This is a genomic window from Hydrogenispora ethanolica, assembly GCF_004340685.1.
Lineage (GTDB): Bacteria > Bacillota > UBA4882 > UBA8346 > UBA8346 > Hydrogenispora > Hydrogenispora ethanolica.
The window spans coordinates 1-115,343 of sequence record NZ_SLUN01000017.1 but is presented as its reverse complement, the minus strand read 5'-3'; the positions used below and the strand labels follow the sequence as shown (position 1 = coordinate 115,343).

The 115,343-nt window shown below is 57.6% G+C and carries 97 protein-coding genes (1 of these 97 running past the window's edge); 73 read left to right on the top strand and 24 right to left on the bottom strand.

All coding sequences use genetic code 11. The annotated features are described in order from the left end of the window. The 3 genes from EDC14_RS14485 to ptsP form a co-directional block, all read right to left on the bottom strand. On the bottom strand, nucleotides 1–711 hold the 5' portion of the coding sequence (locus EDC14_RS14485) for a L,D-transpeptidase (protein ID WP_132015016.1). The gene continues 246 nt to the left of window position 1, outside the view; the window shows 711 of its 957 coding nt (coding positions 1–711); the start codon lies at nucleotides 709–711; the stop codon falls past the left edge of the window. Nucleotides 712–1,779: 1,068 nt separating this feature from the next. Then, complete coding sequence (locus tag EDC14_RS14480) at nucleotides 1,780–2,043, bottom strand: HPr family phosphocarrier protein (protein WP_132015015.1); 264 nt, start codon at nucleotides 2,041–2,043, stop codon at nucleotides 1,780–1,782. 55 nt (nucleotides 2,044–2,098) lie between these two features. Next, nucleotides 2,099–3,805, bottom strand: coding sequence for a phosphoenolpyruvate--protein phosphotransferase (ptsP, locus tag EDC14_RS14475; RefSeq protein WP_132015014.1), 1,707 nt, complete (start codon nucleotides 3,803–3,805; stop codon nucleotides 2,099–2,101). Between the two features lie 454 nt (nucleotides 3,806–4,259). Between ptsP and EDC14_RS14470 the strand changes: the two genes are divergently transcribed. From EDC14_RS14470 to EDC14_RS14450, 5 genes are all read left to right on the top strand, one after another. After that, a complete protein-coding gene (locus EDC14_RS14470; protein WP_132015031.1) occupies nucleotides 4,260–5,159 on the top strand; it encodes a BglG family transcription antiterminator in 900 nt (299 codons plus the stop codon). A gap of 359 nt (nucleotides 5,160–5,518) precedes the next feature. Further along, entirely contained in the window at nucleotides 5,519–6,931 is a 1,413-nt protein-coding gene (nagE, locus tag EDC14_RS14465) for an N-acetylglucosamine-specific PTS transporter subunit IIBC (protein WP_132015013.1), read from the top strand. A gap of 234 nt (nucleotides 6,932–7,165) precedes the next feature. Next, nucleotides 7,166–8,080 (top strand): DUF7916 family protein, encoded by a 915-nt coding sequence (locus tag EDC14_RS14460; protein ID WP_132015012.1) that lies wholly within the window; start codon nucleotides 7,166–7,168, stop codon nucleotides 8,078–8,080. A gap of 188 nt (nucleotides 8,081–8,268) precedes the next feature. Next, complete coding sequence (gene nagA, locus EDC14_RS14455) at nucleotides 8,269–9,399, top strand: N-acetylglucosamine-6-phosphate deacetylase (RefSeq protein WP_132015011.1); 1,131 nt, start codon at nucleotides 8,269–8,271, stop codon at nucleotides 9,397–9,399. A gap of 91 nt (nucleotides 9,400–9,490) precedes the next feature. Beyond that, the gene (locus EDC14_RS14450) at nucleotides 9,491–9,970 is read left to right on the top strand and encodes a PTS sugar transporter subunit IIA (protein ID WP_132015010.1); all 480 of its coding nucleotides are present in this window, start codon (nucleotides 9,491–9,493) and stop codon (nucleotides 9,968–9,970) included. Here the strand turns inward: EDC14_RS14450 and EDC14_RS14445 are convergent. Both EDC14_RS14445 and EDC14_RS14440 read right to left on the bottom strand, forming a co-directional pair. Then, nucleotides 9,957–10,682: a B3/B4 domain-containing protein gene (locus EDC14_RS14445; protein ID WP_132015009.1), complete on the bottom strand. Its 726-nt coding sequence runs from the start codon at nucleotides 10,680–10,682 to the stop codon at nucleotides 9,957–9,959. The two genes, EDC14_RS14450 and EDC14_RS14445, sit on opposite strands and share 14 nt — an antisense overlap. A 14-nt stretch (nucleotides 10,683–10,696) precedes the next feature. Then, nucleotides 10,697–11,422 (bottom strand): GNAT family N-acetyltransferase, encoded by a 726-nt coding sequence (locus EDC14_RS14440; protein WP_165908029.1) that lies wholly within the window; start codon nucleotides 11,420–11,422, stop codon nucleotides 10,697–10,699. Between the two features lie 436 nt (nucleotides 11,423–11,858). On the opposite strand from EDC14_RS14440, the gene EDC14_RS14435 reads away from it, so the two are divergent. Next, nucleotides 11,859–12,674, top strand: coding sequence for a glycosyl hydrolase family 18 protein (locus EDC14_RS14435; protein ID WP_132015007.1), 816 nt, complete (start codon nucleotides 11,859–11,861; stop codon nucleotides 12,672–12,674). Nucleotides 12,675–12,777: 103 nt separating this feature from the next. Here the strand turns inward: EDC14_RS14435 and EDC14_RS14430 are convergent, their stop codons facing one another. Further along, nucleotides 12,778–14,274 (bottom strand): glycoside hydrolase family 28 protein, encoded by a 1,497-nt coding sequence (locus tag EDC14_RS14430; protein ID WP_132015006.1) that lies wholly within the window; start codon nucleotides 14,272–14,274, stop codon nucleotides 12,778–12,780. Nucleotides 14,275–14,859: 585 nt separating this feature from the next. Between EDC14_RS14430 and EDC14_RS14425 the strand changes: the two genes are divergently transcribed. From EDC14_RS14425 to EDC14_RS14375, 11 genes are all read left to right on the top strand, one after another. Beyond that, the gene (locus tag EDC14_RS14425; protein WP_165908028.1) at nucleotides 14,860–15,708 is read left to right on the top strand and encodes an AraC family transcriptional regulator; all 849 of its coding nucleotides are present in this window, start codon (nucleotides 14,860–14,862) and stop codon (nucleotides 15,706–15,708) included. Between the two features lie 63 nt (nucleotides 15,709–15,771). Next, nucleotides 15,772–18,147 (top strand): helix-turn-helix domain-containing protein, encoded by a 2,376-nt coding sequence (locus EDC14_RS14420; RefSeq protein WP_132015004.1) that lies wholly within the window; start codon nucleotides 15,772–15,774, stop codon nucleotides 18,145–18,147. Nucleotides 18,148–18,216: 69 nt separating this feature from the next. Beyond that, a complete protein-coding gene (locus tag EDC14_RS14415; RefSeq protein ID WP_132015003.1) occupies nucleotides 18,217–19,794 on the top strand; it encodes an extracellular solute-binding protein in 1,578 nt (525 codons plus the stop codon). Nucleotides 19,795–19,899: 105 nt separating this feature from the next. After that, nucleotides 19,900–20,556, top strand: coding sequence for a hypothetical protein (locus EDC14_RS14410; protein ID WP_132015002.1), 657 nt, complete (start codon nucleotides 19,900–19,902; stop codon nucleotides 20,554–20,556). Between the two features lie 50 nt (nucleotides 20,557–20,606). Next, entirely contained in the window at nucleotides 20,607–21,800 is a 1,194-nt protein-coding gene (locus EDC14_RS14405) for a glycoside hydrolase family 88/105 protein (RefSeq protein ID WP_279388762.1), read from the top strand. 634 nt (nucleotides 21,801–22,434) lie between these two features. After that, entirely contained in the window at nucleotides 22,435–25,056 is a 2,622-nt protein-coding gene (locus EDC14_RS14400) for a GH36-type glycosyl hydrolase domain-containing protein (RefSeq protein ID WP_243662938.1), read from the top strand. Nucleotides 25,057–25,181: 125 nt separating this feature from the next. After that, nucleotides 25,182–26,405, top strand: coding sequence for a sensor histidine kinase (locus tag EDC14_RS27585; RefSeq protein ID WP_132015000.1), 1,224 nt, complete (start codon nucleotides 25,182–25,184; stop codon nucleotides 26,403–26,405). Between the two features lie 96 nt (nucleotides 26,406–26,501). Further along, on the top strand, nucleotides 26,502–27,185 hold the full coding sequence (locus tag EDC14_RS14390; RefSeq protein WP_132014999.1) for a response regulator: 684 nt from the start codon (nucleotides 26,502–26,504) through the stop codon (nucleotides 27,183–27,185). A 261-nt stretch (nucleotides 27,186–27,446) separates the two neighbouring features. Then, complete coding sequence (locus EDC14_RS14385; RefSeq protein WP_165908027.1) at nucleotides 27,447–28,403, top strand: carbohydrate ABC transporter permease; 957 nt, start codon at nucleotides 27,447–27,449, stop codon at nucleotides 28,401–28,403. Nucleotides 28,404–28,432: 29 nt separating this feature from the next. Next, nucleotides 28,433–29,326 (top strand): carbohydrate ABC transporter permease, encoded by an 894-nt coding sequence (locus EDC14_RS14380; RefSeq protein WP_132014997.1) that lies wholly within the window; start codon nucleotides 28,433–28,435, stop codon nucleotides 29,324–29,326. 114 nt (nucleotides 29,327–29,440) lie between these two features. Beyond that, on the top strand, nucleotides 29,441–30,727 hold the full coding sequence (locus EDC14_RS14375; protein ID WP_132014996.1) for an ABC transporter substrate-binding protein: 1,287 nt from the start codon (nucleotides 29,441–29,443) through the stop codon (nucleotides 30,725–30,727). Nucleotides 30,728–31,819: 1,092 nt separating this feature from the next. Here the strand turns inward: EDC14_RS14375 and EDC14_RS14370 are convergent. Then, nucleotides 31,820–33,577 carry an ABC transporter ATP-binding protein gene (locus EDC14_RS14370; protein WP_165908026.1) on the bottom strand — a complete coding sequence of 586 codons (1,758 nt, stop codon included), beginning with the start codon at nucleotides 33,575–33,577 and terminating at the stop codon, nucleotides 31,820–31,822. Nucleotides 33,578–34,344: 767 nt separating this feature from the next. Between EDC14_RS14370 and mgrA the strand changes: the two genes are divergently transcribed. From mgrA to EDC14_RS14315, 11 genes are all read left to right on the top strand, one after another. Continuing rightward, nucleotides 34,345–35,337 (top strand): L-glyceraldehyde 3-phosphate reductase, encoded by a 993-nt coding sequence (gene mgrA, locus EDC14_RS14365; RefSeq protein WP_132014994.1) that lies wholly within the window; start codon nucleotides 34,345–34,347, stop codon nucleotides 35,335–35,337. Between the two features lie 307 nt (nucleotides 35,338–35,644). Continuing rightward, complete coding sequence (locus EDC14_RS14360; RefSeq protein WP_243662937.1) at nucleotides 35,645–36,646, top strand: ABC transporter substrate-binding protein; 1,002 nt, start codon at nucleotides 35,645–35,647, stop codon at nucleotides 36,644–36,646. A 483-nt stretch (nucleotides 36,647–37,129) separates the two neighbouring features. Beyond that, nucleotides 37,130–38,215, top strand: coding sequence for an ABC transporter ATP-binding protein (locus EDC14_RS14355; protein WP_132015028.1), 1,086 nt, complete (start codon nucleotides 37,130–37,132; stop codon nucleotides 38,213–38,215). Further along, complete coding sequence (locus EDC14_RS14350) at nucleotides 38,212–39,900, top strand: ABC transporter permease (protein WP_132014993.1); 1,689 nt, start codon at nucleotides 38,212–38,214, stop codon at nucleotides 39,898–39,900. Before EDC14_RS14355 ends, EDC14_RS14350 begins: the two co-directional genes overlap by 4 nt. 188 nt (nucleotides 39,901–40,088) lie before the next feature. Next, nucleotides 40,089–41,834, top strand: a complete 1,746-nt coding sequence (locus tag EDC14_RS14345; RefSeq protein ID WP_165908025.1) for a cache domain-containing sensor histidine kinase — start codon at nucleotides 40,089–40,091, stop codon at nucleotides 41,832–41,834. Beyond that, a complete protein-coding gene (locus EDC14_RS14340) occupies nucleotides 41,827–42,624 on the top strand; it encodes a response regulator transcription factor (RefSeq protein WP_132014991.1) in 798 nt (265 codons plus the stop codon). The genes EDC14_RS14345 and EDC14_RS14340 overlap by 8 nt, the downstream gene beginning before the upstream one ends. A gap of 373 nt (nucleotides 42,625–42,997) precedes the next feature. After that, the gene (locus tag EDC14_RS14335; RefSeq protein ID WP_132014990.1) at nucleotides 42,998–44,761 is read left to right on the top strand and encodes a methyl-accepting chemotaxis protein; all 1,764 of its coding nucleotides are present in this window, start codon (nucleotides 42,998–43,000) and stop codon (nucleotides 44,759–44,761) included. A gap of 39 nt (nucleotides 44,762–44,800) precedes the next feature. Further along, the gene (locus EDC14_RS14330) at nucleotides 44,801–45,394 is read left to right on the top strand and encodes a TetR/AcrR family transcriptional regulator (RefSeq protein ID WP_132014989.1); all 594 of its coding nucleotides are present in this window, start codon (nucleotides 44,801–44,803) and stop codon (nucleotides 45,392–45,394) included. Nucleotides 45,395–45,481: 87 nt separating this feature from the next. Beyond that, the gene (locus EDC14_RS14325) at nucleotides 45,482–45,877 is read left to right on the top strand and encodes a response regulator transcription factor (RefSeq protein WP_132014988.1); all 396 of its coding nucleotides are present in this window, start codon (nucleotides 45,482–45,484) and stop codon (nucleotides 45,875–45,877) included. A gap of 165 nt (nucleotides 45,878–46,042) precedes the next feature. Next, nucleotides 46,043–47,074, top strand: a complete 1,032-nt coding sequence (locus EDC14_RS14320) for an ABC transporter substrate-binding protein (RefSeq protein ID WP_243662936.1) — start codon at nucleotides 46,043–46,045, stop codon at nucleotides 47,072–47,074. A 330-nt stretch (nucleotides 47,075–47,404) separates the two neighbouring features. Further along, nucleotides 47,405–47,851, top strand: a complete 447-nt coding sequence (locus EDC14_RS14315; protein WP_132014986.1) for a LysE family translocator — start codon at nucleotides 47,405–47,407, stop codon at nucleotides 47,849–47,851. Nucleotides 47,852–48,132: 281 nt separating this feature from the next. On the opposite strand, the gene gpmI is transcribed toward EDC14_RS14315, so the two are convergent. The 3 genes from gpmI to EDC14_RS14300 form a co-directional block, all read right to left on the bottom strand. After that, nucleotides 48,133–49,770, bottom strand: coding sequence for a 2,3-bisphosphoglycerate-independent phosphoglycerate mutase (gene gpmI / locus EDC14_RS14310; RefSeq protein ID WP_132014985.1), 1,638 nt, complete (start codon nucleotides 49,768–49,770; stop codon nucleotides 48,133–48,135). A 261-nt stretch (nucleotides 49,771–50,031) separates the two neighbouring features. After that, nucleotides 50,032–51,285, bottom strand: coding sequence for a M48 family metallopeptidase (locus EDC14_RS14305; protein WP_132014984.1), 1,254 nt, complete (start codon nucleotides 51,283–51,285; stop codon nucleotides 50,032–50,034). A gap of 252 nt (nucleotides 51,286–51,537) precedes the next feature. Next, nucleotides 51,538–52,197 (bottom strand): hypothetical protein, encoded by a 660-nt coding sequence (locus EDC14_RS14300; RefSeq protein WP_132014983.1) that lies wholly within the window; start codon nucleotides 52,195–52,197, stop codon nucleotides 51,538–51,540. Between the two features lie 326 nt (nucleotides 52,198–52,523). Here EDC14_RS14300 and EDC14_RS14295 point away from each other — a divergent pair, with 326 nt between their 5' ends. After that, nucleotides 52,524–52,706 carry a hypothetical protein gene (locus EDC14_RS14295; protein WP_132014982.1) on the top strand — a complete coding sequence of 61 codons (183 nt, stop codon included), beginning with the start codon at nucleotides 52,524–52,526 and terminating at the stop codon, nucleotides 52,704–52,706. A 252-nt stretch (nucleotides 52,707–52,958) separates the two neighbouring features. On the opposite strand, the gene EDC14_RS14290 is transcribed toward EDC14_RS14295, so the two are convergent. Genes EDC14_RS14290 through EDC14_RS14280 form a run of 3 tightly spaced genes read right to left on the bottom strand, consistent with a single transcriptional unit; the run spans nucleotide 52,959 to nucleotide 56,978 of the window. After that, nucleotides 52,959–54,230, bottom strand: coding sequence for a Ger(x)C family spore germination protein (locus EDC14_RS14290; protein WP_132014981.1), 1,272 nt, complete (start codon nucleotides 54,228–54,230; stop codon nucleotides 52,959–52,961). Then, nucleotides 54,227–55,336 carry a GerAB/ArcD/ProY family transporter gene (locus EDC14_RS14285; protein WP_165908024.1) on the bottom strand — a complete coding sequence of 370 codons (1,110 nt, stop codon included), beginning with the start codon at nucleotides 55,334–55,336 and terminating at the stop codon, nucleotides 54,227–54,229. Before EDC14_RS14285 ends, EDC14_RS14290 begins: the two co-directional genes overlap by 4 nt. Continuing rightward, nucleotides 55,326–56,978, bottom strand: a complete 1,653-nt coding sequence (locus EDC14_RS14280) for a spore germination protein (RefSeq protein ID WP_132014979.1) — start codon at nucleotides 56,976–56,978, stop codon at nucleotides 55,326–55,328. Before EDC14_RS14280 ends, EDC14_RS14285 begins: the two co-directional genes overlap by 11 nt. Nucleotides 56,979–57,084: 106 nt before the next feature. On the opposite strand from EDC14_RS14280, the gene EDC14_RS14275 reads away from it, so the two are divergent. The 6 genes from EDC14_RS14275 (at nucleotide 57,085) to EDC14_RS14250 (ending at nucleotide 62,631) form a co-directional block, all read left to right on the top strand. Further along, the gene (locus tag EDC14_RS14275) at nucleotides 57,085–58,023 is read left to right on the top strand and encodes a S66 peptidase family protein (protein WP_132014978.1); all 939 of its coding nucleotides are present in this window, start codon (nucleotides 57,085–57,087) and stop codon (nucleotides 58,021–58,023) included. A 363-nt stretch (nucleotides 58,024–58,386) separates the two neighbouring features. Further along, complete coding sequence (locus EDC14_RS27075) at nucleotides 58,387–58,566, top strand: hypothetical protein (RefSeq protein ID WP_132014977.1); 180 nt, start codon at nucleotides 58,387–58,389, stop codon at nucleotides 58,564–58,566. Nucleotides 58,567–58,820: 254 nt separating this feature from the next. Further along, on the top strand, nucleotides 58,821–59,510 hold the full coding sequence (locus tag EDC14_RS14265) for a hypothetical protein (protein WP_132014976.1): 690 nt from the start codon (nucleotides 58,821–58,823) through the stop codon (nucleotides 59,508–59,510). 120 nt (nucleotides 59,511–59,630) lie between these two features. Beyond that, nucleotides 59,631–60,188 carry a GerMN domain-containing protein gene (locus tag EDC14_RS14260; protein WP_132014975.1) on the top strand — a complete coding sequence of 186 codons (558 nt, stop codon included), beginning with the start codon at nucleotides 59,631–59,633 and terminating at the stop codon, nucleotides 60,186–60,188. A 279-nt stretch (nucleotides 60,189–60,467) separates the two neighbouring features. Further along, complete coding sequence (gene dnaB, locus EDC14_RS14255; RefSeq protein ID WP_132014974.1) at nucleotides 60,468–61,811, top strand: replicative DNA helicase; 1,344 nt, start codon at nucleotides 60,468–60,470, stop codon at nucleotides 61,809–61,811. Nucleotides 61,812–62,295: 484 nt separating this feature from the next. Continuing rightward, entirely contained in the window at nucleotides 62,296–62,631 is a 336-nt protein-coding gene (locus EDC14_RS14250) for a hypothetical protein (protein ID WP_132014973.1), read from the top strand. 316 nt (nucleotides 62,632–62,947) lie between these two features. Here the strand turns inward: EDC14_RS14250 and EDC14_RS14245 are convergent, their stop codons facing one another. Beyond that, nucleotides 62,948–63,862 (bottom strand): porin, encoded by a 915-nt coding sequence (locus EDC14_RS14245; protein ID WP_132014972.1) that lies wholly within the window; start codon nucleotides 63,860–63,862, stop codon nucleotides 62,948–62,950. 314 nt (nucleotides 63,863–64,176) lie between these two features. Here EDC14_RS14245 and EDC14_RS14240 point away from each other — a divergent pair, with 314 nt between their 5' ends. The 19 genes from EDC14_RS14240 (at nucleotide 64,177) to EDC14_RS26825 (ending at nucleotide 80,586) form a co-directional block, all read left to right on the top strand. After that, a complete protein-coding gene (locus tag EDC14_RS14240; RefSeq protein WP_132014971.1) occupies nucleotides 64,177–64,461 on the top strand; it encodes a YabP/YqfC family sporulation protein in 285 nt (94 codons plus the stop codon). 5 nt (nucleotides 64,462–64,466) lie between these two features. Beyond that, nucleotides 64,467–65,678: a sporulation protein YqfD gene (locus tag EDC14_RS14235; RefSeq protein ID WP_132014970.1), complete on the top strand. Its 1,212-nt coding sequence runs from the start codon at nucleotides 64,467–64,469 to the stop codon at nucleotides 65,676–65,678. 30 nt (nucleotides 65,679–65,708) lie between these two features. Next, nucleotides 65,709–66,671, top strand: a complete 963-nt coding sequence (locus EDC14_RS14230; protein WP_132014969.1) for a PhoH family protein — start codon at nucleotides 65,709–65,711, stop codon at nucleotides 66,669–66,671. A 14-nt stretch (nucleotides 66,672–66,685) separates the two neighbouring features. Further along, on the top strand, nucleotides 66,686–68,896 hold the full coding sequence (locus EDC14_RS14225) for an HD family phosphohydrolase (RefSeq protein WP_132014968.1): 2,211 nt from the start codon (nucleotides 66,686–66,688) through the stop codon (nucleotides 68,894–68,896). After that, nucleotides 68,877–69,356, top strand: coding sequence for an rRNA maturation RNase YbeY (gene ybeY / locus EDC14_RS14220; RefSeq protein WP_132014967.1), 480 nt, complete (start codon nucleotides 68,877–68,879; stop codon nucleotides 69,354–69,356). Before EDC14_RS14225 ends, ybeY begins: the two co-directional genes overlap by 20 nt. Further along, a complete protein-coding gene (locus EDC14_RS14215) occupies nucleotides 69,353–70,054 on the top strand; it encodes a diacylglycerol kinase (RefSeq protein ID WP_132014966.1) in 702 nt (233 codons plus the stop codon). Before ybeY ends, EDC14_RS14215 begins: the two co-directional genes overlap by 4 nt. A 55-nt stretch (nucleotides 70,055–70,109) precedes the next feature. After that, nucleotides 70,110–70,529, top strand: a complete 420-nt coding sequence (cdd, locus tag EDC14_RS14210) for a cytidine deaminase (protein ID WP_132014965.1) — start codon at nucleotides 70,110–70,112, stop codon at nucleotides 70,527–70,529. Further along, entirely contained in the window at nucleotides 70,526–71,002 is a 477-nt protein-coding gene (locus EDC14_RS14205) for a GNAT family N-acetyltransferase (protein WP_132014964.1), read from the top strand. Before cdd ends, EDC14_RS14205 begins: the two co-directional genes overlap by 4 nt. Further along, nucleotides 70,999–71,889, top strand: coding sequence for a GTPase Era (era, locus tag EDC14_RS14200; protein WP_132015027.1), 891 nt, complete (start codon nucleotides 70,999–71,001; stop codon nucleotides 71,887–71,889). The genes EDC14_RS14205 and era overlap by 4 nt, the downstream gene beginning before the upstream one ends. A gap of 37 nt (nucleotides 71,890–71,926) precedes the next feature. Continuing rightward, on the top strand, nucleotides 71,927–73,207 hold the full coding sequence (locus EDC14_RS14195; protein ID WP_132014963.1) for a SpoIID/LytB domain-containing protein: 1,281 nt from the start codon (nucleotides 71,927–71,929) through the stop codon (nucleotides 73,205–73,207). A 25-nt stretch (nucleotides 73,208–73,232) separates the two neighbouring features. Beyond that, nucleotides 73,233–74,255: a tRNA preQ1(34) S-adenosylmethionine ribosyltransferase-isomerase QueA gene (gene queA / locus EDC14_RS14190; RefSeq protein WP_132014962.1), complete on the top strand. Its 1,023-nt coding sequence runs from the start codon at nucleotides 73,233–73,235 to the stop codon at nucleotides 74,253–74,255. A 69-nt stretch (nucleotides 74,256–74,324) separates the two neighbouring features. Beyond that, nucleotides 74,325–75,434 (top strand): tRNA guanosine(34) transglycosylase Tgt, encoded by a 1,110-nt coding sequence (gene tgt, locus EDC14_RS14185; RefSeq protein ID WP_132014961.1) that lies wholly within the window; start codon nucleotides 74,325–74,327, stop codon nucleotides 75,432–75,434. A gap of 186 nt (nucleotides 75,435–75,620) precedes the next feature. Continuing rightward, nucleotides 75,621–75,926 (top strand): preprotein translocase subunit YajC, encoded by a 306-nt coding sequence (yajC, locus tag EDC14_RS14180; RefSeq protein ID WP_243662935.1) that lies wholly within the window; start codon nucleotides 75,621–75,623, stop codon nucleotides 75,924–75,926. Between the two features lie 268 nt (nucleotides 75,927–76,194). Further along, a complete protein-coding gene (locus tag EDC14_RS14175; RefSeq protein ID WP_132014960.1) occupies nucleotides 76,195–76,857 on the top strand; it encodes an HD domain-containing protein in 663 nt (220 codons plus the stop codon). Nucleotides 76,858–77,159: 302 nt separating this feature from the next. Beyond that, nucleotides 77,160–77,318 (top strand): hypothetical protein, encoded by a 159-nt coding sequence (locus EDC14_RS26830; RefSeq protein ID WP_165908023.1) that lies wholly within the window; start codon nucleotides 77,160–77,162, stop codon nucleotides 77,316–77,318. Between the two features lie 13 nt (nucleotides 77,319–77,331). Next, nucleotides 77,332–77,736 carry a hypothetical protein gene (locus tag EDC14_RS14170; protein WP_132014959.1) on the top strand — a complete coding sequence of 135 codons (405 nt, stop codon included), beginning with the start codon at nucleotides 77,332–77,334 and terminating at the stop codon, nucleotides 77,734–77,736. 53 nt (nucleotides 77,737–77,789) lie between these two features. Further along, a complete protein-coding gene (gene secD / locus EDC14_RS14165; RefSeq protein WP_132014958.1) occupies nucleotides 77,790–79,319 on the top strand; it encodes a protein translocase subunit SecD in 1,530 nt (509 codons plus the stop codon). After that, complete coding sequence (gene secF, locus EDC14_RS14160) at nucleotides 79,316–80,275, top strand: protein translocase subunit SecF (protein WP_132014957.1); 960 nt, start codon at nucleotides 79,316–79,318, stop codon at nucleotides 80,273–80,275. The genes secD and secF overlap by 4 nt, the downstream gene beginning before the upstream one ends. 158 nt (nucleotides 80,276–80,433) lie before the next feature. Then, nucleotides 80,434–80,586 carry a hypothetical protein gene (locus EDC14_RS26825; protein WP_165908022.1) on the top strand — a complete coding sequence of 51 codons (153 nt, stop codon included), beginning with the start codon at nucleotides 80,434–80,436 and terminating at the stop codon, nucleotides 80,584–80,586. A 96-nt stretch (nucleotides 80,587–80,682) separates the two neighbouring features. Here EDC14_RS26825 and EDC14_RS14155 read toward each other — a convergent pair whose 3' ends face one another. From EDC14_RS14155 to EDC14_RS14140, 4 genes are read right to left on the bottom strand one after another with little or no spacing between them, the layout of a single operon-like run. Then, nucleotides 80,683–81,432, bottom strand: coding sequence for an ABC transporter permease (locus tag EDC14_RS14155; RefSeq protein WP_132014956.1), 750 nt, complete (start codon nucleotides 81,430–81,432; stop codon nucleotides 80,683–80,685). Between the two features lies 1 nt (nucleotide 81,433). Further along, nucleotides 81,434–82,387 carry an ABC transporter ATP-binding protein gene (locus EDC14_RS14150; RefSeq protein ID WP_132014955.1) on the bottom strand — a complete coding sequence of 318 codons (954 nt, stop codon included), beginning with the start codon at nucleotides 82,385–82,387 and terminating at the stop codon, nucleotides 81,434–81,436. A 3-nt stretch (nucleotides 82,388–82,390) separates the two neighbouring features. After that, complete coding sequence (locus EDC14_RS14145) at nucleotides 82,391–82,846, bottom strand: GyrI-like domain-containing protein (RefSeq protein ID WP_132014954.1); 456 nt, start codon at nucleotides 82,844–82,846, stop codon at nucleotides 82,391–82,393. Between the two features lie 9 nt (nucleotides 82,847–82,855). Next, nucleotides 82,856–83,713: an AraC family transcriptional regulator gene (locus tag EDC14_RS14140; RefSeq protein WP_132014953.1), complete on the bottom strand. Its 858-nt coding sequence runs from the start codon at nucleotides 83,711–83,713 to the stop codon at nucleotides 82,856–82,858. A gap of 262 nt (nucleotides 83,714–83,975) precedes the next feature. Here EDC14_RS14140 and EDC14_RS14135 point away from each other — a divergent pair, with 262 nt between their 5' ends. Then, on the top strand, nucleotides 83,976–86,165 hold the full coding sequence (locus EDC14_RS14135) for a DUF2339 domain-containing protein (RefSeq protein WP_132014952.1): 2,190 nt from the start codon (nucleotides 83,976–83,978) through the stop codon (nucleotides 86,163–86,165). After that, nucleotides 86,162–88,354 carry a hypothetical protein gene (locus tag EDC14_RS14130; RefSeq protein ID WP_132014951.1) on the top strand — a complete coding sequence of 731 codons (2,193 nt, stop codon included), beginning with the start codon at nucleotides 86,162–86,164 and terminating at the stop codon, nucleotides 88,352–88,354. Before EDC14_RS14135 ends, EDC14_RS14130 begins: the two co-directional genes overlap by 4 nt. 86 nt (nucleotides 88,355–88,440) lie before the next feature. On the opposite strand, the gene EDC14_RS14125 is transcribed toward EDC14_RS14130, so the two are convergent. Beyond that, nucleotides 88,441–89,550, bottom strand: a complete 1,110-nt coding sequence (locus EDC14_RS14125; protein ID WP_132014950.1) for a GGDEF domain-containing protein — start codon at nucleotides 89,548–89,550, stop codon at nucleotides 88,441–88,443. Between the two features lie 722 nt (nucleotides 89,551–90,272). Between EDC14_RS14125 and EDC14_RS14120 the strand changes: the two genes are divergently transcribed. Beyond that, nucleotides 90,273–90,557: a hypothetical protein gene (locus EDC14_RS14120; RefSeq protein ID WP_132014949.1), complete on the top strand. Its 285-nt coding sequence runs from the start codon at nucleotides 90,273–90,275 to the stop codon at nucleotides 90,555–90,557. 367 nt (nucleotides 90,558–90,924) lie between these two features. Here the strand turns inward: EDC14_RS14120 and EDC14_RS14115 are convergent, their stop codons facing one another. After that, nucleotides 90,925–91,797 (bottom strand): tetratricopeptide repeat protein, encoded by an 873-nt coding sequence (locus EDC14_RS14115; RefSeq protein ID WP_165908021.1) that lies wholly within the window; start codon nucleotides 91,795–91,797, stop codon nucleotides 90,925–90,927. Between the two features lie 392 nt (nucleotides 91,798–92,189). On the opposite strand from EDC14_RS14115, the gene cysC reads away from it, so the two are divergent. From cysC to EDC14_RS14090, 5 genes are all read left to right on the top strand, one after another. After that, nucleotides 92,190–92,855, top strand: coding sequence for an adenylyl-sulfate kinase (cysC, locus tag EDC14_RS14110; RefSeq protein ID WP_243662934.1), 666 nt, complete (start codon nucleotides 92,190–92,192; stop codon nucleotides 92,853–92,855). 269 nt (nucleotides 92,856–93,124) lie between these two features. Next, nucleotides 93,125–94,006 carry a sulfate adenylyltransferase subunit CysD gene (gene cysD / locus EDC14_RS14105; RefSeq protein ID WP_132014946.1) on the top strand — a complete coding sequence of 294 codons (882 nt, stop codon included), beginning with the start codon at nucleotides 93,125–93,127 and terminating at the stop codon, nucleotides 94,004–94,006. A 24-nt stretch (nucleotides 94,007–94,030) separates the two neighbouring features. Further along, on the top strand, nucleotides 94,031–95,815 hold the full coding sequence (locus EDC14_RS14100) for a GTP-binding protein (protein WP_132014945.1): 1,785 nt from the start codon (nucleotides 94,031–94,033) through the stop codon (nucleotides 95,813–95,815). Between the two features lie 96 nt (nucleotides 95,816–95,911). Then, a complete protein-coding gene (locus tag EDC14_RS14095; protein WP_132014944.1) occupies nucleotides 95,912–96,799 on the top strand; it encodes a sulfotransferase family protein in 888 nt (295 codons plus the stop codon). 508 nt (nucleotides 96,800–97,307) lie between these two features. After that, nucleotides 97,308–99,065, top strand: coding sequence for a hypothetical protein (locus EDC14_RS14090; protein WP_132014943.1), 1,758 nt, complete (start codon nucleotides 97,308–97,310; stop codon nucleotides 99,063–99,065). Nucleotides 99,066–99,301: 236 nt separating this feature from the next. Here the strand turns inward: EDC14_RS14090 and EDC14_RS27580 are convergent, their stop codons facing one another. Then, complete coding sequence (locus EDC14_RS27580; RefSeq protein WP_132014942.1) at nucleotides 99,302–99,910, bottom strand: lytic transglycosylase domain-containing protein; 609 nt, start codon at nucleotides 99,908–99,910, stop codon at nucleotides 99,302–99,304. Between the two features lie 513 nt (nucleotides 99,911–100,423). Here EDC14_RS27580 and EDC14_RS14080 point away from each other — a divergent pair. From EDC14_RS14080 to dtd, 5 genes are all read left to right on the top strand, one after another. Beyond that, entirely contained in the window at nucleotides 100,424–100,978 is a 555-nt protein-coding gene (locus EDC14_RS14080; protein WP_132015025.1) for a helix-turn-helix domain-containing protein, read from the top strand. A 17-nt stretch (nucleotides 100,979–100,995) separates the two neighbouring features. Then, the gene (locus EDC14_RS14075; protein ID WP_132015024.1) at nucleotides 100,996–102,654 is read left to right on the top strand and encodes an AMP-binding protein; all 1,659 of its coding nucleotides are present in this window, start codon (nucleotides 100,996–100,998) and stop codon (nucleotides 102,652–102,654) included. Nucleotides 102,655–103,051: 397 nt separating this feature from the next. Further along, nucleotides 103,052–104,767: a single-stranded-DNA-specific exonuclease RecJ gene (gene recJ, locus EDC14_RS14070; protein WP_132014941.1), complete on the top strand. Its 1,716-nt coding sequence runs from the start codon at nucleotides 103,052–103,054 to the stop codon at nucleotides 104,765–104,767. Next, nucleotides 104,768–106,927, top strand: coding sequence for a RelA/SpoT family protein (locus EDC14_RS14065; protein ID WP_243662933.1), 2,160 nt, complete (start codon nucleotides 104,768–104,770; stop codon nucleotides 106,925–106,927). 9 nt (nucleotides 106,928–106,936) lie between these two features. Then, a complete protein-coding gene (gene dtd / locus EDC14_RS14060; RefSeq protein WP_132014940.1) occupies nucleotides 106,937–107,386 on the top strand; it encodes a D-aminoacyl-tRNA deacylase in 450 nt (149 codons plus the stop codon). On the opposite strand, the gene EDC14_RS27575 is transcribed toward dtd, so the two are convergent. Next, nucleotides 107,383–107,505, bottom strand: coding sequence for a hypothetical protein (locus tag EDC14_RS27575; protein WP_279388759.1), 123 nt, complete (start codon nucleotides 107,503–107,505; stop codon nucleotides 107,383–107,385). The two genes, dtd and EDC14_RS27575, sit on opposite strands and share 4 nt — an antisense overlap. 119 nt (nucleotides 107,506–107,624) lie before the next feature. Here EDC14_RS27575 and EDC14_RS14055 point away from each other — a divergent pair, with 119 nt between their 5' ends. From EDC14_RS14055 to EDC14_RS14035, 5 genes are all read left to right on the top strand, one after another. Further along, nucleotides 107,625–108,566, top strand: coding sequence for a helix-turn-helix transcriptional regulator (locus tag EDC14_RS14055; RefSeq protein ID WP_132014939.1), 942 nt, complete (start codon nucleotides 107,625–107,627; stop codon nucleotides 108,564–108,566). Nucleotides 108,567–108,620: 54 nt separating this feature from the next. Further along, nucleotides 108,621–109,082, top strand: a complete 462-nt coding sequence (locus EDC14_RS14050) for a GyrI-like domain-containing protein (protein ID WP_243662932.1) — start codon at nucleotides 108,621–108,623, stop codon at nucleotides 109,080–109,082. A gap of 194 nt (nucleotides 109,083–109,276) precedes the next feature. Continuing rightward, complete coding sequence (locus tag EDC14_RS27790; protein ID WP_132015021.1) at nucleotides 109,277–109,522, top strand: DUF3788 family protein; 246 nt, start codon at nucleotides 109,277–109,279, stop codon at nucleotides 109,520–109,522. A gap of 51 nt (nucleotides 109,523–109,573) precedes the next feature. Next, nucleotides 109,574–110,020 carry a DUF3788 family protein gene (locus EDC14_RS14040; protein ID WP_243662931.1) on the top strand — a complete coding sequence of 149 codons (447 nt, stop codon included), beginning with the start codon at nucleotides 109,574–109,576 and terminating at the stop codon, nucleotides 110,018–110,020. Nucleotides 110,021–110,044: 24 nt separating this feature from the next. Beyond that, nucleotides 110,045–110,755: a maleylpyruvate isomerase N-terminal domain-containing protein gene (locus EDC14_RS14035; protein WP_132014938.1), complete on the top strand. Its 711-nt coding sequence runs from the start codon at nucleotides 110,045–110,047 to the stop codon at nucleotides 110,753–110,755. 19 nt (nucleotides 110,756–110,774) lie between these two features. Here EDC14_RS14035 and EDC14_RS14030 read toward each other — a convergent pair whose 3' ends face one another. After that, the gene (locus EDC14_RS14030; protein WP_132014937.1) at nucleotides 110,775–111,278 is read right to left on the bottom strand and encodes a GNAT family N-acetyltransferase; all 504 of its coding nucleotides are present in this window, start codon (nucleotides 111,276–111,278) and stop codon (nucleotides 110,775–110,777) included. Next, nucleotides 111,275–111,703: a MarR family winged helix-turn-helix transcriptional regulator gene (locus EDC14_RS14025; RefSeq protein ID WP_132015019.1), complete on the bottom strand. Its 429-nt coding sequence runs from the start codon at nucleotides 111,701–111,703 to the stop codon at nucleotides 111,275–111,277. The genes EDC14_RS14030 and EDC14_RS14025 overlap by 4 nt, the downstream gene beginning before the upstream one ends. A gap of 518 nt (nucleotides 111,704–112,221) precedes the next feature. Here EDC14_RS14025 and EDC14_RS14020 point away from each other — a divergent pair. Then, nucleotides 112,222–115,343 (top strand): RHS repeat domain-containing protein (locus EDC14_RS14020; RefSeq protein WP_132014936.1); only part of this gene is annotated, 3,122 nt, incomplete at its 3' end.

The following is a 115,343-nucleotide window of genomic DNA, read 5'->3' as shown; positions in this document are numbered from 1 at the left end:
ATCGCCGATATTCGGATAGCCCAGCCGCAGCCAGCGGGAGCCGAGGAACTCGTCCGCCGGCTGGAGCACCGCTTTCTGGACGATATAGAAAAAGCCCTGGGGCGTCCGGTGGTCGCCCTGGGTCTGCTTGGGGCCGGACCCGCCGCCGCCCAATTGGACCGGGTAGGACTTGAGCCAGCCGTCTCCGGCGAAGACCGACAAGCGGTGGGCGGATTTGTCGACCACGATCTGCAGGGGCGCCGGGGCCGGCAGCCCTTTGGCGGCCAGGATCTGCGCCAGCGTCCGGCCGGTGGCGGCGGGCGCTGCGCTATCGGGCAGGGTTAGGACCTGGCCGGGGTTGATCAGGGTGGCGGTCAGCCCATTGGCCGCCATCAGTTCCAGGGTGGCGAGGCCGAACTTCCGGGCGATGGCGTAAAGGCTCTCGCCCTTCTGGACCGTGTGGTTCGCGGGCCGGGCACCGGGGCCGGGAATGATCAGGACCTGGCCCGGGGCCAGCCAATCCGCTCCCAGCGGGTTGACCTGCTTTAACGCATTGACGCTGACGCCGAACTTGCCGGCGATGCCGTAGAGGGAATCGCCCGTTCCCACCGTATGGGTCACGACCGGTTGCGGAACTGCCGCCCGGGCGGGAATCCCGCCGGCCAGCAGCATTCCGGCCAGGCCCAGGACAGCCAGAGCCGATAAACCGCTTTGTTTCAGTTTTCCTTTCATGCTGTGACGCTCGCTCCTTATAAAATAATTGAATGATCTGGATGATCGATCGGGCAGCGGCGGGCTTCCGTCCCGCCGGACTGCCTCTTGAAAAATTTCGGGACTGGCGGCGGCTTCCCTCTCGGTAAGTGGTGTCAGCGAAGGAAGGCCCAGGCGCGGCGGGCAGGTTTGACCAGATCTGGAAGGCCGGGAAGGGGATGCATTGTTCCCACGGGGGCAATGTCATCAAGCCGAATCCGTGACCACTTTAGACTACCAAGGAAAACCGAAGAACTTGCGGCAGCGTTTCGCCTTGTATAAACAGATTCATCACGGATTCAGGATCAAGCTATTGTGGAACAAAAAGGGAAATGAATTTCATGACAAGCTGCGAACTCCAAAAGCGACCTCTCTCCCGGCCTCTTCCGACGGATCCCATCCTGGACGTCGGAACTTGAACCTTCCCTGGTTTTGGTCCCCGGCGATGCCGATTCGAAGAAGAGTATTCGACGGGGAGAGGTGAATCGCCCGAAACTCGGGCCTATCTTTTAGGCCATTCGCTGAAGTTTTCAAGAGGCCCAAGTTTCAAGCTCCGTCATCCCTCTCCGCTGAATCCGCTTCTTTGAAATAACATCGTCGGAGAGGGCCGGGGTGAGGTTGTTCTTAGGCACCTCAAGCTTTTCCCGCATTTGTCGCTGTATACTGGACAGATAGCGTTCGTCTCAAAATATGTAATTATCGCTTGATGACATTGCGTCCCGAGGGAGGAGCGTCGCAAGGGGAAGGAGGAACTTCCGGAACGCCGGGAGGATCGTCCGGAGCACAAGGAAGAACTTCCGGGACGGAAAGCGGATCTTCCGGGATGAAAAGCGGAATTTCCGGAACTTAGGGAAGAATTTCCGGAGCGGATGGCGGAACTTCTAGAGCGCCAGGAAAGGCTGCGGAGGCTGCCGGCGGAACGGGAACGCCGCCGGGGAGAGCTTCGGGATGCCGGGGCCGGGGATGCCCGGCCGCCGCTTCGCGAAGGAGCGGGAGCCGGGCGAGTTTCGGACCGGGTAACCGGGGCTTACGGAAGAGGGCCGGCGCCGGTTACCACAGGCCGTATTCCTGGCCGCTCCGGATGATCTGGTCCATAACCTGGGCTTCGTCTCCGCCGCTGACCCGGATGACGATGGTGTCGTTCTGGCAGACGCCCAGGCTTAACAGGCCCAGCAGGCTTTTGAGGTTGGCTTCTTGTTCGCCCTTGCGGATGACGACATCCGATTTGACCTTGCCGACCTGGCTGACCAGCAGGGAAGCCGGACGGGCGTGCATGCCGTTCTCGCTTTTCACGGTTAAGGTGACCTCTTTCATGGGAAAAAACCTCCTTCGCTCTCACTTGCGGTTGGTTCGGGGAATTCCCGATATTTTAGCGGATCGATTCCGCCAGATACGCTTCGATCTCCGCCGCGGTGGCCAGTCCCAGCGCGTGCCGGGCATGCTCGGCGCAGGCTTTGAAATCCAGTTCGCGCAGGCGTTTTTTGGCAGCCGGCAGCGCGCCGGCATTCATGCTCAGTTCGTCCAGGCCCAGGCCGACCAGGACCGGGATCAGCCGGGGATCGCCGCCCGTCTCGCCGCAGAGCCCCACCCATTTGCCGGCGCGGTGGGCGTTGTCGACGGTCAGCTTCAAGAGCCGCAATACGCCGGGATGGAACGGGTTGTAAAGCGCGGCCACTTTTTGATTGGTGCGGTCGACCGCCAGGGAGTACTGGATCAGGTCGTTGGTGCCGATGCTGAAGAAATCGGCCTCCTGCGCCAGCAGGTCGGAGATGAGCGCCGCCGCCGGGATCTCAATCATGATCCCCAAGGGGACGTCGGGCCGGAAGGGGATTCCCGCCGCGGCCAGCTCTTCCCGGACCTCGGCCGCCACCGCTTTGGCGGCCCGCAACTCCTCGACCCCGGAGACCATCGGAAACATGATCCGCAGGTTGCCGTGGACCGAAGCCCGGTAAATGGCGCGCAGTTGGGTCTTGAAAAGGTCGCGCCGGTCCAGGCAGAGCCGGAGCGCCCGGTAGCCCAGGAAGGGATTGAGCTCCGCGCCGATGGGCAGATAGGGTAGTTGTTTGTCGCCGCCGATGTCCAGGGTGCGGACGATCACCGGCCGTTCCCCCATTTGGGCGAGCACGCTCTGGTAAGCTTTGAATTGCTGCTCCTCTGAGGGAGCGCTGGCCTGATCCATATACAGAAATTCGGTGCGGAACAATCCGATGGCCGTGGCTCCATGCTCCAGCGCCAGGGGCACTTCCTTGGGGCCGCCGATGTTGGCGGCCAGCTCGACCGGGTGTCCGTCCCGGGTCACCGCCGGGGCGTTTTTCAAGGCGGCCAGCTGGGCCCGTTCCTCCAGAAAACGGGCTCTGGCCGCGGCGTAGGCTTCGCGCTCCTCGGGAGCGGGCTGGACGATGACCCGTCCGGCCGCGCCGTCCACGATCAGGGGATCGCCGCTGCGGATCAGGGCCGGGGCCTCGGCCGCGCCGACCACCGCCGGGAGGCCGAAGGTGCGGGCCATGATCGCGGTATGCGAGGTGGGGCCGCCGAGGGCGGTGACGATGCCCAGGACCTTGCTCCGGTCCAGCTGGGCGGTTTCCGACGGCAGCAGGTCGTCGGCGACCAGAATGACCGGGTCGTTGATCCCGGAGAGCGTCTGGTAGGGAACGCCTTGCAAGGCGGCGGTGACCCGGCCGGCCACATCGCGCAGATCGGCGGCGCGCTCCTTGAGATAGTCGCTCTCCGCCTGCCCGATCAGGTCGATATATTGATCCATCACGGTCTTGAGGGCGTATTCGGCATTGACTTTTTCCGAGGCGATCAGGGCGGCCACGGCCGATTGCAGCTCGGGATCGGCCAGCATCATCCCGTGCGCCTCGAAGATCGCCGCCTGTTCCGGGCCGGCCGTTTCTTTCGCCCGCTCCACCAGGGCTGCGATCTGGGAGGCGGCGCGATCGACCGCGGCCTGAAACCGCGCCTGTTCGGCCCCAGGGTCGGCGATCTCCCGCCGGACCACCGCCAGGCTATGCTGCTCCAGGCGATAGGCGTTTCCGATGGCGATTCCGGCTGAGGCGGGAATTCCTTGTATCATGATGTCCTCCTTTTCCAATGAAAAAAGCATTAACTCATACCCAAAAAGAGGGGTTCGAGGTTAATGCCTGAAGATCAGTAACACACCGCGCGAAACCTTGGTTCATCTTCTTTTCCCCTTCATTTTACCCAATCGGCGGGCTTTTGGCAACCCCTTTTTGGGAGCGGCGGCGCGGATCTCCGCCCGGTACTTTTTGACGCAACGGGGCAGCGGCCCGCCTTGGGAAATACGCAGGGGTACGCCAAAGTCCCATCCATTCATTCTCCCGCAGAGACGCTGAGAAAAAACGAAACGATGTTGATTTTATGCGACTAAACTCTGCGCCTTTGCGCCTCTGCGGGAGTAATCAATCTTAAGACTCGTTTTCGGTTTATTTTTGACTTTGACGCAGCCCTGGGAAATACGCTGCTTGGCTTGCATCTTGATGGGGGTATGTTATAATATGGTTAATATTATGGGAGTATTATTCCATCCACTGGGGGGTGATGTTTTGCCGGAGGCCGGTCACGGATATGAAGTCGTCAAGGTCTTTAATAACAATGTCTTGCTGGCGAAACATCATGGCGCCGAGAAGATCCTGATCAAGAAGGGGCTGGGTTTCGGCCGCCGCACCGGCGACCGGATCGACGAGGCCACGGTCTTCGACAAGATCTTCGGGATGGAGAGCCACGAAACCAGCGCCAAATTCGATCAACTGATGGAGGCGGTCGACCCCGACCTGATCGGCCTCTGCGAAGAGGTTCTCTGCATGATCAGCACGGAGATCGACGATCCGGTCAATGCCGAGACCCACATCCGCCTGATCGACCATATCGCTTTCACCATCTACCGGCTGCGCCGCAACGATCAGATCGAGAATCCCTTTATCGTGGAGATCGAAACCCTCTACAGCCGGGAATACGCCATCGCCCGGAAGGCCGTGGCCATGCTTTCCGAAGCCTTGAAGCTGGAGATTCCGGAGAGCGAGATCGGCTTTATCGCCCTGCATATCCACTCGCTCCGCAATAACGGCAAGCTGTCCAACACCATCAAATGCGCTTCCATCTGCAACAGCGCGTTGGAGCTGATCGAGTCCGAGCTGCGGCTGTCGATCGACCGGAAGTCCATCGATTACGTCCGTTTCATCTCCCATATCCGCTTCGCGGTGGAACGGATCACCAAAAACATTCCGATCCGCAACGATCTGCTCTCCTCCATCAAGCGGACCTACAAGGCCTCATACAAGCTGGCCCAGGGAATCTCCGGCCTGATGGCCGAGGAGTTGCGCCTGAAAGTGCCCGACGCCGAGACCGGTTATATCGCGTTGCATATCGAGCGCTTAAAAAACGTCGCCACCGGCTTGACAAATATTTAACAATCGCTTAAAATCAAATTAATAGCATATTTGTTAATTTGAACTAGCGTGCTACCCATGGGCAAAAGCTGGAAAGTGTATACTTTTCGGCTTTTTTTATTTTTTCCGGAATTTTTAGCGCAATGAGCGGATGAACGGATGGTCCGCCTGCTCGGGAGCCGCAGCGGGTTCGCCCGCCAATCGAGAGAATTTCAAATCGCTTCGAAAAAGCTTCGCACCACAATATATTGATTGATATATCCGGGCTACTCACTATATATTGTGTGGCGAAGGGAATGTTATGGTAATTTGAAATTCTCTGAATCACGTACTGACTCCGGCACAAGCCGGGTTGGAAATAAAAAAATGGAGGGAATGGAATGTCACAGCAAAATTGGATGGCTAGTATTCAAAAGCTGGGGAAAGCATTGATGACTCCGGTGGCCGTGCTCCCTGCGGCTGCGCTCCTGCTGCGCTTGGGAGCGGGCGACGTCCTCAATCTGAAATGGATGTTCGCCGCCGGCGACGCGATCTTCGGCAACCTGGCGTTGTTATTCGCCATCGGCATTGCGATCGGATTCGCCGAAGAGAACAACGGCGTGGCCGGTCTGGCCGCGGCGGTGGGCTACTTTGTCCTGACCAAAGTGGCGGGTACCTTCAACGAACACATCAACATGGGAGTCCTGGCCGGTATCGTTTCCGGTATCATGGCCGGCGTTCTTTACAACAAGTATAAAGCGATTAAAGTCCCCGATTTTCTGGGATTTTTCGGCGGCAAACGCTTTGTGCCGATCATTACTTCATTTTATGCGTTGATCCTGGGCGTCTTGGCCGGCTATATCTGGCCCTTGATCCAGGACGGCATCAATGCCTTCGGCACCGCGATCGCCAATTCCGGCTCAATCGGCGGTTTCTTCTTCGGCACCTTGAACCGGTTGCTCATCCCCTTCGGCCTGCACCATGTGATTAATACCTTCACCTGGTTCCAGTTCGGCCAGTTCACCGACGCCGCCGGCAAAGTGATCACCGGCGACCTCTCCCGTTTCTTCGCCGGCGATCCCACGGCCGGAACCTTTATGACCGGGTTCTTCCCGATTATGATGTTCGCCCTGCCCGCGGCCTGTCTGGCGATGATCTCCGCCGCCAAGCCCGAGAACCGCAAAGCCGTCACCGGCATGCTGCTGGGCGTGGCGTTTACTTCGCTGCTGACCGGCATCACCGAGCCGATCGAGTTCCTCTTCATGTTCCTGGCGCCGGTGCTTTACGTCATGCACGCCCTGTTGACCGGCATCTCCCTGGCGGTATCCGCCGCCATGGGCATCAAAATCGGTTTCGGTTTCTCGGCCGGACTGATCGACTATGTGCTGAGCTTCAATATTTCGCAGAAGCCGCTGGAAGCGCTGATTCTCGGCGTCATCTTTGCGGTGGTCTATTACTTTGTCTTCCTGTACTGCATCAAAAAATTCAATATCCCCACCCCGGGCCGGATCGAGGATGAGGAATCCGCCGAACTGCTCGGCTTGGGCCAGAGCGATCTGAAAGACCGCGCCGTGGAGATCCTCAAGGCCATCGGCGGCAAAGAGAATATCACCGTGGTCGATGCCTGCATCACCCGGGTCCGGGTCACCGTCAAGGACGGCTCCAAGGTCGACGAGGCCAGACTGAAGGCGCTCGGCGCCACCGCCGTGCTGAAGATGCCGGGCAACAACTTCCAGATCGTCGTCGGAACCGTGGCCGATCCGCTGGTCACCCACATGAAGGCGGTCATGAGCAATAAAGGTCTGAGCGTATAATTTATAGCCAAGGCACAGGAGCTTCGCGGCTCCTGTGCCGCTTTTCCACCTCTTTTTGGGAATTTTTGCTCTTTTCCGGCCATGCTTTACGGCAAGAAAGTTGTTTCGGAATAATGAATTCATCTGACATCGAAGGAATATCGGAAACTTGCGGCGTTTTCATACGTTATCCCAAATGAATTGGAGCCCAACCGCAGGAGGAACCGGTTTTCAGGGAAGAAGGGGGCCGTCGGAATGAAACGTTTACTGGACTGCGACCGCAGCGATCTGGAGGCCATGACCAAGGCCGAGCTGTTGACCGCCATCCGGGCCAGCGAGGGCCGGGTCATCGTCAGCGAGGTCATCGGCGCTTTTCAACCGCTCTTGCATAGCGTCACCAATGCCGAAGTGGCTTGCGCCTTCGGCGCCGATATCCTGTTGCTGAATATGTTCGACGTCTTTGAGCCGGTGGTGAACGGTCTGACCGCGGTCGCGCCGGAGGAACGGATTCGGGAGTTAAAACGGTTGACCGGCCGGATCGTGGGGGTCAATCTGGAACCGGTGGCGGACGAAAGCTCGCCCGTGGAAACCGTCTCCTTGAGCAGGGGCAGGCGCGCCAATGCCGAGACCGCCCGGCGCGCTTGCGAGCTGGGCGCCGATTTTGTGATGCTGACCGGCAATCCGGCCACCGCCGTCAGCAACCGGGGAATTTTAAAAGCCATCGCCGCCATCCGGGAAGCCGTGGGCGACCGGCTGATCATCGGCGCCGGAAAGATGCATGCGGCAGGAATTATGACGGAACTGGGCGAAGATATCATCACCCAGGAAGAGCTGGGGCAGTTTCGGGCGGCTGGCGCGGACATCATTTTATTGCCGGCTCCGGGGACCGTGCCCGGAATTACGCCGGAAGCGGTCCGGGAGCTGGTGCGGACGGTCCACCGTTCGGGCGGCCTGACCATGACCGCGATCGGAACTTCCCAGGAGGGCGCCGACGAGCAGACGATCCGCCAGATTGCCTTGATGTGCAAGATGACCGGGACCGACCTGCATCATTTGGGGGACGCCGGGTTTCCGGGTATGGCGGTTCCCGAGAATATCATGAGCTATAGCATTGCGATCCGGGGCAAACGGCACACCTATGCGCGCATGGCGCGGTCGGTAAACCGCTGACCGTTGCCCCGCCGCAACCGTTTTCTTGTTTCATGCGATGAAACGGGCGAGGCTGCCGCTTTTTCACTGTGCCACCGCAGGGAAGGCGGAGGGTCCGGTCCGTTTCATTTCATCAATCAAGAAAATACGCCGCTACGGTTGGAATGTTACGACCGCAACGGCCAATTGGGATTCGGAGGAGTGGTTTCATGCAAGCCTTCAAAAACATTCGTTTGGTTACCGAGTCGGGAGTCCTCGAAGACCGCGCGGTGGTCTTTGACGACCGGATTGTTGAGATTGGAGCCGGGGCGGACTTGGCTCCGGGAATTGAGCGGCTGGACGGAGACGGGATGTATTTGGCGCCCGGCCTGATCGATCTTCATATTCACGGCTGCGCCGGGTATGATACCATGGACGAAGACCCGCGCGCGCTGGGGGAAATCGCCAAAGCCCTGGTGCGGACGGGAGTGACGGCTTTTCTGGCCACCACCATGACCATGGAGTTCCAGCGGATCATGGGCGCGCTGGAACGGATCCGCAACTACCGCCCGGAGCCCGGCGGGGCCCGGATCCTCGGTTGCCATCTGGAAGGACCCTTTATCAGCCGGGCCTATAAAGGCGCCCAGGATGAAACCTATATTTTGAATCCCGATTTCAGCCTCATTGAGCCCTATTCCGACATCATCCGGATGATTGCCGTGGCCCCGGAGCAGCAGGGGAGCATCGATTTTATCGGCAGCTGTTGCCGGAAGGGGATCCGGGTGGCCATCGGCCACAGTGATGCGACGCTGGCGGAAGCGGCGGCGGCCATCGTCGCCGGGGCGGCGCAGATCACCCATACGTTTAACGCCATGTCGCCGCTGCACCACCGGGAGCCGGGAGTCGTCGGCGCGGCATTACTGTACGACGTGACCTGCGAGTTGATCGCCGATAATATCCATGTCCATCCCGAGATGCAACGGCTGTTGCTGAAGAACAAGGGGCTGGACCGGGTGGTCCTGATCACCGACGCCATGCGGGCCTGTCTCTTGCAGGACGGCCAATATGATCTGGGGGGCCAGGCAGTCCAGGTCCACGACGGGCAGGCCCGGCTCGGCGATGGCACCTTGGCCGGCAGCGTGCTCACCCTGGACCGCGCGGTCCGCAACTTCGCCCAAAATACCGGCCTCCCGCCGGAGAAAGCGTTGCGCCTGGCCACCGTCAATCCCGCCAATTGTCTGGGATTCGGCCAAAAGGGCCGGATCGCCGTTGGCAAGGACGCCGATTTTGTCCTGCTGGACGAGGAGTTGAACGTCATCCGGACCTATGTCGCCGGGCAACTTGTTTATCAAGCAATGTGAAAAAACAGCTTATTGCTTGAAAACATTGCCAAAGAACAACATCTTGTCAGAGATCAAAGATATCCTGACGTAACGATCGAGGAGGAACCTCATGTTCAGTTTTTTCAACAAGAAGAAGACTATCGTATTGCAAGCTCCGGTCGCGGGAAAGGCTGTCGATATCGCGACGGTGCCCGATGAAGTGTTCGCCGGAAAGATCGTCGGGGACGGCCTGGCCTTTGACCCGGCGGAAGGAGTTCTTTATTCCCCGGTCAACGGCGAGATCGTGCAGGTCTTTCCGACTAAGCACGCCATTGGCCTCCGGACGGCGGAAGGCCTGGAGATCTTGCTGCATATCGGGATCGACACGGTGGGCATGAAAGGGGAGGGTTTCGAGAGCTTTGTGACAGCCGGTCAAAAAGTAAAGGCCGGCGATAAGCTCATGACCTTCGATCTGGCATTGATCGGCCAAAAAGCGAAGTCGACCGCGCTGCCGATGATCATTACCAACATGGACCGGGTGAAATCGGTATCCTGCCGCTATGGTCCGGTCAATCCCCATTCCAAAGTGGCCGAGGTTATCTTGAAATAGCCAATTCCGCCGGGTGCTGCGGATCCGGCCACGGACAGTGCAGCATCTCAATTCCCCCGCCGCAGAACTCCTGGATCCGGCGGATTAAACGGCCGGTTGCCGCCTGAAGCATGGCGGAGCCGGTCGTTTCGTTTCCTTGGATAATGAAGAAACAGTGCCGTGTCTCTTCCGTGACTTTGGTCTTCTCCACCTGCCGCACTTCCAGCCGGCAGAGCACTTCATCGGCCTCGTCGATATAGGCATATTCCCCGGCCCGGGCCGCTCGCGGCCCATCACCCAGCGGATGGAAGAGCTCGCTGCCGTCGGTGAGCCGGAAGCGGACGTTGCCGGCGATCCGCTCCAGATCATGAGCGCCCATGGCCAGGCGGGTCTCGGCTGAGATTAAATTATAGATGTCCACCAGCAGGTTCACCCGGGGCAATTCGCCCTTTTTGGCGAGAAATTTCAGCAGGTTCTCCGGCGCCGGGATGGTGGTCCGGTTCCGGGGGCAAGCGATCCGTTCGTGCAAGCGATGATAACCGGCCAGCACCGGATCGGCGGCAAGCTCCTCCGGACTCAGCCGCGCCAGCAGGGCGGAGGTGGCGGCCCGTTTCAACCGGTCAAATTCCGGGTCCGCGAGCCGATTGGAAAGGTTGCGCATGACGAAGAAGACCACCGGGATTCCCAAAGCGTCGATCTCCGGCGCGACCGTGGCGTTGAAAGGTTGTGCCATCACCAATTCTCCAGTTAACTTGATTTTAGTTTTAACCAATGGATGCGGCGGTCGGGAACGAAGCCCATTCCTAGCGCCAGCTTCATGGAAGGCAGATTGTCCTCCTCAATGTGCAAGAAGGGCAGTTGTCCCTCCTGCCGCAGACGCTGACAGATGGCGGAAAGCAGCTGGCGTCCGTAGCCTTGGCAGCGGTACTCCTGGAGTACGTTCAGAAAGCCGATCGCCCCGTCGTCCTGCGTCAACACCCAGCCGGCCAATGCCCCGTCGCCGGCGGGGATTCCGTAGCCGACGCCGTTGCGGATCCGTTCGTCGATGTAGGCAATCGAAGTAAAGGACTGATAATGGGAGTGCTGATAGAGATAGGCGGCATCCGCGGGCGCCAGCCGGCGCAGGCCCCGGAACGGGCCGTCCGGGAGAGCCGTCCGCTCCGGCAGATACAGCTTGAGACAGGAGAGCTGCCAATCGACCTTCTCTTTTCCGGGCAATTGCGCCACCATCCAGTCTTCCAAAATCGCAAAATATTGATCGGACGGCTCGAGCTCGCGGGTGAGCGCGGCAAATTCAGCCGGCGCTACACTGCTGATATATATCCAGTCCTGGTCGCTCCGGCCGCGGATGAGTACGGAGCTTCCTTCGACCCGGATGGAACTGACCGGATAGGAACGGCAAAAATTGATCAGGTTGCAGTTTCGCAGCGGGTCCTGGGCGAGCAATGGCAGAATATCGGATAAGGAATTCATTATCGCACCTCGTAGTGGAGATTGTTGCGAAGCCATACCCCCATTATAGGAAAGAATGCCGGGAGTGGCAATTCTTTGGGAAAAATGTAACCCGATGTTAAATCTTGGGATGCAATGCATCGCCGCACGCCAGGAAGCTATATAAGTTGAATTAAATATCTGTTATGCATCATGTCCCTAAAACCGGCCATGATGGATAAATTAAGGAATTTAATTCAACTTATTACCGCTGAAATAGGATGAAATAAATTCCGTTTTTTATTCCTTTGCATTCGGCCTTAGGAATGCAAATCTTTAGTACAGAAATTTATTTCATCCTATATATCTGGAGCGCCGGGTTGCAAATGTGCCTGCGGCGCGGTTCCCTTGCCAAGGGATCGTAATAAAGATAGTGTGGGACACCATGCAGTGGAAAGCCGGTGAGAGGAGATGAAAAATGAAAGGCAGACACCGGAATGTCATTTACTATCAGGACCAGACCCATCCATTGGCGGGAACGCTCGCCAAACCGTTTACCCATGTGATCGTCGCTGCTTTTCATTTCCAAGCGGACGGAGCGATCCGATTCCATAATGACTCGCCGGACGCGCCCCGTTTCGCCGGGCTCTGGCGGGATGTCGCCGCGGTGCGGGAGAGTGGCCGGAAAATATTGATGATGCTTGGCGGAGCCGGTAACGGCACCTGGCGCTACATTCACCAAAACGCCTGCACGGCGGTAGAGACGCTGCTTCATGTAATCGACGCCTATCAGCTGGATGGCATCGATCTGGACTGGGAGGAATGGTGGGAAGTCCCCTATGATCCGGAGCAGCTTTTTTCGCAATTAATCAGCGATCTGTCGGAACGCGCCGGTCGTAAGCTGATCATCACCATGGCGCCGGTCGCTCGGCAAATTTGGGGAAAAGGGCCGGGGCCCCCGGGTCTGTACCAGAAGATCCTGGAGAATACCCGGGGACGCGTCAATTGGTTCAATGTCCAGTTTTACAGCGGATTTGGCAGCCTGCAGACTCCGGCGGATTACCGGAGAGCGATCCGGGCCGGTTTCGAGCCGCACCGTCTGGTGGCGGGGAGTCTTACCGGGCCCCAGGCCGGTGAAGGTTATATCGATCCCGGCTCGTTAGCCCTGACCGTCCGGGAATTGGCCGAGGAGTACCCCGATTTCGGCGGGGTGGACGGCTGGGAGTATGTTTATACTGTGGGAACGCCGTGGGCCAATTGTTTACAACGGGCCATGAATGTAACCGGCCGCTGACAGCCACCGTTTTCCCTTCATAGCAACAAGCCTCCCGTGAACCACTGCGGTTTCAGGAGGCTTTTTTTACGATCAAGCTTGGAAAAGATAGAGGGACGGCGCGTCAGAGCAAGGCGGATTCGGAGGCGCCGTCGCTGAACCGGATCTGTTCGGATCCAATGGTCCGGCTGTTGCCGAAGAGCTCGATCCGCTGATTGGCGGAGCCCTTCAACTCCAGAAAAATCCCGCTGTCGTCCGCCAGCCAGTTGCCGTGGAGCAAGGCGCGGTTAACATCCTCCAGCTGGACGACGGGTTGCTCCGGATCGGAGTTCGCGGTCATGCACCGCGCCAACTCCACATCGGCGGAGCGGGTGATCCGGAAAGCCGGGCCGTCCTGGTTGGAGACGAAGACGTGATGCAAGGCGAGCCCCTGCAGATTGGCGCAGAGCAGTCCTTTTTTGGCCATGGGCTCAAGATGGGTCATCATGTCCGGGTACTCGGGAGCGGCCGCCTCCGCCATTTGGATCACGACGTTATCGAGGGTTATCTCGGAAATCGGCAGTTCGGGCAGGCCGAATAGAAAGGCGGCGGCGGTTCGGACCTCCCGGGCCGTAATATTGCTGAGGTGAATCCGGCGGAAAGCCGGCGTCCGCTCGGTGACCGGATGAGAATTCTGATCCGCTACCTGGGGCTCTTTCCCGCCCGGACCGCAGTGATAATACAGGTGCATGACGATGGGGCAGAGCACGTCTTTCATAATGATGTTGTCGACCCGCACATCCTCGACCACGCCGCCGCGGCCGCGCCTTGATTTGAGGCGGATGCCGCGATCGGTCCCTTCAAAGACGCAATTGGAAATGGCGACATTCCGGACGCCGCCGCTCATTTCGCTGCCGATCACCACGCCGCCGTGGCCATGAATCATGGTGCAATTGGTGATGGTGATGTTTTCGCAGGGAATCCGGCGACCGCACTCCTCGGTGCCGGATTTTAGCGTAATGCAGTCGTCTCCCACATCGATCTGGCAATTGGTGATGCGTACATTCTGGCAGGAGTCGGGGTTGATCCCGTCGGTATTCGGAGAGAGCGCCGGGTTTCGAATGGAGATGTGATGGACTGTCACATTTTCACAAGCGACCGGATGGATGGTCCAGGCCGGTGAATTGACGAGCGTTACCCCCTCAATTAATACGTTCGTACAATCGTCAAATCCGATGAAGCAGGGCCTGGGGTATGGCAGGTTCTTTTGCCGAAAGCTCACCCACCAAGGCTCGCCTTGGCCGTCCAGCACTCCATGGCCGGTGAGCGTGACATTTTGAAGATCTTTGCCGTAGATCAGCGGCGAGAAGACTTCCCGCTCCACCCCTTCCCAGCGTGAAAAGACCACTGGAAAGTCGGCGGGATCCGCGCTGAAGACCACTCTGGCTCCGGCCGCAATATGGAGGGTAATATTGCTGGCCAGACGGATCGGGCCGGTACGAAAGGTTCCCGCCGGAACATGAATCACCCCGCCGCCTGCCGCGGAACAAGCCTGCACCGCGGCATGAAAGGCCTCGGTGCATAAGGTTTCTCCGTCGGGCAAAGCCCCGAACTCAGTAATGCTTACAGACTCAGCTGTCATACCTATCGAGCCCTCCAAACATCTATAAGATGAAAAAATCTTGACCCGGACATCCAGTAGGAATGAACGTTGCGGTTTGGTTATATTCCGTTATCCTAAACCGTTACATCCTTACCCGGTTGCCCAATGATACAGCACACCGCTCGACTCTGCCCCTGGATGGAGCGGGCAAGTAAAACCGCATGATAACTGATTAATATCATACTAATTTTTCAGTGGATAATCTGCTTCTTTTTTGTGGATTTTTTATTTTTTGAACATATTTTGCGGAAACGAGACCGAAACCGCTCAAAATTTTTAATGATTTTCTAAAAAGCTTTGATCGACGCCGAAAAATGGGGGACAGACTCCGTACCGACGGCATAGGGTTTGGAAAGCCCGAGATACGGATAGTTTGGTGGGCGGCGCGGCGGAGGACGGGAGGGGTTAACCGCTGATGAAGGATGGGGCCGGCAACGAGCGGGGATACGGCCAGAGGATGACGGAACTAAATTTCTTGCATTTTTTGTGATTATTCAAAATACCTCACATATTTTGCTTTGCGTCCAATTTACAAAATGTTAAAATTGCATCAGGGTGATGAAGATGACGCAGTTACATTGCGAGTTTAAAAATGCTGTCAACACGTTCAAGGTCTCCAATAAAAAAGTATCCGGTCATTACAATATGGCCGGAAATCATTTTCATAACTATTACGAAATCTACTACCTGCTTTCCGGAGAGCGCTACTACTTCATCAAGGATCGCACCTTTTACGTGACCAAAGGGGACCTCATCTTCATCGATCAGTATGAACTGCATAAAACCACTGATACCGGAGTGCCCGACCATGAACGGGTGCTGATCTATTTCACCGAGGATTTCATCATGACCCGCGGCGGCATGTTACCGGAAATCCTGACGCTGCTTTTTAAGAACGGTAATCCTTTGGTCCGGCTCTCGTTGTCGGGGCGCAATTTCGTCGAGGATCTGTTCCGCAAGATGCTCCAAGAGGCCCAGGTGAAAGGAACCGGTTATGAAATGGCGTTTCAAGCGCTGCTGATGCAGTTTCTGGTCTACATGGCCCGTTATTTGGAGCAAAATCAGACGAATATTTTTGATCATCCCAGCCCGATGCATCAGAAAGTGTCGGAAGTCGCGCAATATATTAACGGACATTATTCGGAGACCCTCACGCTCACGTTTCTCTCCAAGCGCTTTTTTATCAGTCCGTATTATCTGAGCCGAATCTTCAAGGAGGTGACCGGTTTTTCCTTTATCGAGTACCTGAATAACATCCGGATCAAAGAGGCGCAAAAACTGTTGCGGGAGAGTCGCACCAAAGTGATTACTATCGCTGAAAAAGTGGGCTTTGGCAATGTGGCCCATTTTGGCAGGGTCTTTAAAGGCATCACCGGACAGACACCCCTTCAATATCGCAAACAAAACGGTTAAACCGTGACGCTGCGGTAGCGGTCGAGACCGCAGTGTGATTTCAATTCGGGAGGTTCACTCACGATGATTTCACCTGCTTTGCCCAAACGGCATAGTGTCATGTTTACCTGGCTGTTATATTACATCCTTTTATTGCTGGTGCCGGTTTCGATCTCCGGATTCGTCTACCTGATGACCACCAATGTTTTGGAGAAAGAGATCACCAACTCCAACTCCTTTCTTTTAAAAAAAGTCCAACAACAGATGGACAGCCTGCTTGAGCAAGCGGCGCGGTTGAGCAATGAGATCGCGGTCAATCCGCGGGTGAACGAGCTGCTGAAAATGGAGCGGCCCGCCCAGCTAAATCCGTATAACCTTTACCAACTGGTCCGCAATCTCCAAACCTATAAGATGCTCAACAATTCCATCGATGATTTCTATATTTACCTCAAAAACATCGACCGGATCATCTCGGCCGAAGGAAGCTTTGACAGCCAATCCTATTACACCATGTATTTCGCGGGTACCGGAATGACCTATTCCCAGTGGCTGCGGCTCGTCAGCGCCCGTTACCGCGATGCCGCGCTGCCTATCCGGTATGAAAACAGTCTCGGCGAGGTGGCCCATACCATCGCCTTTTTCCGGACGATCCCCCTCTTTTCCCGGGGACCGGCTTCGGCCAACATCGTGATTACGCTGGATGAGTCCAGGCTAATCAACGACGTGACCGATATCGGCCTGCTTAACCAGGGGAGCGTGTTGATCCTGGACCGGAATAACCGGGTGTTGGCTTCTTCCAATCATTTGCAGGATTATTCGGAGCTTCCCTACAGCAAATTGGGGGATGGGAACGGCTTTATTCACCAGCGCTTTGGCGGCAAGGATTCGGTGGTCTCCTATATTACCTCCCAGAAATCGGAATGGCGTTATCTGGTGATCACGCCCATCAGCGTGTTTTGGCAGAAGGCCGATTACGTGCGGAATCTGACCCTTTTCAGTCTGGCCCTCTGTTTGGTGGCCGGCGGAATCATTACCTATTTCGCTTTGCGCAAGAATTACAATCCGCTCGAGAAACTGATCCGCCTGCTGGAACAGTATCAAGGTTCCAGTTTCGACGCTGACAACAATGAATACTCCTTTATTCAGCAGGCCATCGCCCGGGCCTACGCCAAGCTGGAAAAGGTGAACCTGAATCTTAAGCAACAGAATAAGCTGCTGCGTTCGCATTTCTTGAGCCGGCTGTTGCAGGGCAAAGAGACGGATCCGCTGCATATTCAGGAGCGCTTGACGTTTCACGACATTCAATTCAAATCCGACCGTTTTGCGGTGATGGCTTTCGATATCGCCGATTTCTGCGGCGCGGCGGGCGGAAGCGGTCTGTCCGGCGCCACCGTCGACGCCGCGATCGTGGAGAACTTCAAGAAACTCCAAACGCTCGTGACGAGTTCGGTGACGGGTCTGGTGGGCGAGACGAATCAGGCTTTTTTCACCGATATCGACGACTTCCTGGTCTGCTTGGTCAATTTTGCCGAAGGCCAAAATGAACGGGCGGAATTGGTCCGGGTGGCCCGCGCCGCCCAAACCATGTTGAAAGAGAAATTGAAAGTCCGGATGCTGGTGGCGGCGAGCAATATCCATCCGACCCTCGCCGGCATCCCGGAGGCGTTTCATGAGGCGCTGCAGGCCATGGAGTATCAAAAACTGCTGGAGATCGGGGAGATCATTCTGTACGAGGATCTCAACGGCCTGCCCAAAGGGGAGTATTATTACCCCCTGGACAAGGAGCAGCAACTGATCAATTGCATCAAGACCGGGGATCTGGAACGCTCGGAGCTTATTTTGAACGAGATCTTCCACAATAACTTCGAAAAATCGATCTTGCCGGTCAAGATCGCCCGCTGCCTGATGTTCAACTTGGTCAGCACGATGATCAAGACCGTCGATTCCATCAATGACGCCGGGCGCCAGAGCTTTTTGGAGGAACTCAACCCCATCGAACGGCTATTGGCCTGCGAATCGATTAACGACATGAAAACCGAGTTGCGCTCGATTTTGAAGAACTTCTGCGCTTATATCCAGCGCCAGACCAAGGAGCGCAATAAAAACCGGGTGAAAGAGTCGGATATGATTTTGAAAGACCGGGTCGTGGAGTATGTGGTGAAACGGTATGCCGATCCCAATCTGGGGATCACCACCATCGCCCAGGAGTTCGGCGTCCATCCGGTCCATCTGTCGCGCACCTTTTTGGAAGAAGCGGGCGAAGGGCTGCTGGATTTCATCAACGGAGTGCGCCTGAGAAAATCGAAGGAGCTCTTCACCCAGATGAATAACCTCGACGAAGTGGCCAAGGCCGTCGGCTATTCCAATACCCGCACTTTCACCCGGGCCTTCAAGAAATACGAAGGAACCACGCCGGGCAAATACAAAGAGTCGGAGTACATCGCCCGCGGGGTGGGCTGACGAAAAGCACATTCCATCACCGCGCTCAAAGGATTCACCGCCAAACAGAGAAATGGGGGGGTGTTGGAGGTGAAACGGAAATTTCGCAGTATCGTTTTGATTGGCCTGCTCGTTTTGGTGACCGGCACCGGTTTGTCCGCCCATCCGCGCTATCCGCTGCGGACCAATGTGACGCTGACTTGGTGGATGGAGCTCCATGCCAATGTGGCGCTGGTCGCCAAGAATTTCGGCGACACCGAGTTCGCCAAGGAGCTGCAGAAGCGCACCGGCGTCCGGATCAAGTTTCTTCATCCCCCGTTGGGCCAGGCGAAAGAGGCCTTCGATCTGATGCTGGCCTCGGGGGATCTGCCGGATATCATCGAATACAACTGGTTTGATATTCCGGGCGGGCCCAACAGCGCTCTGGAGAATGGCTACATTTTGCGGCTGAACCCGATCATGAACCGTTTCGCGCCCCATCTGAAACGGTATCTGAAAAAGCACCCCGTCTACGATAAGATGGTCAAGACCGACGAGGGGAACTATTATGTCTTCCCCTTCATCCGCGGCAGCCGGTCGCTGGTGGCGACCTCGGGGCCGTTAATCCGCGAGGACTGGCTGGACGAGTTGGGGTTGGGGATCCCGGAGACGCTGGATGACTGGTATGGGGTTCTCAAAGCGTTCAAAGAGAAAAAAGGCGCTGATCCGGCATTTACCTGCGAAGCCACCGGACCCGGATTGACCGGCTCCACCGTCAACCAAACCTTTGAAGGCGGAATGGACAGCTATCGCGACTTTTATGTGGATCATGGCAAGGTCAGGTACGGCTCGATCGAGCCGCAACGCAAGCAGTATTTCGCGCTCATGAACAAATGGTACCATGAAGGGCTGATTGATAAGAACTTCGGCACCAACACCCGCAAGGCGGTGGACGCCAATATCCTGTCGGGCAAAAGCGGGGCCTGCTATGGTTCGGGCGGCAGCGGCCTCGGCCGTTACATGGCGGCCATGGCCGGGAAGAAGGGGTCCTTCCGGCTCATCGGAGCGCCGTTCCCCACTCCCCAAAGAGGTAAGTTGCCGCGGTTTTCGTTCCTGACTCCGCCGTACGGCCCGAAAAATAACGGCAGCGCCGCCATTACGGCGCGGTGCCGGAATATCGAGGCGGCCGCGCGGCTGCTCGACTACGCCTACAGCCCGGAGGGCAGCTTATTCTATAATTTTGGCATCCGGGGCTTGACCTTCAGGATGGTCAGGGGATATCCGGCCTATACGCGGCTGATCCTGAAGAATCCCGACGGCCTCGCCGACACCATGGTGATGTCCAATTACCTGCGCGGCCATACCAACGGCCCCTTTGTCCAGGACCGGCGCTATCTGGAGCAATACTATCAACGGCCGGAGCAAAAAGCGGCCATCCGGAACTGGAGCAAAACCGATTTCGCCCGGTTCATGATGCCGCCGGTGACGCCGACCCCCGGGGAGAGCGAGGAACTGTCCCAGATCATGAACGACATCAACGCCTTTAATGACGAGATGACCATGAAATTCATCATGGGAGTGGAACCGGTCAGCGGCTTCGACCGCTTTGTCGCCCAGATGAAACGGCTCGGCATCGACAGGGCCATTCAAATTTACCAGCGGGCTTACAGCCGTTATCTGAACCGGTAATTCAGCGTCATATAGCATTTTGCGAAAGCGGGAATTGATTCGGCGGACGGTTGGGCCGCTGCCAAACGCCGTTTGCCGGATTCACAAATAAAAGGAGGGAAATGAATGAGCCGTTTTCAATGGGGTTTTCGGGTTTTAGGGTCCGCTGTTTTGCTGGGATGCCTCTTGGTGGGAATGCTCGCGGTTCAAAGCTTTGCCGCGGGATTCCTGGTGGATGACAACTTCAACGGGGACCCGGTCGGCGCCAAACCGGCCGGCTACGAGATTGAGGAGACCGGCGGCAAGGTCGGAGTCGCCGCTTTTCCCAGCGAGGCGGAGAAGAGCCTCTTTTTGGACGATCCCGGCGACAAAGTGATCAAGGTGACCAAAGTATTCGCGCCGCAAAGCGGCACGGTGGTGGCGGAAATCGCTTTTCTGCAGCCGGTCGTCAGCAGCACCGCCAAGGTCATTCGCCTGCTGGATAAGGAGAAAGCCAACGCCGCGGTTCACCTGGAGACCCGTTCCGGCGCCAAGCTGGCCTATAAAAACGGCGACGGCAGCTTTACCGAGATCGGCGATTATCAGGCCGGCGTCTGGTACAACTTTAAGATCGTGGCCGATGTGGCCGCCCAAAAGGCCGACATTTACCTCGGCAACGAATTGAAGCTGAAACAGGTCCCGTTTCTGGCGCCGGTCAAAGAGATCGGCGCGCTGGATTCCTACACCCCCGGCAGCAGCGCCAGAGGGCATTACCTGGACAACATCCGGGTGGCGGCGGAGTAAACCATGGTCATTTGAAATGTTCTGAATCCACAACTAGAGGAGTGAATCACTTGATTTCTTTGCGGACTTTCTCATTCACCGGTTTCATGCCCGGCCGGGCGCTCGAACCCCACAGCGATGCGGCCGGGGCGGCCGCGGCGCCAGGCGGCTCCTGGGCCCGGCGCACCGCCGATTCGGTCATGAAGAGCCATCCCTTGCTCATGGAGCGCTGGCACTATGAGTTCGGCCTGATGCTCAAGGCCATCGCCGCAGTCTGGCGGGCCAGCGGCGACCCCCGCTATTTCGACTTCATCCGGCGGAACATGGAGCACTTCGTCGACGAGCAGGGCCGGATCCAGACCTACCGGGTCGGCGAGTACAACCTGGACCAGGTCAATTCGGGAAAAATCCTGCTGCTGCTGGATCAGGCCACCGGCGATCCGCGCTATCGGAAGGCAGCCGCGCAGCTGCGGGAACAATTGGCCGGGCATCCCCGGACCGCGGCCGGCGGTTTTTGGCACAAAAAGATCTATCCCCATCAGATGTGGCTGGACGGCATCTACATGGAAGCGCCTTTCTACGCCGAATATGCCAAAGTCTTCGCGGAGCCGGCCGGCTTCGACGACGTGGCCAACCAGATCATCCTCGTCGCCGAGCATACCCGCGATCCCCGGACGGGCCTCTTCTACCACGGCTGGGATGAGAGCAAGACGCAAGCCTGGGCCGACCCGGAGACCGGCTGCTCGCCGCATTTCTGGGGCCGGGCGGTGGGCTGGTACGCCATGGCCCTGGTCGATGCGCTCGATTATTTCCCGGCGGACCACCCGGCCCGGCCGCGGCTCCTGCAGATTTTGCAGGGATTGGCCGAGGCCGTGGCCAAGGTGCAGGATCCCGAGAGCGGACTCTGGTATCAGGTGCTGGATCAAGGCCCACGGGCAGGAAACTACCTGGAGGCCTCGGGCTCGGCGATGTTCGTCTATGCGCTGGCCAAAGGGGTCCGCCAGGGTTATCTGGATGAAGGCTACCGCTCCGTGGCCGGGCGCGGCTTCCAGGGCATGATTGACCGGCTGGTGGCGGTCGATCCCGCCGGAGGGGTTCATCTGAACCAGATCTGCCAAGTGGCGGGCCTGGGCCGTTACGAACCGACCCAGCCCTACCGGGACGGCTCCTATGCGTATTACGTGGGCGAACCGAAGGTGGCCGACGATTTCAAAGGAGTCGGACCCTTCATCCTGGCCTGCGTGGAGATGGAACGGGGCCGGTAAGAACGGGGGAAAGCCGATCATTGGCTGCTTTTTGTCCAGGGGCGGAGCCGCGGTTCAAACCGCGGCCCGCCCCTTGATTTAAACCGAGGTTTCGTCATTTTTGCAAAAACTTTCATATTATATATAAGTTTCGAAAAAATAAAATTAATCGGTTAAAAGAAATTTATGTATCGAAAAATTGATTATCAAGCCTGAAATTTGATTTATCGGGATCGATAATTGAATTGTCATCCCTGGAAATTGGATTCCCGGCGGCGGATTTTCAATTCTCCGGACTGGAATTTCGATTCTCCCGATGGGAAATGCGATTCTCGGGAGCGAATGATCAATTCTCAGGGCTGGAAATCCGATTCTCCGGACGGAAAATTGAATTTCCGGGATCGCCAAGCGATGGGGTCGGCCAATTTAGCGTTTTTCTTCGGGTGGAAAGTGGAGCGGGAACGGTGGATAGGGTTCCATTTTGGGATGCTCCTTGCGGATAGCTGTGACTCCGGTCATGTGATCGGAGTCACTTTTTTTATGCCGCGAATCACCGCCGGAAGTGATCTCTGACTCAATCCCCGCGGCTGCGGTTTGGGTTATAATCAATGGAAAGCCGGAAGAGGCGCATTGAGTATGAGGTGGGGGGATGTCGGTGAAGCAGTTGTCGGAGCAGATCGAGCGGTATGCCGGGCAGTACCGGAGACTCAAGGAAGACCCGGAGTTCGCGGCGGAGAGGGCGCTGCCCGGGCGGGCCTATTTCCTGGATGATGGCGAAATCCTGTCGCTCCCCCGCGACGACGGGGACTGCCGTTACCCCTACGGGGAGAGCGGCTGCAATTTTTGGGCCTATACCTCCGGTGCCATGCATTGCAACGACGGCTTGTTCGCGCCCTTCCTGCGGGCCGCCGAGGGTCAGGAGCCCAGGATCGCCTTTTTCGCGGGGGTTCCCCGGGCAGGCGGCGGGTATGCGCGGGTGCCGCTGTTGGGAGTGCCGCTGCTCGACGAGGAAGCGGCGCTCGGCGTCGAGCGCTATACGGTCTTTGCCCGAAACGCCGCCTATTACCTGACGGAATGGGCGGACTTCCGCTGCGCGGTCCGGGTCCTGGTCCGGCCCGGGCGGGAGATCATCTTCACCCTCTGCGCCCGGAACGGCGCGGAGCGAGCCCGGAGCCTCTATCTCTCCTCTTTCCTCAACCCCTTTCTGGCGCATGACATCTATGAGAATGCCGAATACCGCTGGTTCCGGGAGGTGCGGGTGGCGGAACCCCCGGCCGGCCGGGACGGGCTGGCCAGTTTTTTGATCACTGTCAATGAGGATCTCAGCCGGACCCAATCGCGCTCCAACTACGGCGTGATCCGCCGCCGCCTCACCCTGGAGCCGGGCAGCAGCCTGATCCGGCACGAGGAGACGGCTTCCCGCTATCAATATGTCGGCGGGATCCGGGGCAACCTCAATGTCTCGCCAGCGCTGAAGCGGGGCAGCTTCGGGGAGGCCAGACCGGTCTGCGCTTTTACCGAGGTCGGCGCGGCCGGGGACATCCTCCTGCTGGAGCTCGGCGCGGGGGAAACGGCCAGGCTGGACAGTGCCTTTTGGTACGGTTCTTCCGCGGCGGAGCGGGACGGAGTTCTGGCGCGGGCCATCGATTGCGGCGCGGTGGAAAGGGATTGGCGCCGGGCCGGGGAAGCGGAGGCCGAAAAACAGCGGGGCTTGAGCGCGGTCGTCGCGGGCTCCCGGGACGGCGCGCTGAAGGAGAAGGTGTGGAACGGCTTTTTTGAGCAGCTCAAGAAACAGGTGGAATTCTGCGCCTTGATCAAGGGCTATGTCCAGCCGATGCCCTCCTCGCTCATTGGGATCCGCGATATCTTTCAGGCCCTGGAGGGGTTGGTCTTTTGGCAGCCGGAAGCGGCCCGCGCCAAGATGCTGGAGGCGCTCCAATTCGTCCTCCCCGACGGCCGCTGCCCCCGGCAGTATTCCCTGCCGGTCGCGGAGGGCGTTCCGCCGGTCATGGATCTCCGGCCCTTCATCGATCAGGGGGCCTGGATCATCGCCGCAGTCATGACCTATCTCCGTTGCACCGCCGATTTCAGTTTCCTGGAGGAAAGCTGCGGCTATTACGAGATCGTCGACGAACGGGCCAAGACGGTGAGGCCGAGCGGCCTCCGGGACAGCGTCCTGGACCACCTGCTGAGGATCGTCGATTATCTGGTCGCGCAGATCGATGAAACGACCCACTGCGTCCACGCGCTCTATGGCGACTGGAATGACGCCCTCGACGGGCTGGGCGTGAGCCGGGACCCCGCCCGCGAATACGGGACCGGGGTGTCGGTGATGGTCACCCTCCAGCTCTACCAGAATCTCAACGACCTGATCGAGCTGCTGGAGCGGGTCGACGCCCTCGGTTTCGCCGGCGCGGTGGCGCGGTACCGCCGGATCCGGGACCGTTTGCGGACCGGGCTCTTCGAATACGCCGTGGTGAAGCGGGATGACGGCGCGCGGCGCATCTTGCACGGCTGGGGCGACGAACGCTCGTACTTGGTCGGAAGCTTCCGCGATCCGGACGGGCAATCCCGCGACAGCCTGACGGCCAATGCCTTCTGGGTGTTGTCGCAGCTGTACGACGAGGACACCGGCCTCCGCCGGACGATCCTGGAGGCTTTCCAACGGCTGGATTCCAAGTATGGGCTCAGGACCTTCGCGCCCCATTTTGAGCGGGACGCGCCGGGGGTGGGCCGGATCCCCAAGTTGCCGCCGGGCACGGCCGAAAACGGCGCGGCCTACGTCCACGCCTCGGCCTTCGGGATCATGGCCTTATTCCGGATGGGAAGTCCGAAGCAGGCTTGGGAGCAGCTGATGAAGTCATTGCCCTTCACCCACCCGGCCGTCTCCTGTTCGCCCTTTGTCATGCCCAATTCCTACGGTGATAACCGGGAGAAGCTGATCGACGGGGAATCGATGGCGGACTGGCAGACCGGCAGTTCCAACGTGATCTTCAAGACACTGCTCCGCTACGTGTTCGGGATCGAGCCTCATTTCGACGGCGTCTGGATCCAGCCCGCCGCCGGGTTGCCGTGGGAGTCCTTCGAGTTCCGGATCGCCCTCCGTTCCTGCACCCTCTCCATCCATTACCGGAACGGCGGCGCGGGCCGGCGGACCTTCTTCCTCAATGGCCGGCGGCTGGCGGGAGTCCCTGATCCGCTCCTGGGGCTGGAAAAGGCATGGCTCGCCAATGAAGAGTTTCGCTCACCCCAGCTCCATGTGCAGGTGAACGATTGACTCGGCCGCGGCACGCCACGGACACCGGGTAATTTTTTACAAAGTCCCGGCGGAGTTGGGAAGGGATAACCGGCTCTCGCGCGGAAGATCTCATTATCCGGTAATCGTAATCACTGAGGAGAACGATGGATCGTTTTTGGACCCTGGTTCGCTGGGGCGGCGTGGCGCTGACCACGGCGGTTTTCGGCGTTTTGTTCCTTTGGATCGCGACCCGCCCGGGGGCGGGCCCGGCGGCATTGGAGCTGTCCCATCTGGGGCTGATCGCCTGTTGCCTGGGCCTGGCCGGCCATATCGCGCTCATCTGGCGGGCCACCGAGCGGCAGAATAAGGAGCGGCCCGCTCCCCGAACCTGGTGGATCCTGCTCGCCTGGTTCGGCACGGCGACATTGCTCCTGCTGCCCGGCGCGCACCAGCCGGCTTCGGCCTGGCTCTTGGCGACGGCCTTGGGTTGCTCCTTGCTGGCGTTGCGTCTCCGGCAAGTCCTTTGTTTTGCCGGCTTGCTCAGCCTGGCGGCCCTGGTGAGCGATGTCTGGCTCCGGCCGCGGCCGGCCCTGGGGACCTATGCCCTGGCCGGGGTGATGCTGGCCGTCGCCGCCGGGGCGATCCGTTTCTTATATCGTGAGCTCCATCTGGCCCGGGAGGAGCTGAGCCAGCTGCGCCGGGAGGTCGGCTACCTGACTCAGACCAACGTCCGGCTGCAAAATCACGTCATCCAGGAAAAAGAGCTGCTGCTGGTGCGGGAGCGGGACCGGATCGCCCGCGAGTTTCACGACACGCTCGGCCATACGTTGACGGGACTGGTCGTCAAATTGCAAGCCATTCAGGCGTTGGTAAAAGTCGATCCGGCCCGGGCCGTCGAAGAGATCGACTCCTCCTGCGCGCTGGTCCGGGAGGCGCTGCGCGAGGCCAGGCTGGCGGTCTCGGCCCTCAGGGATCCGGTGAGCAAAGTCTCGCGCGGCCGGGCGCTCTGGACCGCCCTGTGCGAGACCTTCGCCAAGTGCACCGGCATTACCATTCAAACCGATATCGAGGAAGAGTTCGACGGGGCGGACGATGCCTTGAACGCCGTGGTCTACCGCTTCATTCAGGAAGCCCTGACCAATGCGTACCGCCACGGCGAAGCGACCCTGATCAATGTGGCGGTCTGGTGCCGGGACCGGGAGCTGCGCGTCCGGGTCTCGGACAACGGCCACGGGGTCAACCAATTGCATGAAGGGTTCGGGATTACCGGCATCCGCGAGCGGGTCACCGAATTGCAGGGGCAGGTGGGCTGGAGGAGCGAATACGGAAAAGGGTTTGATATCGCGATTGTCATTCCCTACGGCTCGGGCGAGGAACGGATCTCCTGACGGGGAAGATGGGCGGCACGGGAGCCGCGTCCGGCCGTCTCTTTTGGGCGCCGGCCGGACGGGGGCGGGAGCTGAAGAATGGATGGGTGAGCGGAATTGCCGAAAATACGAGTGCTGATCGTGGATGATCACAATGTGGTCCGGGACGGGTTGCAAACCCTGATCGAGACCCGGGCGACCGACATCGAGGTGGCCGGGACGGCGGTGAACGGACAGGAGGCCCTGGAGCTGGTGGCCCGGACCGGGCCCGATCTGGTGCTGATGGATCTGCGCTTGCCCGAATTGAACGGGGTCGAGGCCACCCGGCTCATCCGCCAGCAGCACCCCCGGGTCAAGGTGCTGATCCTCACCAGCTATGACGAGGAGAAGTTTGTGGTCGAGGGGATGAGGGCCGGCGCCAGCGGCTATCTGTTAAAGGATGTGAGCTGGGTGGAGCTGGAGGACGCCATTCGCACGGTGTACCGCGGCGGCGTGCTGATGACGCAGGAGATCGCCCGGATCCTGGTGAACCAGTCCGGGGCCAATCCGCCGAAACAAGCCGCAGACATCTCCGAAGAGGATCGCTTGAGCGACGCTATCCTCTCGGCCAAGGAGAAGGCGGTGCTGAAACTGGTGGCCCAGGGCCTGGACAACAAAGCCATCGCCAAGCAGATGTTCCTCTCCGAAGGAACGGTCCGGAACTACGTCTCCCATATCTACGAGCTGATCGGGGTCCATGACCGGGCCCAGGCGGTGGTCTGGGCCATCCGGCATCGCCTGGTGGACGACGAGTTGGCCTGAGGGGCGACGGCCGACGAGCGGCCAAGCCATGGGGAATGAATCCGGAGAAATGATTCCGGTCATATGACACGGGTCATTTTTTTTATGCAATCGATCACGGCTGAAAATGATCCCTGCCTCAAGAAGGCCCGCGCCGTTTCCGCTATAATAAGAATGGCGGCGGCCGGGGGGCCGGGCGGAAGCCTGCAACGGGCCTGCCCATCCCGGCGCGGGCTGGGCCGCCCGGCCGCGGACAATACTGGCAGTGAAGGAGACCGCTTGATGCAGAACATTGACGAGGTATTCCGGGAAAAACCCGGAGTCTGGGCGCAGACCAAACGGAAAAGCCCCTGGAAGGAGTATCTGACCGGTTATCTTTTTGCGGCGCCGTACATCATCGGAGCGATCGTCTTTTTTCTGATTCCGGCCTGCATATCGCTGTATTACTGCTTCATGGACTATAACCTGATCAATCCGGCGATGCACTGGAATAACTTCGACAACTTTTTGCGGGCGTTCCGGGAGCGGGAATTCGGACACGCGCTGTTCAACAACGTTTATTATGCTGCGCTCTACGTGCCGCTGCTGACGGCGGTCTCGCTGTTCCTGGCGATTCTCCTCAACAAATCGGTCCGCTTCTTCCGCGGCAAATTCTTAACCGGTTTGCGGGGGATCTACTTTTTTCCGTCGATCGCGCCGTGGTTCGTGGTCGCCAGCGTCTGGCTGTGGCTCTTGAACGCGGATATCGGCCCGGTCAATCTCCTCCTCGCCGGGCTGGGGCTTGAAAAAATTCCCTGGCTGGACCGGAATTCGGGCTTTCAAATCCCCGCCCTGGTCCTGGTCAATGTCTGGAAAGCCACCGGCTACATGATGTTCATCTTCCTGATCGGCCTCCAAAACATCCCCCAGGAGCTTTACGAATCGGCCGACATCGACGGGGTCAACTGGTGGCAGAAGCACCGCCACATCACCTTGCCGATGCTCTCGCCGACCACTTTCTTCGTGATCATCTACGCCACCCTGTGGGGCTTCCAGAACTTCGACCAGACCTATGTGATGGTGTTTGACCGGTTCTCCCCGGGGCAGCAGGATATCTCGCTGCCGGTGTATCTGTACACCCAGGGTTTCAAGTTTTACAAGATGGGCTACGCCTCGGTGGTCGCCTGGACGCTGTTCCTGGTCGCCGGGGGCGTGACGCTGATTCAGAACAAGTTACAGAAGCGCTGGGTTCATTATTGAGCGCCACTCTAACCGAAACAGGCGGAGGTATGCCGGAACATGAAGGAAAATCCGATTCCCATTCGGCCGGGAGACGCTTCCCGGCAAAATTCGGGCCGCGGCCCCGGCTCACGCTGTTTGAAGGGCTCGCCGTCCTTGTGGTGCTGGGCGGGGCCGCGCTGATGATCATCCCCTTCATCTGGATGGTCTCGGCTGCCTTAAAGGATTCGACCACCTTTTATAACCCGGACTGGTTCTCCCGGCCGCTCCATTGGGAGAATTTCGGCCAGATCCTGACGCGCTTGAATTTTGGCCTCTATGTTTTGAATACCCTGAAGATTACCGCCCTGGCCACCCTGGGCACTCTGGCCTCCTGCAGCCTGACAGCGTTCGCCCTGGCCCGTTTCAAGTTTCCCGGCCGGGATGCGCTCTTCGGCTTCATCCTGGTGTCGATCTTTCTGCCGAGCCAGGTGACGCTGGTGCCGACGTTCATCATCTTTAAAAACTTAGGGATCTACAATTCGCACCTGCCCCTGATCATCCCGGCGTTCTTCGGCAATGCCTTCGGCATCTTTCTGCTGCGGCAGTATTTCCTGACCATCCCCGAGGAACTGAGCGACGCCGCCAAAGTGGACGGTTGCGGGCCGTTCCGGCTCTTTTACCAGATCTACCTGCCGCTGGTCAAACCGGTGCTGATCACCCTGGCGATCCTGACCTTCCAGGGCACCTGGGGGGATATCATGAACCCCCTGATTTACCTGACCGATCAATCCTTATTCACCATGGTGCTGGGGCTGCGGCTGATCGCCAAGAGCCAGTTCCTGCCCCAGCCGCAGCTGGAGATCGCCGGCAACCTGCTGTTAATCCTGCCGGTCATGCTGATCTATCTGTTCGCCCAGCGCTATTTCACCCAGAGCATCCAGACGACCGGCATGAAGGGTTAGCCGATCGTTCCGGCAATTGTCGCATCCGATGGACGCCAATGGCTAGGAGGAGGTGGCCGCCGCCCGTTCAACCGGCTGATTTCCCGTGGTAAAAAAGAAAAGGAGCGATGGTGAGTGAAAAAGTTATTCATCGTATTGCTGAGCGCCGTCTTTTTTGGCTCGATGCTCACAGCCGGCTATGCCAAAGAGCCGGTGAAGATCCGGATCGCCTACTACGCCGATCAAAAGCCGGCCGAGAATATGGCGGGAATCATCAATGAATTCCAAAAGGCCCATCCCAATGTCAAGGTCCAGATCAGCTGGACCGACTGGGATAGCCATTACGAGAAGCTCAAGACCGAGCTGGCGGCGGGCGGCGGTCCCACCGTCTACCTGCTGGACAGCGTGTATATCCAGGGCTACGCCGGCAGGGGGCTGCTGGAGGATCTCTCCCGGCGGGTCAAGATCTTCAGCAAGGAGAAATACTCCGGCCTGGACGCGGTCAAAGATCCCCGGGGGAAGAGCTGGGCCGTTCCCCAAGGGATTCAGCTGCAGGTGTTATACTATAATAAGGATATGTTCGATAAGGCGGGCGTGAAGTATCCCACCGCCAACTGGACCACCGACGACATGCTGGCGGCAGCCAAAAAACTGACCCTCGACACCAATGGCGACGGCAAAATCGACCAATGGGGCATCTGCCTTCCCAATCACATCCGTTGGGGCTGGTACAGCCTGATCCGGACCTTCGGCGGCGATGTCATGGATAAGACCCGCACGAGGAGCACGATCAAGAAGGACCCGCGGGTCAAAGCGGCGCTGCAATTCATGCACGACACCTGGTACAAGTATAAAGTCTCTCCGACCCTGAAGGATGCCGAGGGCGTTCTCACCCCCAAGTATCATACCTATTTCGCCCGGAAGATCGTGGCCATGTGGATGGACAATTTCTCGCGGCGCATCGACAGCGATCAGGCGGGGATCAATTACGACATTCAGTTCGTGCCCAAGGGGCCCGGCCCGAAGGGCACCCGTTACAGCGCCATCGTCGCCAACAGCTGGGTTTTGAATAAGGCGGCCTTCAAAGCGGAAAAAGACGCCGGCTGGGAATTCATCAAATTCTACATGAGCGACAAGGGCCAATCGATGTACGCCGAAGGCGGCGAAGCGTTGCCGTCGAGCAAGGCGGCCTGCGCCGCGATGCTGAAGAAACTGGGCAAGCCCGAGCATAACCTGATCTATCTGGACTCGATGAAATACACCGACACCATGGGCGAAAACGCCGTCTGGGAGGAATGGTACCAAGTGGTCCAGGACGGCTTGCAGGAATACCTCACCAACCGGGTCCCGCTGGATGATTGTCTCAACAAATTGGATTCCAACCTGCAAAAAGTGTTGGACGATTGGTATAAGAAAAAGTAATTTGCCGCCCATTCCGTTAAAAACCGTTTCTGTACCGGAACGGTCCAGTTGACTCTTTAGATCAAAAAGAAACCTCGCCTCGATGGAGCAGGCGAGGTTTCTTTCGCTCGCCGCATGGACGCGATCCAATGGAATTCACCCGGATGAGCAATCAATTTGAGAGCGTCCACCGGCGGGCGATGATAGCCGTCGGCAATCTCTTATTGTGAATGAGAGAGCTCGTTCAGTCGTTGGGCAAGCTCATTTTGTGGATGAGAGAGCTTGTTTTGTGAATGAGCAAGCTTGCTCAGTCGTTGGGCAAGCTCATTTTGTGGATAAGAGAGCTCATTTTGTTAATGAGCAAGCTCGCTCAGTCGTTGGGCAAGCCCGTTTTGTGGATGAGAGAGCTTGTTTTGTGAATGAGCAAGCTTGCTCAGTCGTTGGGCAAGCTCTTTTTGTGGATAAGTGATCTAATGATTATAAAGTTAAATCCGCAAGAAAGTACGTAAGCATGATAGGGATTCGATCTAGCCTTCCTCCTCTCTCTTGGCTCTCCTCGGCGGTAATCCATCCATGGACCGCCGAGCTTGAACCTTCCTGGTTCTGGCCCGAATCGGGGAGAGTAACCACCATTCTCCGCAGCCCAAAGGCCTTTAGGCCCCGGAGCCTGGTGGTTTCCCTGCCCGATTCGGGAAGGGCCGAGGGTTAGGACCATAGACGTCCATGACTTATCCTTCAATTCCTTCCATGAGTGAGCGGAGCTAACTTGATAATCATCAGTGATCTACTTTTGTGGATAAACGGAATCGTTGAATGGGATTAATGATTTTGGCTGTGGATAAGTCGGGAAAGTGCCAGTAAACTGTGTAAAGGCAGGGGTCGGACTGATGAATCACCTGCCTCCTGCTCGATATCCCATAAGGTGCGGAGCGGATTGCACCGGGCGGGTTCCGGTCCGATCGCTTTTGTAGATTCCCAGGCTTTTGGATGGCAGCAAGGAGCGATTACGTGATGCAAATTGCATTGGGATCATGGCAACAAGGGATGCTATATTCCCAATTACGGTGATATTCTCACAAATTGCCATTGGACCGTGCTGATGGAGGCGGGAGATCAGTTTGCCGCGAACTGGCGGGAATAGAGTTGATGGTAGATCGTGCCCGCGTTGAGCAGTTCGGCGTGGGTGCCGGTCTCGACGATCGTGCCGTGGTGCAGCACCAGGATCCGGTCGGCGTTGACCACGGTCGACAGGCGGTGGGCGATGATGATGGTGGTGCGCTGGACCATCAGGCGGTCGAGCGCCTCCTGGACCAGTTGCTCCGATTCCGTGTCCAGGCTGGAGGTGGCTTCATCGAGAATCAGAATCCTGGGGCTTTTCAAGAAGGCCCGGGCGATGGTCAGCCGTTGTTTCTGACCGCCGGAGAGCAGCGCGCCCCGTTCGCCCACCTCGGTATCCAACCCCTGCGGCAGGCGCCGGATAAAATCGTAGGCGTTGGCCGCCTTGCAGGCCTCGATCACCTGGGCCTCGCTCGCCCGGGGATTGCCGTAGCGGATATTGTCGCGGATCGAGCCGCTGAAAAGGATCGGATCCTGCAGGACGATTCCGACCTGATCGCGCAGGAATTTCAGCTTCAACCGCGTCAACTCGACGCCGTCCAGCAGAATGGCGCCGGACTCCAGATCGTAAAAGCGCGGGATCAGGCTGACCAGGGTGGATTTTCCCGAGCCGCTGTGGCCGACCAGGGCGATCTTCTGGCCCGGCTCCACCGCGAAGCTGATATGGCGCAGCACCGGCTCGCCTTGGGGATAGGAGAAGCAGACATTCCGGAAATCGAGCGCGCCCGAGCAGGTTTTCGGTTCCACTGCCTGCGGCGGATCGACGATCTCCGGCTCCTCGTCGATGATCTCGAAGATCCGGTCCAGGGCGGCCATGGAATTGGCGAAGACGACGTTCAGTTCGGAGAAGCGTTGCAGGGGCAGGTAGAGCGGGTTCAAGTACAGGCCCACCGCCACCAGCTCGCCGACGGTCAGGTCGCCGTGGATCACCTGCCAGCCGCCGTAAAGGGTCACCAGCAGCGGCGCCAGGTTGGTCAGCACGCCGGTGACGGTCAGACTCAGACTGTGGTAATAGACGCTCTCCATGGTGGTGCTGAAGAGCTTCTCCGAATCCCGGTTGAACAGCTCTTCCTCGTTTTTCTCGGCGTTAAAGGCCCGCACCACCACATTCCCGGCGATCTTCTCCTGGATGGAGCCGGAGATATCGGCGATCTCCCGCTGGATCTGGCCGCTGGAGGATTTCAGCTTGCCTCCCAGCACCCGGTAGAAGTAGATATAAACCGGGAAAGTGGCCAGGGCCACCAGGGTCAGCGAGAGATCGATCCGGCAGAGGAAGTACAGTACCACGGTGAGCGAGACCGCATCCATCCAGACATTGGTCAGCGCATTGCCGACCAGGTTTTGGGCCAGACTGATGTCGCTGATCATCCGGGAGACGATCGCCCCCGATTTGTGGCGCTGAAAGAAAGAGGCCGACATCCGCAGGATCCGTTCGTACAGGTCGCAACGGAGATCGAAGACGGAACGGATGCCCGCTTTCGCGGCGGAATAATGCCGGATGTAAGTGCCGGGCACCCAGATCAGGAGGAAGATGGCGATCATGCCGCCGGTGGTCAGCCAGAGCTGATGCAGCTTGGCGGCTGTGGAAAGCTGGGGATTCAGATAGACCTGGTCCAGGAGATACCGGGTGATCTGCGGCACCAGCAAGGGAACGGTGAATTTGATGATGCCGCCGCCGATCGCCGCCGCGATGTAACCCCAGTACGGCCGGACGTAAGCCAGAAAACGCAGGAAATTGTGGGGCTTGTGGGACATGAACCGCGCCTGCCTCGAAAGTAAAATATATCTAACGAACGAAATTGCGTTCATGTTGGGTACAATATTTTAAAGTGATCTTGCAAACTCATACGTAACGAGGTTTTGCAAAAGCGTTTTTAAAATCAGACTGATCCTTGACACGGTGATTGTCTAAAAACTGACCTCTCCCCCGTCCCCCTCCCCGGCGCAGTCTTTTTGATGGTTGACTCGACGGGGAGGGGTGAATTGCCACAAATTAATGTCTATTTTTGGGCTTCATCTTTGACCTAATTTTCCGTAGTTGATCGCGTAAAGACTTACTTTTTACATAAACATTGGCCCTTGTTTCAAACGATCGACCCCTCCCCGTCGAATAAGCCCTCAAAACTTTCTGCGCCGGGGAGGGGATCGGGGAGAGGTCGCTTTTGAACTTGGTTTATCTCTCCATTGATCTCCAAGAACCTTTTTGGTTCCGGCTGCGCCGGGATAGGCTGAATTCAATTTCTAATATGCATCATGTCCCTAAAGCCGGCCATGATGGGAACATGAAGGAATATAACACTTGATATTACATCACTCTGATTGTATCATGCCGGCCAGATCTGGCAAAGCAAGATCTGCATCGTTAAGCGAAAATTGGCAAATCCCGAAGGGTTTTTGGCAAAGACATATTTTGCAGGGTTCGGGAAGCCGCCCCCCAACCCCGCGAGAATTTCCGCTAGGAATTCGGGCCGCGGCGGCGAATGATCCGGAAGAAGGTTCACCGAAACGAAGGAGGGTTATGAATGGACTATTCCGCCAATCCCGAACGGTACGGCACGATGAAATACAACCGCTGCGGCCGGAGCGGCCTGAAACTCCCCGCGATCTCCCTGGGCCTCTGGCATAATTTCGGCGGGGTCACGCTCTATGAGAACAGCCGGGCGATGGTCCGGCGGGCCTTCGATCTGGGGATCACCCATTTCGACCTGGCCAATAATTACGGACCGCCGCCCGGCTCGGCCGAAGAGAATTTCGGCCGGATTCTGAGGACCGATCTCCACGGTTACCGGGATGAGCTGATCATCTCCACCAAGGCCGGTTACCTGATGTGGCCCGGTCCTTACGGCGACTGGGGTTCCCGCAAATATCTCCTGGCCAGCCTGGATCAGAGCTTGAAACGCCTGGGCCTGGAGTATGTGGATATTTTCTATTCGCACCGGCCCGATCCGGAGACGCCGCTGGAAGAGACCATGTCCGCCCTGGATCAGGCGGTCCGGCAGGGCAAGGCGCTGTACGCCGGGATCTCCAACTACAAGCCGGCGGAAGCGCGGCAAGCCATCCGCATCCTGCGCGAACTGGGAACCCCCTGCCTGATTCACCAGCCGTCCTATTCCATGTTCAACCGCTGGGTCGAGGAGGGACTGCTGGATCTTCTGGCCGAAGAAGGGGTGGGCAGCATCGCCTTTTCGCCGTTGGCCAAGGGTTTGCTGACGGACCGCTATCTGAACGGCATCCCCGCCGATTCGCGGGCCGCCGGTTCCAGCGTCTTTTTGAAGCCGGAGGACATCACTACGGAGAAGGTGGCCAAGGTCCGCCGCCTGAACGAACTGGCGGCCAGCCGCGGCCAGAGCCTGGCCCAGATGGCCCTGGCCTGGGTGTTGCGGGGCGGCCGGGTGACCTCCGTATTGATCGGCGCCAGCAAGGTCAGCCAGATTGAGGATTGCGTGCGAACCATCGCGCGGCTCGATTTCAGCGCCGACGAGTTGGCGGCGGTCGAGGGTATTCTGCAATCGTAACCGCGGGGAGTTCCCGGCCGCGGCGACGAAACGCCCCGGGCGGATGAAAACGGCGCGTTTTTGAATACTGGGGGAGGCGTGATGGAACATCACGGCCTCCCTTTTCTGATGCGCGGGCATTCTGCACCAGGCCGCTGGGAAAAGGTTGGTGCGGATGAAACGGCGCCGGGATGCTATGCTGGGAATGGGAAGTTCCGGGTAGTGTATTATTCTCCACTAAAGTAGTGGAATGTCGGATTGTAATCGGACCCGGATGGCCTTACATTTAAAGTGATTCGTGAAAATATATTTTTTAGGAGGGGTAGTTGTGAAAAAGTGGAGTATTCTGTTGTTGATCAGCGTATTGTGCATCGGCCTGTTCAGCGGGTACGGCATGGGGGCCGGCAAATCGTTGACGGTCTATTCGTCCCATCCGGCCGACTTGATCAACCCGATTGTGAAAGAGTTTCAAGAACGGACCGGCATCACCGTTGACGTGGTCGCGGCCGGCACCGGCGAACTGCTCAAAAGGGTTCAGGCCGAGAGCGGAAATCCCTTGGGCGATGTAGTCTGGGGCGGCGGCGCCGAGTCCTTGGACGCTTTCAAGACCTATTTCCATCCCTACAAGACCAGCTCCGACAAGTTCATTCCCAAGAACAACAAGGAAAAGAAGCATTTATGGACCGGCTTTACCGGGCTGCCCATGGTCATCATGTACAACAAGAAGTTAGTGAAGACCGAGGATGTTCCCAAAGGTTGGGCCGATCTGATTCAACCGAAATTCAAAGGCAAAATCGCCTGCGCCGATCCTGCCAAATCCGGTTCCTCCTATACCACGGTGGTGACGATCCTCTCCGCTTTCGGAAAGGATAACGGCAAAGGCTGGGCCTTTATCGGCAAACTCATCAAAAATCTGGACGGCAAGATCTTATCCAGCTCGACCTCGGTTTACAAGGGAGTGGCCGACGGCGAGTACAGCCTGGGCCTCACCTTTGAAGAAGCGGCGGCCAATTACATCAAGGCCGGCGCCGATGTGGGAATCGTCTATCCGAAGGAAGGAACCTCGGCCGTTCCCGATGGCGCGGCGATCATCAAAGGCGCCAAGAACCTCGATGCCGCCAAGAAATTCATGGACTTCATCGTCAGCACCGATGTCCAGACCATCGTCACCAAGACCTTGGGCCGGCGTTCGATCCGCAATGATATTCCCGCTCCCGAGGGCTTAATCAATATGAAAGAGATCAAGCTGGTCAAGTACGACTTTGCCTACGCTTCCGAAAAGAAGGCCGAAGTATTGGCCAAGTGGAAAGACATCGTTATCGGCAAGTAAGTTCCCATATGCAACGACATGATTTGAATCATATACCCTAAGGATTCATGTCGTTGCATATAAACCAACATGAAGACAAACGATGAGGACATTTTTTGAAAAAATGTCCTCATCCGGTATCTGCGGTTTTTGATGCAAGCTAAAAGCGTTGTGGTAAACCCTGTCCGAAGGCCAGGGTGAACACAAAAGCTCAGAGAAGCAAGTGATAAAGTCGATTTTTTATCCTTTGAAAGAGTGATTTCCGAATTTGAGGACTTTATCACATGGCTTCGAAAAGCGTTGTGATAAACCCCGTCCGAAGGTCGGGGCGTTCACAAAAGCTCAGAGAAGCAAGTGATAAAGTCGCTTTAAATCTGTTGACAAGTCGAGTCGAACTAAAAAGAGACTTTATCACATGGCTTCTAAAACCGGTCAAGCAATTTCCGGCATTTTGAAAATATGCATCCGGTGGATTGAACCGCCGGAGTGGTAGGAGTGTTGCAATTGAGTTATGACGTGAACATCGCCCGCGTGGTGAAAAAATACGGACAATTCAAGGCGGTCGACGGTGTTTCGGTGGGAATTAAGAAGGGCGAATTATTCACGCTGCTGGGGCCCTCCGGATGTGGCAAAACCACGCTGCTGCGGATGATCGCCGGGTTCAATTCCATCGATGAAGGGGAGATCTCCTTCGACCAGACGGTCATCAACGATATCCCGGCCCATAAACGGAATATCGGGATGGTCTTTCAAAACTACGCCATCTTCCCCCACATGTCGGTCTTTGAGAATGTCGCTTATGGGCTCAAAGCCCGCAAACTGGGTTCGGCCGAAATCGCCAAACGGGTGGAGGAAGCCCTGGATCTGGTGCAGATCGGGAATTTCCGCGACCGCCAGCCGGCGCAGCTCTCCGGCGGGCAACAGCAACGGGTCGCGCTGGCCCGGGCGGTGGTCATCCACCCCGGCATCCTGCTGATGGACGAACCCCTGAGCAACCTGGACGCCAAACTGCGGATCCAGATGCGTTCGGTCATCAAGAAACTGCAACGGAGCCTGAACATCACCACCATTTACGTGACGCATGATCAGGAGGAGGCCCTGGCCATCTCCGACCGGATCGCCGTCATGCGCAACGGCCGGATCGAACAACTGGACGGGCCGCAGCAGATCTACGAACAACCGGCCAATGCGTTTGTGGCCGGATTCATCGGCACCTCCAATTTCTTAGCGGCGACGCTCCTCCGGCAAGACTCGGCGCAGGGTGCCGAAGTGCTGATCGCCGGGAAGAAAAAACTGGTGTTGCCGCTCAAGCGGCCTGTGGGCAAAGAAGCGGTGGTGTCAGTCCGGCCGGAAGCACTGGAGCTCGGAGAACCGGCCGCGGACGAGTTGAACGGCGAGATCATTCTTGCGACCTTCTTGGGCGATTATATCAATTATGAAGTCGCCTTGGACAACGGCCAGAGCATCGAGGTCAACGAGTTTGCCAAGGAAACGTTGCGGGTGCGGGAGGCCGGCGAAAAAGTGGCCGTGCGCTTCCAGCCCGCCAAGATTCATTTGTTTGAGGGAACCGTGAAGGAGGCCTCGGCATGAGCGTCAACCAACCGGTCACCGCGAACTCCTGGCAACGGTTTTGCCGGGGTCGCAAGCTCGATTTTTGGACCGTGGTCATCGGGATCGCCTTTGTGACATTGGCTTTGTTCCTGGTCTTTCCCTTCTCCTCGACGGTTTTGCGGAGTTTCATGACCGAGTCGGGGAAGCTCTCGTTCGAGCACTATATCGATTTCTTCCGGCTCCCTTATTATTACCGGACGCTGTTCAACAGCCTGTCGGTCTGTGTGACCGCCACGATCCTGGCCAGCCTGGTGGGCCTGCCCCTGGCTTATATCACTGCGCGGTTTAATGTCTGGGGCAAAAAACTGATCAATCTCCTGATCATCATGTCCTTGCTCTCGCCGCCGTTCATCGGGGCCTATTCCTGGATCTTGCTGCTGGGTCGGAGCGGACTGATCACCAAATGGGTTCAGACCTTCGGGATCGAGCTGCCGTCGATCTATGGCTGGCTCGGCATTGTCCTGGTTTTTACCCTGAAATTCACTCCTTTCGTCTACCTGTATGTCTCGGGCGCGCTCGGCAGCATCGACCGTTCGCTGGAGGAGGCCGCCGCCAACCTGGGGATGCCCAGTTGGAAACGGCTGCTGACCATCACCTTCCCGCTGATCCTGCCGACGATCCTCTCCGCGGCGCTGATGGTTTTCATGAGTTCCTTGGCGGATTTCGGAACGCCGATGCTGATCGGCGAAGGTTTCAAGGTCTTGCCGGTGCTGGTCTATGAGGAATACATGAGCGAGATCGGCGGCAACGCCGCGGTGGCCAGCACCTTGAGCGTACTGATCATTCTCTGCGCCACGGCAGTGTTGCTGCTGCAAAAATGGGTGGTCGGCCGGAAGAATTACACCATGAGCGCGCTGCGGCCGCCCGAGGTGAAGGCGTTATCCGCCGGACCCCGGCTCCTTTTGACCGCCTGCTGTTTCGCATTTTCGCTGGTGGCGGTGTTGCCTCAGATCGTGGTGGTCGTCACCTCCTTCTTGAAGACCAACGGGCCGATCTTCGTGCCCGGATTCAGCCTGGAGAGCTATACCACCATCATGTATAAGCTCTCGCGCAATATCGCCAATACCTATGCCTACGCAACGATCGCCATCATCATCATGGTTTTGGGCGGCTTGCTCCTGGCGTACGTGATCGTCCGCCGCAAGTCCAAGGCCACCAACTTGCTGGATATCCTGATCATGTTTCCATACGTGGTGCCCGGAGCGGTGCTCGGTATCACCCTGTTGGTCGCCTTCAACAAACCGCCGCTGTTATTGAGCGGCACCTGGATGATCATGGTGGTGGCCTATGTGATCCGGAAATTGCCTTACACCATCCGTTCCAGCGCCGCCATCCTGTATCAGATCGATCCCAGCATCGAGGAGGCCTCGATCAATCTGGGCGTCTCGCCGATGAAGACTTTCTTCAAAACCACCGCCCGGCTGATGGCGCCCGGCGTCTTCTCCGGAGCCATCCTGAGCTGGGTGACGACCATCAATGAACTGAGCTCGAGCGTGATGCTGTATACCGGCAGGACCGCCACCATTTCCGTGGCGATCTATACCGAGGTCGTGCGGAACAGTTTCGGAACCGCGGCCGCGCTGGCCTCGATCCTGACCTTCACGACCATCATCTCCCTCTTGATATTTTACCGTTTTTCCGGCGGGAAAGAGATCTCGCTATAAAACTGGCAACGTAGACTGCGGTTTCTGTGATGTCGCGGCTGGGACGGGATTCCGGCCGCGCCGTCCCGGAGCGACGGCGGCCCAAAATTAGACTATGGTCTTCATTGGCGTTCTTGCGGTACAATAGGGTGGAGGGGCGAAACGCCCGCCGGCGGCGACCAAATTCCTATGAAGCAGAGGATGCGCTTTTGAAGCTGAATTACTTCTATAAGTTGTTACTCTCCTTTACGGCGATCATTATCGTGCCGCTCGTCGTCACCGGGGTGATCGCCTATGGCCTGTTGACCGAGATCCTGACCGGCGACGCCAGCCGCCAGGCTTATGAGAGCATCGTCCAGATCAGCCAGCGCATCGACGACCTCAATGAAGAGTTGGGAGCGCTCATCGACAGTCTCAGCCGGGATCCGGCCGTCCGCTCGGCGGTGCTCCAGGATTCGCTCTCCGACTACCAATCCCTTTACCAGCGGCTCTCCTCCCTCGGAGTCCGCCATAACATCGGCATCTTCGTTCTGAGCGCGCAGGGTCGGGCGGTTTTTGCCAAAAACACCCCGCCGGCCATTTATAATCCGACGGTCTATCAAAACTGGGGCATCTTTCGCGCCGTCCACGCCGCCAAACAGGAGCCGGTCATTTACGGCCATCACTACCTCAACTCCAAAGGCGAGACAGTCGTCTATAGCCTGGCCAAGGCGATTCTGGAAGCCAGGGGCCAGATCATTGGCTACCTCATCTTTGAGGTGTCCAAGAAACAGATCCTGGCGATCCGCAGCCGGATCAGTACCAATCTCAATCTGGACCTGGTCATTTTGGATCAGAATTTCTACATCATCGCCGATTTCGCCGAAGCCAGCCGCGAGGGAACCTTCTTCCGCTCCAACCAGCAAGCGGTCATTCGGGCCAAAGCTTCGGGAGTGCTGCCGCCATCCCGGAAAGAACGGGAACGGCTGCTGGTCTTCGATACCTCGCCCCGGACCGGCCTGGTCACGGTGGGCGTGCTTTCGCCGGAGATCGTCTTCGCCAACCGGCGGCTGATCCGCTGGATCATTCTCTCCGGCGCTCTGGCGAGCCTGCTCATCTGCCTGGCGATGGCCCTGTTGATCGCCCGCAGCATCTCCCGGCCGGTCCGGGAGCTGGTCGCGTGCATGAAACGGGTGGAGAAGGGCGATCTGGCCGCCCGGGTCGATTTCCGGCGCGGCGACGAACTGGGCGTGCTCGGAAACAGTTTTAACAGCATGGTGGAACGGATCAAAGATCTGCTCGACAAGGTCATCGAGAAACAGCGCCGGGTCCGCAACTCGGAGATCAAGGCGCTGAAGGCCCAGATCAACCCTCATTTTCTCTACAATACCCTGGACTCCGTGAATTGGCTGGCCCAGTTGAACCATGTCACCGAGATCTCGGTGATCGTCACCGAGCTGGGGCAGTTGCTCCGGAACAGCATCAGCAATGGCAATGACTTCTCCACGGTGGCCGAGAGTCTGGAGACTATCCAAAGCTATCTGCGGATTCAGAAGATTCGCTACAGCGATAAATTTACCGCCGCAATCGAGGTCGATCCCGCCATTCAGCAGTGCCAGATCCCAAAACTGATCCTGCAGCCGCTGGTGGAGAACGCCATCATCCACGGCCTGGAGAGCAAAGTGGGCCAGGGGGTCTTGACGGTGCGCGGCTACCAGGAAGGAGCGGAGCTGGTCTTCGAGATCAGCGACAACGGCGTCGGCATCTCCAAGAAACAATTGGCGGCCTTGAACCGGGAGATGGAGAACGAGGGCGATCAGGCTTCCAGCAGCATCGGGATCCCCAATGTCAACCGCCGCATCAAGCTCTATTACGGCAATGAATACGGCCTGACCATTCGGAGCCGGCGAGGCCGGGGCACTCAGATCATTTTGCGGCTGCCCGCAGTGGCTCAAGGAGAGAAAGACTATGCTTAAAGTAGTGGTCATCGAAGATGAAAATCTGGTGCGCAAGGGACTGATCCTGACCACGCCCTGGGAGGAGCTGGGCTGCGAGGTGATCGGCGAGGCGGTCAACGGCGTGGCAGGGCTGCGCCTGGTCAAACAGTCGCAGCCGGACATCGTCATCACCGATATCCGGATGCCCGGCCTGAACGGACTGCGGATGATCGAACGCCTGCGCAAGATCTCCCGGGCCGAATTCATCATCATCTCCGGCTACAGCGAGTTCGAATACGCCCAACAGGCGGTGAGCCTGGGGGTCAAGGATTACTTGCTCAAGCCGATCCATCCCGAAAAATTGCATCAGGTGATCCGCCGGGTGGTCCAGGAGGTCCGCAAGCAAAAGAATCTCCAGAAGCTCCAGGACGGCCTGGATTCGATCCAGGAAAGCCGGGTGATGCTCTTCAAAGAGTACCTGCTCCACGACGAGGTCGACAGCAAGGAATATTACGTCCGGGCAGCCATCGATTATATTAAAGGCCGTTACCAGCAGAACATCAATATCGCCGCGGTTGCCGAGCACCTGCAGATCAGCAAGAGCTATCTCTTCCGCATCTTCAAGGCCGAGACCCATTATACCTTCATCGAGTATTTGACCTACTTCCGGATAAAAAAAGCGATTGAGCTGTTAAAGAATAAGACCGTCAAGATTTACGAGATCGCCGGCCTGGTGGGATATCAGGATTACCGCTATTTCAGCGCCATCTTCAAGCGGTACGTGGGGATCAATCCTTCCGAATTCAAAGAGGGACTGAATAAGAACTGACCTCGCCGGATTGCCCGAATCCCGGCCCCGCTTCGTCGCGGCAACAACCGCTCTTCCTCCCGCCTTTTTCGTTATACCGTAGCCTCTCTTTTAGAAAATCCAGCTCCAATCCAAATTCTTCTTTGAAGCATCCTTTCGTGCAGATTTCCGCCTTCAAGTTTACGAAAAATATTGACAATAGCAGAATTTGGCTTACAATAAAATCAGATAAGTGAGCGATCGCTCCGCTTCGTGGAAAAATTGGGAAAAACGACGCCTGCTTTTAAGAATTCCCTATCGATCGTTCCGGATCTTCCATGACTGGAAACGGCCGCGAATGCTTGCTTGGAGATCAGATTTACGCCGGAATAGGATTCAAGGAGGAATCGATACGATGAAATGGTTTCATAATCTGAAGATCGGAACCAAGCTGTTGTCCGCATTCGTCTTGGTCGCGCTGATCGCCGGGGTCGTCGGAGTAACCGGCATTCTGAACATGAATGCCATCCGCGACGCGGGCACCGAGATGTATCAGCTGAATACGCTTCCTTTGGAACAGATCGGGAACGCCCGGGTCGCCTATCAAAGGATCCGGGTCAATTTGCGGGATCTCCTCGTCGAGCGGGGCCGGAAGGACCGGACTGCGTATGTTGATTCCATTAAAGAAGCGGACCAACAGCTGACCGCGGCCCTGAGTGATTTCGAAAAGACGCTCCGGACCGAAAAAGGCAGCCGGGAGATTGCCCGTTTTCGCGAGGCGCACGCCAAATTCGCGCCGATTCAGGAGAAAATCATCGAGCTGGCAGTCTCCAATCGCGAAGACGAGGCGCTCGCCACCTTAAGGGACGCCACGCCGCTGGCAGTGGCCATCGACCAGTCCCTGGAGAAGCTGGGCGAGATGAAAGTGGCGCTGGCGGTGGCCAAGTCGCGCCAGAATGAAGTAGTCGCCAGCCGCGCCCAGTGGACGATGATTCTCTTCATCGCACTGGGGATAATTCTTGCGATCGGCTTGGGACTTTGGATCGCCCGGATCATCAGCAAACCCGTGAGCGGCCTGATGGAAGGGGCCCAGCAGATCGCCCGGGGCGATCTGAATGTGCGGGTCGCGGTGTCATCCCGGGACGAGATCGGCGTGCTGGCGGAGGCCTTCCGGACCATGGCCGGCAACATTAACGAGGTCATGACGAACATCAATGCCGCCGCCGAACAGGTCGCCGCCGGCGCCAAGCAGGTCTCCGATTCCAGCATGGCGCTGTCCCAGGGCGCGACCGAACAGGCCAGCACCATCGAGGAACTCTCCGCGGTGATCGAGGAGATCTCCTCCCAGACCCGGCAGAATGCGGAGAATGCCGGCCAAGCCAACGAGCTGGCGGAAACCGCTCAAGTCAATGCGTCCCAGGGCAACGAACAGATGAACGGGATGCTCCGGGCGATGGAGGAGATCAACGAGGCCTCCGGCAACATCTCCAAGATCATCAAGGTGATTGACGAGATCGCCTTCCAAACCAACATCCTGGCGCTGAATGCCGCGGTGGAGGCGGCCCGCGCCGGCCAGCAGGGGAAAGGCTTCGCGGTGGTGGCGGAGGAAGTGCGCAATCTGGCGGCCCGTTCGGCCGATGCCGCCAAGGAGACGACCGCGCTGATCGAGGGGACCATCAAAAAAGTCGAGGGCGGCACCAAGATTGCCAACAACACCGCTGAGGCCCTGGACCGGATCGTGGCCGATGTCGGCAAGGTAACGCGCCTGGTCGGCGAGATCGCCATCGCCTGCCGGGAACAGGCCACCGGCATCGCCCAGGTCAATCAGGGAGTGATGCAAGTATCCCAGGTGGTTCAGACCAACTCGGCGACCTCCGAGGAGACCGCGGCTTCCAGCGAGGAGCTCTCCGGCCAGGCCAATCTCTTGCGCGAACAGGTGGGCAAATTCACCTTGCAGCGGAATCGCCGTTCCGGACTGGAGGAGATCCGGCCCGAACTCCTGGAGATGCTGGAGAAGATGCACCAACAACAAAACGCCGCGGAGCGCCCGGCGGCCCCGGCCGGGAACGGGAAAGCCGCGCCCGAAAACCTCCCAGCCGCAGCTCCGGCCGGATTCGGCAAGTATGGTGTGGCGGCCGCTGCGAGCAAGAATATTGACAATGGCGAGATTCCATTCTAAAATTAGACAAAATGCGAATCTTTTCCCATTGAGGCGAGCATGACGTCTTTATTGCCCCGGCGCGAAACCTTGATCATCACGGCGGTCGAGATCATCGGGGAGATGGGCATTCAAGCCCTCTCCACCCGTGAACTCGCCAAACGGCAGGGCGTATCCGAAGGAACGCTCTTTCGCCATTTCAAAAGCAAAAACGAACTGCTGGTGGCGGTGCTGGATTATTTCTCGCAATTCGACGCCGATATCGCGGCATCGGCGGAGCTGATGCGGCTCCCGCCCAAGCAGGCGTTGCGCTTCGTCATCAAAGCCTTCGCCATCTATTATCAGAACTATCCGGCGATCACCGCCATCCTGCAAGCCTTCGACGTGCTACGGCACGATCCGGAACTGGCCGCCAAGGTCAATGCCATCCTGACCAGCCGCAACGGCTTTGTCCGCGATCTGTTGACAGCGGCGCAAGGGGCGGGCGAGATCCGGGCGGAGATCGACGCGGAAAGCCTGGCCGATGTGGTGAACGGCTTTTTTCATTACACCTGTTTGATATGGCGGTTGAGCGATTATTCTTTTTCACTGCAGGAGCGGGTCTTGTCCGGGGTGGAGATGATCCTGGACGGCTTCACCCCCAAAGCAGGCTGATTTGGCCGGCGCCGCCCCGCGCGTTTTCGCCCGGACCGGATCTGGGAGGGCGAACCGCTGGCGGCCCCCGCTTCAGGAGGAAGTTCGATGCGGATCTTAATCGCGGAAGATGATTACCCCGGCCGGAAGTTTCTGGCCCAATTCATGGCCGCCTATGGCGACTGCGATCAGGTCGTCGACGGCATGGAGGCGCTGGAAGCGTTCACCCTGGCCATGGAGGAGAGCCGGCCGTACCGGCTGATCTGTCTGGACATCATGATGCCCAAGGTGGATGGGGTCAAAGTCCTGAAGGCGATCCGGAATTTCGAGATCCAGCAAGGGATCCTGCCGGAGAAGCGTGCGAAGGTCCTGATGATCACCGCCCTGGCCGAGACCGGCCATGTTCACCAGGCATTGGAGATCGGCTGCGACGGTTATGTGGCCAAGCCGGTCGGCATCGCCAAGTTGACCCAAATCCTCGCCGGGCTCGGCTTCTCCCCATAACGGTTCATCGGAAAAAGAGCTCCGCCCGGACCGGCGGAGCTGCTCCCATCCCTCTCAAAACCCGTCGCGTTTCTTCCCGCCCCGGTTTTTTCGCCGCGCCGGTGCCTTTTGCCCGGTTCCCGAATACCATATTCACAGAAAAAATTGAGCGGGAGGGAATGGCAAGTGCAGCGAAGATGCGGTTTTTTACTGGGTCTCCTGTGGCTGGGCATCGTCTGCTTGGGCGCGTCGGCTTTCGCCGGGGGCGGGACGAAGCTCCGGGTCGGGTATTTCCCCAATATTACGCATGCCCAGGCGGTGCTGGGCATGGCGGACGGCACGTTCCAGAAGGCGCTGGGCGATGAGGCGGTGATCGAGCAGTATGTCTTCAACGCCGGCCCGTCGGTGATCGAAGCGATGATGTCCGGCAACCTGGACCTCGCCTATATCGGACCCAATCCGGCGGTGAACGGCTATCTGAAGACGGACGGCATCTTGCTCCGGATCATCGCCGGAGCCGCCAGCGGCGGCGCGGCGCTGGTGCTCCGGAGCGATCTGGGCGTCAAGCGTCCGGCCGAACTGACCGGGAAACGGCTGGCCTCGCCGCAGCTCGGCAACACCCAGGATGTGTCGCTCCGGTTTTATCTTTTGAAACACCGCTTGAAACTCAAGGAGAAAGGCGGCACGGTCGAGGTGATCCCGGTGGCCAACCCGGATCAACTGACCCTCTTCCGGAAGAAAGAGATCGACGGCGCCTGGACGGTGGAGCCCTGGGTCAGCCGGCTGGTGAGCGAGGCCGGCGGCACCGTCTTCCTCGATGAGCGAAGCATCTGGCCGAAAGGCAAATTTGTGACGGCCAATATCATTGTCAGCGCCAAATTCTTAAAAGAACACCCGGATCTGGTGAAAAAATGGCTCCGGGCCCACGTGCGGCTGACCCAGCGGATCAACGCCGCTCCGCTCCGGGCCCAGCGGGAGTTGAATCAGGAGCTCAAAAACATCACCGGCCAGGCCCTGCCCGAAGAGATCCTCCGCCAGGCCTTCACCCGGTTTGAGCTGACCTACGATCCGCTGCCCAAGACGTTGATCGCCGCGGCCAACAGCGCTTTCGAACTGGGATTCCTGGGCAAGAAACGCCCGGATCTCCGGCATATCTACGACCTGACCCTATTGAACCAGGTGTTGCAAGAGCAGAAATTGCCCAGGATCCGGCCCTAATCCGGCCCGTCCCCCGGGGCGAAGCGACGGAGCCGCCCCGATCGCCCCGGACCAAAAGCGGCCGCCGGGCTATGAAACCCCCGCCATCTCACAAAGGCGGGGGTTTTTGTGAGCCGGAGGAAGCGGGGTTAACATATGGTAACGACGATTCCACCTTCTGGAACGGGATCGCGTTTTGTTGTATAATGAACGGTAATATGCATCCGGGTCGCAATGAAGCGAATTTCTAGACGGTCCGCCGGAAGCCGCGGGACAGGGCCTGCCGCTATGGGCGCGACGGAAGTCCCGGTCCGGCCGGGGGTTATCCCCGGTCCAAAAGGAGGAAGATCGATGTATCTGGAAGTCTCCATCGTGGGTTTGCTGGCCGGCATCGCGCCGGGGCCCGATTTCGTGGTAGTGATGAAGAACAGCCTGGGCTACGGCCGGAGCGCCGGACGTGCCACGGCCCTCGGGATCGCCAGCGCGCTGGTCATTCACGTCAGTTACACCATTCTGGGTTTTGCCTTCATCCTGCAACATTACCCGACGCTCTTTCACCTGATCCAGCTGGCCGGGGCCGGATACCTGGTCTGGCTCGGCTGGCATGCCCTGCGTTCGCGGCCGGCCCGTGAAGGCGCGGCCGGGAGCGAGGCGGCGGCCGGAGAGCCAGGGACCAAAAACAGCTTGGATGGCTTCCGGGAGTTTTACAACCGCTCCAAGCATTGGTTCGACCGAACCCTCGGCGCGGTGCTGATGTATTTCGCGGCGCGGATCATCTGGTCAGTGGTGAAGGGGTAGTGGTGAATGCGCGAAGAACGGTTTTGACCCCGGAATCATCGCTTGTTGCGGCGACAAGGAGGGCGTATCGGGTTATGGAATGAAATTTCTCGATGTTTGAACCATGATTCGCTTGATGAAAGGATTGGCCTGATTTTTTCAAAATCAGACTCATCCCTGAATCTTGTTAATCGAGTTCAGGTTCCCCTGTGACTGGTGATCCGGGGATGGGAAGGTTTATTCAATTCAGCTAAATAAAGAAGCCGCCGGGGTCCCGGCGGCTTGTTTCAATCTCGTTCCCCTTATTTAAATCGCAAGATTCCTTGCTCCCACATCTCGGGCGCTTCGTAGCCGAGCAGGTTGGCGGTGGTGGCCGCCAGGTTGGCCAGGCCGTATTTGCCGGGGACGATCTCATAGGCGCCGCGGTGTTGGTTGTCGTAGAAGATACAGGGCACCGGATTCAGGGTGTGGCTGGTCTTGGCCTTGATCCGGCCGCTCTTGTCGGTCAGCGGCTTGCCTTTTTTGTCGAGTTCGAACATTTCATCGGCATTGCCGTGGTCGGCGGTGATGATCGCCATTCCGCCCAGTTCGTCCAGGACCAGCAGGATCCGGCCCAGGCAGAGGTCGACGGTTTCCACGGCGATGCGGGCCGCCTCATAGTCGCCGGTGTGGCCGACCATGTCGCCGTTGGGGAAATTGACCCGGGCATAACGGTATTTGCCGGTCTTCAGCTCCGCGATGAGCTGATCGGTGATCTCGGCTCCTTTCATCCAGGGCCGTTGCTCGAAGGGGATCTGGTCCGACGTGATCTCGATGTAGGTCTCCAGCTGTTCGTCGAACTTGCCGCTGCGGTTGCCGTTCCAGAAATAGGTGACGTGGCCGAATTTTTGAGTCTCGGAGATAGCCAGCTGGCTGACGCCGGTGCGGGCCAGATACTCGCCCATGGTGTTGCGGATCTCCGGCGGGCTGACCAGGTAGCGTTTGGGAATATGCAGGTCACCGTCGTACTCCAGCATTCCGGCGTAGACCACTTTGGGCCGGCGCACCCGGTCGAAATAGGGGAAGTTGTCGTCTTCAAAAGCCTTGCTGATCTCGATGGCCCGGTCGCCCCGGAAGTTGAAGAAGATGACGCTATCGCCGTCGTTGATGGGTCCGACCGGCTGGCCGTTCTCGGCGATGACAAAGGGCGGTAGATCCTGGTCGATGACCCGGGCCTCCGCGCGGTAGGCGACGATGGCCTCATGGGCGGAGGGGAATTGTTTCCCTTCGGCCAGTACATGGGTGCGCCAGCCCAACTCGACCATTCCCCAGTTGGCGCCGTAGCGGTCCATGGTAATCTTCATCCGTCCGCCGCCGCTGGCGATCCTGACGTCGAAATCGGCCGAACGGAGTTCGGAAAGATACCCCTCGAAGGGATCGACATACTCCAGGGCCGAGGTCTCTCCGACGTCTCTGCCGTCAAGCAGAATGTGGATCCGGACCCGCCGGACCCCTTCCTGTTTGGCCCGGGCGATCAACGCCTTCAAATGGTCGATATGCGAGTGGACATTACCGTCGGAAAAGAGCCCGATCAGATGGAGCGTGGTGCCGTTGGCTGCGCAGTTGCCGGTCAGTTCCTTCCAGGCGGGACGGTCAAAAAGCTGGCCGCTGGCGATCGATTCGGAAACCAGTTTGGCGCCTTGGCTGTAGACTTGTCCGGCGCCCAGCGCGTTGTGTCCGACCTCGGAGTTGCCCATATCATCGTCGGTCGGGAGTCCGACGGCGGTGCCGTGGGCGGTGAGCAGCAGGTTGGGATAGTCCTTCAGCAAGCGGTCGAGGGTCGGGGTATAGCTTTGGGATACGGCGTTGCCTTCCGGGTTGGCCGAACAGCCGACGCCATCCATCACGATGGTCAGCACCGGGCCGTTAAAACCGTTGAACTTCGCGAATTTTTTCAGCATGTTTCATCCTCCGGCGGGTTAGTTATTCCTATTTTACAGGCAGCAGAGGTTTTTTCCCTGCGGCCCATTTTGGCACGAGACAGGACTAGGCACTCCGGGATGGGGAGCTTGCCCCGGAGTCGCAAGCAGTTTCTGGCGCGCCCGGCTGAGTGGGCGCATTTCCTTGAATGCCGAGTAAAACGGTTTCATCTCCATATAGTGTAAAACAATTCGGAAACCGCGTATAGTAAAATTTTGTTTAATTCCCGCGCCCGGCCGGGGCTACGACTCCAAGGCCTTGATCCGTTTCCAGAGCGTGGGGTGGGAGTAGTAAAAGGCCTCGTATAAAGGGTGCGGGTTGATGTTGTCCAATTCGTTGACGATAAATTTCTTGAAGACCGATACCAACGGTCCGGCGGTCCCGATCAGTTTGCGCGAAAAAGCATCGGCTTCATACTCCAGTTTCCGGGAGAACCGGGACGAAAAGGGCATAATGTAAAAAGACAGCACGTCAAAGAAGAAGACATAGGTGATGAAGAGTCCGCTGTAGAAGAGTTTCGGAATGGCGAACGCCTGAAAGGTGAAGTCGGCGGTCAGCAGGTAAAAGGCAAAGACCAAAAAGAGCAGGCTTTCCACCAGCACCATCAGCATCAGCTTGAGCAGGTGTTTCTTTTTGCCGTGGCCGATCTCGTGGGCCAGCACCGCCAGGATCTCCTCGTCGGTATAGTGGTCCACCAGGTTGTCGAAGAGAATGATCGTCTTATTCCTGCCGAAACCGGCGAATTGCGCGTTGGCGTGGCCCGATTTCCGGCTCTCGTCGGCCATGAAGATGCCGCGGATAGTGAAACCGGTCTGGCCGACCAGGGCGGTGATCCGCTCCTTCAGCGGCCCGTCGGGCAAAGGCGTCAATTTATAAAAGAAGGGGATGAACAGGACCGGCACCAGATACATGAACAGCACCGTCAGGCCGAAGATGATCCCCCAGCCGACCAGGATGTCGGTGACGGTGAAGGCGGTCCGGTCGCCCCAGAGCGCCAGGATCAGGCCCAGGACCACCACGGTCAGGACGGTATTCATCAGCCAGCTCTTCAGGTTGTCCGTCCACCACTCCCCGGGGCTGTACTTATTAAAGCCGTAGCGGGACTCGATGACGAAATGAAAATAAAAACTGAAGGGCAATTCCAGGGCCCACAGCGTCCAATTGATCAGCAGGAAGAAGAGCAGGCCCTTGGCCAGTCCCGGCCAGGGCAGGGATTGTACCCATCCGGTATAGCCCGCGTAAAGCGGCGTAAAGAGAAAACCCAACAGCAGCAGGGTATCGGCCAAAAAAACGATGGTTTGAAAACACATCTTGTCGGCATTGTACGAATCAATCCGGCGCAGCTGGGAATGATCGACCAGGCCGGCAATGGGGCCGGGGATCTGGCCGGCCTTCCGTTTGAGATGAATCAGATTTAAAAGGTTAAGAACCAGTTTGATCAAGATTTTTAAACCGAACAATCCCAGGAACAGATGGAGGAAGAGCAACGAACTCATTCAGTTCTCTCCTTATCATTAACTTTTGGATGGTCATGGAGCTTGCCGAAGCAGGCGATCGGGAAATGGGCACTGGCGGAGCCCGGGGAATGAGCCCGTCCTGCCGCCGGCCGGATGAAACCGGCAATGGGCCCGCAAGTTATCCCAGCTGTTGTCCATCTCCGGGTCATTTATATTTATTTCCTATTCAAAAAGAAATTCCTGCTTTTTTATGCGGAAACCCGGCCGGTGCCGGACGATCCGGAATAAGGCTCAGGATTGAGGGGGTTCCTGGACCTGTTTCAGCTTCTCATATTTGCTGACATAGGTCTCCCGCAACAGGATTTCCACCAGCCAGATCAGCTCCCGGACCTCCTCCGGCTTGACCGCGCTGGCCAGGGAGAGACCCTGTTTGATGAATTCCTCCAGCCGCCGGCCTTCCTTTTGGAAGCGCGCCGTAATGCCGGCGGCGATGACCGGATCGAGCCGGCTCTTGAGGACGATGGGGAAGGCTTTGCCCAGTGGTTTGGCGATCTTAAAAAAATCAGCCAGGATATTTTGCAGGCATTTCCGGGCCAGCAGCGCCGCGGAGCGGGGACTCAAGGTCAGGATGCGCACTGCCTCCTGGTAATCGGCGAGAATCAGCGCCGGAACTCCCTCGAAGTATTGTTCGCAACCGGAGAGCGGCAGCAGGGTCCATTGGAACTCCCGGTTCTCGGGTTCGCCCTCGTTCCGGCCCTTGGAGAGGTACATCGTCACTTTAAAAGTGAAGCGGCGGCACTCGGGATTGGGGCAGATCACGAATTCCATGGTAATGATGCGGGGCGGCCCGTCCTGGCCTTTGTCCAAAGTGGTCTGGGTCTGATAAAAATTGGTCTCCGTCACCACGCCGAAACAGTTGCAGTAGGGGCAGTGCCATTTAAAAGGGTTCATTCCGGGTCTCCTCCTCGCGACTGCTCGTGTCTGTTCTTGAAAATATACGACAGACGCGGCCAATTTATTAACGTGGAGCGAGCGCCGGGGAGGATTACGATAAATTAAAGGCGGCCGGCGCATGCTATAGATGTCGTACTCAATATTCTGTCCTGGCGGTGTGCGCCGTCAGCTTTAAAAGCCATGTGATAAAGTCTTTCGAAACGGAAATCATCCTTTCAATGGACTAAAAAACGACTTTATCACTTGCTTTTCTGAGCTTTTGTGTTCACCCTGACCTTCGGGCAGGGTTTATCACAACACTTTTAAGTCTGGGGAAGAAAAGAATGATGGAGGTGGGCGGAGTGTCCTATGTGGCAATGCTCGGAGTCTTGCTGGTGGCGTTTTATACGGTACTTTTCGGCTTGGAGCAATGGCGGGAGAAGAACTACGGCGGCGGCCTGGCGGTTATGGTTTTAGCGCTGCTCTGCATCGGGTTGCCCTTTTATATGCTCTTCCTCAATCACTAACGGGTCAGGCTGTCGACAAAGTAAAGTCGGCAGCCTTGTTTTACGCTTTACGAAAGCTTTAAAGAAGCTGGCGATGGGGAAGAAAAAGCGAGGGATGCCGCCGCCTCTTTCGGTGGGTTCTTTAGCTCTCTTATCCCGATTCTTTAAATTGAACAAGTTGCGGAAAACCACTTCTTTGCCTGCGGCTTGAATGCGGGTTTTGTCTACACTCTGACGGGAGCGGATGACCGCTCCCGTTTTTTTTAACCTCGGTTAACGCCGTTGCGGCGGTTGGAACTGAACTCCGACCCGGCGAATGGCCACCTTGACGCCGACCCGGATCTCCGCATCGGGAAACTTGGCCGGCCAGTCGAAACGGTCCCATTCCTGGGAAGTGGCCGTGGTCATCCGGACTTTATTCCCGAAGCCGAAGATATCGGAGTGATACTCCTTTTGAGCCTTGGTAATCACCCGGCGGATCCGCCGGGTCAGCTCAGCGGCGATCTTTTTGCCCAGGAGCGCTTCTTTATCGGGAGCGGTATAATCAATCCCGCTCTGGATACTGACTAGATCGGCTTCCAGCCGGCACTGGACTCTGAAACGCTGTTGCCCGCCGCTGGGCTGATAGCGGATCTGAGTCGGATTGCTGGCGATCAGACGGAAAACGATGTAGAAATTCGGCCGGATTGGATCCTCAATGGTCAGAAAAGCCTCGCGAAAATGGTTGGTCAACAAGAGCAGCATCTGGCTTTCGTAATTATCAAGGGCGCCTACCATTTTATCGGCGTGGAAGACTGCCGTTCCGATGCAGCGGATATCCTTGGCCTCTTCGGTCGGGGGCTTGGGGGTCTCTTCTTGCTTCGGGCCGCTTCCCCCTCCTTGCCCGCCGCCGCTGCCTTGCCCCGCACCGCTCTCCGCCGGCTGGCGCTGGTACTTGGCGAGGTATGGGGCATAGTTGTCCTGGGCATAGGCCTCATAGCGGTACATGAAATCATTGAGGGTAGTGATGGGAAACATCCCGTTGCTTTTGGAAAGCCCGATCAGGTCCTGGAAATATTCGCCGGCATTCTTCTCCAGCTTGGGTTGGACTTGCATCAAATCCGCGGCTTTGCCGCGGGCAATCAGGATATTCACGGTCCGGCGCATTTCCCGGAAACGGATCAGATTATCGATCCAGGGCAGCAACCCCTGGCGGGCCAGCGCGTCGCCGATAATAATGACCGAGTTTTGGAGCAAGGTGATCTCCCGGTTGACGGTGGTGTTGATTTTGTTGAAAGCTTCATAGATGGAGGGGGCTTCCATGGTGATGATGAAAGTCCCCGGCCCCTCCCCGCCGCCTCCCCCGCCCCCCGATTTGGTCTGGGAAGGGATGGCCAGCAAGGTGGTGACGCTCACCCCGCGCCCGTCGGAACTGGGATCCAATCCGAGCGCCTGGATCAGGCCGAGGCTTTCCAGTTCCTGCCGATCCCAGCAGCCGCTGAGCAACAATGGCATTACCGCCAGGACCGTCGCGAGGACGGATATCAGGATGCGGCGCGGTCTCATGAGTTGCCACCCACTTTCCCGCGGATCAAGGTCCAGCACCAAAGGAGCAGGGGAATGCCGAAAGCGACTCCGGAATAGCTATAACCGAGCCAGGCCAATTCGCTGGTGGAACCGCTCCATTGTACGGCCTGAGTCATCGAGGAAGGGATCATGCTCACCGCGAAGACGAGCACCGCCACGGGGAAGATTAACGGCCGGTAATCCTCAATCTTGAAGGTCTGCGCAAAGCTGGTGACCGAGCCGTAAAACAACCCTCCCAGCTGGATCCCGGCCCAGAAGAACCAGAGAAACACGAAGAGCGCCTCGACCCGTTGAAAGAATTCGCCGAAGGAGATGAGCCGGCTCAGCTGCAAAGCGGGAAAGATCAGCCCCTGGGTTGCGACGTAATTGAAGACCATCACCGTGATGGCGGCGAGGGCCGTATTGATCAGGGTCGCCAGGATCAGCCCGTAGACTCCGACCCGAAAACGCTTCTCGCGCTTGCGGATTAGCGGGGCGATGATCCCCAGCAGCAATATTTCGGCGAACGAAGAGATTTCAAAGAAAGAAAACCGGATGACCTTCAAGACGCCCGGCCCGAGCGCCGGCGTGATATAATCCAACTTGGCCTGGGGTAGCGCAAAGCCGATAATCAGGATTAAGGCCGCCACCAGATACGGCCCGAATAACCAGGCGACCCGCGACAAAATCTCGATCCCGAGCAGGTTGGCGTAGACCAGCAGGAATAAAAAAGCGAGCGAGATAACGCTGATCGGCGTGTGGGGCAGGATCGCCAGGATAAAGCTTTCGGCAAACTGCCGCAGATAGAGGGCTGTCAAGAACATAAAAAAGACCGTGATCAAAAGGCCGATGATCTTGCCGATCCATCCTCCGGTTACTTTTTGAGCGATCTCCACCAGATTGAGCTCGGGATATTTGGCGAGCACCGCGTTAAGAAAGAACCAGCCGATGAGGCTGCAGATCCCCGCCAAAAGGACCGTGATCCAGCCCGCGGCGTCGCTGAGCAGCGCCAGATTGCGGGGGAAGGAGAGAAAGATCTTGGCGGTCAACAGGATGACGATCAGGGTCAAGGCTTCGCGGTGTCCGATTTTTTCTTCACGAATCATGGTCATCCTCCTCTTCTGAATGGTCTGCCTGGGGCCGGTCCCAGGGCCGGGCGTTCCATTTCTGGCGGATGGCGTCCAAAGGCCGGAGGAAGACCGGACGGTACGGTTGGGCGTAGGAACGGGGCCGCAACACCCGGTCTTTATTTTTGGGCCGGTAGGGAGCGATGGGCGTCAGGAACGGCACGCCGAAACTGTTGATGGAGGCCAAATGGAGCGCGAGCACGAAGACGCCGAAGGCGATCCCGAAAAAACCGAGCACCGCCGCGAGGACCACAAAGATGAAACGCGAGATACGGATCGTAAACGAGGCATTATAGTTGGGCACCACAAAAGAAGCCAGCGCGGTGATGGCGATGATGATGATCAGGATCGGACTGACGATGGAGGCGCTGACCGCCGCCTGGCCCAGGATCAAGGCGCCGACAATGCCGATGGTGGGACCGATGACGCTCGGGATCCGCACCCCCGCTTCGCGGATCAGTTCGAAGGCAAATTCCATGAAGATGATCTCCACAAAGGCCGGAAACGGCACCGCTTCCCGGGCGGCGGTCATCGCCAGCAGCAGATCGGTGGGGATCATCTCCTGGTGGTAATTGACCACGCCGATGTAGATCGCCGGCAGCAGCAGGGCGATGAAGATGGCGCCGGAGCGGATCAGCCGGAGAAAGTTGCCGAAGGGCCAGCGTAGATAGTAATCCTCCGCCGCGTGCAAAAAAATGGTGAACGTGATCGGTACCACCAGCGAGAAGGGGCTGTTGGCCATCAACAGCGCCACGTGACCTTCCCGGAGATAGGCTGCGACCCGGTCCGGCCGTTCGGTGGAGAGCATCTGGGGCACCAGTGATTTAGGGTGATCCTCCAGGAACTCCTCCAGCATGCCGGTCTCCGGAATGTAATCGACCGTCTCGGCGATGGTCTGGATCCGGTATTTCACCTCTTCCACCAGTTTCGGATTGGCGATATCCTCGATATACATCATCCCCAGCAGGTTGTTGCTGCGCTTGCCGACCCGGAGGATCTCGGTATAAAGCTTGGGATCGCGGATGTACCGCCGGATGCTGGCGGTATTGGCGCGGAAGTTTTCATTGAAGCTTTCTTGGGGTCCGCGCACTACCGGCTCATTGGAGGGTTTCTCGATGCCCCGGTGTTCCCAGCCTTTGGTCTCGATGATCAGCGCCTCGTTGCCGCCGTCGACCAGCAGCGCGCTGGAACCGTCCAGCACTCCGAAGATGACATCCTGGCGTTTCTTGGTGCGCTGAATCTGGTGACCCGGGAGCAGTTTTTGATAGACCCTTTCGATCACATCGCCGGAATCGCCCGACTCATCGTGGCCCAACACCATCAGAGGCTCGAGGATCGCAAAATTTTGGGTGTTGCGATCGCTGAGTCCGTCAATATATATAATGAGAGCTTTCCGATTCAAGGCCGGGATCTCGAAATCGCGGATGACCACATCCATATTGGTGGGAAGCCCGAAAATCTCTTTGAGTTGCGCCTCATTCTCCGCCAGATCCCGGCTCAACTCGGCCCCCGGCTCCTTTTTGGGAAGCGGCGGCCGCTCGAATGACTGATTGCCCAGGGAAAAGCGCTGGTCTTTGCGGTGGAATTGAAAGAGCCTGCCAAAGAACGCACTGAATTTCATCGCTATTCCTCCAAATCATGGCTTAGTATGCACCGGTTTGCGGGTTTCTATATGCCGTAAACCGGCGGGGTTGGAAGTCGTTCATCAATTATTTCAGGAGGTTGCCATGGGGAAGATTAAACCGCAACCGCTGGCGCCGGGCGCACGCATCGGGGTCGTGGCCCCGGCTAGCCCGGTGGAGAAGCCGGAGGCGGCCGAGCGGGCGATGGCGGAATTATTGGCCGCCGGCTACCAAGTCGAGGCCGGCACGACCGTCCGTTGGCGTCCGGGGTATCTGGCCGGGAGCGACCTGGAACGCCGCTCCGATCTGGAAAGGCTTTGGGCCGATCCGGCGGTGGCCGCCATCTGGTGCCTGCGGGGCGGTTACGGCACACTGCGCTTATTGCCGAAACTTTATTACAGCCTCTTCGCCAAATTTCCCAAGCCGCTGATCGGCTTCAGCGACATTACCGGCCTGGAGTTGGCCCTATGGTCCCAAATCAAGCTGGTGACCTTTCATGGCCCGGTATTGACGACGCTGGGGCAAAGTACTTTCAGCGCCGCTCAGGCCCTGCGGATGCTGTCCGGAACGGCGGAGACTGCTCCGTTGCCGTGGCCACCCCAGGAGGAGCGGTTGTTCGTGCCGATCCGGACCGGCCGGGCCATGGGACCGCTTTTGGGAGGGAATCTGGCGACGCTCCTGGCGCTCCTGGGCACCCGTTTTTTGCCGAATTTCGACAATGCGGTGGTCTTCGTGGAAGAGACCGGAGAAGCGCCGTACCGGATCGACCGGATGCTGACCCAGCTGCTGCTGAGCGGGGTCTGGGACAATGCCGCCGCGGTGCTGGTGGGCCGCTCGCTCCCTCCGGAGCAGGGCAAAGAGGCGGAACTGATCGCCGTCTTCGCCGAGCGCTTGGCGCAGTTGGACTGTCCGGCGGCGTATGGCTACCCCATCGGCCACGCCGCGCACCAGTGGACCCTGCCGCAGGGAATCCGGGCGGAGGTCGACACCGGCTGCGGCGAAGTTTGCTTGCTGGAATCGCCCTTTGGGGAGCATACGATGTGAGAAAATTGGCATAATTTTAAAAATAATCTTCCCTTGAATGGTAATGTCATCAAGCGACGATCCCATATCTTGGACTTTTGTTTCGACGGTGCCTACACGATAGACGATATGCGGGCCAACCGGGGCATGAATGCCCCGGCTACAAGATGTAAGGCCTTCTGTGGCTAATTTTAAGCAGAATATTTCATCCCATTGTTTAGGGCCTTTCAAGGTCCTTTCGCCTTGTAGCCGGGTGATTTATCGCCCGGTCGGCGTTCCATTTCGTCAGCCAAATTTTTCTACGATAGCTTGATGACATTGCCCTTGAATGGAGAGGGATATCCGGAATTTGTATTTTAGATTGTGGGTATAAGGTGCTACGAAATGTCATCTTCAAGAAGGAAGATTCAGGCGGGCGATGCGCCATTTGCCAGCGCAGTGAGGAATTACTGGCGCATTGCCGCGATGCTGGAAGAGGATTATGAAAGTTTTTCGCGAATTATCTCCCTATGGGACTGGAAATCATGTGAACCTAAGGATGGGACGGCAGAAAACTTACGTTGATGCCTTTGGAGTCTCAAGCCGGTTTCCGCAGGCCCGGGGCGGGGGAAACCCCGGGACGCGGAGCCATGACGGGGTTGGGAACCAATCGCGTTTGGAATCGTTAGAAGTCTGTAAGCGCAGAAATGAGAGCTTTGCCGGATTTCCTGAATTCCGCAATCCGTGGCGGCGTTCCCCGTCGCCAGCGGTGATTGGGGACAAGGACTTGGCTGAAAGGAACGCGGCAGTTCTCAGAGAAAACGGAAGGGGAAATCTTTGTGAAGAAACTGACACTGATCGGCCTGTTCATTACGGCATTGCTGCTGATGGTCTCCGCCGCGGCCCTGGCCGAAGAGCCCGCGCCCCAAAGCAGCGTCACCGGAATCTTCGGCGTCGACGGCTATGGCGATCTCGATCTGCACCTGGGAGAGAAGACGAATCTGGAGGCTCATTATCAGTATGATGCCTTGACCACCGGCCTGAAATACCGGTTCTCGGATAAGATCGCGGTCAAAGGCGGGGTGCGCTACGATACCGAAGCTGAGGACTATAACGGCTACGCCGGACTGGATTTTTCGATCCCGTTCGGTACCAACCTGCGGCTGACCGGTTTTTATGATACGGGATACCGGGGCGAGGACTGGGCCCGTTACGAAGCGGCGGTCCGGATCCAGATGTATCCGCGGATCTTTTTATTCGCCGGAGTCCGGGGCGAGAACGGCGACGACATCATCATCTATGACTATAACGACGACAACCAGCCGCAGCTTTTCCTCCGCGGCGACCTGGGGTGGCAGTGGAACAAATGGGAGCTGCACCTGCAGCCGATGCTCTATATCGAAGGCGAGTTCTTCCATGATTACCAGCTGAAGTATCATGTCAGCGATCAGACGAGCCTGGTCCTGGACATCAATAGTCAGTACGACAAGGATCCCAAGTACCGGGTAGGTTTCCAGCATAAGTTTTAAAGGCCGGACCCGGCTCTTGAGCCACGGCCGGTGACATGCTGGAGAAGGTAGTTATCAATCGAAAAACAGCAGCAAGGGCGGCCGGGAGCCGCCCTTGGTCGCATTGGGGGGGGCTCGTCATTGCGTCGCGCGACGATTTTGGCAATGTTGGGCGTATTCATCGTTTCCGGCGGAATCGGCTACTATCTGGGCCGGACGGCCACCATTCCGCTGCTCCGGGAGAACCGGCGGCTGATGGCGGAGAACCGGGAGTTGGCCACCGAAACGGCGGCGGTATTCTTCATGCGGACGGACGGGAATAATTTCTCGCTCCAGCCGGTGCTGGTCCGGATTCCCCGGGACGGCGACCGGCATCGCCGGGCGCTGGCGGCGTTGTTCGCCGGACCGCCGGCGGGCTCCGGTTTGGAGAGGCTGTTCCCCAGAGACACCGCAGTACTGGATCTGAAGGTCGCGAACGGTCTGGCCACGGTGGACTTGAATCAGGCCGCCACCCGTCTGAACGTCGGCGCCGAGGGGGAGGCTCTGGCCGTCGCTTCCCTAGTCAATACCCTCACCAAGTTTCCGGATATCCACCAGGTGAAGATCCTGGTGGAAGGGAGCGAGGTGGAATCGCTGGCCGGCCACGTCGATCTGACCCAGACTTTTGGCTTTAACGATCGGGTGTTGGCTCCCGAATGACCGGGGCAGCCTTCCGGCCGCCCCGGCCATATCCGTTCAAGAGGTTGCCCCCGCCGCAGGGGACAGCCTTTTTCTTTTGCTCCCGGGCGGAGCCGCCGTGCATGGCAGAAATTGGCGCGGCGCCGGAGATGAAGATTTTGGACTCGCGCCCGGCGGGCGGCAGGGACTGCGGCTTTTTTACAGAATTACTATGGTATTGGAATCATGACGGTCTTATTACATTCAATGCGAGGCCGGAGTCAGCAAAGCTGACATCATGCCGGATGGAGGAAGTCAACGATGAGTATTGCATCCATTGCCGAACGGATCCCCCCGCAGAATATCGACGCCGAACGCTCGACGCTGGGCTCGATGTTTTTGGAGAAGGAAGCGATCGAAAAGGGCCTGGAACTGTTGCAGTCCGAAGCTTTTTACCGCGAGGCGCACCGGGTCATCTTCGAGGTCGTATTGCATCTGCATAACCACGGCGAACCGGTGGACATCATTACCGTTTCCGAAGAGTTGAAACGCCGCAACATGCTGGAGAAGATCGGTGGGATCCCCTACCTGACCGCTCTGGCCAACGCGGTGCCCACCGCCGCCAATGTCGAATACTACGCCAAGATCGTGGCGGAAAAGGCCTTGCTCCGCTCGATCATCAACACCGCCACCGAAATCGTCCGCCTGGGCTACGAGGGCGCCGACGAGGTGGACAGCATCCTCGACCAGGCCGAAAAGCAGATCTTCCAAATCGCCCAACAGCGCCACGTCAAAGGGTATGTCGCGCTCAAGAGCATCCTGATCGACACCTTCGAACGGATCGAGCAACTCTATGAGAACCGGGGCGGCGTCACCGGGCTGGGCACCGGGTTTCGCGATCTGGACCGGATGACCGCCGGCCTGCAACCGTCGGACCTGATCATTCTGGCGGCCCGGCCCAGTATGGGCAAGACCACCTTCGCCCTGAACCTGGCCAGAAACGCCGCGGTGGACTACAAAGCGCCGGTGATCGTCTTCAGCCTGGAAATGTCCAAGGAGCAGCTGGCCCTGAAGCTGCTCTGTTCCGAGGCGGGCGTCGACAATCAGCGGATCCGTACCGGAACCCTGCGCGACGAGGACTGGCCGCGCCTCTCCCACGCCCTGGGCCGGCTCTCCGAGTCCAATATCTACATCGACGACACTCCCGGCGTGACGGTTTTCGACATCCGGGCCAAGGCCCGGCGGATCAAGGCCGAGGCCGGCCTGGGATTGATCGTCATCGACTACCTGCAGCTGATGCAGTCGCGCGGCCGTTCCGAGAACCGGCAGCAGGAGGTGTCGGAGATCTCCCGGTCGCTGAAGGCGCTCGCCCGCGAGCTGGAGGTGCCGGTGATCTCCCTGTCCCAGCTGTCGCGCGCCGTCGAGCAGCGGACCGACAAGACGCCGTCCCTAGCCGACCTGCGCGAATCGGGATCCCTGGAGCAGGACGCGGACATCGTCGCCTTCCTCTACCGCGAGGATTATTACAATAAAGAGACCGAGAAGAAAGGGATCACCGACCTGATCATCGCCAAGCAGAGAAACGGCCCGGTCGGCACGGTGGAGTTGCTCTTCCAGAAGGAATTCAGCAAGTTCGTGGGGCTGGATCGACAGCATCAGATTTAGGTTAACATCGTGACCCCGGGCCCGAACGGCAGTAGCAACAATCGTGTCGTTCCTCCTTTGAAGCAAGCGAGAGGGGAACCTTGATTTACCGGGTTTATGAAACTTTGAAACAAAAAGCTCAGTCAAACATGGTCCCCCTCGCTACTGAACTTCAAACTTATCCCGTTCGAGGCAGCCCTCACCCCCCCTCTCTCGTCAAAGGCCGGTAGAGGGTTTTGGGAATGGATTGGCAAGAACGGTCTTCGATACCCTTCTCCCGGCCGATGCCGGGAGAAGGGCTGGGGATGAGGGCTGCATCGAGCGAGCTTACGAAAGGGACTTTCCGTGTGCAACCAAAATCTTCCGAATCGCCTGATGCAAGTGAAACTCAGGGGAGAGTCTGGTTTTGGGCCCTCGGAACTCACCCCTTGAGTTACCCGGAAGCCAGTAGCAACTATAGTGCCTTTCCCTCTCTATGAAGCAAGCGGCTCAAGGAAGCGAAGAGATGGGACCTTGTTTTACCGGGGCTTCCCCGACTTATCCACAGCCAAAATTCATTAACCCCATTCAACGATACCGTTTATCCACAAAAATAGCTTACTTATTCACAAAACCAGCTCGCTTATCCACAAAAAGAGCTTGCTGGGCGACTGAGCGAGCTCATTTTCCCGAAAAAGAGCTTGTTCATTCACAAAACGAGCTCGCTTATCCACAAAAAGAGTTCGCTCGACGACTGAGCGAGCTCATTTATTCACAAAAAGAGCTTGCTTATCCACAAAAAGAGCTTGCTGACCGATTGAGAGAACTCTTTTTCCACAAAAAGAGCTCCTTGAGCGATTGAAAGAGCTCTTTCAGCCGCCGAAAGAGATCCGTGATTCGTAAAAAGATCTATTTCACCCCCTCAACCTATGGCCTAAATCGGGAAGGGGAACCACCGGGCTCCATAGTCGAAAAGCTTTTAGGCTGCCGAAGAATGATGGTTACTCTCTCCGATTCGGAGAGAGCGAAGAGAGAGGAAAATCGGCTTGGTAGCTTGGTGGAGTTGCCTCCAGAAAGAGTTTAGCAAGTTGGTGGGGTTAGATAGACAGATCAGATGTAAGGGAGTGGAAAAAATAAAAGCCACCCCGAGAGGTGGCTTTTATGTAGGACAGTATTTCTTAGAAGCTGATAACTGCTTTGGCGAAGTTTTTGCTGTTGTCGAAGCCGCCAATAGCGTAATTGGGGCTGTGGTAAAGTTCCAGGGTCAGGTTATCATTTACAGCGTAGCTAACTTTGGAACCCCAGTGTTTACCTTTTCCACTGAATGTAGCATTGTATTTGAAATCATCGTTGAACTGTTCTTCGTACTCCAGAGTTAATTTTCCAATAGTGTAAGCGGCGCCAACATAATAGGCAGTCTTAGCATCAGAAGAAGCGGCTTCGGTTTGATCGGCAACTCTGCCCAGTTCGGTCCAGAGCTTCAAGGAATCGAACAAAGTGGTGCTGGCCTGGAAAGCATAACCCGCATCGCCTTCACCTTCATATTGATAATTCAGACCCAAGTCGAAGATGGAAGCTTTGGTATTAAGTTGTGCAACAAAAGCTCCAGCCTCAACTTTGCTGGTAGCACTTTGGCTAGAATCGGCCGGGACTACAGCTAACCATACGTTAGTATTATCATCGAAGGAATAAGCGTATTTAACAACTACTTGAGCAGCGGTAATTCCGTCGACATCACCGGCTAGAGGAGAAACTCCACCTAACAAGTCGATGATGCTCGGGGTAATGCGAATTTTACCAAGGGAGAAATTACCCAAACCTGTCTTATAAGTAGCAAATGCTTCACGGACTTTGACATTAGCGCCATTCGCAGCCGTATCAGCATATTGAAGCGATACGGTATAATTGGTCGCGTCATTAATACTACCATTGAAGAAAATACGAGCATCCACCTTTTCAGCATCGGTTGTACCGGTGTCTTCATGGGCTTCATATTGAAGCAAACCGGTGACGGTCGGCGCGGCAGCGGAGACGCTGGCCACAACTGCAAAAACCAGAACCAGGGAGAGTAAAGCAACGAGCAGTTTTTTCATTCTTTCTTCCTCCTTAATTTTTTTGGTATCTTTTCGATACCGATTCTCTGTAACGCGTACCGGAGGAGTTGTCTCAGTTTTCTCCTCAAGTTGTTACACAAACCTAAAATTACCACTAGACATCCCGGTTGTCAATTGCCTTGATCTCCATATAAGCAGAATATAACAAACAATTAACAAAAAACTAACCTTTTCCGGGAACTTCTCTGCAAAGGATTTAGGAACGGCGGGCCGGACCGGAAAAAGGCTACACTTAACTACCGGATTAATAAAATCCACCCCTCGCCGCATACAACATAATAGGGGGGATTGCCGTGCCGGAGAAGAAGAGTCCCATCGGACACAAGTTAATGGAGTTTTTGGATATACCGCTGGATACCGTGGCCGACTGGCCGCGGATCGTATTGAGCGCCAACCGGAGCGCGATCATTGAGAACCACCGCGGCGTCATCGAGTATGACACGCGGGTGGTCCGGGTCAATACCAAACTGGGCGAGCTGCGGATCGCGGGCGAGAATCTGACCCTGGTCTCGGCGGTGAAGGACGAGGTCATCATCCAGGGCCGGATCGCGCAGCTCGACTTGGTGGACTGGAGGTAGCGCGGATGCTTTTGAACCGGATCGTCTCCTGGCTTCTCGGTTATGTGGAGATCCTGGTCCGCGGCCCGCATCTGGAGAAATTCATCAACTTGGCCACCAATTCCGGGCTGGTGCTCTGGGATGTGAAACGGGTCGGCCCCGACGTGCTCCATGTCAAGCTGCGGGCTCACGGCTTCCGGCGCATCCGCGAATACGCCCGGCGCTCCCAGGCCACGGTGCGGCTGCACCGCAAGCGGGGCTGGCCTTTCAGCTGGCGAAAAATGCGGCGGCGCCGGACCTTCCTGCTGGGCTCGGTGCTGTTCGTGGGAGGGTTAATCTACCTGTCCACCTTGGTCCTGGTGATCCGGGTGGAGGGATTTGAGGGGGCCGACCGCCAACAACTGTTCACCACCTTGGCCAAGCTGGGGGTCAAGCCGGGAGTGACCCGCCGGAGCCTGCTGACCCGCAAGACCATGGTCGAACGGGAAGTGATGCTGGAAATGCCGCAGGCGGTCTGGTTCGGGCTCAATCTGCGCGGCGTGGTGGCCGACGTCACGGTGGTCAAGCGGAAAGTGCCGCCGCCGGCCCGGAGCAGCTACGATCTGATCGCCGGCCGCGACGGGCTGGTCACCAAAGTGGCGGTCATCCGGGGCACCTCGGCGGTGAAAGAAGGGGATACCGTCGCCCCGGGCGACCTGCTGATCAGCGGCATCGAATGGCAGAGTGATAAAGCGAGCGGTGAATTGGTAAAAATACCGGTACCGGCCAACGGGATCGTGGAGGCCCGGGTCTGGCAGGATATCGAAGTGACCGAACCGCGCCTCTGCTGGCGGGCCCTGCCGGAACGGGAGCGGCTGACCGCTTACAGCCTCCGGGTGGGCAAACGGCTCTGGCCCCTGTTCCGGCTGGGAAAGCGGCCGGTTGCCAATTATTCCTGGACCCGGTGGCAAAAGAGACTTTATCAAGGCAGGAATCCGGCTTTGGTTGTAGAAATCATTAAAGATACCTGGCAGGCGGCCCGTTGGGTGAAGGTGGTCCGGACCCCGGCGGAGCTGAAGGCGGCCGCGCTGCGCGAAGCGGCGGAACGCCGCAAGTATCTGCCGGGCCGGGGCGGCAAACGGACCGTCCACTGGTCGACGGAGGGCAACTTCCTGAAATTGATCGTCACCTACGAAAGCATTCAGGATATCGCCCTGATCGCTCCGTTGAAAGATCAGCCTCCGGAATCGCCAAATTGACATTTTAATTGAAGGAGTACTCGCAGCTATTTGAATAATCAAGAGTTGAAACTGGCGCTTGAACCCCGTTTCGCCCCGCAAATTATCGGCAAACTCGAGGAGCATCTGCGGTTGGTCGGCGCGGGGCTGGGGATCGAAATTTTTTCCCGCGGCAATGAATTGGTCCTGTCCGGCGCGGCGCCTGGGGTGGAGCGGGCCGCCGCCATCTTCGCGATCATCGGCGAACAACTGCAGCAAGGCAACCATCCCGGCCCGGCGGAGATCACCTATATGATCAGCCTCGCCAAGGAAGATCAGCTGGCCAAAGTGGCTTCCCTCACCCAAAACATCGTGGCGGTCACCGCCCGGGGCAAGAAGCTTTTTCCGCGGACCATCGGCCAGCAGCAATATGTGGAAGCCGTGCGCCATCACACGCTGAGCTTCGGCATCGGGCCGGCCGGAACCGGCAAAACCTATCTGGCCGTGGCCCTGGCCGTGGCGGCGCTCCAGGCCAAGGAGGTCAACCGGATCATCCTGACCCGGCCGGCGGTGGAAGCCGGCGAAAAATTGGGTTTTCTCCCCGGCGATCTGCAGGAAAAGGTCGATCCGTACCTGCGGCCGCTGTATGATTCATTATATGACATCATGGGGGTCGATCTTTTTCAGAAACATTTTGAGCGGGGCGTGATCGAGATTGCTCCGCTGGCGTATATGCGTGGCCGGACCTTGGATGACTCGTTCATCATCTTGGACGAGGCCCAAAATACCACGCCCGAGCAGATGAAGATGTTCCTGACCCGTCTGGGATTCGGTTCCAAAGCGGTGGTGACCGGCGATATCACCCAGGTGGACCTGCCGCGCGGCGTGCGGTCGGGCCTGGCCGATGTGGCCGAGATCTTTGCCGGAGTTTCCGGCATCGCCGTGGTGATGCTGAGTGATCGCGATGTGGTCCGCCATGAGTTGGTGCAGCGGATCATCAGGGCCTACCAGCGCTATGATGCGCTGGACAAGTAAAGGAGACGGCTCGCGTGGAACACAATGACAGTCAAGGGTTGACCCCGAAGAAAGTCCGCGGTAATGAGACGGCGGCGCCCCTGGAAGTCCTCGCCAAAATGGCGGGCGTGATGAAAACCCCGTCGGTCCGCGAAGGACTGCTGGTGGTCGTCTGTTTTTTGCTGCTCATCACCTTGTTGCAGATCAATCTTTTCCCCCGGGCGCTTGACCTCAAAATAGGCCAGGTCAGCAAGGAGGAGATCGTGGCTCCCAAGGACGTGGTGGACTTTGAAGCCACCAAGCTGGCCCGGGCGGACGCCTGGGAGCGGGCGGTGGAGATCGCCAAACAGGATCCGGCCTATTACCAGATCGACAACTCGGTGGGAAATGACGCGGCCTATAAGCTGAACCGCTTTTTTGAATTGATCGATCAGGAACGCCAACGGGCGGAAAGCTCCGCCAGGCCGGGTGTGGCGGATTCCGTCGCGCAGCTCATCGCGCGGTTGACCAAGTTCGTCTATCAATCGCCCAGCCGGGATTTGGTCCGCAATCTGTTGGCGTTGTCCGATGACGCCTACCAGACCGTCAAGGAAAAATCCCATCAGGTGCTCCAGGATCTGGAGGCCAACCAGATGATCGGCGAAAACGACCTGGCGAAGGTCAGAACGTCGCTGGCGCCGCTGCTGGAGAAACAAGCGGTCTCCCGGACGGTCCTGCCGGTCCTGGCCCAGCTGCTGGAGGTCGCGATCCGCCCCAACCTGGTGCTGGACCAGGCGAAGATCGCCCGCCTGCAGGAACGGGTCAACCGGGAAGTCCCCGAGGTGGTCCACCGCCAAAACGAAACCTTGATCGCCAAGAACCAGGTGATCACCGAAAATGATCTGCGCATGCTGAAAGAGCTGCATCTGATCACCGATGAATCGAACCGGATCCGGGTGTTCCTGAGCCTGTCGTTCTTTCTTATCTTACTGATCATCCTGGGTCTGGTCTATATCATGCAGTTTCATCCGGCCCTCTTTAAGCAGGAACGGCTGCTCTATCTGATGTTGTTGCTCCTGGTGATGGTGGTCGGATTGATCAAGGTTTTGTCGTTGGCGGATAATACCTCGCTGCCGTATCTGGCTCCGGTAAGCTTCGCCACCATGTTGGTGAGCGTTTTGGTCACTCCGCAACTGGCCCTGGCGATGACCGCGATCCTGAGCTTGTTCGGCGGAATTATTGTGGAGCTGAATCTGGCGCTGACCGTTTTTTACTTCGTCAGCGGCGTGGTATCGGTCCTGGCGGTCTTCAATTTCCGCCGCCAGCGCGATCTGGTCCGCAGCGGCCTGGTGCTGATGGGGGTCAACGCGGCGACGGCCATTGCCTTGAATCTGCTGTTCCGGAGCAGCTTCAACGTTGAGATCGTCCTTTTCGCCGTGGCCAACGGCATTCTCTCGGCGGTGCTGGCCATCGGCTCGCTGCCTTTCATTGAACATTTATTTAAGCTGACTTCAGCCATCCGGCTGCTGGAATTGTCGAATCCGGGCCATCCGTTGCTGCGCCGCCTGCAGATTGAGGCTCCGGGCACCTATTACCACAGCGTCATGGTGGGCAATCTGGCCGAGGCGGCGGCCGAGGGCATCGGCGCCGACGCGCTCTGGGTGCGGGTCGGTTCTTATTATCATGATATTGGCAAGATAAAACGGCCATACTTTTTTGTGGAGAATCAGTTCGGCCAGGAGAATCCCCATGAGAAGCTGAATCCCACGCTGAGCACGCTGATCATCACCTACCACGTGAAAGAAGGCGCAGAGATCGCCCGAGAGCACGGCTTGCCCGATAAGCTGATCGAGATCATCGAGCAGCATCACGGGACCGACCTGGTTCGCTACTTTTACAAGCGGGCCACCGAGAGCGTGCAAGGCGAGCGGGAAGCCCTGATGGAAGAGGATTTCCGCTATGAAGGCCCGAAACCGCAGAGCAAGGAGGCGGCCCTGGTGATGCTGGCCGATTCGGTGGAAGCGGCGGTTCGCTCACTGGCCAAACCGTCTCCGGCCAAAGTGGAGTCGCTCATTCAAAAGATCATTCGCGAACGGTTGGACGACGGCCAGTTCGACGAGTGCGATCTGACGCTGAAAGATTTGAATAATGTGAAAAATAGTTTTTTGAAGGTTTTTGGAGGGTTATTCCATAGTCGAGTGGAATATCCTGAGACTGTGTTGAAAGAGATCGAGAGGAAGAAGAGCGGTGCCGACTTTAGTAAATGACATTCAGCAAACCTTGCCGGTGGACGAAGCCCAGCTGGATTTGTTGATTTCGGTCCTGGACTTCGGCCTGGAAAGCCACGGCAAGCCGCAGGCCGAAGTCAGCGTGATCCTGGCGGATAATCCCTATATCCATGAGTTGAATCTGCAGTATCGCGGAGTGGACCGCCCCACCGACGTCCTGTCTTTCGCCATCGCCGAAACCGTGGCGGAGGATCAGCCGCCGCAAATGCCGGAAGATGCGCCCGAATTATTGGGGGACATTTTCATCTCAGTCGAGAAGGCCAAGGAACAAGCGGCGGAGTACGGGCACTCTTTTGAGCGCGAGCTATGCTATTTGGCTGTTCATGGATTGCTGCACTTACTGGGATTCGATCACCAAACTCCGGAAGAGACCGTCCGGATGCGCGAAAATGAGGAAGCGATCCTACGGCAGCATGACTTGGGGAGGAAGCCGCTTTGAGGGCCCGTTCCTTGCTGGATTCATTCAATTATGCCTTCGACGGCGTGGTCTATACCCTGAAGACGCAGCGCAACATGAGGCTGCATTTTCTGGCCACTGCCTTGATCCTGTTGGCCTCGTTGATCTTCAAACTTACCAAGCTGGAGATCCTGATCCTGTTTCTGGTGATTGCCTTTGTCATTGTCACCGAAATGATCAATACCGCCATTGAAGTCGCGGTGGATCTGGTGACCCAGGAGATCCACCCGCTGGCGGCGATCGCCAAAAATGTGGCGGCGGGCGCGGTGTTAGTCGCTTCCACGGTCGCGGTGATCATCGGCTACATGATCTTCTTTCCGAAGCTGGATCCGTTAATTCCGATGGTCATCGTCTCCCTGCAAAAGTCACCCATCTACCTCAGCATGATCGCCATCACCTTTACCGTGGTTTTTACCATTGCCGGAAAGGCGCTCACCAAAACCGGCCGGCCGGTGCAAGGCGGCATGCCCAGCGGCCATACGGCCCTGGCCGCCGCGTCGGCCACCGCCATCTTCTTTCTGACAAGGCAGAGCCTGGTTACGGCGCTCGCCTTATTTTTACTCTTTTTGGTGGCGGAGAGCCGGATCGAGAATAAAATTCATACCCCCGGGGAAGTCCTGGTTGGCGGCTTACTCGGTTTTTTGACCACGACTTTGATCTTTCAATTGTTGCTGAGGTAAGCGGAGCGGTTCCGGACGGCCCTGAGGAAACGCGGCAGAACCGCAGGAGGATTGGATGGAGAATCAAAAAATTCGGGAGCAATTAATCGCTGCGGCGACAGCCGCCCGGGAACGGGCCTATGCTCCGTACTCTCATTATAAGGTCGGTGCCGCTTTGCTGGGCCGGTCGGGGACGGTCTATACCGGGTGCAATATCGAGAACGCCGCCTATTCGGCGGGGATCTGCGCGGAAAGAGTGGCGGCGTCGAAAGCGGTTTCCGAAGGCGAAAAGGATTTCGCGGCCCTGGCGGTGGTGGTGGAGGGCGCCGAACCGGGTTCGCCCTGCGGAGTATGCCGGCAGTTCTTAGCCGAATTCGACCTGGATTTACCGTTATATCTAGCGAATCTGAGCGGCGCGGTGGTCGAAACCACGCTTCGGGAGTATCTGCCCCAGGCTTTTGGACCCGCTCATCTTAAATCACGGAGGAATGAATGAACTCTGCCGAGCAGACCATTACGGTCGAAATTGCGACCAAGATTGATGAGTACTTACGCGAAACCATGCTGGCCATCGATGAGGAGGCTTTCGGACCGGGCAGCTTGAATGAATGGTCCTTGCCGCCTTTTTTACACTACGGCCGGGTCTATGTCGCCCGCTACAACGGGACCCCGGTGGGAATCGCCGAATTGATGCGGGACTGGCGCGATCCGGAACTGGCCTATTTGTACGGCGCTGCCGTCGCCAAGGAGTACCAGGGGTACGGGATCGGCACGGCCATGCTCCGGGCGATCCTGGAGGGTTTGCCCCGCTCCGGGTTTCGCCGGCTCCAACTGACGGTCCATCCGGAAAACCAGATCGCGATCCATATTTACCAGGATAAATTCCGGATGCGCAAGGTCGATTTTATGAAGGACTATTACGGTCCCGGCGAAGACCGGTGGCTATTTGAATGGACTTGGGACGGATGAAGGAGAAACAGTTTAAATCGGGTTTCGCCACGCTCATCGGCCGGCCGAACGTGGGCAAATCCAGCCTGCTCAACCGGATCATCGGCCAGAAGATCACGATCACTTCGGACAAGCCGCAAACCACCCGGACTCAGCTGCGGGGGATTTTAACCCAGCCGGGTTACCAGATTGTCTGGATCGACACGCCGGGGTTGCACCGGCCCCTGCATCAACTGGGGACCGAGATGGTCAAGACCGCTCAGGCGGCCTTGCGCTCGGGCGATCTGGCGGTGTGGGTGCTGGATGCCTCGCAGGGACTGACCCCGGCCGACTTGAAGGTGGCGGAAGAGTTGCGGGCGGCGAATCTGCCGGTCCTGCCGGTCTGGAACAAGATGGACCTGGTCCACGACGAACAGTTGCCGGAGCTTCCGGGGTTCGCCGCTCCGTTGCGGGTTTCGGCCCGGGACGGCGGCGGCCTGCCGCAGCTCCTGGCGGCGGTAGCGGAGGCGTTGCCCGATGGCCCGCCGTTTTATCCGCCGGAGATGGTGACCGATCATCCGGAACGGTTTATTGCGGCGGAATTCATCCGCGAACAAGTCTTGAACCACACCCAGGAGGAAGTGCCCCACTCGGTTGCGGTCCAGGTGGACGAATTCAAGGAGCGGGACAACGGCCTGATCTATATCGACGCCGTCATCTACGTGGAACGGGATTCTCAAAAAGGAATCCTGATCGGAGCCGGGGGCGAGCGTTTAAAACAGATCGGCCAGGCGGCCCGGGCCGATATTCAGGAATTGCTGGACGCCAAGGTCTTCCTCAATTTATGGGTCAAAGTGCGGGATAAATGGCGGAATAACCGGTCCGCCCTGCGGGACTTCGGCTATTGGGAACAGGAGCGCCGGGATTAAGAACGGCCATCGCCCGCCTTTGGGAGTGAAGTCAGAGATGCGCAAGATCGATTGGAGAATCTGGATCGTCATCCTCGGTTTGTTGGCGGTGCCAGCGCGCTGCAGCGCCGAAACGCTGGTGCGAATCGGCATCGGTCAAAACCTGGCCGAAGTCAAGCTGGCTCAGAATGCCGGCGCGCAGCTGCTGGATCTGTCCAGCGGAGTGCCGCAACCGCTATCCCAGCTCGGGGAGGAGACGCTGATCACTGCCGGCAAGGATGCCATTCTGGTCGACGGCAACCCGATCGGAGCCGGACCGCTGGAGATCGCTCCCGGGACCGGCCTTTTGACGTGGAATCGCCGTTTGTACCGGGGTGTTTTTTCGATCGCGCTTGCCAACGGGAAGTTGACTTTGGTCAACCAGTTGCCGCTGGAAGATTATTTACGGGGGGTCGTGCCGCGCGAAGTGATACCGAGCTGGCCCCTGGCGGCTTTGAAGGCTCAGGCCATTGCCGCCCGCACTTATACCGTCGCTTCCCTGGGCAAGCATGCCGCGGCCGGTTTTGACCTCTGCGACACCACGCATTGCCAGGCGTACGGAGGGGCGTCCTATGAAAATCCCAATACGGACCGGGCGGTGGCGGAGACCGCCGGCGCCATCCTGAGCTATGGGGGAAAGGCGATCTCCGCCTTTTTTCACGTCTCCTCCGGGAATTATACGTCGGACTCCGCCGACATCTGGGGCGGAACGGTTCCTTATTTGAAAGAGGTTCCCGATTGGGATTCCAGTGCCGCATATGCCCAATGGACCCGCAGTTTTCAATGGTCCGAACTGCAAGCCCTGGTCGCCCGCTCCTATCCGAAGATCGGCGCGTTGCAACAGATCTTGCCGGTGGCTTTCGGGAGGGACAGCCGGGTCATGAAGCTATTGCTCAAAGGGGCGTTGGAAGAGACGACCGTCACCGGCGAACAATTCCGGAACCTGGCGGGCCTGCGGAGTTCGAACATGCGGATGGCGGTCGTCTACGGTCCCGAGCCCTGTGTCACCTTGTGGTGGGTCCATGGCACCCTCTATCCGGAAGCGCTCGTTGCGACGACCGAAACCCCCGGCCTGGTCGGCGATTTGCTCAATCCGCCGTGGGATCTGTTCGACCCTTGGGAATGGCTGCGGGATAAAGAGCCTGTGCAAGTGGTGTTTAAGGGGGCCGGATGGGGTCACGGCGTCGGGCTCAGCCAAGCGGGCGCGAAAACCATGGCCGAAAGAGGGTATAATGAACGGCAGATTTTGGAATATTTCTATCCGGGAGCGAAAGTTACGGATTTACCGGATCCCGGATGACCGAATGGAGTGGAATCCCTGAACCATGCTAGTGAGCCAGTTTGATTACGAACTGCCGCCGGAATTGATTGCCCAGGAGGCAGTGGAGCCGCGCGACCATTCCCGGCTGATGGTGATCCGCCGCGCCGGTCCGAGCGTTACCGACCATCATTTCTACGATCTGCCCGAGTTTCTGCGGGCCGGGGATCTGTTGGTCTTCAATGATACCCGGGTGATTCCCGCCCGGTTGCACGGACAGAAGGACGGCCCGGACGGGGCCAGGGTGGAAGTTTTTTTGCTCAAAGAATGCCGCGCCGGACATTGGGAATGTCTGGTCCGGCCGGGCAAGCGGTTGAAGGTCGGGGCGGTAATCCGTTTTCCCGGGGACATGACCGGGCGGGTGGTGGAGTCCGGAGCGGAGGGAACCCGGATCATCGCTTTCAGCGGGCCGTCCGATTTCCGGGAATGGCTGCGCGCCAACGGGACCACTCCCTTGCCGCCGTACATTACCAAGCCGGTGGCGGATCCGGAGCGGTATCAGACCGTCTACGGCGTCCATGAGGGTTCGGTGGCCGCTCCCACGGCGGGGCTGCACTTTACGACCCGGCTCTTGGACCAGCTGCGCCAGGCCGGAATCGCCTTCGGTTATCTCACTCTGAATGTCGGGTTGGGGACCTTCCGGCCGGTGCAGGCCGAGACCATCGAGGAACACCACATGCATTCGGAAATTTTCACGCTCCCTGAGGAATTGGTGGCGCAAATCGCTGCCACCAAGCAGGCGGGCGGCCGCGTAATCGCGGTCGGAACCACCGTGGTCCGCGTCCTGGAGTCCCAGGCGCGCGGCGGACCGTTGCAGGCGGGTTCCGGGGATACCGATATTTTCATCTATCCCGGTTTTCAATTCCGGGTGATTGACGGGCTCGTCACCAATTTTCACCTGCCCAAATCGACTTTGTTGATGCTGGTATCGGCCCTGGCCGGCCGGGAGCTGATCTTGGAGAGCTACCGGCACGCGGTGGCGGAAGGTTACCGCTTTTTTAGTTTCGGGGACGCTACCCTAATTTTATAAGAGCGCGGCAGGAATTTGATATTTGCAGGAATTTGATATTTTCGGAAGCGAACAGGAGAATTTTCGACGATGGGTTTCAGTTTCACCGTAAAGCACGCATCGCAGGAGAACCGGGGCCGCATCGGGTTGCTGGAGACTTTTCACAGCCGGATCGAGACGCCGGTCTTTATGCCGGTCGGCACGCAAGGAACGGTCAAGGCCATGACCGTCGATGATCTACGGGCCATCGGCTTCCAATTGATCCTCGGCAACACGTACCATCTTTACTTACGGCCGGGGCTGGATATTGTCAGCGAAGCCGGCGGTTTGCGCCGGTTCGCCAATTGGCCGGAATCACTCTTGACCGACAGCGGCGGGTTTCAGGTCTTCAGCCTGGCCAAATTGAATAAAGTGACCGAGCAGGGGGTCAACTTCCGCTCCCATATCGACGGCTCCTCCCATCTCTTCACGCCGGAACGGGTGATGGAGATCGAGATGGGGCTGGGCGCCGACATTGCCATGGCCTTTGACATCTGCCTGCCGTATCCTTCGAATTTTCAGGTCGCCAAAGAGGCGATGGAGCGGACGCACCGCTGGGCGGAACGCTGCCTCAAGGCGCATCACCGGCCTGACCAGGTGGTGTTCGGAATCGTGCAGGGCGTGACCTACCGCGAATTGCGGGAGGAGAGCGCCCGGACCTTGGCCAGTCTCGGTTTTCCGGGATATGGCATCGGGGGATTGAGCGTGGGAGAACCGAAACCGCTCATGTACGAGATGCTCGACTATACTGTGCCGCTGTTGCCGGAGGAGAAGCCCAGATACCTGATGGGGGTCGGCTCGCCGGACGCGTTGTGGGAAGGGGTGGCCCGGGGGATCGATATGTTCGATTGCGTTTTCCCGACCCGGATCGCCCGGAATGGCACCGCTTTGACCTCGCTGGGTCGGGTGATCGTCCGGGATGCCCGGTATGCGCGGGATTTCAGTCCGTTGGACCCCAATTGCCAATGCAAAACCTGCACGGAGTATACCCGGGCTTATCTCCGCCATCTCTTCAAGGCGGGGGAAATTCTCGGCGCCCACCTGGTCACCTATCACAATTTATACTTCCTGAAACAGGTGATGGAAGAGATCAAGCTGGGACTGCGCACCGGCACGTTCGAGGAGCGGAAGGCGGAGTTCTTCGCCCGTTGCGCCAATTGAGGCCGCGCTTCCTTTGGCCGGAGGAGACTCCGGTTTGGTTGGAGTCTGACGCGCCGGGAAGTACCGTTGGAAACGAAATGACCCTCCGTCGTCCGATTCTGGAGAAAAAGAAAAGGGAAATAGGACACGGTTGTCGAATTATAAACTTATTCATGGAAATTGCTGGCTACTAAAGGAGGTGTATAGATGAACTGGTGGATTCTTGCAGCCAAACAGCCGGTCGATGCGGGTGCGAACCCATGGGGCATGGGATTGATGTGGTTGCTTTTTTTGGGCATCTTTTGGGTGTTCTTAATCATGCCGCAACGTAAACAACAGAAACAGCGGGATGCCATGTTAAAGAATCTCAAAAAGGGCGACAAAGTGATCACGGTCGGCGGAGTTCACGGCGAGATTACCGACTTTGACGGCGACGAGGATTTGCGGATCCGGGTCACCGATAAAGTGGAATTGAAAGTGACACGGGCTTCCGTGGCGAAGGTAAAAAGTTAAAGAGAGTTTATACTCTCTTTTTTTTATAGTTATGGGACATGGAATGCGACCCGAATCGGACGGAGTGTCATACACTATCATTCGGGGTTTGCGAAAGCGGATGGTTAGGGAGGTTTGCCTGGGTTTGGAACCCGAAGTGCCGCGGCGACGTTGTATGATGAGGATGTCCATAGTTTTCTGGTAAAAGTCGCGGTCCGGAACCTCCCGGACCCGGACGCATCGTGTCATGTTGCGGAATCGTAATTCATTAAGATAAGGAGTATTTGCAATGAGCATCGTATTGAGCACTATCAAAAAAGACCCGGTGATCACGGCCTACATCCAGCAGGCCGATGAGCATCTGGGCGCCATCGGCTATACCGAGCACGGCTTTCGCCATGCCGGGCTGGTCTCCTCTATCTCGCAGAACATTCTGCTCCGGCTGGGTTTTCCGGAGCGTCAGGCGGAACTGGCGGCGATCGCCGGTTACCTCCATGATATCGGCAATCTGATCAACCGCCACGATCACGGGCGATCCGGCGCCATTATGGCCCTCCATTACCTGATGGAGAAGGGTTTTGACCCCGGCGAGGCGGCGGTGATCGCCGGAGCCATCGGCAATCACGAGGAGGAGTGCGGCGAGGCGGTCAATAATGTGGCCGCTGCCCTGATTCTGGCCGACAAATCGGATGTGCACCGCAGCCGGGTCCGGAACGTGGACGTGGCGACCTTTGACATTCATGACCGGGTCAATTACGCGGCGATTCATTCGTTCCTGAACGTCAATGACGAAAAACGCAGCCTGACGCTGGAGCTGACCATCGAGAACAACATCTGTCCGGTCATGGAGTATTTTGAAATCTTCCTGGTACGGATGATGATGTGCCGCCGGGCCGCGGCGTTCCTGGGCTGCCAATTCAAGATCGAGATCAACGGCAACAGCATTTTATAAGGAACGGCCATCCGGGGCCCGAAGCGGCGGATCCGGCATCTTGCCGGCTGTTGCTTTTTTCCTGACAATCCCGGCGAATTATGTTAATTAAGGTTACAACTACAAGGTCCGAAGCCCCTGGTTTCATTGACATTTGGAACGGAAACGGCTATAATTAATTATGTTTTTCATATGGAAATTCGTGTTGACTTGCGAATCGAGCAGAAAGCTTTTGAGAGATGGTTGGGAGCCTCATCTTCAGGTTGCATGACAGACAGGAAGAGGGGCGCTATCGATTAACGAAGGGGAGGCGTTCACGAACCATGTTTGAGATTATTACGGTCATTGTGGTGCTTGGGATCTTCAGTCTGTTCGCTTACACCGCGAGCAAGGCCGAAAAGGCGGTCGCGTTGAAACTGAAAGCGAAACAAGTCGCAACCAATGTTAAATTAACCGAAAAGGCAGCGAAAAGGGCCAGATAGCGAGGACTCCGGCTTGCGTAGAATTGCGGTTCAATGGGTGCTTTTCTCTGTATTAGCACTCATTTTATTCTGTATTGTCCCTTCTTATGACGCGGGACAGGCCGATGATTGGCAGGCTCAGGGGGAAGTCCGGCAAACCGCCGCTCTGCCGCACGGGATGGCGCAGTCCGATGCGCACCGCACCGACTCGGGCGGATTGGCTCTGCGGGCGAATCTGATTCCTTCGGCCAATTATCAGTTCTTCAACCCATGGCAGGTTCTGCCGAGCTGGGGAAGGATTTGTATTGCCAAAGTGGCCCCGAGGGAGCAGGGTTTCTTTCTCTCCATCCTGGTGCTGCTGTTTTTTTCGCTCTTTTATCAGCGGGCGCGGGCCGTTTCCGGGAGTGATTCCGATGGCGCCGGAACGCTGACGGTTTGATTTTTTTTACGATGACATGCTTTTAGAAATAACTTGAAGGAGGAGACTAAACATTGCGACAGGATTTGCGTTGGAAATCAGCCATTTTATTCATTGTCGTGCTTATATTCGCAGTCGTTCTCAGTCCGGTCGGAAAAGACTTCTTTAAAGGCGATCCGATCCGTCAGGGACTGGATTTGAAAGGCGGCATCGAGCTGTTGCTCTCTCCGGACTACCGGTTGGGCTCCACCAACTTGTTCCGTTTCGGCGATGAGCTGGTCCTCAAGATGAAACAAGCGGGCATCACCGAGCCCAAGGTGGATCCGTTGGGAGTGCTCGACGGAGACCGTTACGACGGTTTGAAGTTTACCTTCGCCAGCCCGAGCGACGTGGAACGTGTCAAGAATCTGGGACTTTTCCCCGCCAATTACCGGCTGGAACAGTTCGGCGAGACCAAGAACCTGCATCTGACCCCGGATTACCAGGGCAATGTAGTTGAGCTGGCGGTCAATCAGGACGCCAGGGATTACGGAGATATCGACGAGGTATTGACCCGGTCGATCGCGATTATCAATAACCGGATCAACGAAAAATCCGGCGGCGTCGGCGAGACCGACATCCGCAAAGACGGCAAGGGCCGGATCGTGGCGCAGCTGCCGGGCGTCAGCACCCTGCAGGAAGCGAAGGAATTGATCACCGCCACCGGCCGGCTGACCTTCCGGATCAACAACCAGATCGTGCTCGACGGTACGGACATGCAGGATATCCGCGTTCAGTATGACGCCAGCAAAGGCGGGTATGTGATCGCCTTTGCCTTCAAAGGCGAAGGCGCCAAGCAACTGGAGAAGATCACCACCGAAAACGTAGGGAAACAGATGGCGGTCTATCTCGACGAATCCATGCTGATGAACCCGGTGATCAACGACCCGATCCCCAATGGCTCCGGCGTGATTACCTTCGGCAACTCCACCAAGGAAGAAGTGGAGAAGGACGCCATTCTGATGAAGTCGGGCGCTCTGCCGGTTTCGTTGCGGGTGGTCTCCTCGACTCAGGTCGCTCCGACCCTCGGACGAGAGATCGTCAAGCAGAGCTTGTTGGCGGGGGTTATCGGCATCGCACTGGTCATCACCTTTATGGCGATCTTCTATAGCTTACCGGGCATCCTGGCCGACGCGGCCTTGATTCTATACGGACTGTTCCTGTTGGGCGTGATGGCTTGCTTGCGCCAGGTGCTGACCCTGCCGGGCGTGGCCGGTTTCATCCTGACCCTCGGTATGGCGGTCGACGCCAACATCATTATCTTTGAGCGGATCAAAGACGAGATCCGGAACGGCAAACGGGTCCGTCCGGCGGTACAAGCCGGATACGGCCGGGCGCTGGTCACCATTCTTGACTCCAACATCACGACGCTGATCGCTGCCGGAGTGCTGTACTTCTTCGGCAACGGCCCGGTCCAAGGCTTTGCGGTCACCCTGGCCATCGGTATCGTGGTCAGTATGATTACGGCAATCTATATCACCCGGATGTTCCTGGAGTGGAAGATCGACCATGATCCCGATCGGTACGCGAAATTCTTTGGGGTCAAGGAGGTAGTGGAACAATGATGGATTTAATGAAATATCGTTGGCTGTTCGTCGGGATCTTCCTGGCGACGATGGGACTCAGCCTGTTCTTCTTATTCGCCAATCCCAACAACGGTTGGGGAACCAAAGGCTCGCCCCTGAACCTGGGAATCGACTTTACCGGCGGTACCAAGATTTATTTCCCGGTGCCCCGCGATGTTTCCTCGGATGAAGTGACGGCCATCCTCAAGAAGATCGATCTGCCGGACTTCAAGTTCAATGCGCCGCAGCCGACCCATTATATCGATTCCACCGGGGTTGAGCGGCATCAGGTGTTGGTCTACACCCGGTTCTTGAACGACGCCGAGCAGGAGATCGTGCTGGGGGCGCTGGAAGCCAAATACGGCAAGCCGGGTCCGGGACAAGGCCTGGACATCACCCGGGTCGATCCCTTCATCGGGAAGGAATTAGTGAATAACGCCCTGACGGCGGTATTGATCGCCGCGGCGCTGATGCTGATCTATATCTGGTTCCGCTTCGAGCTGGTTTCGGGCTTCGCGGCGATCTTCGCCCTGTTGCATGACGCGCTGTTGGTGATGGGAGTCTTCGCGCTCTTCGGCAAAGAGGTCAACGCCACGATGATCGCGGCGCTGCTGACGATCCTCGGTTATTCGATCAACGACACCATCGTGGTCTTCGACCGGATCCGCGAGAACGTCAAGTACAAGCAGAGGGATACGCCGTTTGTGGAGGTCGCCAACGACAGCATTCTGGAGACCTTCCGCCGCTCGCTGAATACCAGCTTTACGACGGTCCTAGCCATTCTGGTGCTTTATCTGGTCGTGCCGAATATCCGCGAGTTCTGCTTCGCGCTGATCGTCGGCATCACCTCCGGGACCTACTCCTCGATCTTTGTGGCCAGCCCGATCTGGGCCGTCTACAAGGACTGGCAGGAGCGGAAAAAGCTCAGCCGCAAGGTTGCCACGGCAACCCGGTAAATCATGTTTCGCAACCCAAGGCCGCCTGTTCTCAGGCGGCCTTTTCTTTATGATCAATCATTCCCGCGCGGAGGAGCGGAGCGGCGGCCGGATTTCCTCCGGCCGCCCAACCAAGCGCTTGAGACGCCCCAGCAACTGCTCCATCCCCGGAAGCAACAATGGCGGCCTTCGCCGCAGTTGCGTTATTCACAAAAGATACTGCTTCGTTTGGAAAAGATGGAACTGCGTTCACAAAAGCAAGTGCTTTATCCACAAAAGATGATGCGGCGGCGGGCGCCGCAGTTGCTTTATTTAAAAAAGGTAGTACTTAAGTCGCAAAAGGAAGTGTCGGACCGGTCGCGGCGGTTACATCAGCCGCGGCGGGAGGACGGCGGCGCCCGGAAACGGCGTTCCGGGCGCGTCTTTCATCAGCAGGCCGTTTCCCGCTTCAGCCTCCTGAAGGCCAGGGCAAAGCCGCCGAGGCCCAGCAGCGCAAAGAGGCCGATCACCGGCAAAACTTCGGCCGCCAGGATGGTCTTGCCGTAGATCAGGCTCCGCAGGGCGTTAATGATGTGAGTGAAGGGATTGAGCATCACCGCCACCCGCAGGGCCCCGGCGCTTTTCTCCAGCGGGAAAAGCGCGGTGCTGACGAAAAAGACCGGCAGCACGATGGTATTCATCACGGTTTCATAGATCACTTCATTGGGCAGGCACAGGCTGATGGAGTAGGCGAGACCCGCCATGAAAAAGCCGGCCAAGAAGATGAGCAGGATCATCAGGATAATCCCGGGGAGGCCCGAGGCCACCTGGACGGAGCAGAGGAGACCCACCCCGAACAGGACCGCGCTCTCCAGCAGCGACAGCAGGATGGCCTCCAGCATCTGTCCGAGCAGAATGGCGCTCCGGCTCACCGGCGCGATCAAGATCCGGTAAAAGCTGCCCGAGGCTTTCATGATGTAATTGATCATGCCGCCGCTGCAGCAACAGGAGAAAGTCACCAGAACCATGATCCCGGGCAGGATGAAGGCGGTGTAGTTGCCCCCGGCCATGCTTCCCAGGGCGGGCCCGGCGACGGCGCCGTACAAGGCCAGCCAGAGCAGGGGTTGCACGATGGTCATCCCGATCGAGATGGGGTTTTGAAAACGCCACTTCAAGTTGCGCCATAGGATGTTGAACATCTCATGCCTCGCTTTCTTGCCGCGCCGGCCCGGTCAGGGCCAAAAAGACATCTTCCAGGCTCGGCTCGACAATCTCGATTGCCGTGAAATCCAGCCGCTGCTCCAAAAGCCACCGGTTCACGGCGGAAATGGCGGTCCGGCCGTCGGCCACGTCCACCAAAACCGAATCATGCCGCAGGCTGGCGGATGTGGCCAGACCGCTTTGCTCCAGGGCCGCCTGGCAACGGCGGGCCTGCTCGGCCCCTGCGAAGCCCAGGCGGAGCAGGTTTTGCCGGGTGTAACGGCGCAGGCTGGCCGGAGTTCCCCGCGCCACCTCCCGGCCGCGCTTCATGATGCAGATCGTGTCGCTGAGCCGGTCGGCTTCCTCAAGGTAATGGGTGGTGAGAAAGATGGTGGTCCCGAAATCGTCGCGGATCCGGAGCAGCATTTCCCACATGGCCTTGCGGGAGTCGACATCCATGCCCACCGTGGGTTCGTCCAGAAACAGGATCCGGGGCAGGGAGACCATATTCATCGCCAAATCCAGCCGGCGCTTCACCCCGCCCGAATAACTGGCGGTGGGATATCGCAGGTAGGGGGAGAGCCCGAAGCTGTCGATTAGGGTCCGGATGCGCTGGTGCGCGGTTTTGGCGTCCACCTTGTAGAGCCTGCTTTGGAAGAGCAGGTTTTCCATCAGCGACAGATGGGAGTCGATGGAGACCTGCTGCGCGACGCAAGCGATCTGGCGCCGGATCTCCCCGGGCGCGCGTCGTAAATCCTTCCCCAGCATCGTTACCTTGCCGGAGCTGGGTTTGGAATAAGTGGTCAGAATGTGAATCAGGGAGGACTTTCCGGCGCCGTTCGGCCCCAGCAGGGCGAAGATCTCGCCCGCGTTCACCCGCAGACTCAGGCGGTCCAAGGCCCTGACGCCGTTGCGGTACTCTTTGACCAGGTCCTCGATCTCGATTGCCAGCATGTTTCACGCCTCTTTCAGTGGGAAGATGATTTCCGTGATGTACTGCTTGGGATCCCCCTTCAGGAACAGCCCCGGCCCTTTGATGAAGACCTCCCGCCAGGGCCCCTGGACCGGCAGGCCCCGCTCCCGGATGGCCCGGTGCATCGCGGCGTAGGCCAGGGGCAACTCCGCGTAGGGTCCGATATGGGTCAGGCAGAGAGCCTGCGCGCCGGGCAGATCTTGGATGAAGACCCCCTGCCGGTCGGGGGTCGCGGCGGTGGGGACGCACAATTCCAGCTCCGCCGTATGGGATTCGGGGTCCATCCGGTAATAATGGAAAAAAGGCGCGCCGTTCGCCCGGCCACGAATGGCCCGGAACACGATGGGAAATTGTTTCGCCGCCCCGGCGATAGGGCCCTGGTAGCGCATGGCCGCCACGGTGACGGGCTCGACGGCCCGGACGGTCATTTCAAAGTTCATGGGATCACCTCATTTTTTGGTTACCGCCATCCACAACTCGCATTGATAGGTTGGCGCCGTGATAGCCGCATCAGTATAGACTTCCAGGTCGGGCCCGTTGGTATAGGCATAGTCGGACACCGGAAGCCATTCGGTATAAAATCGCCGGTATAACTCCTGAAAGGCGGCGGGCGCCGGGCCGACGCAGGGAAAAACCGCCCAGGTCGCGGCCGGGATTTCACATTCGACCATTCCCGCGGGAACCGGCGCCGCGCTGGCCGCCCCGATGGTGTAGCCGATGTCCTCCGGGCCGTGGTACAGGGTCACTCCCAACATCGCCCGGGAGTCCTCCGTCATCAGCTTGGCGATCTCCCCGAGCGTGTCGTCGTTTTTGGCCTTCCGCCAGAACGCCGGGATCGCGCCGAAATTCTGCTCCATATCCGGCGCGAGCCTCATCCGGACGCCGACCACGCGCAGCGGGCCCTGGGTTTCGATCCGGTATTTCAACCGCTCGGTCCCGGTCACGGCGATGTGAAAGTGCAGCCGGGGATAGGTCGTCAGCAACGCCTCCTTCCCCCAGACCGCCGAGGGCGCGACGCCGTGAACGCTCTGAAAGGCGCGGTTGAACGCGGTGGGCGATTTATAGCCGTACTTCGCGGCGATCTCCGATACCTTGGCGGCTTCGTCCCGGAGAGCGAAGGCCGCGGCACTCATCCGCCGGCGGCGGATATACTCCGAGACCGGAATGCCCGCCATATAGGAGAACATCCGCTGGAAATAATAGGTTGAACAGCAGGCGAGTTTGGCCGCTTGCCCGAAAGAAATCTCCCCGGCCAGATTCGCTTCGATATATTCCAGGGCGGCGTCCAGCCGTTGCAGGAATTCCATAGGTTCACCTCCTTTGACCGTTTGCTAGAATTGCTTCACTTTCAAAATCAGCTTTCATCTATCCGGGCCACCGGCCGCAGCGGGGAATGGGGGAATTCTCTGATATTGTAGCATATCGCATTTTTTATATCCTCTGAATCGGTGCACGATTTGGCGAGCCATCCGCCGCGGGGGTGAAATCCTTTCTTTTCAGGGAGCCGATTTTTGTGCTATAGTAAAGACGCATGGCCTTGTGGCGATTGAAAGTATGGGAGCGATGCGGTTGAAGATGAAAAAGTTGCTGTTGGCAATGGCGCTGTTGATGCTGGTATCGGGATCCCGGCTTCAGGCGGCCGCGGACCGGAAAGTCCTGATCCTGGAGATACCGCGGTTGAGTCTGGCCGATATCGGACCCGGCCTGCCCCACCTTCACCGGCTGGTTTCCGGCGGCGCGGTCGGCCTGATGACTAACGCCTTGCCCAACCCGCTCACTCCGGAAGAGATCTATCTGGCGTTTAACACCGGCGTCCGGGCGCGGATCCCGGCGGACAGCTACCGCTTCCACGACGCCGGGGAAACGGTGGCCGGCGGGCCGGCGGGGGCGGTGTACCGCAGCTTCACCGGCTGGCGGGTTTCCGGCGCCAACGCCGTAAACCTGGACATCCAGGCGCTGCTCCAGAATGAGCAGTTCGCCGAGGGCAGCCTGGGGCATTTCGGCCGGTTGCTGCATCAGCGGCGGATCCGCACCGCGGTCATCGGCAATATCGATAGCGACGCGCCGCGCCGCCCCGCGGCGGCGGCGCTGATGGACGCCACCGGCAAGGTGGACCGGGGCGCGGTGGGGACCGCCACCTTGCGGGCGGATCCGGATTTTCCTTATGGCATTCGCACCGACGGCGCCGCGGTACTCTCATTCTGGCGACGCTATCACAGGGGAGCCGGCGTGACCCTGTTGACTCTGGGCGATCTGGAACGGCTGCAACGTTTCTCAGTCTACTTGAGCGAAGAACGGGCCGCGTTTTTCCGGGGCCAGGTGCTCCGGGAGTACGACCGGCTGGTCGGCGCGGTCCTGGACGAGCTGGACCCGGGCTGCGAGATGGTCATGCTCTTCTGTCCGACCCCGCCGGACCGGCCGCTGGTGGGGAATGAGCGCCTGGCCCCCGTAGTCATCCGGGGGCCGGGTTACGGCCGGGGGATTCTCAGTTCCGGCAGCACCCGCCGGGCCGGCCTGGTGACCTTGGAGGATCTGCCCAAGACGGTCTTGCGGTTCGTGGGCATCAGCGGCCGGACCGGCTATAGCGGCAGTAACCTAGCGGCCGTCCCGGGCGACTGGCGGCGTATCGCCGCCCTGCAGGAACGGCTGGTGCTGAATTACAGCGTCCGGTGGCCGCTGTTGACCGGGTACGGCTACTTCTTGATCGGCATCGTCCTGGCGGGACTAATGTCCTTCATCTTTCAGCAAGGCAGGCACCTGCCCGCCGTCAGCTGGATTTATCTCTTCTGTCTGACGATCCCCGGGGTTTTTCTGCTGGAAGCGATCTGGGATCCGGTGGACTGGAGCGGGATCATCGGCTGGACGGCGCTGCTGATGGCGGCGGTCTTCGGCGGGGTCCTGTTCCTGGCCCGCGCCGACCTCTGGCGCAGCCTCTCCGGGCTCAGCCTGTTCACGCTGGCGGTGATGGTCGCCGACGCTCTGACCAACGGCATTTTGGAGCTGCGGTCGTTCCTGGGTTATTCGGCCATTGCCGGAGCCCGTTATTACGGCATCGGCAACGAATATCTGGGCTTCTTCCTGGGCGCTTATATCATGGCGGTCTCGCTGAATCTGGAGCGGCTGGGGCGATTCCGGGCCAAACTGCTCTGGGTGCTGCTGGGACTGGTCACGCTACTCATCGTCCATCCCAACCTCGGCGCGAATATCGGCGGCGGCGTCTCCGCCTTGCTGGGCCTGGGGCTCACCACCTACTTTTGGCTGGGGCGGCGGGTCCGCTGGCGGGAGCTCGGCATGCTGTTGGGAGGAATCCTGGTGGTACTGCTGATGGTGGGCCTCTGGGATCTGACCCTGAACCGGCGGGTGATGACCCATTTCGGGCAGTTGATCATGTTCATTAAAGCCGATGGCTGGCAGGCCTTGATCGACATGGCCGGCCGGAAGCTGGAAATGAATTACGCCCTGATTAGTTCTTCCCCCTGGACGCTGGTGCTATTGGCGTTGCTTTGCGCCGGCCCGCTGTTGTATAAATTCCAGCCGCCGGCGGTGGCGGCCCAGTTTCAAAAATATCCCGGCCCGCTGCGGGGTTTGGTCGGCCTGTCATGGACCGCACTCATCGCCCTGGTGGTCAACGATTCCGGGATCGTCGCCGCCGCCACCATGATGGTCTTCGGAGTGGCGCTGCTACTAGTGATAGCCAGTGCCGAGCTGGCGGAGCGGCGGTCCGGACAAACGCTTTCAGAGGAGCTAACGATACGTTGATGAACAGAATGGTGCGGCTGGCCAGCTGGCTGCTGCTGGCGGCGGGAATGTTGTGGAGCAATCAAGGATGCCTGGCGGCACGGGCGGGGGGCGGCGAGGAGCGGCCCATCGTGATCGTGGCTGCCGATAAAATGGACAGCGGCGAGCTTTTCGGAAGCTCCTTGCCGGCCATCCATCGATTGCTATCCGGCAGCGCCAGCGGGCTGATGAACAGCCGCAGCGACAACGGCCTTTATGATTCGGCCAGCAGTTATCTGACCATCGGTGCCGGGATCCGCAGCACCTATCCGGCGCCGCGGCGCCAACCGCTGCCCCAGGTCAAGCTGGGCCGGGACGAAGCGGTGGTCAATTTGCGCCATTGGAGCCTGGGAGCGGCCGGGAAGATCGCCGGAACGGAACTGGGACTGGCGGAGATCGGCTGGGTACGGCAGCTGGCGCTGCAGGAGTCCCAACCGGAAACTACCGGCCGGCTGGGCGCGCTGCTGGCGCGGCATGGCTGGCGGACCTGCCTCATCGGCAACCTGGATACCCCGCAGGCGGAACACCGGCCCGGCGGCTTACTGGTCATGAATGAGCGGGGCGTGGTGGACGCCGGCATGGTGGATTCCGGCATCAATGAAACGGACCCCGACTTTCCCTACGGGCAGCGCTTCAGCTCCGCCAAGAGCCTGGCCGCGCTCAGGGCCAACCTCGCGCCGCGCCGGGTGATCCTGATCGAATGGGGCGATTTTTACCGGCTCGACCTGTATCAGGAAGAGATGATGCCGCCGCGCTACGAGAAGCTGAAAGAGAAGACCTGGCGGCGTTTCGACCGCTTCATCGGGCAGCTGCTGAAGTTGCAGGAGCAAGCGGGATTTGCGCTTATCGTGACGGGACCGTCCGTCTCCCGCAAGGGCGTCTGGAAATCATTCCTGGAACCGCTGGTGATCCGGGACCCCGATTTTTCCTCCGGGTTGTTGACATCGGGCACCACCAAATGGCCCGGCGTGGTGGCCAACGTGGACCTGGCCCCGACCCTCCTGCGGCTGGCCGGCGTCACCGATACCGCCGGCCTGACCGGCCGGGTGGTGACGGTCCAGGCCATGGCCGATCCCCGGCCGGCTCTGGAACGGCTGAACGAGCGGCTGGCGGCGGTCAACGGCTCCCGGCGGACAGTACTCGATTGGTATATGGGATTGATCAGCTTCGGCTGGATCGCCGGCTGGCTCTGTCTTTGGCAGCGCTGGAAGGGGGTCGGCGGCTGGCTGCTCAGCGGGGTGCTGGCGATACCCCTGGTATTAATCGTTTTGCCGTTGGCGCCGCCGGCGTTCTGGGGATTGGCCGGGTTTTTGACTTTAACTCTCCTGCTGACTGTCCTGGCCCTGCAGATCAAGCCGCTGCTGCTGCGGGTGACGGTCCTTTCCTTCCTTACCTGGGGAATTCTGATTGTCGATCAGTTGCTGGGCTGGCAGTTGATCCGTTTCTCGGCGCTTGGGTATAGCGCCGCGGCCGGAGCCCGCTACTACGGCATGGGCAATGAGTTCATGGGGCCGTTCATCGCCTCCGCGCTGCTGCTGGGGGATCTGCTGCGCCGCTACACCCGGCGCAACTGGCCGGTATTGGCGGTCTTGGGAATCACCCTTTTCGTATTGAGCTGGCCGCAACTGGGGGCCAAATTCGGCGGGATCATCGCCGGAACGGTCGCGTTCTCATTCTATCTGGTCCTGCTCTACCGGCTGCATTGGCGGGATAAGCGGCTCTGGCTGGTGCTGGCGGGAGGGTTCGCGGTGCTCTTGACCGTAGGCCTGTGGGATTTCTGGCGCCATCCCGACCAGCAGACCCATATCGGCCGCTTCGTCGGGCTGTTCTTTTCCAAGCGGTTTGTGGAGGTCGGAATGATCATCGGCCGCAAGATCGAGATGGATATCAAGCTGACGCTCTTCAGCCCCTGGATGCGGATTATCCTGTTGGCCCTGGGCGTGGGAGTGGTCAACCGCTTGATCCTCCGTCAGGGCCTGCTCCGGGAGGAAGACCGGATCGTTTGGCGGGCCATCCTGGTGGGCGGCCTGACGGCCTATGCGATGAACGACGCCGGCGTGCTGGCCTTTGCCACCTGCCTGGCCTTTGGATTCACCTACCTGCTGTTGCGGCGGTTGGAGGCCCTCCGCCAGGGGGCGCGTTTCCGGTTTCCCAGGATGAGGAAAGCGTAGGAATGGACAGCGTTCGGTGGAGCATAGCAAAAGCCTTATCCCAATTCGGGGTAAGGTTTTTTCGGTTTTTCGTCCGGAAAGAACATTCAGGGAGCGTTGCCTTTGCGGCGCGGTCCGGGAGGGGAGGTTTCCGCCAGCGGGAACGGTTCCGGGCCGGAATAAACTTGAACGCGGTTACGGCCCGCCCGTTTTGCTTGGTACATGGCCTGATCGGCCCGGTGGAACAACCGCTCCAGCGTGATCCCGGACCCCGCCCTCAAGGTGGCCACGCCAAAACTGGCGGTGACCTCGATCGGCAGCGCCGCGTCCGGCAGGGTAATGGCCAGCCCCGACATGGCGGACCGCAACCGCTCGGCGACTCCGACCGCCTCCGTTGCAGCGGTCTCCGGCAGACAGACGATGAACTCCTCGCCGCCATACCGGCCCACAAAATCATCGGGGCGGCAGTTCGCGGCCAGGCAGGCCGCGAAGGTCTTCAAGGCCAGGTCCCCGGCAAGATGGCCGTAGGTGTCATTGATCTGCTTGAAATAATCCAGATCGATCAGAATGATACTGAGCGGCAAATGTTCACGGCGGGCCCGGTTCAGTTCGGCGTTCAGCCGGCTCATCAAGGCCCGCTGGTTCAAGAGGCCGGTTAAACAGTCGGTGCAGGCCAGCCGCTCGGCCCGGGCGCGCGACTCTTCCGCGAGGGCCAACGCTTGGGAGGCGGCTTCCTCCGTCTTCTTGCGCGCGGTGATATCGTTGATCATGATCAGCAAAAACCGGGGGCTCCCGTCGGGACGGGGAATCATGGAGCAGGCTACGTTGGCCCAGATGATCCTGCCGCTACGGTGCACATATTTCTGTTCCAGTTGCCCATCGCCGGACTCCCCCGCCAGCCGCTTCCGAAACAGGTCTTCTTGAAAAGCCCGGTCCGCCTCGGGGAATAGCTCCAAGAGCGAGCGGTTCCGCAACTCCGCAGCGGTATAGCCGCTGAGGGCGGAGAAGGCCGGATTGCTTTCGGCGATTCGCCACTGCTCCGTTTCGACCAGGACAATGCCGAGCCCGGCATGGTCGAAGATCGCTCTGAAGCTGGCTTCGCTTTCTCGCAACGCTGCCGCCCGCCGCCGGGATGGGCGCGAAATCATCCCGCCGGGCGGGCTCCCTTTGACCGTTTGGAGGGGTCCCATGGCTTCACCCGAAATTTGCTGTTTCATGGTTTCATCATCGGATGGGCTTCATGGGTTTTTAATGGATTTAACCGGGATTTAATAAATAAATTTTACTAAAGTATCAACTTAGCTCCGCTCACCCTCTGACTTTACCCGGCTTTAGCCGCGCTTCCCTGACTTATCCACAGCCAAAACCATGAATCACGTTAAACGGATCCGTTTATCCACAAAAATAGATGGCTAATGATTATCAAGTTAGCTCCGCTCACTCACGGAAGGGATTGAAGGATAAGTCATGGACGTCTATGGTCCTAACCCTCGGCCCTTCCCGAATCGGGCAATGTCATCAAGCTATCGTGGAAAAATTTAGCTGACGAAATTGAACGCCAACCGGGCGATAAATCACCCGGCTACAAGACGAAAGGACCTTGAAAGGCCCTAAAAAACGGGATAAAATATTTTGCTGAAAATTAGCCACGGAAGGCTTCCATCTTGTAGCCGGGGCATTCATGCCCCGGTTGGCCCGCATATCGTCTACATCGTAGGCACCGTTGAAATCAAATTCCAAGATATGTAATCATCGCTTGACGACATTGCCCGAATCGGGCAGGGAAACCATCGGGCTCCGGGGCCCAAAGGCCTTTAGGCTGCGGAGAATGGTGGTTACTCTCCCCGATTCGGGGAGAGCCAAGAGAGAGGAGGAAAGCTAGATCGAATCCCTATCATGCTTACGTACTTTCTTGCGGATTTAACTTTATAATCAAGAGATGGCTTATCCACAAAAAGAGCTTGCTGAACGACTGAGCAAGCTTTCCCATTCACAAAACAAGCTTGCTTATCCACAAAAAGAGCTTGCTGAACGACTGAGCAAGCTCTCCCATTCACAAAACAAGCTTGCTTATCCACAAAAAGAGCTTGCCGAGCGACTGAGCGAGCTCTCTCATTCACAAAACGAGCTTGCTTATCCACAAAAAGAGCTTGCCGAGCGACTGAGCGAGCTCTCTTATTCACAAAACCAGCTCGCTCATCCACAAAAAGAGCTCGCTGAATGACTGAGCAAGCTCTCTTATTCACAAAATGAGCTTGCTGAGCGACTGAATGAGCTCTTTCAGTCACCCAAAGCGAGCCGTGATTCACAAAACGTTCTCTTTCAGCTCCTCCACCCGGTCACGTATCCGCCTAACAAGGCCATGACTATCCTTCGATCCCTTCGTAAGTGAGCGGAGCTAACTTGATAATCGTCTAAATTTTTTGAGGCGCCGGGGGCTTGCAAGTTGGGGACCGGGCCTTGGTTCTTGCCACAGGCCGGCGAAGGCGGGGTCGGGGGCAACGAACACCCCCATGAATCCCGGGTGGTTTGGATTGGAGGGGTGGGGTTTGGCCGTGGAACGGGCCCACGGCCAACTCATCAAAGGAAAATTATTGGGCCTGGCTCTCCGCGACGTCGGACTCCGGCGCGGGTTCGGCGCTTTTGGCCAGAATGACGGCTTTCTCCAGCCACTTTTGGGCCTCGGCCACCGGCACGTCCGACAGATCGGGTTCTTCGGTGATGCGCTCGACGGCTTTGGTCAGGTTCTCCACGGCTTCCCGGTACTCGAGCAATTCCAGCTGGGCGCGGCCCAGCCAATAAAATGACTCCACCGGCCAGGAAAGGTGGTCGATGGCCCACTCGTAGTCGGCCTTGGCGGCGGAGTAGTCGCCGCTATCAAAATGCACCCGCCCGGCGATCAAGACCGGCTGGGGATTGGACAGATCCAGCGAGCGGGCTTTATCCGCCGCGGCCAGCGCTTCGTCGAAACGCCCCGTCAACTGGTAGGTGCGGGCCAGATTGATATGGAGCGAGACGTCGCGGTAGCCCTGGCCGGCCAGCTCCTCCAGAATGGCGAGCGCCGCTTCCATCTGCCCCAATTCCCGATGCAGCGAGGCCAATCGGATGCGCAACTGGGGGAGGATCTTTTTCGCGGAGTATAGCATCGCCTGCTCGACGAGGGGCAGGGCTTCCGCCCAGCGACTCTGCTTGGTATAAATCACGGCCAAGGCGATGTAGGGCTGGGGGATCCTGGCGCCGGAGGCGATGGCTTGTTTCAGAAAACGTTCGGCTTTGACCGGATCGGGATTCAGACCGGCCAACAGGTTCCAGAAAACGGGGGAGGCGGTAAAGATAAGGCATGCCAACCAGATCAGGCAGCCAATGCCAAACCCGGCCCAGCCCGGCCGGATCCCCAGGGCGAGCAGGCACCAGAGTGCCAGAACGACCATGATGTTTTTCTGCCAAAATGTCTGAAGCTGCATTCGCATCCCTCCAATTTTGATACAATTATATCAGAATTTGAAGCGTCTGTTGCAAGAAGTTTCAAGACGCCGCCCCGATTATCATTTCTTCCCCACTGTGTTAACCCGAATGAGCTGGTGCTCCAGTTCCCACTTCCTTCCTGCTAAGAGAAAAAAGTCAAATTTCAAAAATTTCCGGCCGGAAATGAACAATTTTCGGCGCCGCACCGTCAACTTATTTAGAAGCTATTTCTTTAAGCCCAAATATGCGGCTTTGGGAATGCAATCTTTGTGAAAAAATTTATTTCACTATCGCTGCCGGTGAAATGAAAGTTCATGGCGTAGAGCGATGTTGAACCTTCCGGATGGGAAGAGAGCGGTTCAACACGGATCACGGAAGGAGGGGGTTCGCTTTGGCGGTTGGGAATCCATGCCCCAACAATCTGACATGGGCCGAAGGAAAAGTTTCCTACGATGAACGCTGCAAAAATCTGAATCAGCACGGCTTGGTCCTGTGGCTGACCGGCTTATCCGGAGCCGGGAAAACCACCATCGCGGTGGAAGTGGAGAAGGAACTCATCAAACGGGGGAAATCGGTTTATCGTCTGGACGGGGATAACATCCGGCTCGGGCTCAATTCGGATCTGGGCTTTTCCGAGGCCGAGCGGAATGAGAATATTCGAAGGATCGTCGAGGTCGCCGCGTTATTTAAGGATGCCGGCATCATTACGCTGGTCTGTTTTATTGCGCCGTTTCGCAAGATGCGCGAGTATGCCAGGAAAAAAATCGGCAGCGACAATTTTGTGGAGATCTATGTGAAAACCGATTTGAAAACCTGCATCGCCCGGGATCCCAAAGGACTTTACCGCAAAGCCCTCAATCATGAGATTCGGGAATTCACGGGCATTACTTCCCCTTACGAGGAACCGGACCATCCCGATCTGGTGATCGACACCGAACGGTTTTCCGTTTCGGAAGCCGCGCAGAAAATTCTGCAGAAAATGAGTCCGTTCCTTAAATATGTCTATATTGCAGTCGGTTTTTGTACTTTTGAGAATTACTGCGGCATATTGACCTGAGGCGAGTCTCTGCCGAAACGGTCCTTCGGGTCCTTGGCTTTCAAGGAATGGCCGGAGGAGACTGGTTTTGGTTCGTTTATGAAATTCAAGCGTTCGGATAGCGGTTTACTCTAGGAAAACCAATGGATCCGCCTCACGATCTTAGCGGCGGTGCAGCGAAAGAACTCTTTCAATTCTTGAGCTGCCGGGCCCCGCTGAGTTTTTTATTGGTTTGGCCCCGAGTCGGCCCGGTGTCCTGCAAAAAATTAAATGATAACGGCGGGAAGATTATGGAACATCTGGAGAAGTTGGAGAACACCAGCGTGCATATTCTGAGGGAAGCGTATGCTTCCTTTAAGAATCTTTGCATGCTCTGGTCGATCGGAAAAGACAGCACGGTCCTGCTATGGCTGGCCCGGAAGGCTTTTTTCGGGCATGTGCCGTTTCCGCTCATTCATATCGATACCCATTACAAGATTCCCGAAATGATTCAATACCGGGACCGCTTGGCCCTGGAATGGAAGTTGGACATGATCTACGGGGAAAACCGGGAGGCGTTGGATCAAAAGCAGACCTTTCCCGATCACCGGACCACGCGCATTCAATGCTGCAAGAATCTGAAGACCGAACCCTTGAAGCAGGTCCTCAGCGGCGCCTGGCCCCGGCACCGGCTGAACCATGATACCGGGAAGTACGAATTGGACCGGAACACCGAGCCTTTTACCGGAGTGATCGCCGGAATCCGGGCCGACGAAGAAGGCAGCCGTTCCAAAGAACGGTATTTTTCGCCCCGGGACTTGGATAACACCTGGGATATCGGAGAGCAGCCCCCGGAGTTCTGGAATCAATATAAGACCGATTTTGCCCCCGGGACCCATATCCGGATCCATCCCCTGCTGGACTGGACCGAGGTCGATATCTGGGAATACATCGGGAAAGAAAAGATCCCCGTGGTTCCGCTCTATTTTGACCAGGGCGACGGCAGACGCTACCGTTCGCTGGGTTGCGCCCCTTGCACCAACCCGGTGGAATCCACTGCCAAGAATGTCGGGGAGATCGTCGCGGAGCTGAAATCCGGCAAGTTCTCGCGGGTCGCGGAACGGTCCGGGCGGGCCCAAGACAAGGAAGACGGCGGCGGGCTCGAGGAGCTGCGGAAACAAGGATATATGTGAACCCCGCGAAAGGAACTGTGAACCATGGAAGATATGAATATCGTGATCGTCGGCCATGTGGATCACGGCAAGAGCACGGTGGTCGGGAGACTGCTGGCCGATACCGATTCCTTGCCCGAGGGCCGGTTGGAACAGGTCCGGGAGACTTGTAAACGGAATGCGAAGCCTTTTGAATATGCTTTTCTGCTGGACGCGCTCAAGGATGAACAGGCTCAGGGCATCACCATCGACGCGGCCCGCTGTTTTTTTAAGACCAGGCTGCGGAATTACATGATTATCGACGCGCCCGGCCACGTCGAGTTCCTCAAGAACATGGTGACCGGGGCTTCCCGGGCGGAAGCGGCCCTGCTGGTCATCGACGCCGCGGAAGGGATCCGGGAAAACACCCGGAGGCACGGTTATCTCCTGTCCATGCTCGGCATCAGGCAGGTTGCGGTCCTGGTCAACAAGATGGATCTGGTCGCTTACGACCGGCTGCGGTTCGAAAAGACGGTCCAGGAGTACGCCGATTTCCTCAAGCGGATCGGGATCATCCCCTCGGCTTATATCCCCACCAGCGGGATGGAGGGGGACAACATTGCCCGGCATTCCGCGAACACTCCCTGGTTTACCGGGCGGACGGTCCTGGAGGAGCTGGATCATTTTCAATCGAGCAAACCCCCGGTGTCCCAGCCCTTTCGAATGCCGGTACAGGGAGTTTATAAATTTACCCGCAAGGGGGACAACCGGCGCATCATTGCCGGCACCATTGAATCCGGGAGGTTGCAGGCCGGGGAGGAGGTCGTCTTTTACCCGTCGGGGAAAACCAGCCGGGTGCGGACGCTGGAAGGATTTAACCGGGAGACGCCGCAGTGCCTGGAGGCCGGCTGGGCCGCAGGATTCACGCTGGAAGAACAGATCTATGTGAAACGGGGCGACTTGGTATGCAAAGCCGGGGAGCCGCGGCCCCGGGTTACTTCCAGGGTGAAGGTGAACCTGTTTTGGCTGGGGAAAGAGCCGCTGGTACCGAAGAAGGAGTACGTTTTGAAACTGGGTACGGCAAAGATGGGGTTCCGGATCGAGGAGATCGTCCGGGTCCTGGATGCCGCGACTTTGCAGGCGGGGAAACGGGACTGGGTGGCCCGTCATGAAGTCGCCGAATGCATCCTGAAACTGAAAAAAGCGATAGCCTTCGACCAGGCTTGGGAGCTGGCGCAAACGGGACGGTTTGTGATCGTGGACCGCTACGAGATCGCCGGGGGCGGCATCGTGGACGAGGCGCTGGAGGAACAGCCGGCGCCGCTCCGGGAGAGGCTGCCGCTTCGCCACGAGCCGGGGGAAAAGAGCGTCATTCTGCCGGAAGAGCGGGCGGAGCGCTACAATCAGCGGGCCACGCTGATCGTTATCACCGGCCCGGAGGGCGTCGGGAAGCAAACGTTGGCGAGGGCGCTGGAGAAAAAGTTGTTTGAAGAAGGGAAGATCGTTTATTTCTGGGGCACCGGCAACGTCCTATCCGGAGCGAGCGCCGACCTCGGGAAAAGCGCCAACAACCGCCGCCCCGAACAGCTGCGCAGGATGACCGAGGTCGCCCGTATTTTGCTGGACGCCGGAGTGATCCTGATCATCACCGCCGCCGAACTGAGCCCCGAGGATCTGGCGGCGATCCGGACCGTCATTGAGGCGGGCCGGATCGAAACGGTTTGGGTCGGCGAGGAAGGCGGCGATAGCGGCTATGACCTGCAAATACCGGCTGTGAACTCGGAGGAGACCGCGGTTGGCGCAGTCAAAGAGCTTTTGCAGGATCGGGGCGTCATCTTTAAGGCTTGGTGAAACGGAGGCTGGGATCCCGGGGGATAGCCCCTGGGAATCCCGGCCGCCGCCTTATTTTAGGAAGCAAGACCATAAACGGTGAATTGGAGGAGGAGAATGCTCCCGAATTTTATTTGCCCGGGCGCAGCCCGATCGGCGACGACGAACTTGTATTACCTGCTCATCCAACATCCCCGGATCTATCTGCCCACCATCAAAGAAACCCGTTTCTTTACGCAGGATTATGAAAAGGGAGTAGACTGGTATGAGGGGAAGTACTATGCCGACGTGAAAGACGAAACCGCGATTGGCGATATTTCTCCGGTTTACGCAGTCGATGAGCGCTGTCCCGAACGAATCCGCCAGGACTTGGGGGAGGATGTCAAATTCATTTTCATGCTCAGAAATCCGGTCGAACGGGCGTATTCGCATTATTGCATGTTGCGCAACCATCAGTTCGAAGATCTGCCCTTCGCAGAGGCGATTGATCGCGATGAACCGAGCCGGATCGCCAAGTCGCTGGAGTACTATCATCATCCCTACGGCTTTCAATATTTGAAGGAGAGCAGCTATTTGCTTTCCATTCGGCGGTATCAGCAATACTTCGCGCCCGATCGCTTCCAATTCATCCTGTTTGAGGAGTTCGTGCAGGATGTGGAAGCCCAACTCCGGGTGATCCTGGATTTTCTCGGCGTGCCGGGAGATTATCCGTTTGAGTTGAATGTCTACCGGAACCAGCGGACGGTTTCGACCTCGTCCGGACTGAGCCGGCTTTTTTACTGTCATCCGCTGCTCAAGAAGACCCGGGATTTCATTCAGGCGAAGACAGGGTGGAAGACCCAATCCTTGCTGAAAAACCTGAAGAACACCCTGCTGGCCAAGGAGGGCTCTCCGATTTCTTCCCTCGATGAGACGCTCCGGAAACAATTGTATCGCTATTTTGAGGCGGAAACAAAAGAATTGGAAGCCTTCCTGGGCAAGGATCTGTCGTTCTGGCGGCAGTAGCCGGGCCCGTTGATTCAAAACTGCTTCTGAAACAGGGCTGTTTGGCGGACGCTCTCATCTGGGCTTCCCGGAATGATTTCCGGGGAGCCCATTTTTTTATGGGGGTAAGTCCGCGCTTTGGGAACCGGGATGTTTTCCCGCAGTGACGGTCCGGATCCATCCATTGGCCCCCCCGAAGGTTCGGCGCGGGTTTGACACCAAACGCCTCTCCCGAAAGTCGCGCAAATTTTGTGCAAAAAGCTCTCAAAGCGATGGATTTCCAAATGTTTCATAATTTTCTGGTCCATGGTTTAATTTTGGTAATATTTGTGCTATATTGGAGAGAGAAAAAACTGTGTAATCCCAGCATTTTGCGAAAGCGTTGACGGGTTTGGAGCGAAAAGCGCGAACGCTTTACCGCGCCTTTCGCGAACAAAGCCGTTTACGCTTTATCAAAATGCTATCGTACAATTTTACGCCATCATTTCCACAAAAAAGCTGTGTCTATCCGGTAGGGGGGTAAATGGGAATGCCGATTGTGTACTGCGGTCGTTCCGGTTCGATCCGAATGGTTCCGCATGGCTTTGCCGATCCGATCGAACTTCGGGAATTGGTCACACTCCATCCTGAATTGTTGCAGGTTGAGACGGAGCCGCCCTTGGCGTTGGTCCGCTCCCATCCGGAGCTGCCGGGGACGGACCCGTTGGATTCGTTGTTCGTCGCTTGGGATGGCCATTTGTCCATCGTCAAGGTCCAGCGGATCGACGACCGTCCGGTCAGCCGCCAATTTTTCGCGCAGGTCTTCGAGTTCATCGCGGAGCTGGCCCGGCTGACCCCGGCCCAGCTGAATCAAAGGCTGGATGGCGCGCTGGAGCAAGCGCTCAGGCAATTCCTGGACGACCCCGACGATGAATACGGCTTGGAAAGTTGCTGGCAGTCTTGCGAATCCTATCTCCGGGCCGGGAAGGTCCGGCTGGTCATGGTGGCCGACCAGGCGCCGGAGGAGCTGATCAAGGCTTTCCAATTCATCCGCGAGCACAGCGATCTGGATGTGCGGCTGGTGGTGATCCGCAGGTATAGCGGAACGGACGGGGAAGCGGTGTACCTGCCGGAAATGGTGGTCTGCGGCGCGGTCAGCGTCGCGCCCATCCGAACTCCGGCCGCGCCGGTCGTCGCCCGTCCCGAGTTTGAGGCGGTGATCGCCGCGTATTCGCGCATCGCCATTGAAGGCTTCGAGCCCCGGGGCAAGGCCGGCCGGTACCGGATTCTGCGGCCGGATTGGTGGCCGCGGGGCATTCATTACGAGTTTTTCGACTATGGCGGGGAGATCGGGGTGGAGATTCACCTGGAAAGCCCCGAAGTGGGTTCTTTGGCTGACATGTTGCGTTCCTTCGAAGGGCAGTTTGCGACGGTCTTTCCGTCCGCGTTTGTCAATTGGGATTCGGCTTGGTCCGAGGGACGGGGCAGGTTGCGGGTGTTGGTCAGTTCCGGGGCGTCGCCCCTGGACGTAGTCGGGGCGATGAAGGTCATGATCAAGCAGACCTGGACCCCGATCAATGACGCCTTGGCGGGATTGGGATTGATCCCGGCCCCCGAAACCGCGGCTCCCGCCGGAACGGGGCCGAACCCCGAACCCGCCAAGCCGGAGGAGCCCCGCTCCAATCAAAAAACCATTACCATCGGCGATCAAAATATCATCATCGAACTGGACCGGCTGAAACAACCGCTCAACCCCGCGGTGACCCCGGAGAAAACCGCTTCGTCCTTCCGGACGCCTCCGCTGGAGCAGGAGGCCGCCTCCCGGCAGGAAGCGGCGCCGTCGGCCGCCGGGGCGCGGGAGAATTCCGCTGCGCCGGTGGAAGTCCAGGAAACCGCCAAATTGCCGGCTGGGATCGGCAACGGCGCCATGCCCGGTTTCATTGAGATCGTGGATGAAAACGGCCGGAGTTCACTGGTGAATCTTTTGAAAATGGGGCACCTGGCTAACTTCGGCGCCCATCCGGTCTCCGCCACAACCTCCCCAGCGGCGGTTTCCCCCGGAGCCCAGGAACCCGAGCCGGCCGCGGCCGAGGACCGTCCCGCGCCTGAACCGGAAATGCCCCGGCCAACGCCGCTCCAAACGGTTGAGTCTTCGCAGAGTAAATCCATTTTGCCGGAGATTTTCCCGTCCGGGCAGTCGGGCGAGCGTCCCTCGCCTCCGGCCCCGCCCGAGAACGAGGGCCTGGTTTCGCTCCGGCGCAGTTCGCGGCAGTTGGAAGAGCTGCTCAGCAAATTGGAAGGGATCTGAGTGTGAACCGCACCGGACGGCCGGCGCCGATCCCGGCTTGGGTGCAGGAAATACGGGAATGGCATCCGGTTTCGCAAATCTTCGGGAGCGGAACCTGGAGGAATAAGAAAAGAGCCTTTTCGCGAAGGCTCTTTTCTATTTGTGTAGTCCCGTACCGACGCGAGGGCTCCGCAAGCCCCAATTGCGGCGCGGAGGCAACGGCGCGTCCGTGCTTCAGTGATTTTTCCTACTTTTACTTAAAGCGTTTTGGGGATGAGCTGATTCCGCTGCTCCGAATGGACCAATCCCGTCTCGAAGCAGACGATCTGATCAAACATCATGGTGTAAAATTTGGCTTTCTCCACGTACCGCCGGGTTTCCTGGTAAGGGGGAACCCCCCGGTAACGGATGACGGCCTCGGGCCCGGCGTTGTAGGCGGCGATGGCCAACTCCATGGAGCCAAACCGGGTCAGTAAGTTTTGCAGATAGTAGGCGCCGACTTCGATGTTTTTTTGCTTGTTGCGCCAGTCGGCGAGCTTGTCAGGGGTCAATTGCATCAGGCCGCGGCAACCTCTGGGGCTGATCACATCGGAGCGGTACTTGCTCTCAATACCGATGACGATCGCCACCAGGACCGGATCGAAAGTGCTCATGATGGCGGCATGGATCTCCGGATCGCGATTATTGAAAAACCCCATCACCATCGATACCTTGGCCGCGGTATACTGCCGCCGGTCCGTTTGGGTTTCGTTGTTCCAGACATTCAAAGTCCAGTATGCGCAGGAGAGAATGAACAAAAGAAGGAGCGCAATCAGAAGTTTGTGACGAGAGACATTCGAACGGGATAGTTTATCGGATAGTTTCATGAACGATTCCTGCCTTTTTAGGCGGTTTTGCAATTATTTCATCATTTGACCTGCTTTTGGGTTAAGCGAGGTTTTCATCAACACCTGCCATTAATTTCTAGAAACTAATAATAATTGCAAAACACCGCTTTTTTTAAGCCGGGACGACACTTTTTTCAGTATAACCAAAGGAATTGCAGTATGTCAACACTGAGTCCGTGTTGCAAGGTCTACCCTCCAGCTTAGGCAAAGATGAAATTTTGGTTACGGACTTTGGATGGGGATTCATGTCGTTGCATGTAAAATAAAAGTATGGGATCCGGAAGGTAGATTTTAAAATAATGTCGAACAATATTACTAAAAATTTCTGATTGAATGATTCGGGATGGTTCTATAAACTATATACGATGAGCAAAAATGCTTCAATAAGGTTTTATTTCCAAAAGTTCTCCAGCCGTTGAACGGCGCGGATTTTTGAAACAGGCGAAGTGGGCTGATCCCTATATCGGCTATGAACAAGAAGGAGTGGTGGCTGTGGAAGAGGAGATTCGTCAGATTGCGGCGCGGATTAAAGAGTTGCGGGAAATATTCGAGGTTCCGCTGGACGTTCTGGCCAAAGAATGCGAGGTCCCCGTGGAACTATACCGGGAATACGAGGGCGGCGAGCGGGATATTCCGGTCAGCGTCCTGATGCGGATTGCGCACCGGTTCAATATCGAATTGGCGAGCCTGATCACAGGCGAAGAACCACGGCTGCGACTCTACGCCCTGACCCGGAAGGGAAAAGGCGTATCGGTGGAGCGGCGCAAGGACTACAAATATCAAAGCCTGGCTTATAATTTCGCCCATAAGAAAGCGGAGCCGTTTCTGGTCACGGTGGAGCCGGAGCCGAAAGATTCCCCCATCCACATGAACAGCCACCCCGGCCAGGAATTCAACTATGTTTTGGAGGGTTCCATCCGGGTGATGCTGGAAGAGCACGAAGTGATCCTGAATGAAGGGGATTCGCTTTATTTTGACTCCGGGGTGCCGCACGGCATGAAAGCTTTGCATGGCAAGACCGCTAAATTTTTAGCCATCATTTTTTGAGAGGAAGAGAACAGATGCTGTTACATAAGTATACCAGCGGGGAGTATCACTCTTACGAGGAGTTCCGCGAGAATTTTGAGATTAAGGTTCCGGACAACTTCAACTTCGCCTATGACGTCGTCGATGAACTGGCGGAACAATCCCCTGACAAGGTGGCGATCGTCTGGTGTAACGACCAGGGGGAGGAACGCAACTTTACCTTCGCCGATCTCAAATTTTACAGCGACAAGGCTGCCAATTTCTTTCGCAGCGCCGGGATCGGCAAGGGCGATCCGGTGATGTTGGTCCTAAAACGCCGCCATGAATTCTGGTATAGCTTGTTGGCGTTGCATAAGATCGGCGCCATCGCCGTCCCCGCCACCCACCTTTTGACCGCCAAGGACTTTGTCTACCGGAATAATGCCGCCGATATCAAAATGATCGTCTGCGTCGCCAGCCCCGAAGTGATCGAGCATGTCGAGAAGGCGCAAGGCGATTCGCCATCCTTGCAAACCAAGGTCCTGGTCGGCGGGTCCCGGGAAGGCTGGTTGGACTTTGACGCGGAGATGGCGAAGGCCGACTCCCATTTTGAGAAGCCGACCGGAGAAGCGATGACCCGGAACGACAATATTTCCTTATTATATTTCACCTCCGGGACCACCGCCTTTCCCAAGATGGTCCGGCATAATTTCACCTATCCGCTGGGACATATCGTCACGGCCAAGTATTGGCAGAATGTGGAGGATGGCGGCTTGCACCTGACGGTCTCCGAAACCGGCTGGGCCAAGTCGGTCTGGGGAAAAATTTATGGGCAATGGCTGGCCGGCAGCGCGGTCTTCGTCTATGACTTCGAGAAGTTCATCCCCAGAGATCTGTTGGCGATGGTCGCCAAACACGGCGTGACCACGTTTTGCGCGCCGCCCACCATCTACCGGTATCTGATCAAAGAGGACCTTTCCCAATTCGATCTCTCGAAATTGAAATACTGCGTCGTCGCCGGCGAACCGCTCAATCCGGAGATCTATAACCAGTTTCTCAAGCTGACCGGGATCAAATTGCGGGAAGGATACGGACAAACCGAGTGCACCATGGCGGTGGGGACATTCCCCTGGATGGAGCCGCGCCCCGGCTCGATGGGCAAGCCCTCCCCCGGATATGAAGTGGATATCGTCGATGAGGAAGGCCGCTCCTGCGAAGTGGGCGAAGTGGGCGAGATCATCTTCCGGACCGACATTTACACGCCGGTGGGCATCTTTGACGGCTACTACCGCGACCGCGAGATGACCGAAAGCGTTTGGCACGACGGCGTGTATCACACCCGCGATACCGCCTGGCGGGATGAGGACGGCTATTTTTGGTTCGTCGGCCGGACCGATGACGTCATTAAGAGTTCGGGTTACCGGATCGGGCCGTTTGAAGTCGAGAGCGCCCTGATTGAGCATCCGGCGGTCCTGGAGTGCGCCGTCACCGGCGTTCCCGACCCGCTGCGGGGCCAGATCGTCAAGGCGACCGTGGTGCTGACCAAGAACTACCAGCCCGGCGAGGAGCTGGTGAAGGAGCTTCAGGAGCACGTCAAACGGGTCACCGCGCCCTACAAATACCCCCGGGTCATTGAGTTCGTGGCGGAGCTCCCCAAAACGATCAGCGGGAAGATCCGGCGGGTGGAGATCCGCGAGAAGGACCGGACCGAGGCGTAGGGCGGCTGGCCATACCGGTATTTTCAAAAAGAAACGGGACGAGCGATCATCCCGTTTCTTTGATTTGCGGGAAAACTTTGGCCGGTTGCAGGATTTAGCAGGAATGTGTCTAATCATGACGAATAATCTTTAAACAGTCGGCGTGACGGACGATTCCGCCGGCTCTTGTTATATGTTGCAAGCGGTTTTTTGGATTTGAAATCCCGTTTTATGCCAATACTTAAATAAAGCGTATGCTCCCTAAAAGCGTTGTAATAAATCCTGTCCGAAGGACAGGGTGAATACAAAAGCTCAGAGAAGCAAGGGATAAAGTCGACTTTTTAAACCTTTTCAGGCTGAAGCGGTTGGAAAGAGACTTTAACATGGCTGCTAATTCATCAAACGACAGGACGAAACGATGACCGGAAAAGTATGGCGGATCGCCGCTCATCCTCATAACCTCGCCGACGAATTGGCCGAGCGGCTGGGAATCTCGGCGCTCCTGGCCAGGCTGCTGGTGAACCGGGGTCTCTCCGATCCCCAGGCGGCCCAGCTTTTTCTGGCTCCAACCCTGAATCAGCTGCACGATCCCTTCCAATTCCAAATGATGCAACGGGCGGTGGAACGGATCGGACGGGCCATCCGGGATCAGGAATACGTCCTGATCTATGGCGACTACGACGTGGACGGGATCACCTCCGTCTCGCTGATGATCCGGGTACTGGCCCGGCTCTTGCCGGGAAAACTCCTTTATTATCTGCCCAAGCGGCTGGAAGAAGGATACGGGCTGCATCTCAGCTCCATCGAGAAGGCCCTGGCGCGCGGCGTCGGCCTGATCATCACCGTGGATTGCGGGATCACCGCGGTGGAGGAAGCGGCCTACCTGGCGGAGCGGGGCGTCGATCTGATCATCACCGATCATCACGAGTCCCAGGAGACGCTTCCCGCCGCCTATGCGATTATTGATCCGAAGCTGCCGGGCGAGGGTTATCCATTCCAGCAGCTGGCCGGGGTCGGCGTCGCGTTCAAGCTGCTCCAGGGGGTTGCCACCGCCTTCCCAGAGATCCGGGAACGGCTCTTCAGCAATCTGGATCTGGTGGCCTTTGGGACCGTGGCCGATATCGTGCCGTTGCTCGGCGAAAACCGGGTACTGGTCAAATATGGCTTGATGCAGTTGCAAAAGACGGAAAACATCGGGTTGCAAGCTTTAATTCAGACGGCGGCCCTGGCCGACCGGGCCATCACCAGCGGCCACATCGGATTCGTGTTGGCGCCGCGGGTCAATGCCGCCGGCCGGATGGGCAATCCCAGCATCGGGGTGCGCCTCTTCCTGACCAACGACCCGGTGCAGGCGCTGGATCTCGCCAAGCAGTTGGAGAAGGAGAATCTGAACCGCCAGAGTACCGAGAACCAGGTCCTGACCGAGGCCCAACAGATGCTGGCCGCCGCTCCGGAGCTGGCGGAGGAGTACGGGTTGGTGCTGGCCGGCGAGGGATGGCATCTCGGGGTCATCGGCATTGTGGCATCACGGCTGGTGGAGATCTATAATAAACCAGTGATCCTGATCGGGCTGGACGGGGCCGAGGGCCGGGGGTCCGGCCGCAGCATCCACGGTTTCAACCTGTTCAACGCCATCGATCACTGCAGCGGCCATCTGATCCGCTTTGGCGGCCATGAGTTCGCCGCGGGACTCTCCATCGCCCGGGAACAGATCCCCGGGTTCAGACAGGCATTCCAGGAGTACGCCAAGGCGCATCTGACTCCGGAAAATCTCCGGCCGATGCTGAATATCGAGAGCTTATTGGATCTGAACCGGGTCACGCTGGACCTGGCCAGAGAATTGGAGATGCTGGCGCCGTGCGGGCCGGCCAATCCCACCCCGGTCTTCGGGTGCCGGGCCGTCCGCCTGGTCGACTACAAAGGCGTGGGCGAGAATGGCAAACACCTCAAACTGCGGGTCTCCGACCAACAGGTGACCCGGGAGGGGATCGGCTTCAATCTGGGATTCGTCCTGGATGAGCTGGCCAGCACCAGCGAGTTGGACCTGGCTTTCTCATTGGAGGAGAACCATTGGAACGGCTCGGTTCAGATCCAGCTGAACCTGAAGGATGTCGTGCGACGGGGGAGCGAGTAAGTGGAACCATCAACGTCCTTTGCAGATTTTTTGCAGAGAATCGCCCAGAATCGCGGCGAGGCCGATGCCCTGCGGGTAAAGGCGGCCTATGACTTTGCCTTTGACGCCCATCAAGGCCAGAAACGGGAGTCGGGCGAGGCTTATATCCAGCACCCCTGGGAAGTGGCGAACATCGTTTACGACCTGGGTATGGATACGACTTCGATCGAAGCTTCCCTGCTGCACGACGTGGTTGAGGATACCGGACACGATCTGGAGGAGATCAAAAAACGCTTCGGTTCGGAAGTGGCCCTGCTGGTCGACGGCGTCACCAAGCTCTCCCGCCTGGCCTTCCAAAGCAAGCAGGAACAGCAGATGGAGAACCTGCGCAAGATGTTCCTGGCGATGACTCAGGACCTGCGGGTGATCATCATCAAGCTGGCCGACAGGCTGCATAACATGCGGACCCTCAAAGCCCTTTGCCCCGAGAAGCAACAAAAGATCGCCAAGGAAACCCTGGAGATCTATGCGCCGCTGGCCCATCGAATCGGTATCGGCAAGGTGAAATGGGAGCTGGAGGATCTGGCGCTCCGCTATATCGATCCCGATGCCTACTACGATCTGGTCGGCAAGGTCGCCAAAAAGCGGCAGGAGCGGGAAGGCATCATCGAAGAGGTCAAAGCGACGCTGCAGCGTTCCCTGGCCGAAGTGGAGCTTAAGGCCGAGGTTCAGGGACGGCCGAAACATTTCTACAGCATCTACCACAAGATGCAGGAGCAGGGGAAGGATTTTTCCGAGATCTACGACCTGTTGGGCCTGCGGGTGATCGTGGCGACGGTCCAGGACTGTTATGAAGTGTTGGGCATCGTGCATACTCTGTGGAAACCGATCCCGGGCCGTTTCAAGGATTACGTGGCGATGCCGAAGTCCAATATGTACCAGTCCTTGCATACCACGGTGATCGGCCCTCAGGCCGAGCCGCTGGAGATCCAGATCCGGACTTGGGAGATGCACCAGACCGCCGAGTTCGGGATCGCCGCCCATTGGATCTACAAGCAGGATGGCACCGGCGACAAGGATATGCGGGAGAAGGTCGCCTGGCTCCGCCATCTCATCGAATGGCAGGGCGAGATGAAGGATACCGAGGAGTTCATGGAGACTCTGCGGATCGGGCTCTTCGTCGATGAGGTCTTCGTCTTCACTCCCAAAGGCGAGGTCAAAAGTTTGCCCGCCGGCTCGACCCCGGTGGATTTCGCCTACAGCATCCACACCGGCCTCGGCCACCAGTGCGCCGGCGCCAAGGTCAACAGCAGGCTGGTCCCTCTGGATTACCAGCTGAAAAACGGCGATATCATCCAGATCATCACCAACAAGCAAGGTTCCGGTCCCAGCCGGGACTGGCTGCAATTCGTCAAAACCTCGAAGGCCAAAAACCGGATCCGGCAGTGGCTGCGCGAGCAGGATCGCGAAGAGAACATTCAGGCCGGCCGGGAGATCCTCGAACGCGAACTGCGCAAACACAACCTGGAAGTCCATGAGAACCTGCGTCCCGAAGTTTTGTTGGAAGCCGCCAAGAAACTCGGCTTCAACAATATCGACGATCTGTTGGCCTCGGTGGGCGACCTGAAAGTCACCGCCAACCAGATCATCGGCAAAATGAGCGGCGAGAAGGACTTTGCGCCGCGGGTCACCACCCGGCCCGAGAGTGAGGAGCGGCGCAAGACGCGCCGTCCCGGACAGGGCATCCGGGTGAAGGGCGTCGACGATCTGCTGGTCCGCTTCTCCCGTTGCTGCAATCCGGTGCCCGGCGATCCGATCATCGGCTTCATCACCCGCGGCCGGGGCGTGTCGGTGCACCGACGGGACTGTCCCAATCTGGTCAGCGAGGACCGGGAGCGGATCATTGAGGTCGAGTGGGATACCGAGGCGGGTGCCTCCTATCCGGTGGACATCGAGATTGAAGGGGCGGACCGGGTCAACTTCCTGACCGATATCATGAACGCCATTTCCGAGATGAAGCTCTACCTGAGCGCGGCCAAGGCCCGTTCCAAGGGCGGGACCGCTTTTATCAACCTCACCTTGGAGATCGCTCATTCCGATCAGATCGCCGCCATCTTTAAACGGGTCAAAAAAGTCGAGGGCGTGGAACGAGTCTACCGGGTCAGCCGGCTGGTGAGGTGAGCGGAAGCGATGCGGGCAGTCATTCAACGGGTGCAACGGGCTCAAGTGACGGTGGACGGGGCGATCACCGGCGCGATCGGCCCCGGCTTGGCGGTCCTGTTGGGGGTGGGGCAGGATGACAGCGCCGAGGATGTGGCCTATCTGGCGGAAAAGGCCGTCAATTTGCGGATCTTCCCCGATGAACAGGGAAAGTTGAACCTTTCCTGTCTGGCGCTGGGTTTGCCGGTATTGGTCGTATCTCAATTTACATTATATGGGGACTGCCGGAACGGCCGGCGGCCCAGCTTTACGGAGGCCGCCCCGCCAGAATTGGGCGAGGCGCTTTACGAGGCGTTCTGCAGCGCAGTGGCCGGTCAGGGACTGACGGTGGCGCGGGGCCGCTTCCGCAGCCATATGCTTTTCGAGCTGGTCAATGACGGGCCGGTGACGATCCTGTTGGACAGCAAGAAGCTGTTTTAAGGACCGGCTCCGCAAAAAGCGTTCCGTTGTTCCTCTCCTGATTCCGGGATCTGGCCGTTCTCTTTCCGGCGGATGGCCGGCGTCTCATTCTTCTCCTTCTCCCGCGATCGCCCACCCATCATTCCGCCACGGCACTTTTCTTCCCCTGCTCTGGGAAGCAACCCAAGAGTGTGTTATAATACAGCTTGTGGCAATTATTTCCTGATGATGCCGAATTCGACACGACAGAGGTTATCCGATGAAACTGGATCGACTCATCGCCATTTTGGTGCTGCTGTTGCGGCGGGACCGGATTCCCGCCCGGGAATTGGCCGAGCTTTTTGAGGTATCGGTGCGGACTGTCCTGCGGGACGTCGACGCCATCGACCGCGCCGGGATTCCCATCGTCACCTATCAGGGGGCGGGCGGCGGCATCGGGATCGCCGAAGGCTTCCGGCTGGACCGCAGCCTGTTGACGCCCGACGACATGGCGGCGCTGGTGGCTTCCTTAAAAGGCGTGGCCTCCAGCGTCCCCGATACCCGGCATACGGTCCTGCTGGAGAAGCTGCGGAATACGCTCTCCCCGGAACAACTGCAAACGGTTCAGGCCAAGACCAATCAACTGGTCATCGACCTGGAGCCGTGGGGCGGCGCCGGCCCCGTCAAGGAACGCCTAGCGATGTTGCGCCAGGCCATCGCCGACCGGCGCCAGGTCCGGCTGGCCTATACCGACGCGGCGGGGCAGAGCAGCGTGCGGCTGGTGGAGCCGTATTCGCTGGTGCTCAAGGGGCAGCGCTGGTATCTCTACGCCTGGTGCGAAGCGCGGCAGGGTTTCCGCCTTTTTAGGCTCGGCCGGATTACGGAGCTGTCCGTGACCGAGACCCGCTTCGTTCCCAGGGAGGTCGCCTTGGACGAGCTGCCTTGGGAGCACGAGTGGTGGAAACCGGAAAACGCGATTCAGCTTGAATTGGTCTTTGAGAGGGAACTGTCGGCCGCCGTCCGGGAGTGGTTCGGCGAGGATGCGATCCGCGAGGACGACCAACGGCTGATGGTCAAGGCGGTCATGCCCGAGAATCCCTGGCTCTACGGGTTCCTGCTCTCTTTCGGCCCCGGGCTGGAAGTAGTCAACCCGCCACATATCCGGAGAGTCCTCCTGGATCTGGCCGCCGGAATTGTCCGCCGCTATTCCTCCGAAACATGACACGATGCTGTCCGGTTCCTCATGATATGATCGGGAAAAACCAAGGAGGATGTCATGATGGATTACCATTTTGAAGTGAGCGAAGCCCCGGCCCAGCCATTGCTGTTCATCCGCAAGTTCACCACGGTGGGCCAGTTGCCCCAGGAGATCGGCCAGGCCTGCCAAACGGTCATCGAGTACCTGAACCGGCTGGGGGAAAAACCGCTGAATGCGGCTTTAACAGCCTATTACAATCTGGACATGGAGCATCTCGACGTGGCGATGGGCTTTCCGGTGGCCAGGCCGCTTCCGGGCAGCGAGGCCATCCAAGCGGGCGAGCTTCCCGCCGGGAAGCAGCTTTCCTATCTTTATAAAGGCCCGTACCAAGGGATGGAGCCGGTTTACAACGCCATGTTCCAATGGCTGGAGGAGCAGGGCCTGGTGTCGTCCGGCGTGTACTACGAGTTTTACTACAATTCCCCGGAGGAAGTGCCGGAGAGCGAGCTGCTGACCAAGATCGTCTTTCCGCTCAAGTGAGGCGGCGGGTATCGGTCAAGCCGTGACTGGTTTCGAAACCGGAACTCGTCAAAGTTCTGTGATTGAACAAGGTAGAAAAGCTTCGCTAAAAACCAAAAAACTATTCTCGCGCAGAGGCGCTGAGGCGCGGAGCAAAAGGGTAAACCTGAAATAAGAATAGATGGAGTGCTTTTTTATGGTCAAACTCTACACCTCTGCGCCTCTGTGGGAGAAAATGGAACGTAAAGTATCAAAAATCCGGCAAGTCGCTTTGCACCTTGTACCCGACTTGGGCCGGCTTCGTGACGCTGATTGAACAAGGTAGAAAAGCTTCGCTAAAAACCAAAAAGCTATTCTCCCGCAGAGACGCTGAGGCGCGGAGAAAAAGCGTAACCTCAAATAAGAATTTTGAGTGCTTTTTTATGGTCAAACCCTGCGCCTTCGCGCCTCTGCGGGAGTAAATGTTATGAATGACTTTGACGTAGGCCTGGGTTTCGAAAGGCGGTGCCTGTTTGAAAACGGAGGATCTATTGTTGGATGCCGGCCGTGCGCCGGATCTGGCCGCGCTCACCGGGTATATCGACGGACCGGCGCGCGGCCGTTGGCTGGAGTTGAACCGCTTTCTCCAGGAGCGCTACCGGGTCGGGCCGAAGATCGCCTACAGCCGGTGCTCCGCCAAACCCGGCTGGAACGTAAAGTATCAAAAATCCGGCAAGTCGCTCTGCACCTTGTACCCGGAGCGGGACGGCTTCGTGGCGCTGGTGGTCCTGCGGCAGGAGCTGCTGCCGCTGCTGGAGGCCACCAGCGCCGGGCTGTGGGACGAAGCGATCCTGGCGCCGGCCCGGACGGCCAAGCCGTTCAACGGCACCGTCTGGCTGATGATTCCGGTCACGGGCGACCGCGTCGTGGCGGACCTGAAACAATTGCTCCTGCTGAAGCAGGAGGGAACGCTCCCGTGAACGGGCGCGCCTTGGGGGAATGAAATGAAAGGGGACCGGGCGATGGAATACCGGGTGAAACTGCTATCGCTGCTGGACCAGGCGCAGCGCCAGGAAGAACAGCTGCTGGGCAGTCTGGTGGAAACCGCGGCCGAGGCCCGGGGCGACTATGATCATTGGACGCTCCCGGATGTCCTGGCCCATCTCGGCGAATGGCGCCTGACCGCGGCCGGGAAACTGGCGGCCCTGGCCGAAGGGAAGGCCGTTCCGTTTCACGAAGACCTTGACGCCGTCAACCGCCGCAATTATGCCAAACACTGCCGGGATTCGGCGGGGGAAATCCGTGCGTTGGCCGAGTCCAGCCATGCCGCTTTTCGACAGCGCGTCGCGGCCTTCGACGAGCGACGCCTGGGCCAGCCGGCCGGGCTGGAGGGGTTCGACGCTCCCTTATGGCGCTACATTCTGATTGACGGCTTTCTCCATCCCACGCTGCACCGGGCCGTATACCATTTCGCGGGCCGCGACTTTGCGGCCGCCTTCCGGATCCTGGCCGGGAACTACCGGCTCCTCGCCGAACTGGACGACAGCCCGGCCATGGCCCGGAGCTTTTTGGACTGCGAGGGCCTGCTGGAAGAGGTGATGGAGCGGGAGGAATTGCTCCGCCGGCTGCGGGAGTTCCGGACCGCGGGGGCCGGCGGTCCGGACGTGCCGGCGGGGATGGTGGAGCGGTTTATCGAAGCGAACCGGCTCGGGTGAACGGGGGAACGGGCCGGCTTCACTCCGGGATTAGGACTTTTTCATAGCAATGAAAAACATTCGGCCTGCCAAAGGCCTGAATCGCGCCGACGAAGCGGTAGTCCAGCTTGATAAATAAGGCGTTCATCTGGGGATTCAAAGAATAGGTATCCGATTTGAGATAGCGCACCCCGGCGTTCCGGGCCAACGCTTCCCCGAAGCGCATCAGGGCCGAGGCGATCCCCCGGTTGCGAAAGGCGCTGTCCACCGCCATTCTGTGCAGCACCAGCGCCGGCTCGGCCAGCGACCACTGAAGGTTCCGGTATTCGTCAGGTTCCTGATAGTTCAGACAGAGAAAACCGCGGATCCGTCCGGCCTCCTCCTCCACATAGAGGGTCTCCTCCGCCACGTCCCGCGCAAAATCCTCCAGCCGCGGGTAATTCTCATCCCACTGCACCCGGTTTTCGGCCCGCATCTCCTGGCCGGCCTTTCTCACAATCTCCATGATAGCCGCGAGGTCACCCGATCGCGCATTGCGAATCATTCGTTATCCGCTCCTTTCGGCCGTTTCAGCTCCTGCCAGACGGACTCCATATTCTGGCGCATTCTTTCGATTAGGGCGCCCGCTTGCCGGATCTCCTCCGGAGTGAACCCTTGCAGGCAGGTCGCGGTATGGGCGTTCTCCACCGCGATCACCAGGTCGTAGACCGTAAGCGCCCGGGGGGTGGGGTATAATTTGGCCGCCCGGCTGTCCGAGGCGTCTTTCTCCTTGCGGACATAGCCGCTGCCGCTCAGCTTTTGCACCGCCTTGGTGGTGGTGGTTTTGTCGACCTTGAGCAGGTTGGACAGCTGAATATGGTTCAGTCCGGGATGTTCGCAGATCCGGGTCAGAAAGATGAATTGCCCCTTTTGCAGTTGATATTCCCGGTACTTCAGATCGCATTTGGAATGGATGATCCGGGAGAGCATGCCGATCTCCCGTAGGATCGGATTGTCCAGGGTTTGGATGGGAACCGCCTCCTCCGATAGTTGAATCTTCAACTATTATTATAAGGAATCATTGTTGAACTTTCAACAATATCATGAGGGAAAACGGTGAAATTTTGGCTCATGCCGCCAACCTGGGCGTTCGGATGACCCGGCTGGGGAGGAGTGGATGGAATTTCGTTCGGGTATTGGGCAGCATGACCGGCCAGGGGATAGGAAATATTTGATTAGTTTACCAGATTTGATAATATCACGACCTCACTTCTTCCGGAGCGGGGGTTTTTATTTTGGTTGATGCGGGAAGTTGACCAATTCGGTGGAAGACCTGTTACATCAATCATCATGGAACAGCTGATGACCTTCAACAAGTAATGAAACGATGAATATTTTTTAGAAATAAAGGGTTAATCAGGAAAGTATCCCAGTATTTGAAGGAGAACAAATATTTCCATAGAATAATCTTCCAAAAAAGATAATTCAAATATTTGGAGGCTTAACTGATGAAGAAACCCACCATGAAAATCTTGCTCGTCATCATTCTGCTCCTGGGCGGGATATATTATGCTACTCCGTCCCTGGCCAGTCCCGGGGAAATGCGCACCTTCAAGCTGGAGAAGGGCCGGAGTGGACATGTCAACTTTTATGGTTTGGAAATGGATATCCCCGCTGGAGCCACAGACAAAGAGTTGTCGGTAGGGTGGGGCGATCCGGACCTAACCCAAATCCAAGTTCCCTTTGGGTTCCGCCCGGTTTCACAACCTTATCGTTTTGGGCCGCACGGCTTAAAATTTCAACGAGGTAAAGCGCCGATTGTCCGACTAAAAATTAATGCTGATTCCTTACGGGAAGGAGATTCTTTCAGAAGTGTAAGGCTATATTATATCAACCGCGAAGAAAAACGTTTGGAGTTGACGAAAAATCAACAGATAGATCCCGTCACTGGAAACATCGAAGCGGAATTGGACCATTTCAGCGAGTATGTTCTTGGCATATCCTCCAATTGGGACGGAAATGGGTTTTGCTCAAATATGGATTATGTAAGCGATGGAGAAGAGCATGTTTTGCTGAATGGCTTGAAACTTAACATTTTATCCCCGGTTTTTCCATTAAGCGGGCGGGGGAAAATGGGTTTTGACCTTGTAAGAGTTTATAAGGGAGGAGGGATAGATTCTTCTAATCCTTTTTATATTGCGCAAGGCTGGTATTGGGCAATGCCCTATATTTATAAGGAACGTCTTTATTTGGCAAATGGAGCATCCTATGATCTGTCGCATGGAAACCTGGAAAATATTATCCCACTGCCGCCGGGCTTCGAAAGCAATGATTGTATAATTAAACCGGAATGTACCCATTTGCGTTATTGTGGAGATTCGCGGGTAAAAGTCATTTATAAAGGTTATAACTGGGATTCCTCTAAAGGGCGTTACAAAGAGAAACGAATTTCAGCAGTTATTCTTAAGGATGGGACATCGATCGAAAAACATTCTGGAACAATGATAGTAAGAGACCCAAATGGAAATACGATTCAGTATGGCTTTGCTGCCTTTGGTAACTCAATACTTGAACCAATTCCAATCGATAATGACAATAGTGATGCTGTTATTAGACTTACTTCACTAACAGATTCTGCAGGTCGATCTTTTAAGTTTTCCTATGATTTGAACCCGAGTTCAAACGGTACGATTAATCCCACCCTATCAAAAGTGGAGCAAAAACTGTCCGATAATACCTATCGATGCATTTTAAGTTATAGAAAAATAGACGCAAACTCTTACTGCTTCACAGACGCGTTAGGGAAAGTGACCTCTTATTATGCACCAATTATAATATCTCAAATAACCCATTACGACGGAAGTAGGACGAATTATGAATACGATTTTCGATTCGATGCATATGCTTTTATAGGCTGTTTTACAGTAAAAAGCCAGAAAGTATATAGGCCCGGTGAATCAAATCCTTTCACGACAATAACTTATTCCCCGAGCTGGTTGACAGGACAAAATGCATTTTCCATGAGTTCAGTCGCAGTGAACGATGGGACCTCATTAAAAAAATATTACTTCAATAACCCTGATTATGGAACGACCAGTAAAGAAGAGACATATACACTTTCTGGGAATTTAGTAAAAAGCACGACCTATACCTATAAGCTCTATGGAACCAAAGAAGCCGGCGCTAATGTACCTATTTCAATTAACACCCAATTTATGACCGCTTCCGGTACTCTTGGACCAGCGGCCAGTTTTCAATATGACTATGATGATTGGTGCAACCCCACCTTGGTCAAAGACCCCAACGGCAATATCACTCGAATGGCTTATGCCAATACCAATAGCAATTGGCATTTGTCTCAATTGAACGGTGGCCTCCAGGATTATTGCTTCTCTGCTGATCTAACTACCTTAAGCGAGATTGGTTATGATAAATTACTGACCAAAGCGACCATCAACCATGATCCGGTTCACAATACCGATCAATTGAACCAAACACATTATCAATATGATGCCAGGGGGAACCTGCTTCGGGAAAGAAACGCATATAATGGCTCATATCTTGAGAGTTCCTTTACCTACGATTCCTACGGTAACATACTCTCCAAAACCGACGCCAACGGTAATGCCCTTTATTTCGAGTACCGGGCCGATGCTCCATATAACTCGGCCTTTTTGACCGCGGTAAAAAAGGCGGATGGTTCCGCCATTGCCACGTATGATTATGATGTAAATATCGGCAAGCCGACTCGGGTAACCGATCCGAAGGGAAATCTGTTTCTCTATACCTACGACACTTTGGGACGGTTGACCAGTGAGACTTTAGATAATGCCGATCCCAAGATCGGCATCACCCGGCAGATTACTTATGATGACGCCAATAGCACCGTTAGCCTGAAATACGGTAACATAGCGGCCGGTTGGCAAGAAGGCAGGATTCTTTACGACCCGCTTTGCGGAAAACCGCGTCGAATCCAACGGAAACTCAACGGCAATTGGGTCACGCTCAAAGAGTTGAGCTACGATAGCGCCGGCAGGCTAATATCGGCCAAAGATAATCTGGGGCATACAACTTCCTATAACTATGACGAGTTGGACCGGCTGATCAAGACCACTTTGCCAGATGGAACCTTTACCACTTCCAATTGGAATGACCGGACGCTTACCGTTATCGACGCAAAAGGAAACCAGCGCGTACAGACTTACGATCGATTGGACCGGTTAATCCAAGTGATCGAACATCCCGATTCGAACACCTCCTATGTGACAACTTATGATTATGACAGTGAATCCCACTTGGTCAGAGTAACCAATCCGCGACAGGCGTCGACGCTCTACACCTACGATAATCTTGGACGGCAAATCCGGATAGATTTGCCGCAGGACGGGACCAATCCGATGGCGGCCGAGATTTATACCTATGATAATGTCGGAAATCTGAAAACCAAGACTATCGGTTCCAGGACTAAAACGATGAATTATGAGTTCTTCGCCGGCTATCGGCTCAAGAGCTTGACCGAACCGGACAGCCGGACGGTGACCTATACCTACGACAACAATGATAACCCGCTCACTCAGACAGTCTCCAATGGGATGAGCTATACCTATGCCTACGACTCCCGGAACCGGAT

What these genes read in the sequence shown, in the direction of transcription:
- EDC14_RS14380 (WP_132014997.1), top strand. Translation starts at nt 28,433, where the DNA reads ATGCCGGAACATGAAGGAAAATCCGATTCCCATTCGGCCGGGAGACGC.
- EDC14_RS27580 (WP_132014942.1), bottom strand. Translation starts at nt 99,910, where the DNA reads ATGAAACTATCCGATAAACTATCCCGTTCGAATGTCTCTCGTCACAAA.
- EDC14_RS14305 (WP_132014984.1), bottom strand. Translation starts at nt 51,285, where the DNA reads ATGAGTTCGTTGCTCTTCCTCCATCTGTTCCTGGGATTGTTCGGTTTA.
- EDC14_RS14445 (WP_132015009.1), bottom strand. Translation starts at nt 10,682, where the DNA reads ATGGCACAACCTTTCAACGCCACGGTCGCGCCGGAGATCGACGCTTTG.
- EDC14_RS27575 (WP_279388759.1), bottom strand. Translation starts at nt 107,505, where the DNA reads ATGGGTGGGCGATCGCGGGAGAAGGAGAAGAATGAGACGCCGGCCATC.
- EDC14_RS14460 (WP_132015012.1), top strand. Translation starts at nt 7,166, where the DNA reads ATGAAACGTTTACTGGACTGCGACCGCAGCGATCTGGAGGCCATGACC.
- EDC14_RS14480 (WP_132015015.1), bottom strand. Translation starts at nt 2,043, where the DNA reads ATGAAAGAGGTCACCTTAACCGTGAAAAGCGAGAACGGCATGCACGCC.
- EDC14_RS14245 (WP_132014972.1), bottom strand. Translation starts at nt 63,862, where the DNA reads ATGAAAAAACTGCTCGTTGCTTTACTCTCCCTGGTTCTGGTTTTTGCA.
- EDC14_RS14115 (WP_165908021.1), bottom strand. Translation starts at nt 91,797, where the DNA reads ATGCAGCTTCAGACATTTTGGCAGAAAAACATCATGGTCGTTCTGGCA.
- EDC14_RS14340 (WP_132014991.1), top strand. Translation starts at nt 41,827, where the DNA reads ATGCTTAAAGTAGTGGTCATCGAAGATGAAAATCTGGTGCGCAAGGGA.
- EDC14_RS14325 (WP_132014988.1), top strand. Translation starts at nt 45,482, where the DNA reads ATGCGGATCTTAATCGCGGAAGATGATTACCCCGGCCGGAAGTTTCTG.
- EDC14_RS14250 (WP_132014973.1), top strand. Translation starts at nt 62,296, where the DNA reads ATGGGACCTTGTTTTACCGGGGCTTCCCCGACTTATCCACAGCCAAAA.
- EDC14_RS14155 (WP_132014956.1), bottom strand. Translation starts at nt 81,432, where the DNA reads ATGTTCAACATCCTATGGCGCAACTTGAAGTGGCGTTTTCAAAACCCC.
- EDC14_RS14145 (WP_132014954.1), bottom strand. Translation starts at nt 82,846, where the DNA reads ATGAACTTTGAAATGACCGTCCGGGCCGTCGAGCCCGTCACCGTGGCG.
- nagA (WP_132015011.1), top strand. Translation starts at nt 8,269, where the DNA reads ATGCAAGCCTTCAAAAACATTCGTTTGGTTACCGAGTCGGGAGTCCTC.
- EDC14_RS14420 (WP_132015004.1), top strand. Translation starts at nt 15,772, where the DNA reads ATGATTTCACCTGCTTTGCCCAAACGGCATAGTGTCATGTTTACCTGG.
- EDC14_RS14030 (WP_132014937.1), bottom strand. Translation starts at nt 111,278, where the DNA reads ATGATTCGCAATGCGCGATCGGGTGACCTCGCGGCTATCATGGAGATT.
- EDC14_RS14035 (WP_132014938.1), top strand. Translation starts at nt 110,045, where the DNA reads ATGAAAGGGGACCGGGCGATGGAATACCGGGTGAAACTGCTATCGCTG.
- dnaB (WP_132014974.1), top strand. Translation starts at nt 60,468, where the DNA reads ATGAGTATTGCATCCATTGCCGAACGGATCCCCCCGCAGAATATCGAC.
- EDC14_RS14300 (WP_132014983.1), bottom strand. Translation starts at nt 52,197, where the DNA reads ATGAACCCTTTTAAATGGCACTGCCCCTACTGCAACTGTTTCGGCGTG.
- nagE (WP_132015013.1), top strand. Translation starts at nt 5,519, where the DNA reads ATGTCACAGCAAAATTGGATGGCTAGTATTCAAAAGCTGGGGAAAGCA.
- EDC14_RS14385 (WP_165908027.1), top strand. Translation starts at nt 27,447, where the DNA reads ATGCAGAACATTGACGAGGTATTCCGGGAAAAACCCGGAGTCTGGGCG.
- recJ (WP_132014941.1), top strand. Translation starts at nt 103,052, where the DNA reads ATGACCGGAAAAGTATGGCGGATCGCCGCTCATCCTCATAACCTCGCC.
- EDC14_RS14470 (WP_132015031.1), top strand. Translation starts at nt 4,260, where the DNA reads ATGGGAGTATTATTCCATCCACTGGGGGGTGATGTTTTGCCGGAGGCC.
- EDC14_RS14290 (WP_132014981.1), bottom strand. Translation starts at nt 54,230, where the DNA reads ATGAGACCGCGCCGCATCCTGATATCCGTCCTCGCGACGGTCCTGGCG.
- EDC14_RS14335 (WP_132014990.1), top strand. Translation starts at nt 42,998, where the DNA reads ATGAAATGGTTTCATAATCTGAAGATCGGAACCAAGCTGTTGTCCGCA.
- EDC14_RS14125 (WP_132014950.1), bottom strand. Translation starts at nt 89,550, where the DNA reads ATGAAACAGCAAATTTCGGGTGAAGCCATGGGACCCCTCCAAACGGTC.
- EDC14_RS14150 (WP_132014955.1), bottom strand. Translation starts at nt 82,387, where the DNA reads ATGCTGGCAATCGAGATCGAGGACCTGGTCAAAGAGTACCGCAACGGC.
- EDC14_RS14095 (WP_132014944.1), top strand. Translation starts at nt 95,912, where the DNA reads ATGCTCCCGAATTTTATTTGCCCGGGCGCAGCCCGATCGGCGACGACG.
- EDC14_RS14275 (WP_132014978.1), top strand. Translation starts at nt 57,085, where the DNA reads ATGGGGAAGATTAAACCGCAACCGCTGGCGCCGGGCGCACGCATCGGG.
- EDC14_RS14330 (WP_132014989.1), top strand. Translation starts at nt 44,801, where the DNA reads ATGACGTCTTTATTGCCCCGGCGCGAAACCTTGATCATCACGGCGGTC.
- EDC14_RS14235 (WP_132014970.1), top strand. Translation starts at nt 64,467, where the DNA reads ATGCTTTTGAACCGGATCGTCTCCTGGCTTCTCGGTTATGTGGAGATC.
- mgrA (WP_132014994.1), top strand. Translation starts at nt 34,345, where the DNA reads ATGGACTATTCCGCCAATCCCGAACGGTACGGCACGATGAAATACAAC.
- EDC14_RS14055 (WP_132014939.1), top strand. Translation starts at nt 107,625, where the DNA reads ATGAAACTGGATCGACTCATCGCCATTTTGGTGCTGCTGTTGCGGCGG.
- EDC14_RS14140 (WP_132014953.1), bottom strand. Translation starts at nt 83,713, where the DNA reads ATGGAATTCCTGCAACGGCTGGACGCCGCCCTGGAATATATCGAAGCG.
- dtd (WP_132014940.1), top strand. Translation starts at nt 106,937, where the DNA reads ATGCGGGCAGTCATTCAACGGGTGCAACGGGCTCAAGTGACGGTGGAC.
- yajC (WP_243662935.1), top strand. Translation starts at nt 75,621, where the DNA reads ATGAACTGGTGGATTCTTGCAGCCAAACAGCCGGTCGATGCGGGTGCG.
- EDC14_RS14410 (WP_132015002.1), top strand. Translation starts at nt 19,900, where the DNA reads ATGAGCCGTTTTCAATGGGGTTTTCGGGTTTTAGGGTCCGCTGTTTTG.
- ptsP (WP_132015014.1), bottom strand. Translation starts at nt 3,805, where the DNA reads ATGATACAAGGAATTCCCGCCTCAGCCGGAATCGCCATCGGAAACGCC.
- cysD (WP_132014946.1), top strand. Translation starts at nt 93,125, where the DNA reads ATGGAACATCTGGAGAAGTTGGAGAACACCAGCGTGCATATTCTGAGG.
- EDC14_RS27075 (WP_132014977.1), top strand. Translation starts at nt 58,387, where the DNA reads ATGTCATCTTCAAGAAGGAAGATTCAGGCGGGCGATGCGCCATTTGCC.
- EDC14_RS14280 (WP_132014979.1), bottom strand. Translation starts at nt 56,978, where the DNA reads ATGAAATTCAGTGCGTTCTTTGGCAGGCTCTTTCAATTCCACCGCAAA.
- EDC14_RS26825 (WP_165908022.1), top strand. Translation starts at nt 80,434, where the DNA reads ATGGCGGCCTTCGCCGCAGTTGCGTTATTCACAAAAGATACTGCTTCG.
- cdd (WP_132014965.1), top strand. Translation starts at nt 70,110, where the DNA reads ATGGAGAATCAAAAAATTCGGGAGCAATTAATCGCTGCGGCGACAGCC.
- EDC14_RS26830 (WP_165908023.1), top strand. Translation starts at nt 77,160, where the DNA reads ATGTTTGAGATTATTACGGTCATTGTGGTGCTTGGGATCTTCAGTCTG.
- EDC14_RS14120 (WP_132014949.1), top strand. Translation starts at nt 90,273, where the DNA reads ATGGCTTATCCACAAAAAGAGCTTGCTGAACGACTGAGCAAGCTTTCC.
- EDC14_RS14450 (WP_132015010.1), top strand. Translation starts at nt 9,491, where the DNA reads ATGTTCAGTTTTTTCAACAAGAAGAAGACTATCGTATTGCAAGCTCCG.
- EDC14_RS14175 (WP_132014960.1), top strand. Translation starts at nt 76,195, where the DNA reads ATGAGCATCGTATTGAGCACTATCAAAAAAGACCCGGTGATCACGGCC.
- EDC14_RS14315 (WP_132014986.1), top strand. Translation starts at nt 47,405, where the DNA reads ATGTATCTGGAAGTCTCCATCGTGGGTTTGCTGGCCGGCATCGCGCCG.
- EDC14_RS14195 (WP_132014963.1), top strand. Translation starts at nt 71,927, where the DNA reads ATGCGCAAGATCGATTGGAGAATCTGGATCGTCATCCTCGGTTTGTTG.
- EDC14_RS27585 (WP_132015000.1), top strand. Translation starts at nt 25,182, where the DNA reads ATGGATCGTTTTTGGACCCTGGTTCGCTGGGGCGGCGTGGCGCTGACC.
- era (WP_132015027.1), top strand. Translation starts at nt 70,999, where the DNA reads ATGAAGGAGAAACAGTTTAAATCGGGTTTCGCCACGCTCATCGGCCGG.
- queA (WP_132014962.1), top strand. Translation starts at nt 73,233, where the DNA reads ATGCTAGTGAGCCAGTTTGATTACGAACTGCCGCCGGAATTGATTGCC.
- EDC14_RS14435 (WP_132015007.1), top strand. Translation starts at nt 11,859, where the DNA reads ATGAAAGGCAGACACCGGAATGTCATTTACTATCAGGACCAGACCCAT.
- tgt (WP_132014961.1), top strand. Translation starts at nt 74,325, where the DNA reads ATGGGTTTCAGTTTCACCGTAAAGCACGCATCGCAGGAGAACCGGGGC.
- EDC14_RS14370 (WP_165908026.1), bottom strand. Translation starts at nt 33,577, where the DNA reads ATGTCCCACAAGCCCCACAATTTCCTGCGTTTTCTGGCTTACGTCCGG.
- EDC14_RS14350 (WP_132014993.1), top strand. Translation starts at nt 38,212, where the DNA reads ATGAGCGTCAACCAACCGGTCACCGCGAACTCCTGGCAACGGTTTTGC.
- EDC14_RS14285 (WP_165908024.1), bottom strand. Translation starts at nt 55,336, where the DNA reads ATGATTCGTGAAGAAAAAATCGGACACCGCGAAGCCTTGACCCTGATC.
- EDC14_RS14440 (WP_165908029.1), bottom strand. Translation starts at nt 11,422, where the DNA reads ATGAATTCCTTATCCGATATTCTGCCATTGCTCGCCCAGGACCCGCTG.
- EDC14_RS14425 (WP_165908028.1), top strand. Translation starts at nt 14,860, where the DNA reads ATGACGCAGTTACATTGCGAGTTTAAAAATGCTGTCAACACGTTCAAG.
- gpmI (WP_132014985.1), bottom strand. Translation starts at nt 49,770, where the DNA reads ATGCTGAAAAAATTCGCGAAGTTCAACGGTTTTAACGGCCCGGTGCTG.
- secF (WP_132014957.1), top strand. Translation starts at nt 79,316, where the DNA reads ATGATGGATTTAATGAAATATCGTTGGCTGTTCGTCGGGATCTTCCTG.
- EDC14_RS14295 (WP_132014982.1), top strand. Translation starts at nt 52,524, where the DNA reads ATGATGGAGGTGGGCGGAGTGTCCTATGTGGCAATGCTCGGAGTCTTG.
- EDC14_RS14205 (WP_132014964.1), top strand. Translation starts at nt 70,526, where the DNA reads ATGAACTCTGCCGAGCAGACCATTACGGTCGAAATTGCGACCAAGATT.
- EDC14_RS14025 (WP_132015019.1), bottom strand. Translation starts at nt 111,703, where the DNA reads ATGCTCTCCCGGATCATCCATTCCAAATGCGATCTGAAGTACCGGGAA.
- EDC14_RS14100 (WP_132014945.1), top strand. Translation starts at nt 94,031, where the DNA reads ATGGAAGATATGAATATCGTGATCGTCGGCCATGTGGATCACGGCAAG.
- EDC14_RS14430 (WP_132015006.1), bottom strand. Translation starts at nt 14,274, where the DNA reads ATGACAGCTGAGTCTGTAAGCATTACTGAGTTCGGGGCTTTGCCCGAC.
- EDC14_RS14090 (WP_132014943.1), top strand. Translation starts at nt 97,308, where the DNA reads ATGCCGATTGTGTACTGCGGTCGTTCCGGTTCGATCCGAATGGTTCCG.
- EDC14_RS14050 (WP_243662932.1), top strand. Translation starts at nt 108,621, where the DNA reads ATGATGGATTACCATTTTGAAGTGAGCGAAGCCCCGGCCCAGCCATTG.